A 113,767-nucleotide genomic window follows, 5' to 3' on the forward strand; every position below is an offset into this window, starting at 1 on the left:
GGGCCGCCCCCTTCGTGCTCGTCAGCCGATTCAGCGAATCGTGACGCTGGCGACGTTCGAGTAGTTGGTCAGCAGGCCGACATCGGAGTCACCGAAGATCAGGGCCTTGTAGGAGACCGAGCTACCCGACCGCAGTCCGGTGAACGTCCGGACGTACTTGCCGTTCTCGTCCAGCTTGCCGCTGCCGGCCGTGACCCAGCCGCTGCCGGTGTTGCGGAGCACCCGGACCGAGAGACCGGGGACCCGCGGGTCACCGTAGACGCTCACCGTCGCGGCGCCCTTGCTGGACGAGCGGAGGTAGAGGTCCGGGTCCTCCTTGAGGTTCACCTTGATGGCGGGCGACGCGTTCTCCCCGTCGGTCACCTTGAACCACCAGCCGGTGGTGGTGAACTCCGGCTTGAAGATGTAGCCGCCCTTGCTGTTCGCAGTAGTCGTGCCGAGCTCCTCGTACGCCTTGTCCTCGGGCGCGCCGACAGGCTTGCCCCACAGGGTGAGGTTGGCGCCAACGGCGGCCGTACCGCTCAGGGTGATCGGGCCGACACCCAGCCGGTAGCTCGCCGAGGACTTGAGCGTGACCGGGGTCGGCTTGCCACCGTCGCTCTCCGCGATGGTGATGGTGCCGCCCTTGACGGTGCCGACACCCACGCCGGTGACCTGGATCGTCTCGGCGGTCTCGGGCGTGGTGTCGTCGACCAGCTTCACACTGGCGATCTTGTAGCTCAGGCCGGATGCGGCGCCCGCGCCGACGGGGACCGATACGGCGCCCGGGCCGTCGTAGTCGGATACGGGCGTCGCCGTTCCACCGGTCAGGGTGAGGAAGAAGCTCGTCGCCGCCTGCGCCTGGCCGGTGACGACACCCATGACGTCGACGGTCTCACCCTCGTTCCCCGTGACAGGCACGACGGCCAGCTGCGGGGCGGTGTCGTCGTCCTTCAGGGTGAGCGACGCCGTGGCGGTCTTCGTCGTCAGCGCCGCGATGCTGCCGGCGTCCTTCGGCGTGATGGTGAAGGTCGCCTTCTCGGTGCTCTCGAACACGTCGTCGCCGTTGACGAGCACGAAGGCGTAGCCCTCGGTCTGTCCCGCCTCGATCGTCGCGGTGGCGACCGGAAGGGCGAAGTCGCTCGTTCCGGCCTGGCTGCCCGGCACCGCCGACTCGGCGGTGTCCTTGCCCCCGACGTTCTTCGTGATGTCGAAGGTCAGCTTCGTGTCCGTCGGGTTGGACAGCTTGATCGTGTAAAGCGCGACCGACGCCTGGTCGCCTTCCGTCATGTCGATGTCGTTGACCGTGTAGGTCGGAGCGTCGTCATCATCGGTGATGGTGACGGTGTTCTCCTTGATGTCCCCACCGGTGACCGTGCTGTCGCTACCGAGCGCCGCGGACAGCTTGATGTAGAACTTCTCGTTGGACTCGTCGATCTTGTCGCCGATGACGTCGACCGTGAAGGTCTTCTCGAGCTCACCCGGGTTGAACGTGAGGTCGCCCATGGTGGCGGTCACGTCCTGGTCGGAGGCGTCACCCGCGGCGGACTTGGTCGACACGTCATAGTGGACGACCTGCTTGATACCGGATTCCTTGCTCAGCTTGACCACGAAGGTCTTCTTGGTGGCGGCGCCGGAGCTGCCCTCCTCGACGGGGGATCCCGTCAGCGTCACGGAGGGAGGCGTGCTGCCGGTGTCGCTGATACTTCCGGTGGCGGTCTTGGCACTGCCCAGCGTCGCGCCGCTCGGGGCGGAGAGCGTGACCCGCAGGTCCTCGGTCCGCTCGTCCAGAGCGTCCGGGCTCGTCTTGACGATCGCGTTAGCGGTCGTGCCCGAGGTGATGGTCACCGTGCCGCCGGTGACCTTGGTGTAGTCCTTGTCCGCGACCGCGACGCCGTGGCCGGCCCCGACCGTGTCAGCGGTGAGGTCCGAGGTGTCGTACTTGACCGTGACGGGCGCCTCGGATTTGCCGCTCAGCTTGACCGGGAACTTGAGGTCCGCACCCTCGAGGGCGGTCGCGTCACCGTCGAGCGACACCGTGGGAACGGTCTCGTCGTCGGTGATGGTGATCGTGATCGGGGTCGCCACCCCGGTGACGGTGGGGTCCGAGGCGGCGTTGATGGTGAACGTCTGCGCGCCCTCGTACACGTCATCGTCGGTGAGAGTGACGTCGAACGACTCCTCGGTGTCGCCGGCGCTGAAGGCGACCGTCTTGGCGACCTTGGTGTAGTCCGAGCCCTGCTTCGCGGTGACGTCCGAGGTGGAGACCGGGATCTGCACGGCGTTGTCCGAGGCCGTGGTCAGCTTCAGCGTCACCTTGACGGTCGTGTCGGTCTTCTCGTTGACGTTCACCTTGTCGGCGGTCATGGTGTACGTCGGACCGGCGCTGGTGTCCTTGATCGTGACCGTGGCCTCGTCGATCGTCGTGGCCCCGTCCAGCACCCGCACCTTGAACGTCTCGTCGGCCTCGTCGAGGGCGTCCGTCTTGGTGTCGACGATGAGCTTGGCCTTCTTGGTCCCACTGTCGAAGGTGACCGTGCCGGCCGTGACGGCGGTGTAGTCGCCGCTGGCTGCCTTGGCCGAGCCGTCGACCGTGATCCAGGTGAGGTTCGAAGCAGGGGTGGCACCGGCGTTGACCGTGTCCCAGTCGAGATTGAGCGTCACCGACTCGCCCTCGTTGACCGTGTAGGTCGCAGGAGAGAAGTCGGCGTCTCCCATCGCCGCGGCGGCCTGGGCGGGCGAGGTGATGAGCACGGCCGGGGCGAAGGCGATCGCACCGGCGACGACGGTCGAGAGGACCGTCCGCACCGACTTCGGGCCACGCAGCATGAACGGAACCGAGCCGCTCTTGGCCGCATGGGCTGGTTGATAGCGCATGTGTTTCTGTCTCCTTCGGCGGCTGGGCCGCCTCCCGATCGGGAGGTCCCTGGCTTTGCGTCCCCGCCTCTCGACGGGTTTGCCTTTCTCGGTGCCGCACGCGACGGCTGGTGGAGCGCCGGCCTCGAAGCCGGTTCGGCGCGGTCGGAAGCACGCGGACAAAGCTCGCACTTGGGAACTGCGCCGGTCGTACTGTAACCAGGGATTTGGGGCGGTGTAGGGGAAATGGACTTTTAGGCCGGATCGCCCCCTCGGCGCGGTTTTGCGGCCACTCGGATCAAGTTTGATCATCTTTTCGTCCGACGTCAGTCACTTCGCCCACGGCGAATACCGACCGGTAACCTGGAGACCGAAGACCTCAACCGGCGTGCGGCGGCGCTGCTGTTGCCCTTCTGACGCCGACCCGGGCGACCGGGATCCACGCCAGCAGCACCGCGAGTGCCAGCACGGCGAGCAGCGGCGCCCGCCACCAGCGGGCGAGCTCCAGGGACGGAGGCGGCGAGGGCGGCGGTGAGACCCACGGACGAGCCGTCTTCGACCACGCCAGAAAGGCGTCGCCGATCGGCAGCAGGCCGCCGGCATAGCGCTTCGACCAGGGAGTCGACACCGGTACGCCGAGCAGCTCCCCGTAGTTCCCCAGCGCCCGCGCCAGGCCCTCGTCCCCCTGCACCCGGGCGGCCCCGAGCGTCACCGTCGTCGCCGACAGGCTGACCCCGAGCATTAGCGGCCCCGAGTCCACGTCACCGGCGCCCGCGACCCCGGGCGGATACTCGCGGACCGCGGGCCCCAGACGCAGCGGACGGGTCACGAACAACGACCGGAACCGCAGGTACTGCTCGCGGGCGAAGGCCGGGTCGATGTCGGTGAGGAAACGCTGGGTGATGCTCTGCGACGAGCCGCGGGCACCCGATCCGGGCGCCCCGGTGACGGGGTCGGCCGTGTGCGGCAACAGCCCGGTCGCCGGATCCAGCCGCGAGCGGACACCGGCCAGCCACCGTGTGACCGTGGCGCCGTACCGAGGGGGCAGCAGGCGGTCGTGCAGGCGCAGGGAGGCGACCGCGACGGTCGAGTCCACCGGCCACGCCTGGTCCGGAAAGGCGGTGAGGTACGGCGTCGGGGACGCGTCGAAGGCGGCGGCCAGGGCAGCGGACGAGGCCTCGAACCTCTCCCGCAGCTCGGGGTCCGGACGCAGCGCGAGGATGCCGCCGCGCAGCCAGTTCGTCCACCCCTGGTAGAACACCCCGTACGCCGGGGTGAGGCCAGGGCTGAACGGGGCCCGGCCCGCCGGCGCCTCCAGCCGGGCGAGCGCCCAGCGGGCCTCCTGCTCGTCCCCCAGATCCACGCTGGTGAGGCCGTAAAGGGCGTACAGGAAGAAATAGCCCTCGGGGAAGGACTTCTGCGCCTCCTCGGCCGCGCCGTCGTCGAGGGCGGAGCGCAGGAACGCGAGCTGCCGGCGTACTCCCGAATCCGGGGCGGCGACCAGCCGCACCCCCGCGACCAGGGCGATCAGGGTGACCACGACAGCGGCGATCCGGCGCAGCATGGCGCCGAGCCTAGGAACCCGCCGCCACCGGTACGGTCGGATCATGGCGTATGACGAGGCCCTGGCCGAGCGGGTGCGCGACCTGCTCGCGCCGCTGCCCGGGGTGAGCGACAAGCGGATGTTCGGCGGCCTCGCGTTCCTGACCGACGGCAACTTGACCGTCGCGCTGATGGGTGACGACCTCATGGTCCGCCTCGGGCGGGACGCCGCCGAGCAGGCGCTGACCCGCCCGGGCGCACGGCCGTGCGACATCGGTGGCCGGCTGATGCGCGGATGGGTGCTGGTCGACGGTGCCGTCCTGGACGACGACGTGCTGGCCGGGTGGGTGGACCTGGCGCGCTCGTTCGTGTCGACGCTGCCGCCGAAATAGTCAGGTTGGCATTAGCTCTGCCTTAAGCCGGCTGTGATCTTCTGTTTCCGCCTATACGCTCCGACATCGACAAACCACAAAGGAGAGTTGATGTTGCGCAGGGCGCACGCGCCGGCCCACGCACCGGCGCCGCGACGAGGAATCCGCAGCACCCGGTCGCTGTCCGTCATCGGTATGGCCGTCGTGGCCGTGACCGCGGCGACGCTCGTGCCGGTCTTCGCCGGCGACGACGACGGGCTGACGCTGCACCCGGTGGCGGACACGACGATCACCCAGGTGCCGCAGGACGGCGACAACGACGTCAAGACGACGCTGGCCAGCTGCCCGTCGCTCTGCGACAACAACCCGCGCGGCCGGCGCGACGCCACCCTCCAGTTCGCGGTGGACAAGCTGCCCGTCAACGCCACCAAGGTCAAGGCCACCCTGCGCGTGTACTCCTGGCACGACGTCGCCGCGCGCATCCTGGCCCGCACCCTCCCCGGCGACCTCAGCGCGGCCAGCACCCCGGCCCAGCTCGCCACCGCCGGCAGCGTGCAGGCGCTGGAGGCGGTCAAGAAGGGCTACAACGAGTTCGACGTCTCCGGCTCGGTGCAGCGCAACGGCACCTACACGTTCGCGCTCTCCCAGGAGACCCTCAACACCAGGGTCTACTGGGCGTCGCGGGAGAACGCCAAGGAGAACCTGCACCCTGAGCTGGTGCTGTCGTACGAGACGCAGAACAAGCCGACCGCGGCTCCCACCACCCCGGCGACCGCCCTGCCCCCGCCCACGACGGCGCCGACCACCCCTCCGACGACGACCAAGCCCGCGGAGCCGACGAAGAGCACCACGGCACCGACCAGCAAACCGCCGGCCACCACCACGGCACCGCCGCCGTCCGGCTGGAAGCTCGTCTGGAGCGACGACTTCGACGGCGGCAGCATCGACAAGGCGAAGTGGAACCTCCGCAACGGCGAGGGCCGCGACATCGACGCCGGCTGCAACGTCAGCAGCCCGAAGAACACCCTCGTCGGCGGCGGCAACCTGACCCTGCGCGCGCTCAAGGAGAGCTCGACCTGCAGCTCGCAGAACAGGCAGTACACCCAGTCGTACCTGGACACCATCGGCAAGGCGTCGTGGAAGTACGGCCGCTTCGAGATGCGCGCGAAGTCGCCCAACAAGCCGGAGTCCTCCAAGGGCCTGTGGCCGGCGTTCTGGCTGCGCCCCGACGACGGCGGCAACGGTGAGATCGACGTCACCGAGCTGCCCGGCGGCAAGGACTGGTACGACAAGTCCACCGCGGCCATCTTCTGGGACTACACCCCGGTCAAGCAGGACACCCGGATCGCCCTGCCCGGCGGCGGCTACCCGGCGGACGGCTTCCACACGTACGCCACCGAATGGGACGCCACCGCGCTCAAGTGGTACATCGACGGCAAGCTGGTCTGGACCCGGGACCGCAGCACCACCCCGTGGTACGACAAGGCCTTCAACAAGCCGTACAACATCCGGCTCAACTTCCAGGTCGGTGGCTGGCTCGGCGACCCGGACGCCACCACGCGGTTCCCGGCCGACTTCGTCGTCGACTACGTACGGGTCTATCAGCACTGAACGACGCTCACCTATGGTCTAGGGCGTGCTGAAACAGTCTCTGGTTCCCGAGGACCGCCTCGGCTGGGTCACCCGGGCCGTCTTCGGCAACCCCGGCGTGACGGTCGCGGTGGGCGACGATCCCTCCGCGACCGTCCGGTACGCCGTGATCCCGTCGCTGGACCAGGCGCGGTTCCTGCTGCCGCTGGTGTCGCGCCGGGTCACCGCGGCGTCCCTGCTGACGTACAACGCGCTCAGGCCGCCGAAGGTCCGGGCCGGCCGGGCCGCGGTCGGCCTCCTCGCCCGGCTGGGCCTGCTCGGGCTCACCAAGGCGCCGGTGCTGTCCGTGCACGCCCCTGAGCTGCTCAGCACGTTCCTGGCCGAACGGCTCGGCGTGGACCGGCTGCACGCGGCGATCGGGATCCGCCCGCCGGACCCGCATCACAAGCCGACCCTGCAACTCTTCGACGACGACGGCCGGCCACGCGGCTACGCCAAGATCGGCTGGAACGACGGCACCCGCGCGATGGTCCGGGCGGAGGCCGCCACCCTGGCCGACCTGCCCGAGGGTGGCGGCTTCCCGCCCGCGCCGCGGCTGGTCCTGCACACCCAGTGGCACGGCCGCGAGATCGCGGTGATCGAGCCGATGCCGCGTACCGTCCGGCGCATCCGCCGGCCCGACCGGCCCCGGCTCGACGCGATGCTGGCCGTCGCACGGCGCGGCGGGCCCGCCACTGCCCCGCGGCCCGTCACCGAGCTGCTGCAGACCTGGCGGCGGCGAGCGGCCGGGGCGGATCCCCGCATTTTCACCTTCATCGACGCGCTCGACACCGGTGAGCAGCTCGAGTTCGGGGACTGGCACGGCGACTGGGTGCCGTGGAACATGGCCCGTCACCGGGGACGGTTGCTCGTGTGGGACTGGGAGAACCGGTCCGCGGGCGTACCGGTCGGTTTCGACCTGGCCCACCAGGCGTTCCAGACCGCCCTGTCGACCCACGGGCGGCCGGCGGCGCAGTGCGCGGTGGCGGTCGACGAGGCGATGCGCGAGCACGGGCCGGCGCTCGGGCTCGACGCGGCGGGGCAGCGCTTCGTCGCCGATGCCTACCTGGTGGAGTTGTGGCTGCGCACGTACGAGCTGTCCGGTGGCGGCGCGGGCTGGAACCCGAAGCTGCACCCGGCGCTCTTGGACGTGCTCGCCACCCGCCTGCCGCGATGAGCACCCTCCGCGACGTCGATCGTTGGTACAGGGAGCGGATAGCCGGGTTGCTGAACGCCGGGGATCCGGTGGCTTCGCGCGTACGCGCCAGCGCGCTCGCCTTCCTGTCCTCCGGAGGCACCCTCACCTCGGTGCAACGGTGGATGCTTGCGGCCGCCATCGAGGAGATGGAGCAGCGGCCGCGGGACACCTATCCGCACAGCGCGGAGATGCTGCACCTGGCCCGGCTGGTCACGGACGCTTGTAGGCGATGAGCGACTTGGTCAGCCCGAGAACCTTCTCGGACCGCAGCACCGAGTCGGGGAAGTACGACCGCATCTGGGTCTTGTCCACCAGCTCCGTCCACAGCACCCGGGACAGGGCCTCCTCGCGGGTGCGCCCGGGGGTGTAGGCCAGCGGCCACTTGCGGGCGACCACGCTGCGCGCGGCCACGGGAAGGAACTGCATGCCCGGCGCGATCCAGTGCGGCTCGATCGGGAAATACCGGTACGGCGTCTGCACCCAGTGCGCGGGCGCCAGCGCGTGGACCGCTTCGGCGAACCGCAGCCTGCGCTCGTGGCCGCCGACGTGTTCGATCACCGAGTTGCTGAAGACCAGGTCGTAGCGGCGAGCAGCGATCTCCGCGGGGAGGGCGCACGCGTCGCCGTGGTCGACCTGCACCCACTCCGGCACGTCCGCGGGGGCCGGCTCGAGGTTGACGACGTGCACGCTCTTGGGGCGTACGGGCAGCTGCCGCCAGAAGCCGACCCGGCCGCCCAGGTCGACCACCGACATCTCGGACAACTCGGGGAACGTGTCGGCCAGCCACCGCGACCGCTCCTCGCGGCGCTTGGCGCCCCACGAGTCGGGCCGGTCCACGAGGCGCCAGCGGAGAGAGTGTAGGTCCATCGCGGCAGACTACATCGACACCGGGCACGCTCCGATGAGGACGAATCACTCCCAGCCGAACCGCCGGCCCAGTCGCTCCTCCAGGGCAGCGGTGAACGGCCGGTAGTACGCGGTCAGCTCGGCGCGCACCTGCGGATCCATGCCCTTGCTCGGCCGGTCGTTGAAGACGTCGTACGACCCCAGGTCGTGCTCGGGCAGGCCGATGAAGCGCAGGATGCGGGCGTACGTCTCGGCAGGCTCCCGGTAGAGGGTCTCGCTCGCCTCGACGAACAGCTGCTCCCGGGGGAACCGCTCCAGCCACGGCTCGAGGTGCTCGAGGTAGCGGCCCCGGGCCCGGTACGAGTACCAGTCGAACGCCTCGCTGAAGTACCCCGGTTCGGCGATCAGCCGCTCCCGCTCCCCCGCCGTGCGGCTGTCCTCGGCCGCCAGGGCCTCCGCGAAGCCGAGCGGCTCCACGCCCTCCCCACGGCGTTCCTTCCAGTGCGAGTACGCGCGTTCCACCGGGTTGCGCAGCAGCACGACGATCCTGGCCTGCGGCATCAGGTCCGCCACCCGCCCCGCCACCAGCGGGTGGAACATGTAGAGCGGCGCCGCCTCGCCGGCCTTCGACGGCCCACCGTGCCGGCGTTCGAGTGCCGCGCGCTGCCGGCGGGTCGGGAAGTGCGAGCGGTACCACGCCTCGCCGCGGGCCCAGTTCTCCTCGAAGTAGTGGGAGGTCTTGGTGTTCCACGCCGGGAAGAGCCGCGGCACCAGCGGGTGCTGGATGAGGTAGCGCCACAACGACGTGGTGCCGCCGCGCTTGGTGCCGATCACGAGGAAGTCCGGGAGCGGCCGCTGGGCCGCGGTCTTCTCCCCGTAGCGCACCAGCAGCTCCCGGACCTGGTCGCGAGCCCCCCGCGGCGCGGCGTTCTTGATCCGGTCCAACACGGTCACGACGGAACCTCCACCTTGTCCACGGGTCTGAGCTGGGACCGGACCGCACCCAGCAGCGCGCGCACCCGGCGGTCGGCGAGCAACGCGAGGCAGCCCAGAAGGATCACGCCGAGCGCGACGACCAGCCCGGCCGGGCCCCGGCCGCCGGCGCCGATCCCGATCGCGGCCGCGACCCCGGTCGCGGTGAGCGCGGCCGTCGCGGCGACGGCGAGGGTACGCCCGAACAGCGGCGACCCCAGCACACGCCGGGCCAGCACCGCCGCCAGGACGTTCTCGCACACGATGCCCAGCGACCACGCGACGGCCGCTCCCAGCGCGCCGTACGCGGGGATCAGCACCAGGCAGGCCAGCACGTTGAGAGTGAGGCCGGCCACCGTCGCGAGCAGGTGTCCCCGGCTGTTGCCGCTCATCAGCAGCACGGTCTGCACCAGGCCCACGCCCACGTTGACCAGCATCGCCGCCGCCAGGACCGCCATGGGCCCGGCGCCCGCGGCGAACTCCGGACCGAACAACGCCAGGAACGCCGGGGCGAACGCCGCCAGCAGTAGGTAGGCCGGCCAGGACAGCAGGACGATCGCCAGCGTCGTCCGGCGGTAGATCTCCGCCGCGGCCCGGGTCCGGCCCGCGCCGAGCAGACGGGAGAGCTGCGGCGCGATCGCCACCCGCAGCCCCTGCATCACCAGGAGCCCGGCCAGCGCGTAACGCCCGACCGCGCCGAAGACACCGGCGGCAGCGGGGTCCGCGAGAGCCGAGGTCAGCAGGACACCGACCCACATGCTGCTGGCGTCGATCGCCGTGGACAGGGCGCGCGGCAGGGCGAAACCCCAGAACTCGCGCCGGTCGTCCCCGGTCGGCCGCAGACGTGCACCACGGCGGAGGCCCAGAGGACCGGCGCACAGCATCGCCGCGGCCACCGCAGCCACGAAGAGCGGGAGCAGCCAGCCGCCGAAGCCGGGCACCACCGAGCCGCCGAGGGCCACCGCGCCGCCGATGAGCAGGGGCCGCGCGACCGGTACGGCGATCAGCTGCAGGCCCACGTACGCGCCGACCGGCCGGGTGGCTCGCACCGCCGCGAGCAGCACCGTGGCGACCACGAACACCGGCACCCCGACGAATGCCAGGCGGATCAGCGTGGTGTGCTGCCCGCCGGCGCCCAGGACGGCCCGTCCGAGCACCGGCGCGAGAACCCAGCCGACGCCGGCCACGACCAGCGCCAGCGACGCCGTCGGCACGAGGGCCAGTGGCAGCAGCCGGGCACCGTCGGCGGCCAGGCTCCGGCGGCGCGGCAGCGCCCACATCAGTCCCGTGTCGGCGCCGAGGCAGCAGAGCGGACCGATGATGCTGACCAGCCCGATCGCGGTGAACAGCGCGCCCGAGTCGGCGGCGCCGAACGCCCGGACCACGACCGCGGTGAGCAGGAACCCGCACGCCCCGTTGATCGCGGCGCCGAGCAGGCCGGTGGCGCCGCTGCGGGCGCTCCGGCGTACCTCGTTCCCGTCCGAGACGGCGGTCATCTGCCGGTTTCCTTCCCGTCCCGGTTGACCGGGCCGTCCACCGCCGCGAGCCCCAGGCCGACGGCGAAGCACAGCACGGACAGGTTCGGATCGATGTACGAGTAGAACGGGGTGACCACCGCGGCGATGACCGGCAGCGAGCTCAGCCACAGCCCGGACGGGGTCACGGCGGCGGCGAGCCGGCGGGCGAGGACCGCCAGGAGCAGGTAGAAGCAGATCGTCGCCGGAATGCCGTGGCTGTAGAGCAGCTGCCAGATCATGCCCTGGGTGCCCAGCGGTTCGGCGGCGTGGGTGGTGTCGACCGAGGTCGGCTGCCCGAAGCCCAGCAGCGGTGAGTGCAGCACCGCGGCCCACGTCTGGGCGTACAGGTCGAAGCGGTCCAGATTGGTGTCGGTCGTCGAGGTCCGGTGCGTGATGAGGTCGATCACCGGGATGAACAGGGTCACCACCCAGCCGGCCAGCACGATGCCGGCGATCGGCAGCAGCAGCCGCACCCGCCCCCGGGCGATCTCCCGGCCGAGCAGGTACAGCACGCCCGCGCCGAGGCCGATGAACATGCCGCGGTTGAGGGTGAGGAACGCCGGAACGATGGACACCGGCAGCGACACCAGCAGGACCATCCGCATCCTGCCCCGCCGCACCGAGGTCAGGTACGACAGCACGAACGGCACCAGGAAGCTGTACGCCGTGCCCCAGTTGTTGGTGTACGGATAGGGCGCCGCCGGCCGGTAGATCGGGTTGCGGCTCAGCGGGTTGAACTCGGTTGAGTCCAGGCGCGAGATGTCGGTGATGAAGCGCTCGCTCTGCACGCCGTGCGGAAGCACCATCTGGAACGGGCTGGGCATGCTGAACTTGGGCGCGAGCACGCCCAGCCAGCCCAGCAGCACCAGGGCCAGCCAGAACACCGCGAGCGGGTTGGCGATCCGCACCCAGGAGACCCGGTCGCGGGCCAGGTTGTAGACGTAGATGCCGACCATCAGGGCGGTGAACAGGTGCCCGAACCGCAGGCCGAAGACGATCAGCGAGGTGACGCGTTCGAGCCGGGTTGCGCTGATCGCGATGATGCCGAGCCAGATCAGCCAGATCCAGGTACCGGGCGGCAGCCGCACGTCGCCCCGGGTGGTGAGCAGGGCCAGCAGCACGACCCCGAAGAACGGCCAGACGAAGTACCAGACGCCGAGCCCCCACCAGAGCGGCATCAGCGCGAACATGACGGCCAGCGGCCACACCGGCAGCTTCGCCGTGCGGACCCGCCAGGCGCGCGGGTCGAGCACGCCCGGCTCGACGGCGGCCACCGCGCGCGCCCGGGCCGGCGCGGTCGCTCGCGCGACGCGCCGGGGACGCACGGACGTCCGGGCCAACCTCAGATCCCCTTGCCGCGCTTCTGCGCCATCCGCAGGACCCGCTCACCGGTCACCAGCCGAAGGATCACGGGTACGGTGACCAGCACCCGCTTCTCCCGCGGGCGGAGCCGGACCACCGCCGCCAGCTCCCTGATCGCCTCGGTCCGCCGGTTGCCGGAGGCGAGCGCGAACGCGATCTGACCGCGCAGGCGGGCCAGGCCGGCGCGGCTCTGCGCCAGGTCGGGGTGCTTGCGGATGAGGTAGCGCTGGGCGTCGACGATCGTCGCCCACCGGCCGAAGTAGAACGAGCCTCCGTGCCAGTCGACGATGACCAGCGCCTTGCGGACGACGGCGACGGGCGTGTGCGCCGAGACGCGCAGGAGCCACTCGTAGTCCTCGCTGTAGCCGCCGGGGATCTCCTCGTCGACCGGCCCCACCGCGTCCCAGGTCGAGCGGCGCACGAGCATGGTGCTCGAATGCACCTCCATCACGCGGTCGGCGAGGAACTGCTCGTGCGTGACGACGTCCTGGTCGAGCACGCGCTCCTTGTCGATGCCAGGGCCGCGCAGCCGCAGCCCGCAGCTGACCGCGCCCAGGCCGGGGTCGGCGAGCAGCTCGACCTGACGGCGCAGCTTGGCCGGCAGCCAGATGTCGTCGTCGTCGCAGAAGGCGAGCAGCTCGCCGGTGGCCGCGTCGGCCCCGCTGTTGCGGCCGCCGGGCAGGCCCTGCCGGTGGGTGTTGCTGATGAGCTTGAGCGAACGGCCCGGGCCCACCGTGACGGCGAGGTCGCGCACGTCCACGTGGTCGTAGACGACGATGCACTCGATCTCGCCGGGATAGTCCTGCTGCAGGATGCTGGTGACCGCCCGTTCGAGCAGGCCGGGCCGGTCCCGGGTGGCGACGATGACGCTGACGAGGGGGTGGCTGTCAGGCACCGCGGCCTCCTGTCAGGACGAAACCGACGGTCTGGGCGCCGGCGGACCGCAGCCGGTCGACCAGCCGGCTGAGCTCGTTGTTGCGGGTGCGGTCGCGCGCCACGACGAGCACGGCGACGCCGGACTGGGCGGCCCGCACTCCTCGCTCGTCGGTGTCCGAGGGCGGCGCGTCGACGACCACGACGCCGGTGTCGGGCTGGTCGCCGAGCGCGCACAGCCGTACCACGCCGCCGCCGATCAGCACGACCAGTGGCGCCCGGCCGTCGACGTCGGCCTTCGTCAGCACGGGTTGCGTGTCGACGGACGCAACGGGCCGCCCGCCGGTCGTATCCATGATCAGGGTGGCTTCCGGGTCCTGGGAGGTGGCGACCTCGGCGAGACGCAGGGGCGCTCCCTGCATGCGGGTCACGCCCGGAGCGGCCACGAGGCCCGGGCCGGCCGGGCCACGGCCGCGACCGCCGGCCGTGGCGGCACCATTGAGCCCGGAACCGGAGGGTGTGACGGTCCGCGGACGCGGTGGCGTCCGCTTCTGCGCCGCGAACAGGATGCGCTTCAGCTGCTCCTGGCTCTCCGCCCGCGCCGCCAGGGTGACGTCCTGGCCGGCCTCGGCGAGCGCGACCGCGAGGTTGCCGCTCACGGTGGTCCGGCCCTCGTCGTCCCGCACGGAGAGCACGACGAGCGAGCGGTCCGGGTGCCGGTCGATCCACTTGAGCACGGCCAGCGAGACGTACCGGGCATCGGCCGCGGCGCCCTCCTCGTGGTGGCGGCCCGCCGCCCGGACCACGCCGAGCGCCGGCACCCCGACGATGTCGGCGGCCTGGTCGATGGAGCGGATCCGGCGGTCGAGGGCCTCGCGGGCGTGCGCGAGAACCATGCCGAGGAGCAGGCCACCGAGCACGGCGGCGGCCACGTAGAGCAGGGCGGCGTCGTGGCTGGACGGCACCGGGGCCCGGGCCGCGGCGGCGACCGAGCCGGGGCTCAGGTCGGCCGAGGCGACCTTCGCGCGTGCGTTGGCGAGCTGGGCGATCTGGTCGTTCAGCGCGTTGACCTGGTCCAGCATCGCCTGCGTCCGCGGCGACACCGTGTCGGAGCTGGAGGTGCGGGACGGCAGGTCCTTCTGCGCCGCCTGCCGCTGCGCGGTCACCGACTTGATGGTGTTGTCGTACGACAGCATCAGCGCGGCCCGCTGTTGCTTGTAGATGTCCTCGCGCACCCGCAGGTACGTCTCGGCGGCCGTGTTGGCGCCGGTGATCGCGCTGTCCTCGGTGTCGTCGGCGTACTGGAAGCGCAGGACCTGGCCGCCGGTCGGCACCTCGGTGGTGAGCGCGTTGCGTACGTCCTCGGGATCGCGGTCGAGGATCCGCGCGGTCGAGTCGATGACGTCGTTGCCGAGGGCGATGCCGTTCTCGGCGGTCATGTTGATGGCCCGGTCCGCGCCGCTGGACGGCAGCGTGAACGGGTCGGTCACCACGGGGCGCAGCACGACGACCGTGGTGGCCCGGTAGGTGGCCGGGAAGAACAACAGATAGGCGAGCACGGCGACCGTGACGGCCGCGGTGGCGGCAAGCACGATGCGCCAGCGGCGCAGCGGAATCCGTACGACGTCCGCAAAGCCGACGACCCGCTGCCGGCTCGCGGCGACGGAATCAGTCACATCCATGTGTCGTCTCTCCCCGACGTCTGCAGTTGTGTTTCCGGTTCGGCGGACGTCCCCGGCCGGGCGGCACTGCCCGGCCGGGGACGTCGCGCGTCTGACGTCCTCCGCTACGAGGTGGCGAAGAACAGCGTGGGGTTGTTCCAGGTCGCCGCCGCGGTGCCGGTCGCCACCACGGTCGCGGTCGAACCGTCCACAGCGGTGGACGCCGCCGGGTCGAAGGCGACGGTCCGCAGCGATCCGTTGGTGGAACCATAGACGAGCTTCCCCGCTACCCAGGTCATACCACGGACCGTGCGCCAATCGATACCCGTCGTAGGCAGGGTGAACGGAGTGCAGCCGACCACCGAGCCGTCCGGCGTGAGGTACCGGTAGAACAGCGAGTTGCTGGACGAGGTCGTGTAGTACATCCGGCCCTGCAGGAAGAAGGCGCCGGTCATGCTCGCGGCGGTGAACCACGAGTTGTATCCGCTGCTCACCCACGGCGCACCGATCGTGCCACCGCTGAGGATCGAGACGTTCAGGACGCTGCCGCTGGGCGCCGAGGAGTCCGTCTTGGCCCAGTAGACCTTGTTGGACAGCGCGAACGCCGCCTTGGCGCTGGTGAGCTGCGGCTGGCTGACGGTCGCCGGTGTCCCCAGCCCGTCCGGGCCGTACGCGACCTTGGTGACCTGACCGTTGCCCGCCCCCAGGTAGAGGTAGCCGGAGGCGGCCTGCGGGGCGTCCTGGACCCCGATCGTGCGGCCGCCGGCCTTCGGGAAGTAGCCCAGGCGCCCGTGGTACTCGTTGCCGAGACCGTCGGAGTCCTGCCCGATGAACAGGCCGGACGGGCCCTTCCAGATCTCCCACATGATCGGGCCCCAGTTGGTCCCGTCGGCGGGCAGCTGGCTGCCGGGCGAGCGGGTCGGGTTCCAGTTCAGCGGGACGCCGTTCTGCTGGTCCAGCGCGGCGACGCCGTAGCGGCTGACGCCGCCGGCACCCTGCGAGTCGTTGCCGTTGGCGTTGTTCTGCCAGCGGAAGTGGCCGCCCACGTAGACGACGCCGTCGGCCACCTCGACCGAGGTCACCGAGTCGGTGCCGGTGAAGTCCACCCAGGTGGCCTTGACGTTGGACCCGCGGTCCTTGGTCTCCCAACGGGCGGTGGCGTCACAGTACGCGTCACCGCGGCCGCCGTCGGCGATGATGACGAAGTAGTCGCCGTCGTCGGAGAAGTCCACGTCCCGCGCGTAGAACGGGAACGTGCCGCTGTAGCAGGGGGCGACGTAGCGGTCGGTGTTCCAGTCGGCGACGGTGGGCGTACCCGAGGTGTCGATCATGACCACCTGGTTGCGCTTGGCGCCGTTCACCACGGTGAAGTTGCCGACCGCCACGACCGTGTCACCGTCCGGCGCGACCGCGAGGCCCCACACCAGCTCGGTCGAGTTGTCGAAGTCCCGGGCGCCGCTCGCGTCGACCTGGAAGCCCGCGTCGATGGCACCCGTGGTGGCGTTGAGCCGGGCCAGCAGGGAGTGCTCCGTGCCGTTGACCCAGTGGAACGCGCCGGCGATGTAGAGCTGGTTGCCGTGCACGATCGCCCGGCGGACCACGCCGCCGTCGCCCCGGCCCACCCAGCCGGCGACGGTGTCACCGGTCGCCGGGTCGAGCTCGACGAGGTTCTTGCGGGCGACACCGTTCACGGTGCCGAAGCTGCCGCCGACGATCAGCTTGCCGTCGGGGCTGACCGCCAGGGTCTGCACCGCGCCGTCGAGCTCGGGGGTGAAGCCGGTCTTGATCGCGCCCGTGCTCACGTCGTACGCGATGAGATTGCTGGCCGGCGACCACGAGGTGGCGCCGGCCGCCTTCACGCCGGTGAACGACCCGCCCGCGTAGACCGTGTTACCGATCTGCGCGAAGGCGCGCATGCTGCCGTTCTGGGCGTGCGGCGTATTGTCCGCGGGATTCGCCGTGACGATGGAGGCCGATTCGCTCGGCGGGACGTACACGGCGCTCGCCGGTATGGCGGTCAGAGCGACCGTCAGACTCGTCACCGCGGCCGGCACCAGCAGTCTGGTGAACGGCCGTGGCCGGAGTCGACGCTTCAGGGACACAAGCCCTCCTCATCGGAGTTTCAGGGGATTGACGCAGCCTGGTGCGATGCCGGGCGGTTCGCTATCGACCGTACGGACGGGAGCAGGCGCCGGTTCGACCACTCGGTGCACAGAGGACGGGCACCGTGCCCGAGCGGTTCACGAGGGCGCCAGCCGGAACGGGGGGACACCGGGGGCGGCCCGCACCGACCATGCTGCGGCGGTTTCCAGGTCCGCGAGGGTGAGCTCCTCCACCTCACGGGCCACGACGAGTTTCCTGCCTTCCAGCTCCCGAGCCATCTCGACCTGGTGGTCGTCGACGTGCTCCCGGTGGACTCGGCGCCGCGGTACGTAGACGGCGCGCTTGCCGGCCTGCATGGCCGCCAGCGCGGAGCCCACCCCGGCGTGCGAGATGACGACGTCGGCCTCCGCCAGCGCCTGCCGCATCTCGGCGGCGGGCACCTGCCGGCGGGCGCCGGCGGGCATCCTATCGATGACGGTCGACCCCACTTGCCAGAGGATGTCCCATTCCGCCGGGAGGAGCCCGACCAGACGCCGCAACAGGCGCGGGAACGTGTACCGCTGGTGCGTGCCGAGCGTCACGACGACCTTGCGGACCGGGCGCGGCTCGGCGGCGGCCTCGGCCTCGTAGGCGTCGAAGATGGAGCCGCCGTAGCGCCACGCCGCACACGCCCACGCCGGATACTGCGTGTAGAGCCGCACCCGGGGCACCCTGGCGGCGAGCCGGCCGGTCAGCGACGGCCCCTCCGTGCGGGTGGCGCTCTCGATGTAGGAGCAGCGGATCTTCGCCGCGGCCGCCGGCAGGAAGAAGGCCATGGCGACCGCGGCGCCCGTGCTGATGACGTGCTCGTAGCGCTCCGAGCGGAGCATCCGCCGCGCGATGACGAGATCACGGAGCACCCCGGCCACGTCCCTGCTGGTGGTGGGCGGGACGAACACCACGTCCTCGCCCTCCAGCAGGGACCGGCTCTGCGGGCTGTCGAAGGTCACCCAGCGGCGGGCGCCGACGCCGAGCCGCGGCGTCAGGTCGTGCAGCTCGGCGAGGTGACCGCCGGTGGAGGCGACGAGCAGGGTCGTCACGCCGCCGGCACCGCTTCGGCGCGCGGGGCCTCCACGGATGGTGCGGTTTCACGGGGGTAGCGGCCCGCGAGGATGCACACGGCGATCGCGTAGCCGAGGAACAGCGCCGGTCCGAAGACGATCCCGCTGATGACGTCGGTGATCCAGTGCTTCTGCACGTACATGCGGGAGTAGCCCTCGTAGCAGGCCATCACGAACACGACGGTGCCGAGCAGGACGTGCCATCGCCGGCTCAGCTGCCAGGTGAGGGCGATGAAGAGGGCGATCGCCCCGAACGTCATGACGATGCGCGCGATGCCACCCGACGGATACGACCCCAGGCCGGTCGGCGGGTGCCCGCGGTTCACCATGCCGGAGAGGATCGCCTGGACGTACTGCTCGAGCGGGAAGCTCAGCAGGATCGCGGTCAGCGGGATCCAGAAGCGCTTGCGCCACAGCACGGCGAACACCACCGCGGCGACCACGACGACCTTCTTCAGCGGGTCACGGTCGCCGAGGGCGGTGTAGAACCAGTTGAAGTCCTCGAAGGACGGGTTGCGGCGGTCGGTGACCCAGAGCAGGACCGGCCAGTCGACCGCGTCCTCCAGGCTGTGCGCGAGCAGGCCGACGGGCCAGAACACCGCGATCACGGCGGCCGCCCAGAACAGCACGAAGACCACCGCGGTCAGCGGCCGTCCCAGCGTCGTGACCAGGCCGGCGACGGCCTCACGCGTCTTGCCCACGAGCCGGCCGCCCGCCAGCCGGCGCCCCGGCCCGTACGCGAGCAGCGGTCCGGCCACGGCCGGCACGACGACCGACAAGGCCGCGATGACATACAGCAGTACCACCGAACTGTCCCCACATCCCGTGCAGTGTCCCGACCGCACGATTCCCTTGAACCCCCGGCGCGTCTAGTACGCGCCTGCGCCCCGCATGACGACCAGCGCGGTCCGCATGAGAATGACCAGGTCGACGGTGAGCGACCAGTTCTCCACGTACCGCAGGTCGAGCCGGATCGAGTCCTCCCACGACAGATCCGACCGACCGCTCACCTGCCACAACCCGGTCATGCCGGGCTTCACCACCAGCCGCCGGCGCATGTCCTGCGGGTACTGCTCGACCTCGCTGGGCAGCGGCGGCCGGGGACCCACCAGCGACATCTCCCCCAGCAGCACGTTGAGCAGCTGCGGCAGCTCGTCGAGCGAGTACCGGCGCAGCCAGCGGCCGGACCGGGTGACCCGCGGATCGTCGCGGATCTTGAACAGCACCGCGGAGAACTCGTTCTGCCCCCGCATCGCCGCGACGCGCGCCTCCGCGTCGGTGTGCATGGTCCGGAACTTGTACATCCGGAACACCTCTCCGCCGCGCGCCACCCGCACCTGCCGGAAGAACACCGGCCCCCCGGTGTCCAGCTTGATGACCAGCGCAATCAGCAGGAACAGCGGCGCGAGCAGGACCAGCAGCAGCGCGGCCACCGAGACGTCGAAGACCGACTTGATCAGCCGCCGGCCGCCGGACAGCCGGGGATGCTCGATGTGCATCATGGGCAGCCCGTCGACGGGGCGCACCGTGATGCGGTCGCCGGCGGTGTCCACGAGCGACGACGACACGATCAGGTCGATGTCGTCACGCTCCAGCTCCCAGGCCAGCCGGCGCAGCATCGCGCCGTCCAGCTCCGGGCAGGACAGCACCATGACCGTGTCGGCACCGGCCGCGGCTGCCGAGTTGGCGGCCGCGCCGAGCGCCCCGAACACCGGCACGTCCACCGTGCGCGCCGCGTCGGCCAGCTGGTCCGCCGGCAGACAGGCGCCGATCACCTGCAGGCCGTGGTGGCGGCGGCGGTGCAGCTGCCGGGTGAGCTGGGCGACCGCCGGCGCGTGTCCCAGCACGAGGACCCGGTGCATGCAGGCGCCGCGACGGCGGGCCCTATGCAGGATCTTGCGCAGGGTGAACCGGCCGGCCAGGGACAGCACGGTGGTCAGCACCAGGGCGATGAGCAGATAGCCACGGGCCAGGTCGGCATTGGCCACGTACGACGCCAGCGCCATGCCCACGGTCAGCCGTACGCCGGCCCGCAGCACCCGCTGGTACTCCTCGCCGCCGACGAACAGCACCCGGCGCTCGTACGCGTGCGTCAGCGCCAGCACGCCCACCCACACCGCCGGGACCAGCGCCGACAATGTCAGATACCAGTTCGCGTAGGCCGCGCCCTGGAAGCGCAGCACGAAGGCCGCCAGGGTGGCCACCAGCGTCGCTCCGAAGTCGACGACCAGGAGCAGCCTGATGTAGCGCGCCTCCCAGACCCAGCGGTCCGCATGGCCACGCCCCCAGACGTCACCGAGATCCCCATCGGCGACATCCGGATGATCTGCGATTTTAGGAATGTCCTGTGTATCGGCGTTCCCCGCCGTCCCCGTCACTGTCACGACGTCTCTGCCTCCAGTGAGACCCCACGCCCACTCGGCAATTCCGCGCACACCACTCTTTCCACGCCCCTCCACCCCTTGGCCCGCAACAACAAGCGCAAGGACGCCCAGGCGGTGAACGCTAGACGAGGATCAGGTTAATGCCGACCCCACGTGTCGCAATCTTTACTTCGGCCGGAGCCGTTTTTCGGATGCCGGTGCGGGCGGCATCCACCCGCAATCCGGTGTAACTCGGGTCCACATCGGACAAACTATCAGCCACACCCGGAGTAACGGAAGGTTCGCCGCCGCGGCAGAGGCATGTCCGAATTCCACGCATTGGCGACTATGATTCGCTCAAAGCACGCCAAGCGGCTCCGCACCATAGCACAGTGGACCGGTGATCTTCGATCGCTGAGTCGGATGATGTCCGCGTGACCGCCGCCGCACTCTCAGCAACGAGGCGCGCCTTTTGCTGAGGTGTGTGCACTCGGACGGGTCCGGCTATGTCAGAGGAAGTCGTCGGCGTCCGCGTCGGCGTCCCGACCGAGCCGGGCGAGCTCCCGGATGACTGCGCGGGCACGGGGAGTCCAGAAGAGAAGAACCTGATCGCGTTCCTCGGTCTCGAACGAGACAGCCAAGGAGGGGTGGGGATCCAGCCGAGGACGATCGGCCGGTGCGGCAACGCGGTCACCTCAGCGTGGTGCAGCTCGTCGGAGCCGGCCCGCGACGAGAAGGTCAGCGTGCGGTCTTCCACCCGGAGGCTCACCGACGGCCAGCGCATCCGCTTGACGACCGCGAGTGAGTAACCCCGGGTGAAGTCGCGGCGATCGACGTAGCTGAGTCCACCGCGTGCCAGCAAGGTCCCCTGAACCATCGCGGGATCATACGCGGCCGATCCTCACCAGCGTCCATGTGCGACCAGCGGACCGGCCCCGGGCCGGCATAAGGTCGGCTCGACGTGGCGACCATCGCCGGACCAGGACGGGACGGACATGAATCAAGGGACCCGCGACGAGGTACTGGGCCACCTCGCCGAGGCGGTCGGATCCGTCACCGCCGCACACCCGGCGCGGGTCGCCGTCGACGGGCCGCCGGCCGCAGGCAAGACCACGCTCGCCGACGAGCTGGCCACCGTCCTGCGTACCCGGGGCCGCGACGTCATCCGCGCGACGATCGACGATTTCCTCTACCCCCGGGCACAGCGCTATCCGCGGGGCGAGTACTCGGCCGAAGGCTGCTACTTCGACACCCACGACTACCACGCGTTGATCCGGGTCCTGCTCGATCCGCTCGGCCCGGGCGGAGATCGACGCTTCCAGCACGCCGTCTACGACCACACCGCGGACACCGTGCTGTCTCCGCCGGTCATGACTGCGCCCGCCGACGCCGTGCTGCTCTTCGACGGCGTCTTCCTCATGCGCCCGGAACTGATCGACCGGTGGGATCTGCGCATCTTCGTGTCGACCACCCTCGAGAAGACCGTCGACCGCGCCGTGGTCCGGGAGGGCGGGGTGTCATCTCGAGCCGACGTCGAACGGCGCTGGCGCGAGCGTTACATCCCGTCCCAACGGCTCTACTACGCGACAGCCCGCCCGGTCGATCACGCCGACATCGTCGTGCACAACGACGAACCCCAGCGGCCGGCCTGGGAGCGCCACACACACTGACCGGTAAGCACGGTCCAGGCCCCGTCTCGGCCTGAGCTCTGCGATCGAGGCATCCCACCGACCGTCGCCTTGGCCTCGTCGTGCTCACCGGACCGCCCGTGCCTTCACCGCGCGCTGTCGCGTCACTCCCAGCGAAACTTGCGGGCGGCGGCGGTGAGGGCGACCGCGGCCCAGAGGATGAGGCTCAGCCAGATCGCGCCCGGCACGGCCCTACCGTCGGTGAGCGTGTCCCGCAGCGCCTCGGCATGCGCGGCCAGGGGCAGCACGAAGTAGCCCGCCGTGCCGAGGTCCGGCGCGGCGAACATGATTCCTCCCGCGGCCATCATCAGCACGTACACCAGGGTGGCCGCGGCAGTCACCGTCTCCGGCCGCAGCAGGCTCGCGATGAGCAACGCCAGCCCGCAGTACGCGGCCGTCGCCAGAACGGTCACCCCGGCCGCCGGGAGGAGCCGGGACAGTTCCGGCCGCCAGCCGGCGGCGACGCCGACCAGGGCCAGTGCCAGCACCTGCAGGCCGACGAGGCAGAGGATCGCCACGGTCTTGGAGAACAGCAGGCCGGGCCGGGTGAGCGGTGAGGCGCCGAGCCGTTTGAGGACGCCGTAGCTGCGCTCGTACCCGGTGGTGATCGCCTGGCCGGTGAACGCGGTCGACATGACGGTCAAGGCCAGCACGCCGGGCACCACGTAACCGAGCCGGTCGCCACTGGGCACATTGGTCGCGTTCGTCAGTCCCGCGCCGAGCAGGACGAGCAACGGAACGCCCATCGCCAGCACGACGGCCTCACCGCGCCGGGCGGTGAGGATCAGCTCCATGCGGACCTGCCGGCGCAGGATGGCCCGCAGGGGAGCGCGGCCGGGGGCGGGAGAGAACGTGCCGGTGCTCATCGGGTGACTCCGAGATCAGAATTCAGCAGACGACCGCCGCGTCCGGGTCCATAGGTGGCGGACCACGGCCCAGCCCGGAGCGGCCCGACCTCGGCCTCTGCCGAGCCGACGCAGTCCCGGCTCATCGGCCGGCACCCGCGGTCAGGGCGAGGTAGACGTCCTCCAAAGTCCGGCGCCGGGTGTTGACCGCGGTGACCTGTGCGCCGGACTCGGCGAACCAGGCGAGGACCGCCGCGATCGACTCCGTGTCGAGGGCGCCGGCGACCGCGTACTCGCCCGGGGACTGCTCGGCGACCTTGGCGTCGAGGCGGGCGGCCAGGCCGGTGAGGACGAGACCGGGCTCCGCGCGTACTTGAAGGAGGTCGATGCCGGCCGCGGCCGTGAGCTCGGTCGGGGTGCCGGTGGCGGCGACCACGCCGTTGTTCATGATGACGACGTGGTCGGCCAGGCTTTCGGCCTCGTCGAGCAGGTGGGTGGTGAGCAGAACGGTGACGCCGTCGGCGCGGAGGCTCTCGACGAGCTGCCAGGTGGTCTGCCGGGCGCCGACGTCCATGCCGGCCGTGGGCTCGTCCAGGAAGACGAGTTCGGGGCGGCCAACCAGCGCCACCGCGAGCGACAGCCGCTGCTGTTCGCCGCCGGAGAGGCGACGGAACGTGGTCTTGGCGAACTTCCGCAGGCTCAGGCGGTCGAGCAACATGTCGACGTCGAGGGGATTCGCCGCGTACGACGCGAAGAGCCGCAGAATCTCCCCGGCGGTGGCCCACGGATAGACGCCACCGGACTGCAGCATGATCCCGAGCCGCGGCATGAGAGCGTCATGATCGGCGACCGGGTCGAGGCCCAGCACGCGCACGGACCCGCCGTCGGGCCCGCGGAACCCTTCACAAACCTGCAACAGGCTGGTCTTCCCCGCGCCGTTGTTGCCCAGCAGGGCCAGGATCGAGCCGCGCGGCACGGTCAGTGAGACACCGTCGACGGCGGTGACATCGCCGTACTTGACGACGAGCCCCTGCACTTCGACGGCGGCCTGAACCATGCCGAAACTGTACTGGCTGGGAGAGAGCCGGCTTTGACGCGTCCACAGGGTGTGGCCTACGTCCTCCGGCGTGACGGTGACCGGCCCGCGTTGCCTGCGCCTTCCGCCTCATCGGACTTGCGGAGCCGTCGATGTCGACGAGGCGTTTACGACTGTGCACTGTTCCGGTAGGCTTGCGCTTGGGAGCGCTCCCACAGGCTCCGGCCTCGCGGGGGCAGGCCGCCGGCTCGGACCGGTTCCCCCCGGGGCCTGCAACGTCACGCAGGCCACCGAGCCGGCGGCCCGACAGGCACGGCCACATCGCAGCGCCGAAGCGACCGGACGGCCTGGCCCTGAGTCGGAGGATCTCTGCGCTCATCTACTGTCCGCACCTTCGAGCCACCGCCGGACTACGGAGAAGTCCGTCTCCGTCAAGCCCACATGCGGGTCGACGCGGTGCACCAGGGCCCGTCCAGGATGATGCGCGAGGATCCACCTCTGGTCGGCATCGGTCACCTCGTCGTCAAGCCAGACGAACGGGCGGCCGGCGGCCCACTGCACCAGGAACGCGGTCTTCCAGTGCAGGCCGCCCACCGGCGCTTCGTCGTCGTCCGGCCACTCGACGACGGGCAGTTGCGGAAGCCCGAGCCTGGGCGAGATGACCTCGTTGGCGTCCGCCATCCAGGTCGTGGCCCAGACCAGCCGCCCTCCCAGCGCACACAGCCTTCGACCGTCCTCCGGGTCCAGCCGGTCCAGGAGAGGGTTGCCCACCTCGGCCGGCGACCCGGCGGCATCGTCACCCCGCCGACTCGTGAACGGAATCAACGGTCCGTCCACGTCGAGGAAGATCAAGGGAACGGGAGCCACGTCCGAACCGTATCGCCGGAAGTCACAATCTTCGGAGCCAGCGTCCCCATCCAGCACCGTTGCGCCGCGAGCGAGCATGGGTTCGAGGAAGCTCGGCAGCGCGCGCTCCACCCCGCAGATCTGCGTCGTCGCCCATGGCGTGCGCCGCGCGTTCGGGACGTCTCGGTAGGGTGCTGCCCATGACAGGCTCGGTCACCGCGGTGGAGATCTTCACGGATGGCGCCTGCGTGCCCAACCCCGGTCCCGGCGGCTGGGGTGCCGTTCTGCGCTGGGGCACCACCGAGAAGGACCTGTGCGGCGGCGAGGCCAACCCGACCACCAACAACCGCATGGAGCTGATGGCCCCGATCCGGGCCCTCGAGAGCCTGACCCGCGCCCCCCTTCCCGTCCTGCTCTACACCGACAGCATCTACGTGCGCGACGGCATCACGAAGTGGCTGCCCCGGTGGAAGGCCAACGGCTGGCTGACGTCGGCGAAGCAGCCGGTGAAGAACGTGGACCTGTGGCAGCGGCTCGACGCCGCGGTGCGCCGCCATGACGTGCAGTGGCACTGGGTGAAGGGCCATGCCGGCCATCCGGAGAACGAGCGCGCCGACCGGCTTGCTGCCCGGGGCCTGCAGGAGGCCTTGGCCGCTCGCTGAGCACCATGTCGCACGTCCTTTCTCTCGCGTGCGTCCGGTCTATCAGCGGGGTCCGACAACCTCAGCGCGTGCCCGGGTCCAGATCCTGGAGTATTCGCAGGAAGAGCTGCTTCTGTGCCGATGTCAGACCGGCCAGCAGGCGCTCCTCCTCGGCGCGGATCGCCGTACGGACGGCCTGGTGGAGCTTGCGCCCCGCGGCCGTGAGGCGCAGGAGCCGGACGCGCCGGTCAGCCGGGTCGGGTTCGCGCTCGATCAGGCCGCGTTCCTGCAGGTCGTCGAGGTCCGCGATGATCCGGGTCTTGTCCGCGCCGATCGCCCGGGCCAGCGCCGCCTGGGTGCGCATCGGCTCGTCCGCGAGCGCGCTCAGCACGACATAGCCCCACATCGACACGCCGTGCGACTCGAGCACCGGACGTTCCGCATTCATCAGTACGCGCGTGAGGCGCGCCATCATCGCGGCGAGATCAGGGCGGTCGGCCACGGCGGCACGATACCCCTTGACTTACCGTACGCGTGAGCAGATCGTAAGCAGATGCGTACCGTTGAACTCGACGAGCGTGCGGTGCGGGCGACCGTGACCGTCGTCGCTCAGATCTCGCCCGACGATCTTTCGTCGCCCACGCCGTGCGCGTCCTGGGACCTCGCCGCCCTCCTCGCCCACATGGTCGCCCAGCACCGAGGCTTCGCCGCTGCGGCCGAGGGCCGCGGCGCCGACCGCGAGATCTGGGTGCCGAAGCCGCTCGGCCCCGAACCCCTTTCCGAGTACGCCGAAGCCGCCGAAACCGTGATCAGCGCTTTCGCGGCGCCCGGCCGCCTCGACGCCCCGTTCCACCTGCCGGAGATCGGTGCGCGGCCGATTCCGGGACGGTTGGCGATCGCGTTCCACTTCGTCGACTACGTCGTGCACGGATGGGATGTCGCGCGGACGATCGGCGTACCGTACGAGCTGGACGACGACCTCCTGGCCGCCGCCCTGCCGATCGCGGAGGGCGTGCCCGACGACGCCGGCCGCCTCGCCCCCGGAGCCGCCTTCGCGCCGAGCGTCCCGGACCCCGGCACCGGCCCGCTCGATCGCATCCTCGCCCTGCTCGGACGGCATCCCGGCGAAAACGTCGTACCGCCCCGCTAACGTCCCCTCATGACCTCTTCGCCCATGCGGTACGGGGTGATCCTCCCCGGCGGAACGGCTCCGGAGCAGCTCGACCAGGCGGTCCTGGCCGAACGATCCGGCTGGGACGGCGTCTTCGTGTGGGAGGCCGCGTCCGGCGTGGACGCCTGGAGTCTGCTCGCCGCGATCGCCGCGGTGACGACCCGCATCCGGCTCGGCACCATGCTGACTCCGCTGCCGTGGCGACGCCCGTGGAAGGTCGCGAGCCAGGTGGCCACGGTGGACCAGCTGTCCGGCGGGCGCGCCGTCCTGGGCATAGGCGTCGGCGCGCTGACCACCGACCTGCCGGAGACCGGCGAGGTCACCGACCTGCGGCAGCGCGCCGGGATGATGGACGACGCCATCGACCTCATGCGCACGCTGTGGGCCGGCGGCACGAGCCATCACGGGCCTCATTACGACTATCACGTGGACCGCGGAGACCTGGCCGAGGCCGGCCGGCCGGTGCAGGCCCGCATACCGATCTGGGTGGTGGCGGTCTGGCCCCGGCCGAAGTCCCTGCGCCGGGTGCTGAAATGCGACGGGGTCATCCCGGGCCACGGCGGCGGTCCCGACGAGCTGCGCGCCATGCGCGCGTGGCTGACCGAGCACGGCGCGCCACCCGGCCTCGACATCCTCGCCGAGGGCGAGACGCCCGCCGACGACCCGGCGGCGGCGTGGCACCACGTCGAGCCGTGGGCGGAGGCGGGGTGCACGTGGTGGATGGAGACCCGCTGGGAGATGCCGCACCACTCGCCGGAGCGCATGCAGGAGATCCGCGAACGGATCCAGGCAGGCCCGCCACGACGGCCGGCGCCGTCGGGTGAGTGAGGCCGCGGCCCGCGGTCTCGGTGAGTTCGGCCGTGGGACACCGTGCGCAAGCCGTGGACCGCGACGACCCCGGCGGTGCATGCGTTCCTGCGCCATCTCGCGGCGAAGGGCGTGGGCCGCCTCATTCCGAGCAGCGGTCCCCCAGTAGGCCGCGCACGCCCACGATGGCTCGCCGAGAGGCCGCCCGGATCACAGCTTGGGTAGCGCTTCCAGCAGATTGGCGTCGAACGCCGCGGCAACGCGTTTCGGGACGCACATGCGCCAGGCGTCGGTGACGAGCTCCACCATCTCGTCCGGGTCCAGGGCCGCCATCCATGCCTGGACCCACTGGAACCGCATGTTCGACTCGTTCGGAAGATGGAAGACGTCCGGCCGCGCCTCGACGAGGGCTTGGCGTTCCACCTTGGGGAAGCCGAAGCCCATGACCGTCTCGTCCCGGGAGAACGCCACGTAGACGATCTTTCCGACGCGGAACTTCACCCGGTCCCGGATCAGATGCTCCGTCGTCCGCGGTAGCCGGAGCGCCACCGCCCTCACCTGCTGGACCGTCACCATGCCGGGACGCTACCGCCGGGGTACGACATCGCGTCCTCTCGGCTCAAAGCTTGACTCGGTGATCACCGCCCATGAGGCAGACCGGCGGCAGCTTCTCTGCGCAGCGTGCTGGGGGACACTCCACGGACCCGCTTGAAGGCGGCACTGAGCGCGAACGGGCTGGCGTACCCGACGCCGCGGGCGATCGCCTCCAGCGTCGCGTCACTTCGCAGGAGCATGTCGGCGGCACAGGACAGACGCCACTCGGTCAGATAGGTCATCGGCGGGACACCCACCAGGTCGGTGAATCGCCGCGCCAGCAGCGCGCGCGAGCAGCGTGCTTCAGCGGCCAGGGATGCCACCGTCCAAGCCTGGTCGGGTCGAGCGTGAATGCAGGCCAGGGCGGCACCGAGGATCGGATCGTCCTGGGCGGTGTACCAGCGTGGCGGATGCGCATCCGGCCGCGCGAGCCATGTCCGCACGGCGGTGATCAGGATCAGGTCGAGGAGCCGGTCCAGGACGACGTCCTGGCCGGGCAGGTCCCGATCGACCTCGTGAATGACATGCTCGACCAGCCCGGAGTTCCACTCACCGGGCCGCAACACCACCAGATCCGGCAACGCCGACAGCAACGACCGGCTGATCTCGGCCGGCGAATGGTACGTCCCGGTGAGCAGGATCGTGTCGCCGTCCGGATCATTTCCCCAGGATCGCAGCCCGAGCGGTCCCATCGGGCGGGCACCGACCGCGCCGGCGATCGGCCGGCAGACTTGGTCCGGCCCGATCACGACCTGCGGCGCTGTGGTGACGGAATCAGCCACTGTGTACGGAGCGGGCCCCCGCACGACTGCCACGTCCCCTGGCGCGATCTCAGTCGACGCTGCGCCCGCGCCGACGTACGCGGATCCCCGCACGACCGCCACCAAGGTCAGCGGAGCCCGGTCCTCGACCCGTATCGACCACGGCCCGGACAGCACGGAGCGCAGAATGAACGCCCCCCGTGCCCGCGGATCGAGGAGCCCGCTCACGGGGTCCATCGGCGCAGCATAGACGCTCGCGCATGCAGCCGGGCGCCTGCCGCATGGATCATCACATCAAGCTGCGATGACATTGAGTCATGACTCGTCCCTGGGAAATCATCACCGCAGCCACCACCGTCGGGAGCGGACTGCTCGCCGGCGTGTTCTTCGCATTCTCCGCATTCGTCATGAGCGGTCTGCGTCGGCTGCCGGATGCGAGCGGCGCAGCCGCCATGCGTTCGATCAACGTCACCGCGCAGCGCCCACCTCTCATGATCGCCTTGTTCGGCGCCTCAGCGCTCTGCGTGGTGATGATCGTCCGGGCGATCGTCACCTGGTCCGAGCCCGGCGCCGCCTGGTTGCTGATCGGGGCGATCCTCACCATCGCCGGAGCACTCGGCGTCACCGCAGCGATCAACGTGCCGCTGAACAACCGCTTGGACGCCGGCACGGTCACCTGGTCGCAGTTCCTGGCCGGCTGGGACCCGGCCAACCATGCCCGGACCCTTCTCTGCCTGGCCGGATGTGCCGTACTGGTGGTCGGCGCGCTCCGCCGTCACTGATCGGCCCGACCGACGTGCGCTGGTTTCAGAGCGGCCTGGTCACCTGCGTCGGAGCAATCGTGCAGCCCGGAAGGCTGCGTCAGTCCGGCAGCTCGACGCCAAGACGTCGTCCAAGTTCGCGATGCGCCTGCACAACGGCGTTGATGAATCGAGCCAGCACGCGCTCCGGCGACTCCGGGTCGGCCAAGTGCAGGAAGTACACCTCACGATCGAGGTGGGCGGTGGAGACGACGCCGGGCTGAAGGGCGAGGACCTGCTCCAGGAGGTCGTCGGTGACGTCGGTGTAGCCGCCGGTGTCGATGATGCCTTTGACCTCGTCGGCGAGGATCAGCTCCCACTTCCGCCCGTCGGTGGTCGTCACGCCGAGGTAGCCGGGCAGGTCGTCGCGGTCGATGGCCCGCTCTGCGTCGGCGGGGTCGTCCGCGAGGGCCAGGAATGTGCTCGGAGCCTCAGCGAGCGCCGCCACCACTGCCGGGACGCCGCTCAGCTCCGCGCCGTCGTGACCGACGGGCCGGTCGTCGCTTCTCGACCCGGTCCTGACCGGCGCCACCCAGCGCCGCCGCCACGCCCACATGGGCTCGTCCTCGCGAAAGATGCCGTGCGCAGGTCGAGAACGCGGCAACCCGGGCGGCGTTCAGGACGAGCGGGGCCGAGGCACCGACGGCAGTCGCGTGGTCTCCTGCTCGGCATCGTCGGGCAGCGCGCCGGGCACCTTGGCACGCGCCACACGATCGGGCGCCAGTCGGTACGTGGGCGCCTGCACCAACTCATCCGGTACGAGATGACGCCCACCACCGTTCGACACCGACACCGCGGCGACATCGCCGGCCGCGGAGGCCTGGGAAGTCGCGGAGGCCGGGGTGGCAACGGCATCCTCGCGTGCCCGCCGCCGCAACCGTGGTTCGGCAGCGGGCCCCTCGAGCAGCGCCGGCGTGGCGGTCACGCCAAGCGGCTCGGACGCGGCGTCAGCGGGAAGCACCCCACCAGCGTCGAAGAGACCGTCGGCCACGGACCCGAAGCGAGCACCGTCACCAGCCGCCACCGCACCGCCCGGTACCGGCGGCGCCGTCGTGATCACCGCAGGGGTGACGGTCGCCGTGCCGCGGATGGCTCGTTTCGGGCCGATCAGACGGGCCGCCATGCTGAAGACGCTGCGGGTGGCGGTGTCGTAACCGTCCCGATAGGCCTCGTCCCGGTCCAGACCGGTCCGGTACCACTGGTGCAGGCGGCCCGCCGCGTATCCGACACAGGCGGTGAACGCGGCGAGGAGCGTGATCAGGAGGGCGTCGTTTGCCGGGGCGGTCATGAGAACGATTCTGTCCAAGGACATCGACCAGGAGCTATAGCCCGTTTGACGTACCCTGATCGGTCGACGAATGCGGAAAGTGTGTCGCAGACCACGTCATCGGAACGAGCCTCGACGAGCCGGCGGCGCCCGGGAAGGCGGCGTGCGGCTGTCCTTGCGCACGATGCCGTCGAGGGTCCGGACGTCCGGACCGTTGGAGCCGTCAGCAGGGTACGGCCCGGCCGTCTCGGACTCGACCTCGGCAAGTGAGCCGCCGGCAGAAGCCGCAGGTGACGCGGACAAGGAACCTGTGCCGCACCCTCCGACCACCGCCAGCGCACCGGCACCACCCCACGCCGCCAGCAGCCTGCGGCGGGGCATGGTCTGCAGGTCGAACCTGCAGCCCCTTGTCGTGCACCCGGCGTACGAATGCGGCGTTGTCCGCTGGTTCCAGCACGGCGAACGTTCTCCCTCATCGTCGGCTCAAACCAGGAAACCGGCCTGTGTCTTCGTTGTCCGCGACCGACGAACATTAGTAAACAGCTCTTGCGCAACAGGTATTTACCATGGCACCGTGAGGGCATGGCTCAGATCAAGGACGCGGCCGTGCTCAAGGCGGTCGCTCATCCCGTACGCCGAAGACTGATGGACCTGCTCCGGGTCGACGGGCCTTCGATGCCGAGCGTCCTGGCCCGCGTCACCGGTCAGGCCGTCGCCAACGTGAGCCACCACCTGCGGGTGCTGGCCGAGGCCGGTCTCATCGAGGAGGCGCCGGAGCTGGCCCGCAACCGCAAAGAGCACTGGTGGCGGATGCCGGACCGGAGCATCAGCTGGGAGGTCTCCGACTTCACCGGCGACCCGGCCGACCTGGCCGCCGCCGACGCGGCCGAGGCGCTCGGCCTGCAGCGCCAGGTGGAGCTCACCACCTCCTGGCTCGGCAGCCCCGCGTCGCGCGAGGAACCGTGGATCCACAGTGCGTTCTCCACCGACGGCTTCCTGCGGCTGAGCCCCGCCGAGCTGGCCGAGCTCAGCCGGCAGATCCAGGCCGTCATCGACCGGTTCGCAGGCCGCCCCGACACTCCGGAACGGGAACCGGTCTTCGTGCTCAGTCGCGGCTTCCCGGCACGCCCATGACCGCCGTCGCCGAGAGAACGTCCGAGAAGCCGGCATCGGTCCTGCGCGACGTCGCGTTCCGCCGGCTGTGGGCCGGCATGACCGTGAGCAAGGCGGGAAGCTCGGTCGCCGCCGTGGCCACCCCGCTGCTCGCCGTGCAGGTCCTCGACGCCGGCCCGTTGCCGGTCAGCCTGCTCACCGCCGCGGCCTGGCTGCCGTGGCTGGTCGTCGGCCTGCCTGCCGGGGCCTGGATCGACCGGGTGGCCCGCCGGCCGGTCATGCTCGCCGCGGACCTCGTGGCCGCGGCGGTCGTGGCGAGCGTGCCGATCGCCGCATGGTTCGGCGTGCTCACCATGACGCACCTGCTGGTGATGGCGATGCTGCTCGGCGTCGCGACGGTCTTCTTCAACGTCGCGTGGACGGCGTACCTGCCCGCGATGTTCCGCAAGGACCAACTGGTCGGTGCCAACTCGGTGCTGCACGCGACCGACTCCGCTGCTCAGGTGGCGGGACCGGCGATGGGTGGCCTCCTGGTCGCGACCGTGAGCGCGCTCGCCGGTTTCGTCACCGACGCGCTCAGCTTCCTCGTGTCCGCGGTTCTGCTCTGGCGGATCCGCCGCCCGGAGCGGCGCCCGAGCCCGTCGCAGACCGCGCCGGGGACCCTGGTGCGAGACATCGCCGCCGGTGCCCGCTGGCTCGCCCGCGACCGCTACCTGCGCAACCTGACCCTGCACGGCGCCGCGGCCAACCTGTTCCTGACCGGAGTCAACGCGCTCCTCGTCGTCTTCCTCGTCCGCGACGTGCGGCTCGGCACGACCGGTGTCGGAATGCTGCTCGCGATGAGCAGTCTCGGCGGCGTCGGCGCGGCCAGTGTGACGCCGCTGCTCGTGCGCCGCTTCGGTGACGCCCGAGTCCTGTTCTGGTCCAAGATCTTCGCCGGTGTCGCGTCCACGCTGGTCCCGCAGACCCGCCCCGGCGCAGGTCTCGCCCTCGTCGTGGCCGGCATGGCGGGCATATCGGCCGGCGCGGTCGCCGGCAACGTCATCAACGGCAGCTTCCGGCAGGCGTACTGTCCGCCGGAACTGTTGGGCCGGATCCTCACCAGCATGCAGTTCGTCAACTTCGGCGCGATCCCCGTCGGGGCTGTGCTGGGCGGGGCGGCCGCGGCCGCGTTCGGCACCCGCCAAGCCCTGACAACCATCACGATCGGGTACGCCCTCAGCGGCGTGATCCTGCTCCTCGGCCCGTTCCGGAACCGCCGAGACCTACCCACCGGCCCCACCGGGTGATCCGGCGGCGCTCAGTCCGCCTCACGGCGCGCCCGTGCCCGGCGCTTGCCCTCGTGCATCGCCGCGACCCGGGCCACCGGGATCGTGTGCCCCTCCTCCACCAGCCCCGCGTCGAGCTTCTGCGGCGCGGGCATCGCGGACGCCCACGGGTCGCGTTCCCCCAGCAGCCGGGGCGCGGTGTGCACGGTGAAGTCGGCGGGCGTGACGTCGTCGAGGTCGTCCCACGCCACCGGGAACGAGACCGGCACGCCAGGGCGTACCCGTGGGCTGTAAGCGGCGACCACACTCGCCCCGCCGGACCGGGTGGCGTCGAGGAAGACCTTGCCATGCCGGTCCTCGCGGATGAACGCGGTCGTGGCGAGCGCCGGGTCGAGCCGTTCCGCGCGGGCCGCCACCGCGCGGGTCGCAGCGGCCACGTCCCAGGTGGCGGCGGTGCCGTCGAGCGGGACGAACACGTGCACGCCCTTGGAACCGCTGGTCTTGACCGCCCCGTCCATGCCCGCGTCGGCGAGCGCCTGCCGGACGAGCCGGGCCGCCTGCACCGCCAGCGAGAAGGCGCCGCCCTCGGGCGGGTCGAGGTCCATGATGAGGTGGGTCGGGTGGTCGTGGTCGGCGGTCGTCATGAGCGTCGGGTGATACTCGACCGCGCGCTGGTTGGCGAACCACAGCAGGGTGCGGCGGTCGTTGCAGAGGGCGTACAGGACTTCGCGATGGGACGCCTCCGCCCAGACCTTGGTCCGCGGCACCCATTCGGGGGTGTATTTCGGCAGATTCTTTTGCATGAACTTGTCCTGGCCGCGCAGCACGCGCACCACGGACAGGGGGCGGTCGCGCAGCACCGGGATGATCCGGTCGCGCACCGCGTCGAGGTAGTCGACAAGGTCACGCTTGGTAGCGCCGGCGTCGGGAAAGAGCTCCTGATCCAGGTTCGTCAGGGGTACGCCGTCGCGCTCTTCCTTCTCCGCCGCCATCGCCTCATCCTGCCCGCACCATGCTGATCGCGGGAAGCACCATCGCGAGGGTCAGCACGGCGTAGACCCCGCCGGTGAAGTACAGCGCGCTACGGGTGGCGATGACGGCACCGGCGAACGGCAGCACGACCGCCAGCAGGGCGGCGAAGAGCAGCGTGCCGGGCTCGCGTTCCGGGCCGAGCAGGCCCCAGCCGAGCAGGAACGGCACGGACACGAGCCAGAGAAGCGTGACGAGCAGGATGTGGAGCGCGGCCTCGGCACGCCGGGCCGCGGCCCGCCGGTCCTCCCGGACCTCCTGCGCGGTCCGCTGCACCAGGTTTGCGCGGGTCAGGGGCGACCGCTCGATCTCCAGCGTCACGAGAAGCACTCTAGGGGAGCCGGCGGCCCGTCGCCCGTCGAGCGCGTCACTCCTGCGGGGGCACTTCTCCGCTGCCGCGGGGAATCAGCGTGGTGCCGATCGTCACGGTCCGCGCGGGTCCGGCGAAACCGCTGATGCGCTCGTACGCCAACCGCGCCGCCTCCCGCCCCATCGCGACCGGGTCGTGCGCGACCACCGTCGTGCCGATCACATCCGCCAGGTCGAAGTCGTCGAACCCGATCAGGGCGGGTTTGCCGGGATGCCCCCGCAACGCCCGCAACGCACCGGTCGTCAGCCGGTTGTTGGTGGTGAACAGCGCGGTCGGTGCCGGGTCGAGGGCGAGCAGCTCGCGTACCGTCTCCTCGGCCCGCCGCACGTCATGCACGTCGGTGCGCAGGTACGGCCGCCACTGCTCGTTCCCACCCGCCGCCATCGCCTGCACGAACCCGTCGAGCCGGTCCCGCTGCGGCGCCATCCGGGCCAGATCGGTGATGAGGGCGATACGCCGGTGCCCGCCGGAAAGCAGATGCGCCCCCGCCGTACGCGCACCGCCGGCGTTGTCGATGAGCACCGCGTCGGCCACCGCGCCGTCGGGTGGCCGGTCCAGGAAGACGAACGGAACCCCGTGGTTGCCCTCGGCCGCCAGATTCTCGTGATGGTCGCCGCTGGGCACGACCAGCAGGGCACGGACCCGCCGTTCCAGGAACGCGTCGACGAGCGCCCGCTCCAGCTCGGCATCCTCGTCATTGTTGGCGGTCACCAACTGCAGGCCGTGCTGGCGCAGCTCCCGCTCGATGCCACTGGCCACGGCGCTGTAGAACGGGTTGGTCAGGTCGCCGCTGATCAGCCCGACGAGCGCGGAGGTCGCACCGCGGCGCAGCTCCCGCGCGATGCCGTTGAGCCGGTAGCCGAGCAGGTCCGCCGCCTCACGGACGCGCCTGCCGGTGGCCTCGGCGACATTGGGCTCGTCGTTCAGCGCCCGCGACGCGGTCTTCAGGCTCACACCCGCCATCGCGGCGACCTGGGTCAGCGTGGGACGGCGCGGGCTCGCCCCGTCGACGGCTACGTCGGCGTCGGCGGACCGGGATGCGGACATCGTGCTCCGAGTTCTGGGAACGGCGGTCGAGGACAGAAGTATGACATCGATGTCGGCCACGACTCACGCCCCGGTGCCCGAATCCCGGTTTTTGCCGGGGTTCCCGGCCGAATGACCTACACCCAGGGTGACTTCCCCCTGTCCCGAACATCCGCAACCAACGGCGCCTTCGCGCGCGCCGCCCCAACGTGACGTGCGTGGTCGCCGACGCCGTGCCGGTGTAGTTCCGGGCGCCGGTCATTGTCTTCCAGGCCGCCGCCAGGCAGCTCTGGCCGCGGTCACGGTCCTCGTGCCAGTGTCCATCGCGGCGGCCATCAGGCAGCATGGGCCGCATGGTTCCCCGGTGGAGTGTGATCGGCGCGCCGTCGAGTGCGGGCGCGCACACGCCCGGCGTGGAGCGGGCACCCGCGGCCCTGCGCGCCGCCGGCCTGTTGTCCGCACTCGACGACCGCGGTCTGCAGGTGCAGGACCTCGGCGACGTCCCGGGCTTCCGCTGGCGCCCCGACCCCGCCCGCCCCACGGCCCAGAACGCCGCCGCGGTGGCCCGTGTGGCCATCGACGTGGCCAAGGCCGTGGCGACCGCACCCGGCGTCCCGCTGATACTCGGCGGCGACTGCACCGTCACCCTGGGCCTGGTCGCGGCCACGGGCAGCCCGGCACTGGTCTACATCGACGGCGGCCCGGACCTCTACACCCCGGACACCCGCCCGCACGGCAACCTCGACGCGATGGGCCTGGCCCACCTGATCGGCCTCCCCGGCTGCGACCCGACGGTCGCGGCGGTCGCGTCACTACCACCCGAGCGCGTGGTCGCGTACGGTTTCGACCTGCCACCGGGCGACCTGGAACGACTCCTGGTGGACCGCCTGCCGATGACCTACGTGCCGGGCAACGAGGTCCGCACAGGCCCGGCGAAGGCCGCAGCCCGCGCCCGGTTCGCCGCGGAAGCCCTGGCACCGAGCTTCGTGGTGCACTTCGACGTGGACGTCCTGGCCTTCGCCCAGGCACCGTTCGCGGACGTGCCGGAGCCGGCCGGTCTGACCCTGCAGGAGCTGGTGGAGACGTTGTCGGTGCTGGTGGCCAGCCCGCAGTCCGCCGGCATGACGCTGACCGAGGTGAACCCCGACCACGTACCACCGGAGGTCGGCCTGACCCCGCTGGTGGACGCCCTGGCGACGGCCCTGAGTTAGCCCGGAAGCGACGGTGGCCTGCGCCGGCATCCACCGGACTCCCCGTCGCCCGCAGCTGCAACGTCCGTCTGCCCCTCATCGACGACGGGCGGCGGCGGAACGGCCACCGGTCACGGCATCAGCCGATGGCAGCGCAACGGCCACGGCGTCAGCCGGTGGCGGCGGAACGGTCGTCGCTCGCGGCATCAGCGGTTGCGGCCTACACCGATCGGTGTAGTCGCGTACCCGGAAAGAGCAGACCGCGGAGCCGCCTGCGGGACGACGCGCAGCGGCATCCCCCGCACCTAGCTTGCGAAGCATGAAATTCGTTGTCTTGATTCTGTGCCGGGCCGCGGCCACGGCGCTCGGTCTACTGGCCTTCGCGGCCGTGGCACGTCTCGGCGTGCTGACCGGTCCATGCCTCGGCCTCAAGCATTGTGAGACGCTCGCGTCGACGGGCGCGCGTGTGGTGTTGTGGACGGCCGCGGGGTGGCTTGCCTTCGCAGCACTGCGGCTCAGCACGGCGACGCGGGTCGCGACGGGTGGGAGGTGAGCGTCGTGCGCAGAAGCGGGCTCATCGCAAAGCGTCTGTGGAGGGCTGGACGGCTCGCGTCGGCGTCGGCGTCGGCGGCTGCGGCTTCATCGGTGACCGCGGGGCCGACGGGGTCGCTGCGGTCGGCGGCCTGGCCGGCGTCAGCGGCTTGGCTTGCGGCGGTTCTCACGCTTATCGGGGTGCCGGCCGGGCTGGCGCTCACCGGCGGCAGCATCGATACGGTCATCACCGGGACGTTGGCGTGGATCCTGGCCCTGCTGGCGTTGCTGCTGCGGCGATGGCCCGTGGCGGTGCTGATCGTCTCGGTCTGCACGGTGGCAGCTCTGCGCGGTGCGGAACTCGTCGGGGCCGGCTGGGTATGGCCGGCAACGGCTGCGTTCATCGCGGTCATGCTCGCGGGCCGGATCCGCACGGCCGTCATCACGGGCGCGGTGACTCTCGGGTACGGCTTCGTCTGGGACTACTTCGTCGAGGGGTCCACGTTCGACCATGCGGTCGGCCGGGTCGGCGGCGAGGTGTTGTGGCTGGCGGCCGCGCTGGGGCTGGCACACGCATACCGCAGCACCCGGCGCTGGCAGGACGAGGCCGCCGCCCGGCTCCGCCAGTCCCTCGAGCAGCAGGAACTGGAAGCCCGCCGGCGTCGCGCGGAGGAGCGCGTCGACATCGCCCGCGACCTGCACGACGTGGTCTCCCACACGCTCGCCGTAGTGGGCGTGCACCTCAACGTGGCCTTGGACGCCTTCGACGACGAGCCCCAGGAGGCCCGCGACGCCGTACGCCTGGCCCAGGACGTCCGAGGCCGAGCCATGAGCGACCTCCGAACGCTGGTGGACGTCCTACGGTTCGAGGGCGGCGAACCGGCACCAGGCCTGGACCGCCTCGACGACCTGGTGGAACGGGTACGGTTCGCCGGCATCGACGTCCACCTCAAGGAGCAAGGCGACCGCGCCTCCGTGCCCGCGCCGGTGGCCACGGCCGTGCACCGCGTGGTCCAGGAGGCGCTGACCAACACCGTCCGTCACTCCGGCGCCACCCACGCAACGGTGACACTGACATACGGCGCCCGGGACGTCGTGGCGGAGATCGTCGACAATGGAAACGGCGGCGGCGAAGCTCTGGAGGGGCACGGCGCGACCGGACAGCGGGATGCCAGCGAAGAAGCGACGGAGCGATACGGCATCGCGGGACAGCCGGTCGGCAGCGCGAAAGCGGGAGAACGATACGGCGCGGCGGAACCGCCGGGCGGCGGCGCGGAATCGGTGCAGGGGCAGGGCGTGGCCGGACAGCCCGGCCGCGGCGCGGAAGCGGTCGAGAGGCAGAGCATCGCCGGACAGCCCGACGGCGCGGAAGCGGTCGAGGGGCACGGCATCGTGGGCATGCGGGAGCGGGTGAGTGCGCTGGGCGGCACTCTATTGGCAGGCCCGATAGCGAGCGGGGGGTTCGCGGTGCGCGCGATGATACCGGTGGTGGCCGGGTCGTGACCGTTTCCGTTCTCCTCGCCGATGACCAGCACCTGGTCCGTGCCGGGTTCCGCAGTCTGCTGAGGCGGGACAAGGGCATCGTGGTCGCCGGCGAGGCGGCCACCGGCGATGAGGCGGTGCGTTCGGCTCGGGCTCTGCGGCCGGACGTGGTGCTGATGGACATCCGGATGCCGGGGCTGGACGGCATCGAGGCCACCCGGCGGATCGTGGCGGATCCGCAGTTGCCGGACTGCCGGGTGGTCATCCTCACCACGTTCGAGACCGACGAGTACGTGTTCGCGGCGCTCGCCGCGGGGGCGAGTGGCTTCCTCACCAAGGAGGTCGAGCCGGAGGGGCTGCGGCACGCCGTCCGGGTCGTGGCCGCCGGCGAGGCGCTGCTCTCCCCCAGCGTCACCCGCCGGGTGGTGACCCAGTTCGCGCACCGGCCGGCGCCCGCGCCTGGGAACGCCGAGCGGTTGGCTGTGCTCACCGCCCGGGAGCGGGAGATCGTGCGGCTGGTAGCCACGGGCCTGTCGAACGAGGACATCGCCCGCACGCTCGTGATCAGTCCGTTGACCGCGAAGACGCACATCACCCGGGCGATCGCGAAGCTCGGTGTCCGGGATCGGGTCCAGCTCGTGATCGTGGCGTACGAGGAAGGCCTGGTCGGCCGCTGACTCGGCTCCGGGGCGCAAGCCACGAGCAAGTCGGCCGCCGAAGCGACACACCCGGCCAGTCGCGCAGAGGAAACCGGCCTGGGTGAAGGGGAAGGACCCGGCCTGGGCCAACGGGAACGCCCCGGCCGCAGCCAACGGGAGCGCCCCGGCCGGAGCCAACGGGAAGGACACGGCCGGGCCGGCCGCGGATGAAGAGGACGTCGCAGTGCGGAAGTGGAGACCGGACCGGGCCGCGGTTCGGAACGTGCGGACCGGATGAGAGGCGGAGATCTGACCGGTCGTTCAAGCGCACACGATCGAACACACATCGAGGCATGCGAAAGCAGGCGACACCTTCGCCCCTTGGACCATAGGCCTAGGTGAAGGGCGGGGGCAAGGGCTTCGCGGCCGCAAAATGACATCGATGTCAATCGTGGGCGATCGTGTGCGGTGAAGCCTTGCGGATCGATGCACTTGCACGTGACGATGTGTCGCGGATGTTTCCGCGTCCACTTCCCCCCAGCCTGCGACAAGGAGACGGCATGCACCGGCCACGATGGGGTGTCGCCCTGATATCCGTCAGCCTCATAGCGGCGGCCACGGCTGTCGCCACCGGCGGCGCGGCCCATGCGGCGGCGGCCACCACGTTCCGGTCGTCTTTCGAGGCCGACGATCCGCAGCCGGCCTGGACCGACTCCGTGGAGGGCGATCGCAGCAGCGGCGTCGACGGCACCGTGGTGGTCGGCATGCCGGGCAGCTTGCGTGCGCATGTCACCGCGATCGCGGCGAACGCACAGCCGAACCCCAACGAGGGCGTGAACAACCTCAACGACGGCGACGCGGCGACCAAGTGGCTCGTCGACACGCCGACGAGCTGGGCCCAGTACACCCTGGACGCCCCGGCGACAGTGGTGAAGTACGCGCTCACGTCCGCCAACGATGCCCCCGAGCGTGATCCGCGGGACTGGACGCTGGAGGGTTCGGCGGACGGCACGAGCTGGACCACCGTGGACACGCGCACCGGGCAGACGTTCGACCAGCGGTTCCAGACGAAGACCTTCACGGTCGCAAACCCGGCCTCGTTCCCGATCTACCGCCTGAACATCACCGGCCACCCGTCGGGCAACCTCACCCAGCTGGCGGACCTCGAGCTCGCCGACGCCAACGTCACCACGCCGCCGGCCGGGCCGATGCAGAGCCGGGTCGGTAACGGGCCGGCCAGCTCCCCGACCGCCAAGGCCGGCGTGGGCTACACCGGGCTGAAGGCTTTCCAGATCGCCGGGCGGCACACCGCAGAGGGCCGCGGGTACTCGTACAACAAGGTCTTCGACGTCGATGTCGCCGTCACGGACGACACCGAGCTTTCGTACCTGGTGCTTCCCGAGTTCAACCGGGACGACCTGAGCAACCCGGCGACGTACACGGCGGTGGACCTCGCGTTCACCGACGGCACCTACCTGTCGGACCTGAAGGCGGTCGACCAGCACGGCGTCGTGGTCAGCCCGGCCGCGCAGGGTGCGTCGAAGACGCTCTACACCTCGCAGTGGAACAAGCGGACGAGCCGGATCGGCAAGGTCGCCGAGGGCAAGACCATCGACCGGATCCTGGTCGGCTACGACAAGCCCGGCGGCCCGACGAGCTTCCGCGCCTGGTTCGACGACATCACGATCGCAGAGGCCGCGCCCGCACGTCCCCGGGCACACCTCTCCGACTACGCCGAGACGCGGCGCGGCACGCAGTCGTCGGGTGACTTCTCCCGCGGCAACAACTTCCCGGCGACCGCGGTTCCGCACGGCTTCAACTTCTGGACCCCCGTGACCAACGCCGGCTCGACGTCGTGGCTGTACGAGTATCACCGCCAGAACAACGCCGCCAACCGGCCGACGCTGCAGGCGTTCTCGACCAGCCACGAGCCCAGCCCGTGGATGGGTGACCGGCAGACGTTCCAGGTCATGCCTTCCGCGGCCACCGGTACGCCGGACGCCAACCGCGCCAACCGGGCGCTCGCCTTCGGGCATGAGAACGAAGTCGCGAAGCCCTACTACTACGGCGTCACGTTCGACAACGGCATCAAGACGGAGATCGCACCCACCGACCACGCGGCGCTGCTCCAGTTCACGTTCACCGGCGACAGCTCGAACCTCATCTTCGACAACGTCGACAGCCGGTCGGGGCTGACCATCGACGCGGCCAACCGTACGATCACCGGCTGGTCGGACGTCAACAGCGGCGGCCTCTCCGCCGGCTGGACCCGGATGTTCCTCTACGCGACCGTGGACGCCCCGATCAGCGCGAGTGGCATGCTGCCCACCGGCAACCGTCCGTCGACCGGCTACGTGAAGGTCGACACCACGCAGGACAAGTCGGTGACCCTGCGCATGGCGACGTCTCTGATCAGCGTCGCCCAGGCGAAGCACAACCTGGACCTGGAGGTGCCTGGCGACGCGACCCTCGCCTCGGTCCGGGACAAGGCTCAGGCCGCGTGGGACGCCAAGCTGGGAACCATCGAGGTGGAGGGCGCCTCCGAGGACCAGCTCGTCACCCTCTACTCCAACCTGTACCGGCTGTTCCTCTACCCGAACTCGGGCTACGAGAACACCGGCACCGCCGAGAACCCGGCTTACAAGCACACCGTCCAGTCCGCCGTCACCAGCCCGGCCAGCTCCCCCACGGAGACCGGCGCGCCGGTCAAGGACGGCAAGGTGTACGTGAACAACGGCTTCTGGGATACCTACCGCACGACGTGGCCGGCGTACTCGCTGCTGACCCCGTCGGCCGCGGGCGAGATGGTCGACGGCTTCGTCCAGCAGTTCCGCGACGGTGGCTGGATCTCGCGGTGGTCGTCTCCGGGCTACGCCAACCTCATGGTCGGCACCAGCTCCGACGTCGCATTCGCGGACGCGTACCAGAAGGGCGTACCGGGCATCGACGCCGAAGCGGCCTACCAGGCCGCGGTGAAGAACGCGACCGTGACCCCGCCGAACCAGAATGTGGGCCGCAAGGGTCTCGCGACGTCGATCTTCAAGGGCTACACCCCGAGCGACGTCACGGGCGAGGCCATGTCCTGGGCCATGGACGGCTACATCAACGACTTCGGCATCGCGAACATGGCCGAGGCGCTGGCGAAGAAGGGCGGTCCCAAGGCCGAGGAGTACGCCGAACAGGCCGAGTACTTCCGTAACCGGGCGCTGAACTACGTGAACATGTTCGACCCGTCGGTGGACTTCTTTCAGGGCAAGGACTCCGCGGGCAACTGGCGCAACTCGCCGTCGACGTACGACCCGCGGGTCTGGGGTTACGACTACACCGAGACCGACGGCTGGAACATGGCGTTCCACGTGCCGCAGGACGGGCAGGGTCTCGCCAACCTCTACGGCGGCAAGGATGAGCTGGCGAAGAAGCTCGACACGTTCTTCGCCACTCCGGAGACGGCCGGCTTCCCCGGCTCCTACGGCGGCACGATCCACGAGATGCTCGAGGCCCGCGACGTGCGGATGGGCCAGTGGGGCTTCAGCAACCAGCCGTCGCACCACATCCCCTACATGTACGACTACGCGGGTCAGCCCGCGAAGGCGCAGAAGATCGTCCGCGAGGCGCTGTCGCGGCTCTACCTCGGCAGCGAGATCGGCCAGGGTTACCCGGGCGACGAGGACAACGGCGAGATGAGCGCCTGGTACGTGTTCAGCTCGCTCGGCTTCTACCCGTTGCAGATGGGCAGCCCGGCGTACGCGATCGGCTCCCCGCTCTTCACCAAGGCGACCATCAACCTGCCGGGTGGCAAGAAGATCGTGGTGAACGCCCCGGATAACAGCGCGAAGAACGTCTATGTGCAGTCGCTGAAGGTGAACGGAAAGGCCTACACGTCGACATCGCTGCCGCACTCGGTGCTCGCTGACGGCGCGGTGCTGGACTTCGCGATGGGTTCGGAGCCGTCCGCCTGGGGCACCGGTGCGGATGCCGCGCCGCCGTCGATCACCACCGGTGAAGCGGTGCCGAACCCGCTGCGTGACCTGACCGGTCCCGGCAAGGGCACCGCGTCCGACCCGGCGCTGGTGGACGACACCTCCGGCACCCGGGCGGTGTTCGACTCTGCGACGCCGTCCTGGCAGTACCAGTTCGCCAACGGCGGCGAGCAGGCCGACTACTACACCCTCACGTCGGGTGCGGTAGCGGGCGACCCGAAGGCGTGGAAGCTCTCCGGGTCCTACGACGGGACGACGTGGACGACGATCGACGAACGGTCGGACCAGACGTTCGAGTGGCGGCTGCAGACCAAGCCGTACAAGATCGCCAAGCCGGGCCACTACGCCTACTACAAGCTCGACGTCACGGCGAACACCGGCGAGGCGACCACCACGCTGGCCGAGGTGGAGCTGCTCGGCAAGCCGGCCCCGGCCTGCACGACCACGATCGCGGACAAGGTGGTCGGCGCGGTCTCCGTCCGCTCCGGCGTCACCTGCATCAAGCAGGGTGCGACGGTGACCGGCCTGGTGTCGGTGTCGAAGGGCGCCTCGCTCTATGTCTCCGGGGCGACCCTGCGGGCGGCGGTCACGGCGACCGGCGCGGGCACGGTCTCGCTGCTGCACACCACGGTCACCGGGCCGGTCACGGCGACCGGATCCGGCCCGGTCCTGCTCGAGCACTCGACCCTGAAGAGCCCGGTCACCTTGCTCAACAACCGCAAGAGCACCGTGGTCGCGGCGGACACCGTGACCGGGGCGCTCACCTGCGCCGGCAACCAGCCGGCTCCGGTGAACAACGGCATACCGAACACGGTGAGTGGCCCCCGTCTGGGTCAGTGCGCCCGGCTCTGATGGTTCTCTGAGCATGCTCAGGAGCCTATGAGCGGGTGGTCTGAATGATTCTTACGATTCGCTGACCGATGAGCGCCGCGGTCCCAGCCGGGACCGCGGCGTTCTAGTGTGAGAACCATGCCGGACGAAGATCTGTGGGCCGCCGTCGTTGCGGCCGACCTCTGCACCCTCGCCACGATCAAGAAGGACGGGCAGCCGCAACTGTCCGACGTCAACTACACGGCTGATCCGACGACGCGAATCCTGCGCATCTCCACCCGCGCGTCCCTGGCGAAGGTCCACAACCTGCGTCGCGATCCCCGGGCGACACTGCGCGTTGGCCCACCGGAAGGCGGCTATGTGGTGGCGGAGGCGACGGCGTCGTTCTCGCCCCCGTCGGCTGACGAGCACGACGCGACGGTCGAGGAGCTGATCGATGTCTATCGCCTCATCGCGAAGAAGGAGCACCCCGACTGGAACGACTATCGCCGCGCAATGGTGGCTGATGGCCGCCTGGTGCTGAGGCTGAAAGTGGAACGCCTCTACGGCTGGCTCATGCCCTGAGGCGATCCGGTCGAAGGGCCGAGTGGACGACGGCCCGGGCAGACGACGGCCCAAGCAGATCAACGCCCGAGCAGACCAACGCCCGAGCAGACCAACGCCCGAGCAGACCAACGCCCGAGCAGACCAACGCCCGAGCAGACCAACGCCCGAGCAAGCCAAGGCCCGGGTGGACGGAGGGCGAACTGATGCCGGCCATGGGAGGGCCCCGACGAACGGAAGAGACCTTGGCGCCGGCGAACGTGGCCCTCATCCAAAGGAAGGCGGGATGTGACGGAGGACCGGGGATACCTGCTGAGCAATCAACAGGCGGAGGCGGGCGCTCGCTTCGACGCGCTGGCGACGCTGTTCGATCCTCCCACCTTCCGGCGTTTCGAGGAGCTGGGGATCACCGGCGGCTGGCGGTGCTGGGAAGTGGGTGCGGGGGGCTCCAGCGTGCCGGCGTGGCTGGCCACGCGAGTGGGCCCGGCGGGATACGTGCTCGCTACCGACATCGACGTCTCGTGGCTGACAGCGGCGGCTGAGGCCGGCTGCGAAGTCCGTCGTCACGATGTCGGCGTCGAGCCGCCGCCGGACGGCGGGTTCGACCTGGTGCATGCGCGACTGGTGCTTGTGCATGTGCCTCAGCGTGCGGCGGCGCTGACCGCGATGATCGCGGCTCTGCGACCCGGGGGACGGCTACTCGTGGAGGAGGCGGATCCGATGATGCAGCCCCTCGTGTGCCCCGACGAGTCCGGGCGGCCACAACAGCTGGCGAACAAGCTGAAACGCGACTTCCGCACCCTGATGGCCCGGCGCGGCGTGGACCTAGCGTACGGACGGACGTTGCCTCGCATCCTGCGTGAGGCGGGGCTGACCGACGTCGGAGCCGATGCCTTCTTCCCCATGACCGGCGCTGCGTGCGATCGGCTCGAGCATGCCACCGTGACGCAGATTCGCGACAGGTTGACCAGCGCCGGCCTGGCTACGGAGGACGAGATCGAGGAGCATCTGAGCAACGTCACTGCGGGCATTCTCGACCTCGCCACCTCACCGATGATCGCGGCCTGGGGAACGAAGCCGGCGTGACTGGCCCGCATGCGACGGCCAACGGGCGGACAGGAACGCGGCACCTACAACATCGTCGCCGCTGCGCCGACGGTGGTGGCGGTCGCGGCGTCAGCGACAGAGACAGCGCAACGACGGAGGCAGCGTCAGCGACGGTGGCGGCACCCTGTCCGGGGGCTCTCACCAGGGAGGTCGGCGCGGAGATCAAGGCGGTCACCCGCAACGACCCGTGACCGTCTAGGAGCTGAGAAACCCCGCCAGCACGGCCGCGTGGTTGCGGTCGGGTTCCGCGCGGGCGGCGTACAGCAAGGTCACGACCGAATGCCGCGCACCGAGCTCCCGGAGCTCGGCCACCGCCGGGTTGTCCTCGAGCTCGCTGCGGTAACGGGCGGCGAACTCGTCGAAGCGCCCGGGCTCGGCGTGGAACCACGTGCGCAGGTCGCTGCTGGGCGCGACGTCCTTCAGCCAGAGGTCGAGCCGGGCACGCTCCTTGGAGACACCGCGCGGCCACAGCCGGTCGACCAGCACCCGGAAGCCGTCCTCGGGGGACGGTTCGTCGTGGATGCGCTTGACCTCGAAGACCACTCGCCGACCATACGCCCGAGGGGCGTGTCCTGCCGATCATGACGGCCTACGACGGGCCCAGCTTCAGCCTTGCTGCGCATGACGAAACCTGGGCTGGCGCGCGACCAACGTGGGTCTCAAGGTCGTAGCGGGCGGTCCGGATGGAAGCTGACCAGGCGCGATCCAGTCGGCGAAGCCCGCCGCCATGATGGGCAGGAGACGCCTCAGGCCAGCGTCAGGGCGTACACGTGGAATCGGGGGTCGTTCGGCAGCGTGACCGACCGGATCTGCTTGCCCGACGCGATCGGCAGTGACGCCGCGAACAGGCTCACCGGAGGGCCGTCCACTCCCTGGCCGGCCTTGATGCGGTGCGGCATGGCGAGCACCGTGGTCGTTCCCGCGGCCGGGCTGCCGCACCAGTCGGCGATCGTCAGCGTCGCCGGGGCGGACGTGCCGTCGGTGTAGCCGATGGTCAGGGCCGCCGTGACCGGGCCGTTGTGGGTTGTCGCGACCAGCTTCACCGCGCTGTGGTCGCCGGCCGGCAGCAGCAGGGACTGGCCGCGCGCCTGCACGAAGTTCTTCGCCGTGCCGCGCGGGTCGGGGGCCTCGTAGGTGACGCCGCCCCAGGTCACCGGGCCGGGCGCGGGGAGCAGGTCGGCGTCGTAGCTCCAGCCGCCGCCGTCGAAGTTGCCCTCCGCCGGGGATGCGACTGTGGCCGTACCGTCGGCGTTGCGTTCCGCCGACAGGTCGATCCGGCAGGTGTCGCCGCCGGCGACGCAGGTGGTCGGGGGCGCGACCGCGATGGTCGCGGTCCGCTTGACGGTGTTCGCTGCGGGGGCGCTGACCTGGACCTCGATCGGGTACGCCCCCACAGCCGTCCCCGCCGGCGCCTGCACGGTGACCGTGGCCGTCGTGCCGATCGGCAGGTGCCGCGTCACCAGGACCTTCGGCAGCTTCGGGGACACCGACACGGTCCAGCCCGACGGGGCGGTCGCGGTGACCCTGGGTGCGATGGCGACCGGCGCCTGTGCGACCACGTCGACCTCGAACGTCGCCTTCTGCGCGGTCGGCGCGCCCGCGGGCAGGGCCGCGCTGGCCGGGCGCACGGCCGCGTCGACGTGGGTGCGGCTGTCCGCGGGTGCCTGGTTCACTGAGGGCGGCTGGGCGGCGACCGACGTGCCCCACGCGGAGGGGGTGGTGCCGACGGTGTGGGCGAGGGTGCCGCCCCGGGCGATCTGCGACCAGTCGACCCAGCTCTTGGCCAGGTTCCTGCCGTTCAGCCGGACCCGCTGGATGTAGCGATTGCTGTCCGAGACGCCCGGGGCGGAGATGGTGAGGGTGCCGCCACCGGTCCGCACCTTGGCGGACGGGAACTGCGGGCTGGAGACGGCGAGGAAGTTCGCGCCGCTCATGGTCGGGTAGAGGCCCAGCGACGAGAACACGTACCAGGCGCTCATCGTGCCGAGGTCGTCGTTGCCGGTCATGCCGTCGGGGCCGGTGGTGAAGAGCGTCATCGCGGCCCGGACCACGGTCGCGGTCTTCGCCGGGTCGCCCGCCCAGTGATACAGGTACGGCGCCAGCAGGTCGGGCTCGTTGTTGGGGTTGTACGTGGCCTTGGCGTAGTAGTCGTACGGGCTCGCGATCCACTCGGTGCGCGCGGTGCCGGCCGGGTCGGTGAGCAGCTTGTCGTACGCGAAGAAGTCGTCGAGCCGCTTCTCCGTGGCCGCCCGGCCGCCCATCAGCTGCACGAGACCGGCCGGGTCCTGCGGCACCAGCCACTGGTACTGGTACGCCCCGCCCTCGTGGAACTGCTCGGACGCCGCCACCGGGTCGTACGGCGTCAGCCACGTCCCGTCGACCGTGCGGGGCCGGAACTGCTTGATGGAGGAGTCCCACAGGTTGCGGTACCACTGGCCCCGCCCGGCGAACAGCTTCGCGTCGTCGGTCTTGCCGAGCCCGTCGGCCATGAGGGCCAGCGCGGCGTCGGCGGCGGCGTACTCGAGCGTGGCGGAGGCGGGGTGGACGCAGTCATTGTCGCCGCCCTTGTGCACGCAGTCCTTGCCGAGCACCAGCCCGGACGGGATGTAACCGCGGTCGGCGTAGTAGTCCTGCCCGGTGCGCCCGTTGTACGGCGAGTCCGCGGGCGGCTGGGCGGTCGCGTTCTTGCGCAGCAGCGCGTACGCCTCCTCCTCATGCCCGGAGAGCAGCCCCTTCGACCAGGCCTCGACCAGGAACGGGGTGACCGGGTCACCGGTCATGATGTTGGTCTCGCTGTTCGCCAGCGCCCAGCGCGGCAGCCATCCGCCGTCCCGCCCGATGGCCACGACCGAGAGCGCGACGTTGCGGGCGACGTCCGGTGCCAGCAGCTCCAGGAGCTGGTTCTGCGGCCGGTACGTGTCCCAGAGCGAGAAGTTCTGGTACGGCGTGTAGCCCTGGGCGGTGTGCGCCTGCCGGTCGAACCCGACGTAGCGGCCGTCGACGTCGCCGGCCAGGTTGGGGTGCAGCAGCGAGTGGTAGAGCGCGGTGTAGAACGCGCTGCGCCGGTCCGCCGGGCCACCGCCGATCTCGATGCGGCCGAGCTCGTCGACCCAGGTGTCGCGCAGCTTCGCGCGGGTGGCGTCGAAGTCGTAGGAGTCGCCGGTCTCGGCGGCCAGGTTCTTGCGGGCCCCGTCCGCCCCGGTGTACGACAGCGCCACCTTCACCACCACGTCACGGTCCGCCGTCGCGTCGAAGGTGACGAAGGCGCCGTTGCCCCCGCTGCCCGACGCGTCCCGGGAGCCGTTGCTGATGGCCGAGCCGCGCCACGTGCCGAAGGCGGTGAACGGCCGGTCGAAGCTGGCGGTGAAGTACACGGTGTGGTCGTCCTTGCCGGCGCAGAAGTTGCCCGCGTGGACCCGGCCCTCGACCGTACGGTCACCGACGACGTGGATCTCGGAGTCGAAGACGGACTGGTTGGCCTTGCCGGTGTTGAACAGGACGTTCGCGGCATCCGTGGCCGGGAACGTGTAGCGCTGCCAGCCGGTGCGCGGGGTGGCGGTCAGCTCGGCCCGGGTCTGGTACTTCGCCAGGCCGACCCGGTAGTAGCCCGGCGACGCCTCCTCGTCGTCGTGCGAGTACGGCGAGCGGTACGAGTTGGGGTCGACCGTGGTGACGGCGCCGGTGGTGGGCAGCATGGGCAGCTCGCCGGCGACCCCGCAGCCGACGCCGGAGAGGTGCGTCTGGCTGAAGCCGTAGATGCTGTTCTGCTGGTAGTCGTAGCCGCCCTGCCCGCCGGTGTCCGGGCTGACCTGGACCATGCCGAACGGCGCGCTGGCACCGGGGAAGGTGTTGCCGAAGTTCTGCGTGCCGACGAAGGGGTGCACGAGGTCGATCGGGGCCGGCTCGGCGGCCGCGGCCGGGCTGGCGTGCAGCACCGCGGCGCTCAGGAGCAGGGCGGTCGAGGCCGCAAGGAACCGACGGGCCATGTAATCCTCCGGTCAACGACGTCATCGTGCCGTGACAACGTTGTCACGAGACAGAGATTCGTGTCAATGCACGCTCGGTGACTCGTCCCATCCCCCGGGCAGAAGTCCTCAAGTACCGGCACCCCCGACCCGATCACGGCGGATACAGCAGTAGATCCGGAGAGGAAGCCCATGCCCCCCACCCCGCTGGCGCCGCCGCCGTTGCAACGGTGGGCGCGCCTCTGCATTGCGGTGGCCGCGGTGGTGGCGGTGTTCGGCACAGCGCTCAGCACCGGCGGCCCGGACCTGCGCCAGGCGGTCTCGAACCTGGGCCTGTGTGCCGCGGCCATCGCCGCCGCGGCGGCCTGCCTCGTCCGTGCGGCGACCGTCCGCGGACGCAGTCGCGCCGGTTGGGCGCTGATCGGCCTCGGCGTGCTCTCCTGGGGCCTCGGCCAGGGCTACGGCATCTATCTGTACGCGTTCCTCGGCTACCAGCCCCTGCCCTCCCCTGCCGACGTCGGCTACCTCGGCATGGTGGCCCTGGCGCCGGCGGGTCTCCTCGTGCTTCCGGTCGCCAGCCAGGGCATGGCCAACCGGGCCCGTACCGTGCTCGACGGCCTCATGGTGGCCGCGTCGCTCATGCTGATCGCCTGGATCTTCGTCGTCGACCCGCTCATCGTGGCCGGCAGCGACAGTGCACTGGCCCTCGTCGTGAGCCTCGCCTACCCGCTCGGCGACGTCGTCCTGGTGACCATCGTCGTCTACATGCTCGCCCTGCAGCGCCGCCGCGGGCACGACTTCGCGCCCCTGGCGCTGGTCGGCGCCGGCAGCGTCGCCTTCGCCGTCTCCGACATCGCGTACGCGTACCTGCAGCTCATCGACGCCTACACCACCGGGGGCGCGATCGACGTCGGCTGGTTCGCGGGCTTCTGCCTCATCCTGCTGGCCGCCGGCCGGCCCGCGCCTGGGCTCGCCGGCACCGCGACGCCCCACGGGAGCGGGCAGCCCTACGGGGTCCTGCTGCCGTACGTCGCCGTGCTGGCCGCCCTTGTCACGAGCGTGTTCTGGCGCACCGGGCACAACAGCGCGTTCGTGACCTACAGCTGCTCGACGCTGATCCTGCTGATGGTCGGGCGGCAGGTCCTCACCCTGCTGGAGAACCGCGGCCTGACCCGCGGCCTCGAGGCCCGCGTCGCCGACCGCACCGCCGAGCTGTACGCCAGTGAGCAGCGCTTCCACGCGCTGGTCCAGCACAGCTCGGATGTGGTGACCGTGGTGGGCACCGACTCCGAGGTGCTGTACCAGAGCGAGTCGGTCCAGCGGGTCTTCGGCTACCCGGCGCGGGCTCTCACCGGCCGCCGCCTGACGAACGTCATCGAGGCCGAACAGGCCGCACACCTCGCCGACGCGCTGCGCTCGGTCAGCGGTACCCCGTACGCGAGCACGGTCCTCGAAGTGACGCTGCGCCACCGCGACCGCCGGGAGCGGCAGGCCGAGATCACCATCACCAACCTGCTGACCGACCCGAACGTGGGCGGCCTGGTGCTGAACACCCGGGACATCAGCGAGCGCAAGGAGCTGCAGGAGCAGCTCGTGCACGAGGCTTACCACGACGGGCTCACGCAGCTCGCCAACCGGGCGCTCTTCCGCGAGCGGGTCGCCGAGGCGCTGGAGCACCGCGGCGACGACGACGTCACCGTGCTCTTCCTGGACCTCGACGGGTTCAAGGAGGTCAACGACAGCCTCGGACACCTTGCCGGCGACAAGCTGCTGGTGCAGGTCGCCGCCCGGCTCCGCGACGCGGTCCGCGACGGCGACACCGTGGCCCGCTTCGGCGGCGACGAGTTCGCCGTCCTGATCCGCTCGGAGCAGGGCGCGGGCGACGCCGAGGGCGTGGCCCGGCGCATCGTCGACGCCCTGCACGAGCCGTTCCCCATCGACCAGCGCGAGCTGCACGTTCGCGGCAGCATCGGCCTGGCGTCCTCCGCCGACCTCGGCGCGGGCGCCGGCGACGGGCAGGCGGACGCCGCCGAGCAGCTCATGCGCAACGCCGACCTGGCCATGTACCGCGCGAAGAACACCGGCGGCAGCGGCTTCGCGGTCTACGACCCGCAGATGCTGGCCGGCCTCGTCGAGCGTCTCGAGCTCGAGGCCGACCTGCGCCTGGCGCTGACCCGCGGCGAGCTCAAGGTGCACTACCAGCCCACGATCGACATGGCCGACAGCCGGGTCGTCGGGTTCGAGGCGCTGGTGCGCTGGCAGCACCCGGTCCGCGGGATGATCTCGCCGATGGCGTTCATCCCGCTCGCCGAGGCGACCGGCCTCATCGTGCCGCTCGGCCGCTGGGTGCTCACCGAGGCGTGCCGGCAGGCCATGGAGTGGGCCCGGCAGAGCGGGCAACCGCCGGTCAAGATGGCCGTGAACGTCTCGGTCCGCCAGTTCGACCGCAGCGACCTGGCCGCGGTGGTCCGCGAGGTGCTGACCGAGACCGGCATGCCGGCCGACAAGCTGTGCCTCGAGATGACCGAGAGCGTGCTGATGACCGACACCGAGGAGAACCTCGCGCAGCTCGTCAGCCTCAAGGCGCTCGGCGTGACCCTGGCGATCGACGACTTCGGCACCGGCTACTCGTCGCTGGCGTACCTGCGCCGGTTCCCGGTCGACACCCTCAAGATCGACCGCTCGTTCGTGGAGCGGCTCGGCGAGCAGACCGACGACGCGGCCCTGGCCGGCACGATCGTCCAGCTCGGCCAGAGCCTGGGCATGTCCACGGTCGCCGAGGGCATCGAGGAGTACGGCCAGCTCGCCGCCCTGCGCGCGATGGGCTGCACGTTCGCCCAGGGCTTCTACTTCTCCCGCCCGGTGCCCGCCGGGGAGGCCGGCCGGCTGCTGCTCGAGGGCGCGGGCGTCAGCCCCGCGGCGATATCCGGTTGACCGATCTCGATGCGGAACCGCACGCTTCTGCGTCGTGACCGACGAACCCGCCCTGCGCCAGCTCACCCCTGAGGACGCGGCCGAGTACCACGCCCTGGTGCAACGCAACGCCGCCCACCTGACCCGGCACGGCGACTACCGCGAAGAGGTCGCGGCCACCCTCGACGAGGTCACCGCGCGGCTGACCGAGCCGGGACCACTGCGCTACGGCGTCGTCCTGGGAGACCGCCTGATCGGCCGGGTCGACCTCATCGCCGTCGACCCGCCCCGCTACGGGCTCGGCTACTGGCTCAGCGAGGATGCGACCGGTCACGGGTACGCGACGAAGGCGGTGGCCGCCGTGCTGAGGCACGCCCGCACCCTGGCCGCCACCGACGTCTATGCCGGGGTGACCCACGGCAACGACCGCAGCGTCGCCCTGCTGCGCCGGCTGGGCTTCACGAGGGCGGCGTCGTTCGACTCGTACGACCGCTACCACCTGGCCGTAGCCCCGGAGATCCGAGAGCTCACCGAGCCGGACGTCGCCACCATCCCCGCCGCCTTCGCCGCGCTCGGCTGGCCCGGCAAGGAGGAGTCGCAGTATCGCCGCTACCTCGATGAGCAGCGACGGGGGAAGCGCGTCGTCCTCGTCGCCGTCCTGGACGGCCGGTTCGCGGGCTACCTGACGGTGGAGTGGGACAGCGGTTACGCGCCTTTCCGCGACGCGGGGATCCCTGAGATCACCGACCTGAACGTGCTGCCGTCCGTGCGGCGCCGGGGTGTCGCATCGGCGCTGCTGGACCGTGCGGAAGGCCTGATCGCCACGCGCTCGCCCACCGCGGGGATCGGCGTCGGCCTCTACGCCGACTACGCCGCCGCCCACCTGCTGTACCTGCGCCGCGGCTACCTGCCCGACGGGCGCGGCGTCGCGTACGGCGGCAAGCCCGTCGAGCCGGAGGCTCCGGTCCGGGTCGACGACGCCCTGGCGCTGATGATGACGCGACCCCTCACCGGTACCTCAGGGGATGTTCCCAGCTCGAGCGGGTAAACAGGAGCGCGTGAACGCACCTCGTCTCGACGTCTCCGGTCCGGCCGCCCGCGCCCGGGCGGTCGTGCTGTTCCTGCACGGCGGGAGCGAGACGAGTGTCGCCCCGGCCCGGCGCGGGCCGGCGTACCTGCGGATGGTGCCGTTCGCCCTGGCCGTCTCTGCGCGGATGCGGGGGCGGGACGTCGCCGTGTGGCTGCTGCGGTATCGCCTGCGGGGCTGGAACGGCGCCGCCGAGGATCCGGTGGCGGATGCGCGGTGGGCGCTTGCCGAGGCACGTCGCCGGCATCCGGGGGCGCCGATCGTGCTGGTCGGGCATTCGATGGGCGGGCGGGTCGCGCTGCGGCTGGCCGGGGAGCCGGATGTGGTGGCCGTCTGCGGGCTGGCGCCGTGGATCGAGCCCGGGGAACCGGCGCCGCGGCCCGGGGCTCAGGTGCTGATCGCGCACGGCGCGGCCGACCGGGTGACGAGCCCGGCGGCGGCGGCTGCGTACGCGGGCCGGATCGGCGCCTCGTTCGTGCCCGTGCCGGGTGAGACCCATGCGCTGCTGCGGCGGCCGCTGTTCTGGACGCGGCTCGTCAGCGGGTTCGTGGCCGAGGCGCTGGGGACCCGGCCGGCCGTGCGCTGACCGTCGATTTTCGGCAACGGTTGTCTCCCGCGGGACAGCGCGGGGTGCAACGCGCCTACCTGCGAAGACTTCGTGTGTCGCCGGCAACGCGCGCGGAACGCGGCAAAGAAAGCGCTTCCCGAGCCTCTACCAGGCATTGACACCCGTTAAGTGGACGGTTCAGAGTGACGTACCAAAGAGCGCTTTCTCAGCTCTGTAGCCGTACGGTAACCAGCTCGTCACATCCCCAAGATCCTCATCCCCGCTCTTCTTGATTCCCCGCAAGGAGGACTTCCGCATGACTTCCGCTCACTTCCGAGGTGGTGGCGGGCGACGGCGCGGCCGGGTGCGCATGGCCGCGCTCGGCGCCTCGCTCCTCGGCCTGCTCAGCGCCTACCTGGTGGCGACCATGGGCAACGCGGCCGCGGCCGAGGTCGTGGTCTCGCAGGGCAAGCCGACCACCTCCTCGTCCGACGAGTGGGCGGGCACCCCCGCCTCCGCCGCGACGGACGGCAACACCGGCACCCGTTGGTCCAGCCAGTTCTCGGCGAGCCAGTGGATCAAGGTGGACCTGGGCGCCCCCACCGCGATCAGCCGGATCGACCTGAACTGGGAGGCGGCGTACGCCACCGCCTTCACCGTCCAGTTCTCCAACGACGGCACCACCTTCACCAACGCCACGAGCACCCTGCGGGGCAACGTCGGCCAGCAGACCATCACGGTGAGCGGCACCACGCGCTTCGTGCGGCTCAACCTCACCGAGCGGGCCCTGTCCCTCTACGGCTACTCGCTCTGGGAGTTCCAGGTGTACGCGGGCGGCACCACGGATCCGACCACGCCGCCGCCCGGCAGCGCGGTCCTGCTCTCGTACAACAAGCCCGGCGTCGCGTCGAGCGAGCAGAACGACGTCAACTGCAACCCGTGCACCGCGTCGAAGGCGTTCGACCTGGACCCGGCGACCCGCTGGGCCACCAGCTCCACGACCGGCTGGGTGGACCCGGGCTGGATCTACGTCGACCTGGGCGCCACCGCGCAGATCAGCCGGGTCGAGCTGCAGTGGGACCCCGCGTTCGCGACCGCGTACAAGATCCAGGTCTCACCGAACGCGAGCACGTGGACGGACATCTACTCCACGACCACGGGCAAGGGCTTCAAGGAGGTCCTGAACGTCTCCGGCTCCGGACGGTACGTGCGGATGTACGGCACCGCCCGCTCCGGCCCGTACGGCTACTCGCTGTACGACTTCAACGTGTACGGCACCGGCGGCGCGCCCAACACCCCGCCGGCCCAGCCCGCGGACCCGAAGTTCCCGGCGACCCGGCTCGTCTTCCAGGACGAGTTCAACGACCCCGCGGGCACGAAGCCGAGCACCGCGCGGTGGACGTACGACCCGGGCTTCCCGCAGAACGGCGAGGTCCAGTACTACACCGAGAACAGCAACAACGCACAGATGAACGGCCAGGGCCAGCTCGTGATCGAGGCGCGCAAGGAGGCCTCGAACGGCCGGGAGTACACCTCGGCCCGGATGAACACCAGCGAGGACTTCAAGTTCCAGTACGGCCGGGTCGAGGCGCGCATCAAGGTGCCGAAGGGCAACGGGCTGTGGCCGGCGTTCTGGATGATGGGTGCGGACTTCCTCACCGGGCGCCCGTGGCCGTACAACGGCGAGATCGACATCATGGAGGTCCTGGGCCGCAACACGAGTGAGGCCTACTCCACGCTGCACGCCCCGCAGTACAACGGCGCCGGCGGCTACGGCCAGAAGTACGCCACCGTGGACCTCTCGCAGGACTTCCACGTCTGGGCGGCCGAGTGGGACAGCAAGGGCATCAAGTTCCTGCTCGACGGCAACCAGGTCTTCTACGCCAGCAAGGCGACCGTCGAGGCGACCCGCGGTCCGTGGATCTTCGACCACCCGTTCTACATCATCCTCAATCTCGCGGTCGGCGGCGACTTCCCCGGCCCGATCGACGCCTCCACCCCGTTCCCCGCCCGGATGCTCGTCGACTACGTCCGCGTCTACCAGTGAGCTGACGGCGCATCCACCGTGCCGGGGCGGGGCCCCCATCCCCGCCCCGGCCTCCCCAGAAGGGTTCCCCATGCGCAGAAAGAGCGTGACCGTCGCCCTCACGGCGGCCATCGCCATGACCGCTTACCTCGCCATCACCCAGGTCGGCGCCAGCGCGGCGGACGGCCTGCTCTCCCAGGGGCGTACGGCCACCGCCTCGTCCACCGAGTCCGCCGCCTTCCCCGCCTCGAACGCCGTCGACGGCAACGCCGGCACCCGCTGGTCCAGCGAGTTCAAGGACCCGCAGTGGCTGGAGGTCGACCTCGGCGGCACCGCCACGGTCTCCTCGATCGCGATCGACTGGGAGGCCGCGTACTCGAAGACCTTCAACCTGAAGATCTCCGCCGACCGCAGCAACTGGACCACGCTCAAGGGCAACGTCGCCGGCACGGGCGGGCGGCAGACCGTCGCGGTCTCCGGATCCGGCCGATACGTACGCCTCGAGTCCCTCGCCCGGGCCACCCAGTGGGGTGTCTCCCTCACCGAGTTCCAGGTGTACGGCACCGGCGGCGGCTCGGCGCCCGCGCCCACCATCCCGCCGGGCGCCGTGCGGGTGGCGGAGTTCCTCGCCGACTGCCCGTTCAGCCACCGGCTGCCCGACGACCCGATCGTGTTCCCGAACATGCCGGGCGCCTCGCACATGCACAGCTTCTTCGGCAGCGAGGTCACCAACGGCAACACGACCGTCAACGACCTGGTCAACGCCAACAGCAACTGCAACCCGTCGATCGACAAGTCGTCGTACTGGATCCCGACCTTCTACAACAACGATGTCCCGGTCGAGCCGACCACAGGCATCTTCTACTACCTCGGCGAGGGCGTCAGCGACGATCTGATCGCCCAGACCCAGCCGCTGCCGTTCGGTCTGCGCATCGTCGCCGGCAACGCGCGGGCCACCGGCCCGGACGACAACACCATCTCCCGCTGGTCCTGCCTGCACGCCGGTGAGGTCGGGTCCTCGCACGACTTCGTGACCTGCCCGGCCGGCTCGATGCTGGAGTCGTACCTGGACTTCCCGCACTGCTGGGACGGCAAGAACCTGGACTCGCCCGACCACAAGAGCCACATGGCGTACCCGGTCAACAACGCCTGCCCGCCCACGCACCCCGTGGTGGTGCCGAAGCTGCGTCAGGTCATGCGCTACCCGGTGAACGGCAGTACGGCCGGCTTCCGGCTCGCGTCCGGTCGCGGCTTCACGATGCACGGTGACTTCTTCAACGCCTGGCCGGTGGACGAGATGGCCCGCCGCGTCAACGACTGCATCCGCATCATCGTGAAGTGCGGCACGAACGGCCGTCCCTGATGGCCGTCCCAGCCGCCGGGGCCGCAGGGGGCCCCGGCGGCTGGGGAGCGGAGAGCGCTCTCTCAAAGATCCGGGGCGGTGCTATAACAGACCCCATGAGCACCAGGGCCGGGCGCGGCGGCCAGAACCCGACGATGGACCAGGTCGCCGAGGCCGCGGGGGTGTCCCGGGCGACCGTTTCCCGGGTGATCAACGGCGCCCCGACGGTCGACGCCAGGATCCGCGAGATGGTCGAACGGGCCATCGCCGAGACCGGCTACGTGCCCAACGTCGCGGCCCGCTCGCTGGTCACCCGCAAGTCCAACTCGGTCGCCCTGGTCATCTCCGAGCCCGACCGGCCGTACGACTCCTCGTTCCTCAACCGGGTCTTCACCGATCCCTACTTCGGCCGGATCACCGCGGGAGCCACCGGCGCGCTGCGGCCGCACGACATCCACCTGGTGATCATCCCGACCGACTCGACCGACCACCACCACGTGCTGCGCTACCTGCGCCAGGGACACGTCGACGGGGTCCTGCTGATCAGCAGTCACGAGCAGGATCCGCTCCCTCGCCAGGTCCACGACCTCGGGATCCCGGCAGTGGTGTCGGCCCGGCCGGCCACCCCGCTGGCGACCAGCTTCGTCGACGTGGACCAGCGGCTCGGTGCCCGGCTGGCCGCCGAGCACCTGCTCAGCCGCGGCTGCCGGCGACTCGCCACGATCAGCGGGCCGCTGGACCTGCCGGCCGCGCTGGACCGGCTCGACGGCTTCCGGTCGTACCTGGCCAACCGCGGCTTCGCGGACGTGCCCACGGTGGAGGGTGACTTCACGCGGCACGGCGGCGAGGAGTGCGCCCGGCGTCTGCTCGCCGACCATCCCGACATCGACGGGCTGTTCGTCGCCAGCGACCTGATGGCCGAAGGCGCGCTGCGGGCCGTGCAGGACCAGGGCCGACGGGTTCCGGACGACCTGGCGGTGGTCGGCTTCGACGACAGCAGCGCCGCCCTGGACTGCCGGCCGCTGCTCACCACGATCCGCCAGCCGGTCGAGGAGATGGCGGCCGAGATGGCCGAGGTCCTGATGGCCCACATCGCCTCCCCGGGCCGGCTGCCCCGGTCGGTCATCTTCCAGCCCACCCTGGTCATCCGCGAGTCCGCCTGATCAACCCGGCTGCCGCATAGGCCACCATGACTGCGTGGGCGACCTCCTGATCAATCTCCTCGCCAGCGTCATCGCCGGCTCCGCGGTGTGGCTCGCGCAGTTCGCGGTCCGGCGCCGGCGGCTCGACCGGGAACGCGCTTTCTTCGGCCTCACCGCCGCGTCCACCTGCCTCCTGGTGACGTCGCGGCACTTCGCGTCGCCCAGCGCCGAGAGCGTGCACCGCCGGGACGTCGCCGCCCTCGTCGAGCTCACCACGCTGGCCCGCGAGTGCGGTGCCCGTGCCGACCTCATCGGCGGCGCCGACCTCCGGCACGAGCTGGGCCGGATGACGGAGTTCTGCGTGGGCGGCCCGACGGCCAATCCGCGGACGGCGGTCCATCTCCGCACAGCCCTCCCGGGCGTCGACTACGCCGGGCTCTCCTTCACAGCAGGCGGCACGCAGTACGAGAACACCGAGAAGCACCGCTATGCGGTCCTGGCGCGCTTCCGGCCGCCGTCGGGTGGCCGGCCGGTGTTCCTGCTCGGCGGGCTCAGCTCCGACGGCAACCTGGCGGCGGCTCGCCACCTGGCGAACCAGCACCGCGACCTGCAGCGGACGTACGGCGACGAGCAGCCCTTCTGCCTCGTCCTGCGGGTGCGGGAGCCGGAGGCGTACGGCACCGACTTCACCGAGGTCGCCGCCGACGTGAGCGACGTCGCTTTCACCGCGCCCGCAGCGGGAGAAGACTGAGGGCATGGACATCCTCGTCGCCGGCGGCCACGGCAAGGTCGCCCTCCGCCTCCTCAGGATCCTCGCCGCGCAGGGCCACACCGCCCACGGCCTCGTGCGGTCGCCGGAGCACGCCGCCGACCTGCGAGCCGCCGGCGCCGTCCCGGTGCTCGGCGACCTCGAGCGCGACGCGGCGCTGGACGCGTACGTGAAGGGAGCCGACGCCGTGGTGTTCGCCGCCGGCGCCGGGCCGGGCAGCGGGCCGGAGCGCAAGCGGACGGTCGACCTGGGCGGCGCGGTGAAGCTGGCGGACGCGGCGCTCGCCACCGGCGTGCGCCGCTACGTCATGGTCTCCTCCATCGGCGCCGACCGGCCGGAGTCGGCGGGCGACACGATGCGGCCGTACCTGATGGCGAAGGCGGAGGCCGACGACTATGTGCGCGGCTCCGGCCTGGACGCCACGATCGTCCGGCCGGGCTCTCTGACCGACGAGCCGGGCACCGGGCGCGTCCGGGTCACCCGGGAGCTCGGCGGCCGCGGACCCGTGCCGCGCGACGACGTGGCCGCGGTGCTGGCCCACGTGCTGACCGCTCCGGCGACGATCGGGCTCACCTTCGAGCTCTTCGGTGGCGACACGCCCATCCCCGACGCGATCGCCGGTCTGTGAGTAGCCTCCGCTTATGGGGACAACGGGGGAAACACTGACAGCGGGGAACGAAGCGCTCTACGAGGCCGCATTCCGGACCGGGAACTATGCCGAGGCGGAAGCGGCCTTCACCGGACTGCTGGAGCGGGCCCGCGAGACCGGCGACCGCTCCCTCGAGGCCGCCGCCCTGGACCGGCTGGGCATGCTGACCCACTTCCGGGCGCTGGAGGACGACCTCGCGACGGCGGACAGCGAGGCGGAGGAGCGGCTCTTCCAGGAGGCGCTGAGGATCCGCCGCGAGATCGGCGACGCGGCCGGCACGGCGGAGTCGCTGTTCGGGCTGGGCCTGGTGCACCAGGTGCTGCGCGGCGACTGGGACGCGGCGATGCCGTACTACCGCGAGGCCCTGGAGCTCGCGGAGAAGCACGGCGACCTGCTGCTGCGCTCGGAGGTGCACCGGCACATCGGCTTCTACCACACGGCGAGCGACCTCCAGTCCGACCTCGCCCTGCACCACCTGAAGATCTCCCACGACCTGCGCGCCGAGCTCGGCGACCCGCGCTGGATCCCCGGCGGAACGGTCGCGCTCGGCCTCGCGGAGCTGGCCGACGGGCTCCGCGAGCAGGGTCTGGCCCACGTTCGCCAGGCCCTGCAGCAGGCCCGGGACGCCGGGCTGAGCGCGCAGCGCATCGGCTGGATCGAGCACTTCCTGCAGGAGGCGGAGGCACAGCGGTGACGACCTTGCAAGAAGCCTGGGATCTGGTACGCGACGAGAGCGGCCTCGCCGTCGTCTCGACCCTGCGCGCCGACTCGACGATCCAGTCGTCCCTGGTCAACACGGGGGTGCTGGCCCACCCGGACACCGGGGAGGCGGTGCTGGGCTTCGTCACGTACGGAAAGGTCAAGCTGGCCCATCTGCGCGCCCGGCCGCAGGTGGCGACGGCCTTCCGCAAGGGCTGGCAGTGGGCGACGGTCGAGGGCCGCGCCGAGCTGGCCGGCCCCGACGATCCGCAACCCTGGCTCGACCCCGAGCGGCTGCGCCTCCTGCTCCGGGAGATCTTCACCGCGGCGGGCGGCACGCACGACAACTGGGACGAATACGACCGGGTCATGGCCGAGCAGCGCCGCACCGCCGTCCTGGTCACGCCGACGCGGGTCTACGGCAGTCGATGATTGAAATCAGCCACGCCGGGGAAAGCGCCGCACGTGCTCAGACGAATCTTGATCGCGTTGCTGCTGGCCGGGCTGGCCGGCTGCTCCTCGGTCGACGAGCGCGGTGACGCCGCCACCGACGTGGCGCTGCGGCTGCTGGCCGCCGTCGACAGCAAGGACGGAGCCGCCGCCTGCGCCATGCTCGCCCCGGAGACCCGGGCGGAGGTGGAGGAGTCCGCCGGCCAGCCCTGTGACCAGGCGATCCTTGATGAGGACCTCCCGGCGCTCGGCTCGGTGACCGGCGCGGACGTCTACGGTCAGTGGGCCCAGGTGCGGCTCAGCGACGACACCCTCTTCCTCGCCGTGTTCCCGGGCGGATGGCGGGTGGTCGCGGCCGGCTGCACGTCCCGGGGCGACCTGCCGTACGACTGCTCCGTGCAGGGAGGCTGACCGATGCGCGCGCTGTTCATCCTCCTGCTCGTCGTGGTGAGCGTCGGGCTCGCGTACTTCATCACCCTGGGGGTGCTGCACCGGTGAAGCGCTTCGTCAAGGAGAACGCCCTGGGGCTGACCTTCGGGCTGCTGTTCCTCATTGTGCTGGTGGGCCAGGCGTTCGCCGGCCTGGCCGACTACAACGAGCAGCAGCTCACCGAGGGGGTGCAGCAGGTTTCGTTCGGCCGTTACATCACGTCGGCGAGCTTCGCCGCGGACGTGGCCGAGAACTGGCAGTCGGAGTACCTGCAGTTCTTCCTCTTCATCTTCCTCACCGTCTGGCTGGTGCAGAAGGGCTCGCCCGAGTCGAAGAAGCTGGAGGATGTCGGCCGGGAGTCGGAGAGGGACCAGAAGATCGGCCCGTACGCCGACGAGAGCTCGCCGAAGTGGGCCCGCGCCCGCGGTTTCAAGCTCTTCCTCTTCTCCAACTCGCTGGGCTTCGTCATGGGCGCGATCTTCCTGGTCTCCTGGCTGGCCCAGTTCATCGCGGGCCGGGCCGCCTTCAACGAGGAGCAGCTGCGCAACCTCGAGGACCCGATGGGCCCGGGGCAGTACCTGATGGCACCCGACTTCTGGAACCGGACGCTGCAGAACTGGCAGTCGGAGCTGCTCGCGGTCGCCTCCATGGCGATCCTGGCGATCTACCTGCGCCAGCGCGGCTCCTCGCAGTCGAAGCCGGTCGGTGCCGCGCACACCGCGACCGGAGTGGAGAGCTGACGCTCGGCCGGGTGGCGGCCCGGCCGGAGCGCGGTGTACGGGCTCAGCCTGCCAGCAGGCGGCCGACGCTGGCGGCGCGGGCGTCGCCCAGGGCGGCCCGCAGCGCCGCGGCGGTCTGCTCGGGGGTCAACTCGCCGGAGTCGAGCGCATCGAGCGCCGACTCCGGGGTGGTCTGCTGCGCCACCGGCAGGGGCGCTCCCTTGGCGAGCGCGTCCACGCTGGCCTGCAGGTTGTCGACCCGGTCGCGGATCTGGTAGCCGAGCACCGAGGCCACGATCGCCCGGTTGAGCGCCCAGGCCGCTCCCACGGTCGGGTTGGTCGAGGAGTCGGCGCCGGGGTTCACGATGCCACCCGGGCGGGTTTTGCCGTTGGCGTCCTTGCCGGGGTCGTACGTCAGCACCGCGCGGGCCAGGGCCTCGCGGCCGGCGGTGCTGCGCGCCCACTCGGTCATCCAGGCGGTGAACTCGCTCTTGGTCACGTCGTCTGCCTCCAGCAGTCCCCAGGGGCGGGTGTCGCGCTCCTGGGCGGTCGTGTAACGCGCGGAGAAGTGCGCGTGCTCGGTGTGGGCGCTCGCGCCCGTGTACCTGCGTGCCGTCCAGCCCCAGGACCGGGACCAGATGCGGCGGTTGTAGATGACGTTCTGCAGCCGGTTGTCGTGGCCCTCGCGGTGCCGGGTGACGATGATCTCCACGCACTTGGTCATCGTCCAGCCGGGCTTGCGCAGATCGTCGTCCACGTCGATGGCGTGGACCTCGTTGACGTGGTCGCTGTCCTCGGACGGCGTGTTGCCGGTCTCGTCGGGATTGTGGTCCGACGAGCTCGCCGCGTGCGACGTGTCGCCGATGGAACCGTCCGAGGCCTTGTCGCGGTTCGGGGCGAGCCGGTTGAACTCGTTACGCAGAGATACCAGGCTCGGCACCAGAATCCAGCTGGCCATCCGGTTCCTCCTCTTCCCAGGGGTCGGGGACGGGTTCTCCCGCGTACTGCTCGGCGGGTCCCGGATCGTGGTCCGAGGCGTACTGTTCGCCCTCGGCGACGTCCTGCTCACTGAGCGGAATGTTCCGCCGTGGGCCGGGCGGGTCGGTCATGCGGTCGTACTCCTCCGATCGGATCGGACCAGTTGGTCCGATGATGGCGCGATTTCGGGGCGCTTTTGTACCCCGGCGGAGGGACCGCGACGCCGGTTCACCCGGAATTCGCCGTCTTCTGAATAATCCCGGACGAATGTCCCGGACCGTCACGACCGCATAACCGCATGACGCGGGAACGGCAGTACGGTGGCTCCATGTTGATCAGTTGCGGGTGCCCGGTGTCCGGGGTGTGGGCCGATCCACTGTCGGTGACCGGCTTCGCGATGCGGGCCGAGGAGCTGGGCTACCACGGACTCTGGACGTTCCAGCGGCTGCTCGCCGGCCAGGGTCAGGACCTGGCACCGGTCTATCGCAGCGTGCTCGACCCGCTGCTGACGCTCACGTACGCAGCCGCCCGCACCACCGACATCCGGCTCGGCGTAGCCGTGATCAACCTCCCGTACGTGTCGCCGGCGTACCTGGCCAAGCAGGCGACCACCCTGGACGTACTCTCCGGCGGCCGGTTCGATCTCGGCCTCGGCACGGGGTGGTCCGACGTGGAGTTCGCCGCGACCAACTCCGACCCTCGTCCGCGCGGCCGCCGCACCGAGGAATACCTCCAGGTGCTGCGCACGCTGTTCACCGGCCGGGTGGCCGCCTTCGACGGCGAGTTCTACCGGGTGCCGCCGAGCACGATGGCCCCGCCTCCGGTGCAGTCCGGCGGTCCGCCGATCCTGCTGGGCGGCACCGCCGACGCCGCGCTGCGCCGGGCCGGCCGGATCGCCGCCGGCTGGGTGACCAGCAGCCGGGCGAGCCTGCAGGAGATCGCCCACGGCGCCCAGGTCGTGCGGCGCGCCGCCGAGGAGGCGGGCCGCGACCCGGACTCCCTGCGCATCGTCGTCCGCGGTGTGGTGCGCGCCGGGCTGCGCGACGACGCCGTGCCGCTGTCCGGGACGTGGGACCAGATCCGCGCCGGCGCCCAGCTGTACGCGCAGGCCGGCGTCACCGAGCTGTCGTACGACCTGAACTGGGACCCCTTCATCGGCTCCCCGGACGCGGACCCACGGGCTGCGGGCGAGCGCGCCGAGCAGATCCTCACCGCGCTGGCCCCGAACGGCTGACGTTTCTCCCGCATACGTGTCAGCCCGGGTCACCGGCCCTTCCGCCGGGTCCCGGCGCCCCGCACCCTCGGGTCCATGAACCGCCACTTCGCCGTCATCGCCGCCACCGCCGCCGTCGCCGTCCTCACCGGCTGTGGAGTCGTCACGGACTCCGCCGCCGCCGGCGGCCCGTCGCCCACCCCGTCGTCCACTGCCACCGGTGGCCCGGCACCCACGCCGTCGTCGGCCGCCGGGCTCGGCGACTCCGTCAAGGACTCCGGCGACATCCCCGACCCCTGCACGCTGCTCAGCAAGGCCGAGGTCAAGAACCTCACCGGCCGGGGCATCACCCAGATGGACGAGGACGGGGCGACGGCCGGGGACGTCTCCCGCTTCTGCCAGTGGCAGCAGCCGGACGGTCAGCTCGCCGTCTTCCTGGCCCGGACCACCGAGTCCGACTTCCAGGTGAAGATCGCCGAGGCGGAGCCGGTGGACGGTGTCGGCGAGGACGCCTTTTCGCTCGCCGGGCACCTCTACGTCCTCTACGGCACGGTCTCCATCGACGTCTACTCGCGCGGCGACAGCGACGAGGAGAACCTCGGCAAGGCCAAGAAGATCGCCAAGGTCCTCATGACCAGGATCTGACGACGGTACGCGGAAAGGGGCGGCCACCCGGCCGCCCCTTGCTGTGCGCGTACCGCCTACTCGAACGGGGTGAGGGTGACGCCGATGGAGGTCGGGTTGCCGTCGTGCACCAGCGACTCCTGGTTGGCGACGTCGTCGAAGGCGAACGCGTACGCCTTGCCGTCGACCATCTGCTCGTGGATCACCTTCGCGTACTCGTTGGTCGGGTCGTTGGTGTAGAACGTCGACGGGTCGGTGCTCGGCTCCACCGGCTGGTCCCCCAGCGTCCCGCGCTGCAGGGCGGCGCAGAGGCTACGGGCGATCGGGCCGACGACGAGGTCGTTCGGGGCGCCCAGATTGCCGTCGCAGCCCCAGACGTTCGCGGTGGTCGGCTTGGTGAACGTGGCGACCTGCGCGCCGGTGGTGTCGGTGAACGTCATGACGTCCCCGGCGGTCCGGCCCTTGAAGATCTTGTCCGGCTGCTCCGCGAACGGCTTGACGACCAGGTCGGTCGTCGCGTAGGTGGCCCACGCCTCGTCGATGTACGACGCCAGGTACTGCGGGTCGAAGGAGCCGCCGTCGGCACCCTTGCCGGGCGAGAGCACGCGCAGCACCGTACCGTCGTCGCGGGTCTGGACGAGCTTGCTGAACTCCTCGTCGCCGCGCATGGCGTCGACCACGGCGTCGCGGCCGCCGGCCTTGAGCTCACCGGTAGCCTGGGTCCGCCCGTCGGAGCCGGTCACGCTGACCGCGTGCGGCACCGCGAACATGTCCACCTGGGAGCTGTTGAGGAAGACCCCGGAGTCGTTGAAGGTGAACTCGCTCCAGTCGAACAGGATGTCGCTGTTGGCGTCGCCGGGTGCCCACGGCGCCGGCTGCACGAGGCCGCCGGTCTCGGTGAGCTTGAAGTCGAGCTTGTCGCCGAACGCCATGTACATGCGGCCGGAGAGCCCTCGCGGCACCCCGATGGTCTTGCTCGCCCCGTTCGCCGGGCCGTCGATCGACACGTCCGGAGCCGGTACGGGCGGGTTGGCGCCCCCGGTCCACGGGGTGAAGGTGCCCGCCTCGGTGACGTAGCCGAGCTTGCCTGCGATCTCGCCGAGCACGTACAGGTGCACGGCTTCACCGCGGCCGGAGTTGTTGGTGACCTTCAGCGGGAGGACGTCCGGCCCGGTCGCCGCCTGAGCGGCGGGAACGACCGCGATGGCGGCGGGGACGGCCACGGCCGCCACTGCCAGTCCGAGGAGGGTTTTCCGGTTGAGTCGCATAGGCACCTCGCGCTCCGGGCCTCCGGTTCGGCGCGGGCCCGGCCGCAGCCGGAGGGGATCCCGAGCCGGCCAGGAACGCTTCGGAGGCGGACACGGGGGGTGCGTCCTGGCCGTCACGCTCCGCATCGCCCGTCGGCGGTGAGAGCGCTCTCACTCACTCTGAAGCGGCTTCACAAAGATGTCAACCGATGGAAATCTCCCCGTAGCATAGAAAGAAATGTTTCGCACTCTCAGCGTTTCCGCAGGTCAGAGGCCTGGTATGAGCATTTCCCCGATCATGTGACTGTCTGCTACTTCGTTGGCCGTCACCGTGCTGGGCTATTCTCATGATCCGATGACTACGCCCGCCTCCCCGTCACCGGGGGTCTACCACTCCCGCTCGAGGGTCACCAGGAACCGCGTCGCGCTCACCGCGGCGGGGCTGGCGCTCCTGCTGCTCGGCTATCTGATCGGCCGCCTGCAGGGAGGATCCGGTGAGCCCACCCCGGCCGCGGCCGCCACGCCACCGGCGGCGGGCGCCTCCGCGACACCCTCCGCGGAGCCGTCGTCCGAGGCCCCGCCGGCGCCGGTGGGCGGCACGGACGCGTACACCACCATCCAGGCGGAGAGCGCCACCAACCAGCAGGGCATCGAGTACGAGGACACGCAGGACGAGGGCGGCGGCAAGAACGCGGGCTGGGTGAACAACGGCGACTGGCTGCGCTACGACGAGATCGACTTCGGCACTACCCCGGCGACCCGGTTCGCGGCCCGAGTGGCCTCCGACGTGCCCGACGGCGCCACGGGCCAGCTCGACATCCGCCTCGACAGCCCGTCGGCGCCCCCGGTGGGCGGCCTGACGGTCGGAAACATGGGTGGCTGGCAGAACTGGCAGACCCAGTCCACCGTGATCACGCCGGTGACCGGCATGCACACCGTGTTCCTGACGTTCACCACCCAGAGCGGCGCCGAGTTCCTCAACCTGAACTACTTCGCCTTCAGCCACTGACAACGCAAAGGACCGCGCACCCCGTGGGGTACGCGGCCCTGCACTGCGGTCAGGCGGCGACGATCTCGACCTTGCGAGGCTTGGCGCGCTCGGTCACCGGGATGCTGAGGCTCAGCACGCCGTTGTCGTAGCGGGCCTCGAGACGGTCGGTGTCGAGCGTCTCGGAGAGGAACACCTGGCGGGTGACCGTACCCATCGAGCGCTCGGTGACGACGTAGCGCACACCCTCACGCTCGGCACGCCGGCGCTCCGCCCGGACGGTGAGAACCCGCCGGTCGACGGTGACGTCGATGGTCGCCGGGTCGACACCCGGCAGGTCCATGTCGATGAAGAACGTGTCGCCGTCCCGGTACGCGTCCAGCCGCGCGCCCGACGTACGGGTGGCGGCGTCGAAGACGCGAGCGGTGAGACGGTCGAAGTCGCGGTAGGCGTCGGTACGCAGCAACATGGCGAGCTCCTTGAAGCAGACTTGAGCGTGTTGGACTCAAGTCTCATAACCATGGCGTCCGCCCAGCCCTTCCACCGCACCAGGTGAGCCCGCTCACTCAGCGGCCGCTAGCGCCGTCGATGAGCTCCCGCACGATGTCGGCGTGCCCGGCATGCCGCGCCGTTTCGCTGGCCATCTGGGCGATCACCCAGCGAAGCGTGCGAGGCTCGTCGCGCCCTTGAAGACGTGCCGGAACCTGGTCCCAACCGCCACGACCCAGGGGGTCGGAGTTGGCGTCTCCGCATGTCGAACGCGATGTACGACGGTCACGGAGTTCCTGAGCCGAGCGTCACGGGACGGCCCGCATTCCACATATTTTCCATCTCCAGCCTGAAATGCTCGAACCAATGCAGGTCAGAAGGAGTCAGCATGAAGTGAGGTTGCGTTTCAGGGGTCTTGAAGGGATAGGTCTCGATATACATCCGGGCTTCGGGACGTCCAGGCGAGAAGAAGTAACCTCCGAGGCCTATCGGGAACGCGATTGTTCGCACCTCGAGCTTTCCCGTCGGAACTTCCGCAGCAATCCTCGCGAGGCCACTGAGAGTCAGCCGAACCTCAGCCGCATTACCCGTGGCATCTTCGGCACCGTAATGCCGTCGGCGATCGGTGAGAGTCATGGCGGTGACGTCATCCGGGTCGACCACAAGAACGCGGACATGCTTGTTGGAGTGCAGTCGGCTGGCCAATTCGGAATCATGGCTCCGGACGGTCCTGATCAGCGTCACACCGACTATCAACAAGTCGGTATCCCGTGCCCAGTCACGCCGCAGCGGGTCGGCCGGGAACTCCACGACGGGTACCGGGCCGCGTGCGGAGCCTTCGTTCACCCGATCGAGGGTGGCCAGAGCCAGGTTCAGCAGCGGCACGATGCAGAGAAGCAGCACTGGCGCCGTCCAACGCAGGCTCAGAACGCCGGCCAGGCCAAGAGTGCCCACTACGAGTGCGGCGCCGGCTGCGAGATAGGCGTCCGCGTTCCGGCCTCGCCGCAAGTCGGCAGCGACGGTCCTGATTCGAGCTCTCATGGACGAGACCCTGCCAGATGAGATCGTCCGCGAGACGTCGCCTCGCGAGGGACTGGAGAGCATCCAGGAAGTTATTCGCCCCGGAAGCCTTTGGAGACCTGCGCTACCCACACGATGCCGGCGGGGTGCTGGGTACTGCCGGATACTTCACCGCCGGGAGGGTTCGTCCCAGCCGACCGAGCGGCGACAAGACCATCGACACGGGGGACGCCATCATGCCGGCGGCCGCGACGAGCAGGGCGGTGCGTATCGGCAGGTGCCCGGCGAGGAGGCCACCGGCCAGCGCCCCGAGTGGAGTGAGCCCCATGCCGGCGAAGGTGATCGTGGCGGCGACGCGGCCCTGCAGGAAGTCCGGGGTGACGGCCTGGCGTACGGCCATGATGGTGACGTTGACCAGCTGGCCGCACGCTCCGAACACGAGGTTGGCCGCGATGAGCGTGCAGACGGTGGAAACAGAGTTGCCGTGCAGCGCCGGCAGGCAGAGCAGCACGCCGTTGCCGATCGTCGCCGCCGCGACGAGCACGGAACCGTAGCCGAAGCGGCGCGGCAGGTTCCTGGCGAGCAACGCACCCACGAGCGCGCCCGGCCCCGTCGCGGCGAGCGCCAGTCCGATGACCGCGCCGGACAGGTGCAGGTCCCGTGGCAGGAAGAGCAGATAGGCGGTCATCAGGGCCGCGAAGGAGAACTGGAACGCCGCCGAGGCGAGGCACACCGTACGCAGCACGGAGTTACCCGCGACGAACCGCAACCCCTGGTAGATCCGTCGAGGACCGTCGGGCTGCCGAGGAACCGGCTCGTGGCGGCGGATGCGGGCGATGGCCAGGAACGACGCCACGAACACCAGGGCGCTGGACGCGACGGCGAGCGGCGCGGCCACCAGGGAGCTCATCATCCCGGCAAGGGCGGGCCCGCCCAGCTGAGCCGCGGACCGGCTCGCCTCGACCGCGCTGTTGCCCTGCAGCAGGTGGTCGCGCTCTACCAGGCGTACCAGCGACGCCTGGTAGGCCACGTCGAAGAACACCGACAGGGCCCCGACCGCGAACACGACCACGAGCAGCGTCCACAGCCCGAGACCGCCCAGGAGGGCGACCACCGCCACGGCACCGAGGGCCAGCGCGCGGCCGACGTCGGACCAGACCATGACGGTACGGGTACGCCACCTGTCCACCCCCACACCGACCAGCAGCGCGAGCAACAGTTGCGGCGCCTGCCCCACCGCGCGCAGAACACCCAGCTGCGCGGCGTCGACGTGCAATGTCAGTACGGCGATCAGCGGCAGGAGCACCAGGCTCGTCTGCTCACCCAGCTGGGAGACGGTCTGGCCCACCCAGAGGCTGCGGAAGTCGGAGTTGCGCCAGACGCCGGGCGCGACGGAGCGAGAAGACACAGAGATCCCCTGGATCGGTGCGGACGAGGGTGGAACAACTCGCTGTGCCGCGCGATTCAGGGGCAGCACGCGATGACAGGCCGATCACGGCCGCAGACGTCAACGCGCGCTCGAACTACCGGGCATCTCTCCACTCCTGGTGGGTCACTGGTCCTGCAGACGATAGTCGGCGAGGCGGAAGTCGGCGAAGTCGAAGCCGGGCGACACCACGCAGCTGACGAGCACCGGTTGCGGTCCGGCCGGGGCCGCGCTCTGCCACACTCCGGCCGGCACCAGCGCCTGCGGGTTACCGGCGTCGAGCCGGACCAGCTCACCCGGCTCCTCCGGCTCCGCGCCGGAACCACCCAGGCGCAGGTCGAGCTCGCCGGAGTGCAGGAACCAGAGCTCGTCCGACGTGACCACGTGCCAGGCCGACGACTCCCCCGGGTTCAGCAGGAAGTAGATGGCGGTGGCGGCGGCGCGCGGGCTCGCGTACCCGGGGGGTTGAAAAACGACCGCGGACCGGAAGGTCTCGCGGAACCAGCCACCCTCGGGGTGGGGTTGCAGATCCAGGGACTCGGCGAGGGGCGGTCGGGTCGTCATGATCCCTGTCTATCCCATCCGCCGATCGTCCGGCAGGTCTGGATAACCGCCGATGGACGCCTCGGCGGACGCATGCTCAGATCGGCGCATGCGCTTCGACATCGACACCGAGGCCACTCCCGAGCAGGTGCGCCAGGCCTTCACGGACTTCACCGACCGCAGGCTGCGGACCTGGAAGCGCACTCTCGATCCCCGGAAGTACGAGCTCCGCGAGTCGGGCGACACCTGGGCAGTGGCCCGGGAGAGCTCGCCCGGATCCCCGTTCTGGGTCGTCGCCCGCTACGACTGGTCCGAGGCCGGCGTGATCCGCTGGACGGTCCTGGAGAGCAGCTACGGCGGGGGTGGCGACGGATCGGTGACGATCGCGCCGGGAGCCGACGGTGGCAGCCGGCTGCACGCCGAGTGGACCAGCACCGGCGCGCGGACCTCCCAGAAGCCGTTGCTGTTCCTGCTGCATCACACCCCGATGAGACGGCTGGTCGCCCGGATGTGGGCCTCGGCGCTGAACCAGTACGCCCGCGAGGCGCGTTGAGCCCGCCAGCCTGCCCATTGGCGGTACGGACGTAGCGTTCGACGAGCCGGTCAGCTGTTCGAGTCACCCGGGTCGCCGGCCTCAGCGAGGCCAGGTGGTCTCGATGTGGTGCAGGGTCTTGCCGGTGTCGGCGCCCTTGACCCAGTCGGTCATGCCGGTCCAGAACGTCCCGGCGCCCACCGCCGCCGGCATCAGGTCCGAGCCGTCGAAGCGGACCGTCACCGTGGCGTCGGTGAGCAGCTCGGCGGAGAGCTTCTCCACGGAGGTCTGGGCGTTCGCCGGGTCGAAGCCCTTGTTGGCGCTGACGGCGCCGCCGATGCGGACTCGCTTGTTCGCCCACTCCGGGGTGGTCAGGTACGTCGTCACCGCCTGCACCTCGGGTCGCTCGGTGAACGCGCCCACGAACTCGCCGGCCACCAGGATCTGCCGGCCCTTGGCGGGGTCGATCGGCGGAAGGGCGAAGGCGAAGATGTCACCGTCCGGGGCGATGGTGGCACTCTTGGGCCACGTCTCGGCGTAGAACGAGGCCTGCCGGTACAAGGCGCACTTGCCTTCCAGGACCGGCAGGCCCGCATCCTGGAACGACGTGCTGACGACGCTTTTCACACTGCCGTGGACGTACTTCGGGTTGCGCAGGATCGCGCCGACGCGGTCCAGCGCCCGAACGACCCGTGGGTCGTCGAACGGGATCTTGTGCTCGACCCACTGGTCGTACACGTCGGCACCGGCCTCGCGCAGCATCACGTCCTCCAGCCAGTCGGTGACCGGCCAGCCGGTCGCCGTCCCGGACTCGATCCCCAGGCACCAGGGCTTGACCCCGTCGGCGGCGATCCGGTCGCTGAGGGCGACCATGTCGGCCCAGGTCGCCGGTACGCTGTAACCGCGCTCGGCGAACATCTTGGGTGAGTACCAGACGAAGGACTTCACGTTGGCGGTGTACGGCGCGCCGTAGAGAACATTGTCGACGGTGCCGTAACGGCTCCAGTCGGCCGAGAACCACTTGGCAACGTTCGCCCGTACCTTGTCAGGAGCCGGCTTCACCGCACCGGCGCGCGCCAGATCGGCGAGCAGGCCGGGCTGAGGGATGAGCGCCACGTCCGGAGCGCCGCCCTGCTTGACCCGCTTCCTGAGCTCGCGCTCGAAGTCGTCGGAGCCTTCGAAGGTGATTTTGATGCCGGTGCAGTCCTCGAACTCCGCCCACGACTGCTCGTGCTGCTGAATGCCGATGCCCCGGATCGACGAGAACATCGACACGGAGGTGCCGGGGTGGCCCATATAAGCGGAGTACTCCCCGCAGCCGGAGTCCACGGGCGCTAAGCCACCGGAGCAGCCCGCAGTGACGGCAACAACTGCCAGACCGGTCGCAACCGCTGCGCGTAGCGTCATGTCATCGCCTTCTGCTGGTCGAATCGAACGACGTTGTGCTTGCCGTGGGCCTTTGCGGCGTACATCGCCACGTCGGCGTCGTGGATCAGGGCGTCGATCTCGGCGTGGCCGTTCCACAGCGCCACGCCGACGCTGGCCCGCGGCCGCACCGTCACCTCGGGCAGCTCGAGCGGCCGCGCGATGATGGCGAGCAGCCGTTCGGCCACCTCGTAGGCGTCACTGGGCTCGTCGAACCCGTCGAGCAGCACCGCGAACTCGTCGCCGCCGAGACGGGCGGCCGTGTCGTCGGGACGCTGCAGGACGGCCTCGAGCTGGGTGCCGACGGCCGACCGGGCGTCGGTCACGTGCGACAACGCCCACACGTTGGTCCGGTACTGGTAGCCCTGTTGCGCGGCGAGGTCTCTGATACGCAGCGGACCGGTAAACCCGACGGCAGCGAAGACCGACGCGACGACGAGTGCGACGCTGACAATCTTGGTGCTGATCCGCAGGTCGGCGTAGAAGCGCCTGGGGTGCGTGAGGGAGGTGAACAGGGAGCGGCGTGGTGTGACAGGGCGCGTCGATGTGCTCGTCATCAGCAGCCTCCCTCCAAATACACCGACTCCAGACTCTTCTCTCATCGGTCACGGGCGCCGCCGATCAAGCAAATGAACGATCAACGAGAGCGCCGACTAACACGCGGAAAAACGCCAAGGGTGTGGAAAGCTGGCTTTGTTCCGGCTTGTGCGAGCGGGTGCGACGACGGCGGGGCGGCCGCAACCTATGACATCTGCACGTCGCCCGGTACGTCTAGGCAGCCGTCGTTGGCGCGCGATGTCGACGACCGAACAGGCGAGGGCGGCTTTCTGGGTGCTGGCCGTGGGCAATGCGCTCGGCGCGGTACCGCGCGTGCTGAACCATGAGCGCGCTAGCTGGGTGCCGGTCTGGGCTTCGCTGGCGGCCGTGGTGGTTTTGGTCGTTCTGGCCACCTAGGGATGGCGTCGTCGCGGTTTCCCCGTCTGGACAGTCGGTATCGATGCTGCAGCGATCTTCCTGCTGGGCGCCGGGATGACGGCACCCATGCAAATCATGGGGCCGCTGTACACGACGCTGCACCAGCGCAACCTTTACGGCCGTCATCTGCCCGCGGCCCTGCGCACGACGTTGTTGGCGGGCGTGTTCGCCAGCATGGCTGTGGTCCTGGCCGCCCCCGGCGGTTCGGGGCTGCTGGAACAGCTGCCCAGCATCTTCATGATGACGATCATCCTCCGGGTGCTGGCAGGCTGCCTGCACCGCCTGGAAAGCACCCGGATGCAACTGCATCACCGCGCTAACCACGACTCGCTCACCGAACTCGCGAACCGGGACATGTTCACCGAGGCGATGTTCGGCGCCCTCACCGAACCGCCGCGGTCGATCGCTGCGATTTTCATCGACCTTGACGACTTCAAGGGAGTCAACGACACCCTCGGCCACGCCGCCGGAGACAAACTGCTCAAGGAGGTCGCTGACCGGCTGCGTAGCTCGGTACGCGCTACCGACGTACCGGCTCGTATCGGTGGAGACGAATTCGCCGTCCTGCTGCGCGACGTCGCTGACCCGAGCGACGCCATAGCGGTCGCCGAACGGTTCCTGCACTCTTTGCAAGGACCCATGGATCTTGACGGCCCATACCGCGTTACGTGCAGCATAGGCATCGCCGTCACCACCGAAACCACCCAGCTTCTTACCCCCGGTGAACGCGCTGAACGGCTGCTCCAGCACGCCGACGCCGCGATGTACCAGGCCAAGACTGCCGGCAAAAACCAGTACCGAATGTTCGATCCCCGTCCTGCATCGGGCCCGATGCCCACAACAGCCACCGGCGATGTGACATTCGCTGAAGCATCACGGTGACGACTCGCCCGACCAACTGCACGGGTGGCGAGAAGACGGCGGTCATCTCGGACGACCGCTGCCCGCGCCAATTGATCTTGCAGGCGCCCACCCGCTCAGTCCCCTAGAACCTTGGACAGCCGCAGCGTCCGTGACCCCAAGTTGGCCGACTTACCCTTGCAAAGCTGGCCAACTCACGCTTGCAATCCGCAGCCATACACGGGCTCCCGTCAGCTGCTCAACCACTCACACAAACCTGAGTAGTCGCACATGTGTTCTAATGGCGCGGTGGGTGACCGAGCGACCATCCTGCACGCCGATCTCGACTCGTTCTACGCGTCGGTCGAGCAGCGTGACGATCCCGGCCTGCGCGGGCGGCCCGTGCTGGTCGGGGGTGGTGTCGTGCTGGCGGCCAGCTACGAGGCCAAGGCGTTCGGCGTGCGGACGCCCATGGGAATCGCCCAGGCTCGGGCGCTCTGCCCGCAGGCGATCGTCGTGCCGCCGCGCATGAAGGCGTACTCGGCGGCCAGCAAGGCGGTGTTCGAGGTGTTCCGCGACACCACGCCGGTCGTCGAGGGCATCTCGATCGATGAGGCGTTCCTGGAGGTGGGCGGCCTGCAGCGGATTCGCGGTGAGCCGGCGGCCATCGCCGCGAACCTGCGGGCCCAGGTTCGGGAGCGGGTGGGGCTTCCCATCACCGTCGGGGTGGCTCGGACGAAGTTCCTGGCCAAGGTGGCCAGCGGGGTCGGCAAGCCCGACGGCCTGCTCGTGGTGCCGCCCGGCGAGGAGCTGGCGTTCCTGCATCCGCTGCCCGTCGAGCGGCTCTGGGGCGTCGGGCCGGTCACCGCCGGCAAGCTGCGGGAGCGGCAGATCCGCACGGTCGGGCATGTGGCCCGGATCGGCGAGGCGGCGCTGGTGGCGATCCTGGGCGCGCACGCCGGCCGGCACCTGCACGCCCTCGCGCACAACCGGGACCCGCGGCGGGTGCGGGTGGGGCACCGCCGCGGGTCGATCGGATCGCAGTGTGCGCTCGGGCGGCGGGCTCGGCCGTTCGAGGAGATCGACGCGACGCTCGCGGCGCTGGTCGACCGGGTCACGCGGCGGATGCGGGCGGCGGAGCGGGCCGGCCGGACCGTCACGTTGCGGCTGCGCTTCGGTGACTTCAGCCGGGCCACCCGCTCGCGCAGCCTGCTCAAGGCGACGATGCAGACGCGGGCGATCCTGGAGACCGCCCGGGCCCTGCTGGCGGCGGCCCGGCCGATGATCGAGGAGCGGGGCATCACGCTGGTCGGGGTGGCGGTGGGCAACCTGGACAGCGACGGTGCCGTGCAGCTCGAGCTGCCGTTCGAGGATCCGCACGACGACAGCCTGGACACCGCGCTCGACCGGGTCCGGGACCGGTTCGGGTCCGCCTCGGTCACCCGGGCGGCTTCGCTGGGCCGCGAGCTGAACCCGTCGGTGCCGATCCTGCCCGACTGATCCGCCGCCCTCAGAGACCGAGCTGGGCGCGGCCCACGTCGCTGAGCTCGTCGGCGGTCGGGCGGCCCGCCCAGTTCACCTCGTAGTCCTCGGCGGCGAAGTCGCTCGGGCTGACTCCCTTGAGGAACGCCTGGCCGCACCGGGCGGCGTACGCGGCGTTCTTCTCGCACCACGGGCTGGCCGGGATGTACATAACGTTGCCCCAGCCCTGCTGGTCCTGGACCGCGCCCACCGAGTGGATCATGTCGCCGTGCCACCAGACGGTGTCCCCCGGCTCCACCGCGGGGATCGGGGTCAGGGCCGGCGTCAGCACCGGGTGCCAGCGTTCGCTGATCGGCAGGGCCTGTCCGTTGGCCGCGCCGCAGAGGTCGTCGTCGGCGACGTCGTCCTGCAGCGCCCGCAGGAGCAGGTACGCCATCGCGCCCGGGATCGGGACGACGTGCAGGACGCCCTCGGTCGGGGCCATGTCGGACAGCGCGGTCCAGCCCTGGAAGGTGCGGAAGGCCGAGCACATCACCGTCGACTCGTACTCGTCGACCTCGGTGCGGTAGGCGCCGTCCCACGGGTCGTACGCGTCGACGTCGCCGCTGAAGACGTGCCGGAACACGTTCTGGTAGGCCGGGAGCAGCCAGCGCTCGATGGAACCGGAGTCGGTGTGCGCCGAGAGGCCGGCCGAGGAGCTGCCGGGCTCACGCCGGCGGACGCGGTCCGGGTAAGCGGTGTCACGGGTCGGGTCGAACCACACCCGGCCCTCGGACTCGTGCTTCCAGAAGGAGTTGAGGAAGCTGCGGACCGCCACCATGGCGCCGTCCTCGCGCGCCTCCATCTGCGGCCGCGACCAGTAGATCGGGAAGATCGACGGCTTGCCCGCCGCGAGCCCGCCGAAGATGCCGTCGTCGACGTAGCGGTAGGTGCCGGCGAAGTCGTTGCGGTCCAGGTACGAGACGAGCTCGGCGTCCCACGCCTCGGCCCGGTCACGCGGGAACGTGCCCTTGACGACGGCGCAGCCACGGCGGCGGACGGCCTCGACCAGCTCGGCCGGGACGGTGCCGGCGGCGATGTCGGCGGCCTGCACGACCGGCCAGATCTCCGTGCCGGCTTCGCGCCGGGCGACGAGGTCGGCGACCTCCGCGCGCATCAGCTCCTCGGCGCGGGCGAAGGCACCGGCGTAGTCGCCGATCCGGGCCCGCAGGGTCGTCTTGGTGGCGCGGATCGCGGCGCGGATGTCGGCCGGTGCGGTGGTCATCGCCTGCCTCCTGCAGATTTGATTAGGTGACCTAACTAGAACCTTGTCCTAATGTAAGAGGCGACGGCCGAAGATCACAAGGGGTGGGTACGCGTGACTGTCCGGGCCCTGCCGCAGACCGTGCTGCGCGAGGCCACCGACCGCCGGCTCCTCGACGAGACCATCCGGCAGGGGCGGACCACCCGCGCCGAGCTGGCCGACGTCACCGGGTACTCGCGGCCCACCGTCTCCGAAGCGGTCCGCCGGCTGGTCGAGGGTGGCCTGCTCGACGCCACCGGCCTCAAGGAGACCGGGCGCCGCGGGCGGGTGGGCACGTTCTACTCGCTGGGCGCGCGGGCCGGGTGGGTGCTCGCGCTCGAGCTCGACCAGTCCGGCGTCCACGCCCGCTCCGCCGACCTGGCCGGGCGTACCCTCGACGAGCTGCGGCGGCCGCCGACCGCGCCCGGGGACGTGGATGCGCTGGTCGCGAGCGTACGGGCGGTGGTGGCCGACGTGACCGGCGCCGAGGGTCCCCTGCGCGCGGTCGGCGTCTCGATCGCGAACCCGGTCGACCCGGCCACCCACCAGACGGTGCCGCTGGCGGGTACGCCCTTCCCCGAAGGCCTGCTGAGCCCCACCGAGATGATCGGCGACCTGGTCTCCGCGCCGATCCTCGTGGACAACGACGTCAACCTCGCCGCCCTCGCCGAGCACCGCACCGGGCAGGCCGCCGGCGCCGCCAGCTTCGCGTACGTCTACGTCGGCGCCGGACTCGGCGTCGGCCTCTACATCGGCGACCAGCTGATCAGGGGCGCGCACGGGCTCGCCGGCGAGATCGGCTACCTGCCGGGCACCTCGGCGGAAACGCTCGCCGGCGACCTGGCAGCGGGCGGCCTGGCCCGCTCGGATGCGCCCTCCAACGACGTGGCCGCGGTGGTGCAGGCGCTGGACCGCGGCGACGAGCGCATCCTGGACGTGCTCGCCGAATCGGTCGGGCGGGCGATCATCTCGGTCGCGGCGGTGGTCGATCCCGCGCTCGTCCTGCTCGGCGGCCCGGTCGGCACCCATCCGGCGTTGCTGCCCCGGGTCCGCGACAGCCTGACGTTCCCCGGCCCGCTGCGGGTGGAACACGGCTCCCTGGGCACCGAAGCGGCCCTCACCGGAGCCCTCCAGCTCGCCGTCGAACACGCCCGGGCGGCAGCCGTCGCCGGGTGATGGGGCAGACTGCACGGCGTGCGGAAGATCTACGTCATCGGAATCGGGGCCGGCGACCCCGACCACCTCACCCTGCAGGCGGCCAAGGCGATCGGCCGGACCGACGTGTTCTTCCTGCTCGACAAGGGCGAGGCCAAGGAGAGCATGATCGAGCTGCGGCGCCGGGTGCTCAAGGCGTACGGGAAACCCAGCCGCCGCATCGCCGAGGGCCGCGACCCGGACCGGGACCGCACCCCCGCCGACTACGAGGGGACGATCGCCGACTGGCGCAGCCGCCGCTCCGAGATCACCGAGGCGCTCATCCGGGAGCACCTCCTCGACGACGAGACCGGCGCCTTCCTCGTGTGGGGCGACCCCTCCCTCTACGACTCGACGATCGCGATCCTCGAGGAGATCCTGGCCCGCGGCGACACCCGCTTCGAGTACGAGGTGATCCCGGGCATCAGCAGCGTCTCCGCCCTCGCCGCCAAGCACCGGATCGGCGTGAACCGCGTCGGGCAGCCGTTCCAGGTGACCACCGGCCGCCGCCTGGCCGAGCAGTGGCCGCCCGGCGTCGACGACGTGATCGTGATGCTCGACGCCCACCAGACCTTCGGCGCCGTGGACGCGGAGAACGTCGACATCTACTGGGGCGCGTACATCGGCACGCCGGACGAGCTGCTGATCTCCGGGCCGCTGGCGGAGGTCGCGGACGAGATCCGACGGGTCCGCGCCCAGGCCCGCGAGCGGCACGGCTGGATCATGGACACCTACCTGCTGCGCCGCCGCCGGTGACCGGCTAGTCGCCGCCCTCGAGGTCTCCCTCGGTCTCCAGGTAGACCTGCTGCAGTGCGGCGAGCATGTCCGGGTCCGGCGTCTCCCACAGCTTGCGGTCCGCCGCCTCCAGCAGGCGTTCCGTGATGCCGTGCAGCGCCCAAGGGTTCGACTGGGTCATGAACTTCTGGTTCTCCGGGTCCAGCACGTAGGTCGCGGCGAGCTGCTCGTACATCCAGTCCGCGACCACGCCCGCGGTGGCGTCGTACCCGAAGAGGTAGTCGACGGTCGCGGCCAGCTCGAACGCGCCCTTGTAGCCGTGCCGGCGCATGGCGGCGACCCAGCGGGGGTTCACCACCCGGGCCCGGAAGATCCGGGCGGTCTCCTCGGTCAGGCTGCGGGTCCGTGCCGCGTCCGGGTTGGTGGAATCCCCGATGTACGCGGCCGGCGCGCGCCCGGTCAGCGCCCGTACGGTCGCGATCATGCCGCCGTGGTACTGGAAGTAGTCGTCGGAGTCGGCGATGTCGTGCTCGCGGGTGTCGATGTTCTTCGCCGCCACCTCGATGCGCTTGTACGCGGTCTCCATGTCCGCGCGCGCCTCCACACCGTCGAGGTCACGGCCGTAGGCGAAGCCGCCCCAGACCGCGTACACCTCGGCGAGGTCGGCGTCGCCGCGCCAGTTGCGGCTGTCGATCAGTGGGAGGATGCCCGCGCCGTACGCGCCCGGCCGCGAGCCGAAGATCCGCGTGGTGGCCTGCCGCCAGGTCTTGCCGGTGTCGGCGTCGGCGAGCGCGTGCGCGCGGACGAAATTCTGCTCGGGCGTCTCGTCGAGGCCGGCGACCAGCCCGAACGCGTCGTCGAGCAGCGCCACCACGTGCGGGAACGCGTCACGGAAGAACCCCGAGATGCGCACGGTGACATCGATGCGCGGCCGGCCCAGCTCGGCCAGGCCGATCGGCTCGATGCCGGTGACCCGCCGCGAGGCCGCGTCCCAGACCGGGCGTACGCCGAGCAGCGCCAGGATCTCGGCGATGTCGTCCCCGGCGGTCCGCATGGCGCTCGTGCCCCACGCGGAGAGCCCGACCGACTTCGGCCAGTCGCCGTAGTCGTCGCGGTAGCGCTTGAGCAGCGACTCGGCCATGGCCTGACCGGTCTCCCACGCGAGCGCGCTGGGGATGGCCTTCGGGTCGACGGAGTAGAAGTTGCGGCCCGTCGGCAGCACGTTGATCAGCCCGCGCAGCGGCGAACCGCTCGGCCCGGCCGGCACATACCCGCCGTCGAGGGCGTGCAGCACATTGGTCAGCTCGTCGGTGGTGCGCGCGAGCCGGGGCACGACCTCCCGGGCGGCGAAGGCCAGGATCTCGCGCACCTGCGGATCGTCCGAGATGGCCGGCACGTCCGCGGGCCACCCGGCCTCCTCCATCGCGGTGACCAGCTCCCGCGCCCGAGCCTCGACCGCGTCCGTCTCGGCGGTGGAGGCGTCCTCGCGCAGGCCGAGCGCCTCCCGCAGACCGGGCAGCGCGGCGACCTGACCGGCCCACATCTGTTTGGCGCGCAGCATGGCCAGCACCAGGTTGATCCGGGCCTCGCCGGCCGGCGCCTCGCCGAGCACGTGCAGGCCGTCACGGATCTGGACGTCCTTGACCTCGCACAGCCAACCGTCGACGTGCAACAGGAAGTCGTCGAACTCCTCGTCGCCGGGCCGGTTCTCCAGGCCCAGGTCGTGGTCCATCTTCGCGGCCTGGATCAGGGTCCAGATCTGGGCGCGGATCGCCGGCAGCTTCGCCGGGTCGAGCGCGGCGATGTTCGCGTGCTCGTCGAGGAGCTGCTCGAGGCGGGCGATGTCACCGTACGACTCCGCGCGGGCCATCGGCGGGATCAGGTGGTCGACAAGGGTGGCGTGCGCCCGGCGCTTCGCCTGGGTGCCCTCCCCCGGGTCGTTCACCAGGAACGGGTAGATCAGCGGCAGGTCACCCAGCGCCGCATCCGTGCCGTCCGCGGCGGACATGCCGACGTTCTTGCCCGGCAGCCACTCCAGGTTGCCGTGCTTGCCGACGTGCACGACCGCGTGCGCACCGAACTCGGCCGCCAGCCACCGGTACGCCGCCAGATAGTGGTGGCTCGGCGGCAGGTCCGGGTCGTGGTAGATCGCCACCGGGTTCGCGCCGAAGCCCCGCGGCGGCTGCACCATGACCACGGTGTTCTCGTCCCGCAGCGCGGCGAGCACGATGTCGCCACCGTCCACGTACAGCTCACCGGGCGGCGGACCCCAGTGCCGCTCCATGGACTCGCGCAGGTCGGCGTCGAGCGTCGCGAACCACGCCGCGTACGCCTCCCCACTGATCCGGACGGTGTTGCTCTCCAGCTGCTCCTCGGTCAGCCAGTCCGGGTCCTGCCCGCCGGCCGCGATCAGCGCGTGGATGAGGGCGTCACCGTCCTGCTCGGCGACGCCCGGGAAGCTGCCGATGCGGTAGCCGCGCTCCCCCAGCGCGGCGAGCAGCCGTACCGTCGAAGCCGGAGTGTCCAGACCGACCGCGTTGCCGATCCGGGAATGCTTGGTCGGGTACGCCGACAGCATGACCACGATCCGGCGCTCGTCCGGCGGCACGTGCCGCAACCGCGCGTGGGCGACGGCGATCCCGGCCACCCTGGCGGCCCGCTCGGCGTCGGGCACGTACACGGAGAGCCCGTCCGGGTCGATCTCCTTGAAGCTGAACGGCACGGTGATGATCCGGCCGTCGAACTCCGGGATCGCGACCTGGGTGGCGGCGTCGAGCGGCGACAGCCCGTCGTCGCTGGCCTCCCACGCCTCCCGGCTGCTGGTCAGGCACAGCCCCTGCAGGATCGGCACGTCCAGGTCGGCGAGCACCCCGACGTCCCACGCCTCGTCGTCACCGCCGGCGCCGACCGTGGCGGGCTTCGTGCCGCCTGCGGCGAGCACGGTCACGACCAGCGCGTCCGCCTTGCGCAACTCGGCCAGGAGCTCTGCTGAGGCCGTACGCAAAGAGGCGGTGAAAATCGGCAGCGGCCGCGCCCCCTTCGCCTCGATGGCCTGACACAGGGCCTCGACGAACGCCGTGTTACCGGCCATGTGGTGAGCGCGGTAGTAGAGGACCGCCACGGTGGGACCGTCGTTCGCGGCGGCGGCGCGCTCGAGCACACCCCAGTCAGGCGCGGGCACCGGCGGCGCGAAACCGTTACCGGTCAGCAGGATGGTGTCCGACAGGAAGTCATGCAGCGCGGCCAGGTTCTCCGGCCCCCCGTACGCGAGGTAGCCGTGAGCCTCGGCCGCCACACCGGCGGGCACGGTCGAGAGCTTCATGAGGTCCGCGTCGGGAGCCTGCTCGCCGCCGAGCACGACGACCGGGACGGGCCCGGCGAGCAGCGCGTCGAGCCCCTCCTCCCAGGCCCGGCGCCCGCCGAGGATCCGCACGACGATCAGGTCGACGCCGTCCGTGAGAGCCGGCAGGTCGGTGACAGCGGTCCGGGCGGGGTTGCCCAGCCGCCAGTCGTGGCCACTGGCCCGGGCGCTGAGCAGGTCGGTGTCGGACGTCGACAGCAGCAGAAACACGGCTCTCCCCTCGGGGTCCGCGCCCCGGGTCGAAGGAATCACGGCGACCGGAGTTCCTGGCTCCCGGGTCCGAACCCCGGTGACAGTGGCGGGACCGCGCCGGACTCGCACCGGCTTCCTCCGCGGCGTCGCCGCACGTGGCCTCCCACTCTGCCGACCGCCGCACGCGGAGTCAACGTGGGGGGCGAGGTGTGACGATCCCGACCGGCCGGAGGAAAGTGTCGGAGCCGATCCGTAGTATCCGGGCCGTGTCCTCCCCCCTCGCCCGTCCCGCCGCCGTAGCCGGGGCGCCCGGCTCGCCGTCGGCCGCGCCCGGCGGCCCCGGCGCCTCCGCCGCCGGGCCGCCGCAGGCCGGTGCGTCCTGCCGGGCCGACGCCGATGCCTGCCCCGGGGCGCTGCGGTTGCACGACGCCGCCGACGGGCCGCTGGCCCGGGTCCGCATCCCCGGCGGCCGGATCACCGGCGGCCAGCTCACCGCGCTGCGCGAGCTGGCCGTGGAGTGGGGCGACGGGCACCTCGAGCTGACCAGCCGGGCCAACCTCCAGCTCCGGGCCTTGCGGGCGGCACCGCCGGCCCACCTCGCCGAGCGGCTGGCCGAGGCCGGTCTGCTGCCCTCGCCGACCCACGAGCTGGTCCGCAACATCGCCGCGTCACCGCTGCTCATCGACCCCGAGCCGGTCACCACGCTGGACCGCGAGCTGTGCGCCGACCCCGTCCTGGCGGCCCTGCCCGGCCGTTTCCTCTTCGCGATCGACGACGGCAGTGGCGACGTGGCGTTCTCCGCCGATGTGGCGGTGCTGCCGTCCGGCGCGGTCCTCTTCGCCGGACGCGACCTCGGCCTCCGGGTGCCGGTCGCCCACACGGTCCCCGTTCTGCTGGCGGCCGCCCACGCTTTCCTCGTTCTCGCGGCGCAGGACGCATCGTCCGGCCGCCCCCGGCCGTGGCGGGTGCGGGAGCTGGCCGACGGCCCCGCCCGCATGGCGGCAAGCACAGCTGCGGCGTTGGACGTCACGCTGATCGCGCCCGATCCGTCCCTGCGCCGGCCGGCCCTGCGCGAGCCGGTCGGAATGATCCCGCGGTCCGGCGGGCGGACGGCCGTGGGAGCCCTCGTCCCGCTCGGACGGCTCGGCGGAGCCGCGCTCCGGGCCCTGGAGCGGGCCCGCGAGCTGGTCGTCACGCCCTGGCGCGGGGTGATCGTGCCGGACCTGTCCCCGGCGGAGGCCGCAGCCTGGATGCGTAAGCTCGCCGGGGCCGGGCTCGAGACCGGCGCGGACTCCCGGTGGGCGGGCGTCACCGCCTGCGCCGGGCGCCCCGGCTGCGCGAAGGCTCTGGCGGACGTGCGATCCGATGCCGATGCGGCGACCCGGGCCGGTTCCGGCCTGCCCGTGCACTGGGTGGGATGCGCCCGGGGCTGCGGCAGCCCGGCGGCTCCGCACGTCCGGGTCGAGGCCACCGCCACCGGTTACACCGTGGCGGCGATGCCCGGTGGCGACGACAAGGCGGCCGGTTCCGTACCGGTCACCGAGGTGGCGGCGGCGATCGCCGCCCTGAGGAAGGGCTGACATGGAGTACGTGCGCGACGGCGCGGAGATCTATCGGCGGTCGTTCGCGACCATCCGGGCCGAGGCCGACCTGTCGCGGCTGCCGGCGGACGTGGCGCGCGTCGCCGTCCGCATGATCCACGCGTGCGGGATGGTGGACCTGGTCGACGACATCGGGTACAGCCCGGGCGTCGTGACGGCCGCCCGCAAGGCACTGCTCGGCGGCGCGCCCATCCTCTGCGACGCCGAGATGGTGGCCTCCGGGGTGACCCGCAAGCGCCTGCCCGCGGACAACGACGTCGTCTGCACGCTGCGGGACCCGGCCGTGCCGGAGCTGGCGGCCAGGATCGGCAACACGCGCAGCGCCGCCGCGCTCGATCTGTGGGGTGACCGCCTCGACGGCGCCGTCGTCGCGATCGGCAACGCGCCCACCGCGCTGTTCCGCCTGCTGGAGCTCGTCGCCGCGGGTGCGCCCCGGCCGGCCGCGGTGCTGGGCATCCCGGTCGGGTTCATCGGTGCGGCCGAGTCGAAGGACGCGCTGGCCGCGTCCGACCTCGAATACCTGGTCGTCCGCGGGCGACGGGGTGGCAGTGCGATCACGGCGGCGGCGGTCAACGCGCTCGCCTCGGAGGAGGAGTGACAGTGGCGGGTCGGTTGTACGGCGTCGGACTCGGCCCGGGCGATCCGGAGCTGGTCACCGTCAAGGCCGCCCGGCTGATCGCCGCGGCCGACGTGGTGGCGTACCACGCGGCCCGGCACGGGCGTTCCAACGCGCGGGCGATCGCGGCGGCGTACCTGCGGGAGGGGCAGATCGAGGAGCCGCTCATCTATCCGGTGACCACCGAGACCACCGACCATCCGGGCGGCTACCAGGGGGCGATCGACGAGTTCTACGCCGCCGCCGCCGAACGGCTCGCCGCGCACCTCGACGCGGGTCGCGACGTCGTCGTCCTGGCCGAGGGCGACCCGTTCTTCTACGGGTCCTACATGCACATGCACAAGCGGCTGGCGCACCGCTACGAGGCCGAGGTCGTGCCCGGCGTCACCTCGGTCAGCGCCGCGTCGGCGGTGCTCGGGCGTCCCCTTATGGAGCGCGACGAGACCCTGACCGTCCTGCCCGGCACGCTGCCGCCGGACGAGCTGGCGGCGCGGCTCGGCGGCACGGACTCCGCCGCCATCATGAAGCTCGGCCGCACCTTCGAGGGCGTCCGCGAGGCCCTGGACCGGGCCGGCCGCCTCGACGACGCCTGGTACGTGGAGCGCGCCACCACCGACAGGGAACGCCACGGCCGGGTCGCGGACATCGACCCGGCGACGGTGCCGTACTTCTCGCTGGCCCTGCTTCCGAGCCCGGCCGCCGCGACCTTCGTCGCCCCGGCGGAACCGGCCGAAGCGCATCCCGGGCAGGTCACGGTGGTCGGGCTGGGACCGGGCGCCCGGGAGTGGCTCACTCCGGAGGCGCAGGCCGCGCTCGCCGAGGCGGACGACGTGGTCGGCTACGGCCCGTACGTCGACCGGGTGCCGGCGAACCCGAGGCAGCGCCGGCACGCGTCGGACAACCGGGTCGAGGCCGAGCGGGCGGCGTTCGCCCTGGACCTGGCCAAGCACGGGCGCCGGGTGGCGGTCGTGTCCTCCGGCGACCCGGGCGTGTTCGCCATGGCCGCGGCGGTGCTGGAGGTCAGCGAGGACCCGCAGTGGAAGGAGGTACCGGTCCGGGTCGTGCCGGGACTCACCGCGGCGCAGGCGGTGGCGAGCCGCGTGGGAGCGCCACTGGGCCACGACTTCTGCATCATGTCGCTCTCCGACCGGCTGAAGCCGTGGGACGTGATCGCGTCCCGGCTGACCGCGGCGGCCGGCGCCGACCTGGTCATCGCCCTCTACAACCCGGCGTCGCAGAGCCGCAAGGAGCAACTGGTCCGCGCCCGGGAGCTGCTGTTGCAGCACCGCGATCCCCAGACCCCGGTGGTGGTCGGCCGAGACGTCGGCGGCCCGCACGAGACGGTACGGGTGACCACCCTCGGCGACCTGGACCCGGCCACGATCGACATGCGCTGCCTGTTGATCATCGGCTCCAGCCGGACCCGGGTGCTGACCCGCGGCGACGGCTCGACGCAGGTGTTCACCCCGCGCAGCTACCCGAGCTGAGCGATCCACTCCACGGCCGCGTCGACGGTCCCCGCCGTGGGCACCCCGGCGGGCAGGGGCGGCCGGTCCACCATGACGACCGGGATCCCCAGCGCCCGGGCGGCGTCCAGCTTGGCCGCCGCCCCACCGCTGTCCTTGGTGACGAGCACGTCGATCCGGTGCCGGAGCAGCAGCTCCCGCTCCGCACCGAGGCTGAACGGCCCCCGGCCGAGCACCACCTCGAGCTGCCGGGGCACCGGCGGCACCGGCGGCTCGACGGACCGCGACAGGAACCAGCAACCGTCCAGACCGGCGAACGCGGCGATGCTCTGCCGGCCGGTCGTCAGAAAGACACGCCGCCCCACCCCCGGCACGACGTCCGCGGCCGCGGCCAGACCGGGCACCCGGTGCCACACGTCTCCGGGTTGCGCCGTCCACCCCGGGCGGCGCAACACGAGCAGCGGCACCCCGGCGACCGGGCACGCGAGCGCCGCATGGCCGGTCATCGTGGCCGCGAACGGATGAGTCGCGTCGACGACCGCCCGGATCCGCTCCTCCCGCAGATAGCGGACCAGCCCCTCGACCCCGCCGAACCCGCCGATCCGCACCTCTCCCGGCGGCAGCAGCGGGGCGGAGGTCCGCCCGGCCAGCGAGCTGATCACCGGCACCCGCCCGGCGAGCGCCCGGCCCTCGGTGGTGCCACCGAGAACCAGGACCCTCAGGTGCGGCATCGCCCGGTCGAGTACAGGTGACTGTCGGGAAACTGCGAAGCGCTGAGCGCGGCACCGACCACGATCACCGCCGTACGCCGCACACCAGCCTCTACGACCTGCGCAGCAATGTCCGCCAGCGTCCCCCGCAGAATGAGCTCGTCCTCGCGACTCGCCCGCGCCACGACGGCCACCGGGCACTGCGGGCCGTAGTTCGGCAGCAGCTCGGCGACCACCGCCTCGATCCGCTGCACGGCCAGGTGCAGCACCATCGTGGCCCGGCTGGCACCGAGCGTGGCAAGGTCCTCCCCGGCCGGCATCGCCGTCGCACGCTCGGCCGTACGGGTAAGAATGACGGTCTGCGCCACCTCGGGCACGGTCAGCTCCCGCCCCAGCGAGGCCGCAGCGGCGGCGAAGGCGGGCACTCCGGGAACAACGTCATAGGCAACACCGGCCGCGTCGAGCCGGCGCATCTGCTCGGCCACCGCACTGAACACGGACGGGTCCCCGGAATGCAGCCGAGCCACGTCCAGCCCGGCCTTCGTGGCGTCGACCATCTCGCCGACGATCTGATCCAGGTCGAGGTTCGCAGTGTCCACGAGGCGAGCATCCGGCGGACACGACTCGAGCAGCTCCCGAGGCACAAGACTCCCCGCGAACAGGCAGACAGGCGCGGCCGCAAGCAGACGCTGTCCCCGTACCGTGATCAGATCGGCCGCCCCGGGCCCCGCGCCGATGAAGTGCACCGTCACGGCCCGACCACCAACCTTCCGCCCGGGACCCTCACGCCCTGCCCGCTGACTTTCTGAGACGGACCGGTCACGGCTTGACCACCGACCAGATCGTCACCGGCATCATCGCTCTCCATCCCGTGAACCCACCGACCGGGGCGGCGCGGTTGACCGCGACCCGGGTCAGTTCCCCGCCGAGCTTGGCGTACCAGGCGGCCAGCACCGCCTCCGACTCCAGCGTGACCGCGTTCGCCACCAGCCTGCCGCCCGCCGGCAGCGCCTCCCACGCGGCCTCGACGACTCCGTCGCGCGTCACACCACCGCCGATGAAGACCACGTCGGGCGCCGGCAGCCCGGCAAGTGCGCCGGGTGCCCGTCCCACCACAACCTCGAGCTTCGGTACGCCCAGAGCAGCCGCGTTCGCCGCCACCCGCGCGGCCCGCTCGGCCGACGACTCGACCGCCACCGCCCGGCAGGCCCGATGGGTGCGCATCCACTCGATCGCGATGCTGCCCGACCCGGCGCCGACGTCCCAGAGCAGCTCCCCTGGCTGCGGCCCCAGCAACGCAAGGGTCACCGCCCGCACCTCACGCTTGGTGAGCTGACCATCGCTGTCGTAGGCATCGTCGGGCAGTCCGGGAGTACGCGGCCGCGCCGGCCCACCGCGCCCGCACTCGATCGCGACGACGTTCAGCGGGTCGACGCCGGTCAGATCCAGCGAGGCGGCCGGCCCGGTCCGGGTCGTCTCTCCCGCACCGCCCAGCTGCGCGAGGACGGTCAGGGTGCTGTCGCCGTATCCCCGGCTGGTGAGCAGGTGCGCGATCCGGCCAGGCGTTTCCGCGTCCCGGCTCAGCACCAGGACCCGGCGGCCCGGATGGACCAGCGGATGCAGCTCCTCGACCGGCGCGGTCACCAGGCTGAGCACGTCGACGTCCGCGAGCGGCCAGCCGAGCCGAGCTGCCGCGAGGGAGACCGACGACGGGTGCGGGATGACCCGCACCGGCCCCGCGAGCCGGCACAGGGTGGCGCCGATGCCGTGGAACATCGGGTCGCCGCTGGCCAGCACCGCGATGCGGCGGTCACGGTGGGCGTCGAGCAGGCCGGGAAGGGCGGGGAGCAGCGGCGAAGGCCACGGGACGCGCTCGCCGGCCACCTCGGGCGGAAGCAGGTCGAGCTGCCGGTCACTGCCGAACACGACGTCAGCTGCGGTCAGCGCCGCGGTGGCCGTACCCGGCAAACCGGACCAGCCGTCGGCGCCGATGCCGACCACGGTGACCCCGGCGGGGTTCTCAGTCACGCCGGTGACGTTAGCTCCCGGACGGCTCACGTTCTTCCACCGCTCCCTATGGATCGATATCTTTCACTGCATGAAGCGCGCACTCGCTGCCGCCGCGCTGACCGCCACCCTGGTCACGGCCTCCGGCGCCGCCCTAGCCGCCTCCCCCGCCGCCGCAGTTGCCTTCGCCGGCGCGTCCCGCGCCGCCTCCTCAGGCTCCGCCGCCACCCTGCCCCTGGTCTCTCTCCAGCGCGCCTCCCTTGACCGCGGCACCCTTTCCCTCGCCTCCCTCGACCACGCCTCTCTCGACCGCGGCGCCCCTTCCTTCGCCTCCCTCGACCGCGCCGCCCATTCCCTCGCCTCCCTCGAGCGCGCCTACTTTTCAGATCGCCCAACTCGTTTAGGCCAGGCTGTAGCTGACGACCGGGCCACCCGGGCGCGGGTCGGCGCATTCCGTGCGGATGCGTCCTACCGGACACTGGGGGCGGCGAACCAGCCCGACTGGATGCGGTCGGTGGCGGACGGCGCGAGCCTGGCAGCCCTGTCGATCCCCGGCACCCACGACACGCTGGCGATCCACGGCGGCGGCCTCACCCAGACGCAGGAGGACTTCGGCGACGGTGGCGGCACCCTCGCTCGGCAGCTCAGCGCCGGCATTCGGATGATCGACATCCGTGCCCGGGTGAACGGCGGCAACACCTTGACCATCCACCACGGTGCCGTCTACCAGAATGCGGACTTCTCCGACGTCGTCCGGGTGCTGTCGGACTTCCTGGCGGCACATCCCGCGGAGACCGTGATCGTGCGCCTCAAGCAGGAGTGCACCGGCGAGCTCGGGTCCTGCACGGACGCGCCCGGGCAGAAGAGCTTCCAGGACATCTTCGACTCCTACGTGACGCCGGTGTGGTGGCGGCCGTCGGTGACGCGGTCTTCCGCCGCGGCCACACCGACGCTCGGGCAGGTGCGCGGCAAGGTGGTGCTGGCTGTCCTGCAAAGCGCCCACGGAAGCCCGATCGAGCACTACGGACTGGCGCAGTTCGCGAGCTGGACGGACGGGTCGTCGACGTACATCCAGGACGACTACAACGTTCCGAACATCGGGGCCATCGCCACCAAACGGGACCGGGTCCGGCGCTTCCTGGACGCCACGAACGCGGGCGACCCGTCGAAGATCTACGTGAACTTCGGTTCCGGGGCCAGCCTGTTCGCCCAGCCGCAGCAGGTGGCGGGCGGAGCGTTCGGAGTGCAGGGCGTCGACCCGTTCCTGCTCACTTACCTGAACGAGGGCCATGGCCTGACCCGCACCGGCGTGCTCATGCTGGACTTTCCGGGCAGCGGCCTGATCGAGAAGGTGCTCTCCTACGACGAGGTTTTTCGTCTCTCCGTTGAGCCATAGCCCGCTGAACCGCGTAGTACCGGGCGACGGCCTCCCGAGACGGGTCGTCACGTCCGCTGCCGGGGGGGGGTGGCGGCCGACGACGGACGAACGACTGCCGGGCGGGTGAGACCGATGGCGCGACCAGGGCCGACGATGTACGAGACCTTCGAGGACCAGCGGCCGGTCCGTGACTTCTGGGAGCAGCCCGACCTCAACGAGGGTGTGCCGCGCGGCGACATCCTCACCGAGGCGCCCGGCGACCCCTCCGGCTGGCAGGGCTCCGGCCCCGCGATCACCACCGACGACCGGCCGCCGGCCGAAGCCACCTCCGGCAACCGGCTGCTCACCGTGCTGCTGTTCTTCGCGGGGCTGGCGACCAGCCTGGCGTTGTGGCTCTTCGAGACCGAGGCCGGCACGGTCAACGACACGGCCACCCTGATGATGGCGGTCGGCCGGCTGACCGGGCTGGCCGGTGGCTACGTCCTGTTCATCCAGCTGCTGATGATGAGCCGGGTCTCGTTCCTCGAGGAGTGGGTCGGCGCCCGCGACCTGCTGCGCTGGCACCGCTGGCTGGGCACGTCGCTGGTCGTGCTGGTCGCCGCCCACGTCGTCTTCATCGTGTACGGCTATGCGCTGACCGCCGACACCGGCGTGGTCGACCAGGGCTGGACGATGATCACCACGTTCCCCGACATGATCAGCGCCACGGTGGCCACGGGTCTGCTCGTGTTCATCAGCCTCATCTCGATCCGGGCCGCCCGCACGAAGCTGCCGTACGAGCTGTGGCACCTGATCCACCTCACCGCGTACCTGGTGTTGCTGCTCGGCTACGGCCACCAGGTGGCGATGGGCGCCAACCTCTCCGGCGACTTCGCCGACATCTTCTGGCCGGCGTTGGGCGCCCTGGTCATCGCGGCGCTGGTCTGGGGCCGCCTGATCGAGCCGGTCTGGCTGAACGTCCGGCACCGCTTCGAGGTGGCCGAGGTCGTCGCCGAGGGCACCAACACGTTCTCGATCTACATCGACGGCAAGAACCTCGACAAGCTGCCCGCCCAGGCCGGCCAGTTCATGCGCTGGCGGTTCTTCACCCGCAACGGCTGGTGGCAGTCCCACCCGTTCTCGCTCTCCGCGGCCCCCAACTCGCAGTGGCTGCGCCTCACCGTCACCGCGGTCGGCGGCCACACGGCCAAACTCGCGGAGATGGAACCCGGCACCCCGGTGTGGGCGGAGGGACCGTTCGGCACGTTCACGGCCCAGCGCCGCACCCGCCGCCGCGCCCTGCTCATCGCCGGCGGCAGCGGAATCGCCCCGATCCGCGCCCTGCTGGAGGACATGCCGCCGGACACGATCGTGATCTACCGGGCGAGCCGGCCGGACGAGCTGGTGTTCCGGGAGGAGCTCGAGGACCTGGCGGAACGGCGCGACGCCTGGGTCCGCTACATCGTGGGCTCCCGCACCGACCCGGGCCCCCGCCGGCTGTTCACCGCGAACGGGCTGCTGGGCCTCGTGCCCGACGTGAACCGCCGGGACGTGTACCTGTGCGGACCGCCGGGACTGGTGGGTGCGGCGGTCCAGACGTTGCGGGAGCTCGAGGTGCCCGACAGCCAGATGCACCTCGACCCGTTCGAGTTCTGATCGTTTTCCCCTGCTCACCGACCCCTTCGATCTGTCAGCCCGGGAGTTTTGATGCGACGCAGCACCGCAGCAGCCGTAGGAACGTTGACCGGCGCCGCCCTCATCGTGGGCGTCCGGCTGAGCGTCTCCGCACCGGCCGTGCCGGCGGCCGCGCCACCCGCCGTCGACCTGGCCGGCTCGGGGCAGGACGTCGCCCCCGCGCCGACCAAGAAGAAGCCCGCCGACGCGGACAAGGACGATGACTCGGACAAGGGCGCGGACGGCGGCTCGGACGGCGGCTCCTCGGAGGGCGAGGCGGGGGGCAGCGGCCTGAAGGACGGCGTCTACAAGGGCGCGGCGGTCAAGAACCCCTACGGCACCATCCAGGTCTCGATCAAGGTCGAGGGCGGCAAGATCACCGCGGCGGACGCCACCTACCCGACGACGGCCGACAGCGCCACCATCAACCCGCCGGCCATCGCCGCACTGAAGCAGTCGACCGTCAAGGCCCAGAGCGCGGATGTGGATGCGGTCTCCGGCGCCACGTTCACCAGCGAGTCGTACGTGAAGTCGCTCCAGGCAGCGATCGACGAGGCGAACGCGTAGGTTCGGTTCATGCACCATGCCGAGCACGTGATGGGCACGGTCGTCAGCATCGATCTCGCCGACAACCTGCCCGCACCGGCCCTCCAGGCGATGATCGGCGACGTCTGCGACTGGCTGCACGACGTGGACCGGCGCTTCAGCACGTACCGCGACGACAGCGAGGTGGGCCGCCTCCGCCGCCGCGAGATCGACCTCCCCGACTGCTCGGCCGACATGCGCCACGTCCTGGAGGCCTGCGCGGACCTGTGGCGGTCGACGGACGGCTACTTCGACGCGTACGCCGCCGGCCCTCTCGACCCGTCCGGCTACGTGAAGGGCTGGTCGGTGGAGGTCGCCTCGGCCCGGCTCGCGGAAGCCGGCTCCGCCCGCCACTGCATCAACGCGGGCGGCGACATCCGCGCCCGGGGCCTGTCCGGGAAGGGCGAACCCTGGCGCATCGGCATCCGCCACCCGTGGGAAGCCGACAAGCTGAGCTGGGTCCTCAGCATCACCGACTGCGCGGTGGCAACGTCGGGCAACTACGAGCGCGGCGATCACGTCTTCAACCCCCGGACAGGCTCCCCGGCGCGAGGCCTGCGCTCGGTGACGGTGGTGGGCCCGGACCTGGCGCTGGCCGACGCGTACGCGACAGCTGCGCTGGCGATGGGCGATGCGGGACTCAGCTGGCTGGCGAAGCGGGTGGCGGACGGATACGAGTCCGCGGCGGTCACCGACGACGGCCGTGCGTTCACCACGGCCGGGCTGCCGGCTGCCGTCTGAGCCGTTCCTCCTCAGAAGTCGGCGAACAGATAAGGCATGTCCCTGGGGAAGAGGGCGGCCAGCCGCTCCACCGCTGGACCTTCCATGCGGCCGAAGCCACGCGTCATCACCTCGATCGGGTCGAGCACGCCGTAGGCCAACGCCGAGATGCCCGCACAGGTCAGCGTCGCCTGCGGTTCCTCCCGGGTCTCCTCCACCGCGAGCCTCCCCGCGGCACCGGTGATCCGATAGCGGCCGCCGATCAGCTCGTCGTCCACCACCTCGACGGTGACGTCCTGCTCCGCGCCGGCCCGCAGCCCGTTGAGGGCCTCGATGGCCAGCAGGCGCACCATCGGGCCACCCCGGCGCGGAAGGTCCACCCGGCCCTCGGTGAGCACGGCGAAGTCCGTACCCCACAGCTCCGGCACCTCATTCGTGTCGATCTTCAGCACGATGCGCGCAACCTGGTCCACATGCCGCGCGAAGAACTGCAACAGCAGGGCGCGCCCCATCGGCCCCGTGGTCAGCAGGTCACCCGCTACCAGATCCCCGCCGTACTGGTCGATCCAATACGTCACGGCGCCAACCACCTCGCCGTCCACGCGCGCGATCGCCACCCACAACGACGGGCTCTCGCGGAATTCAGAGGTGCGCGTCTCGTCGTACACGGAGAAGCCGTGCCGATCCTCGAGCAGCCGCAGCGTGAGCGCGTTGTAGTCGTCGAACCCCTCGGAGAGGTGAAGACGCTCGACCTCACCCGGCAGCTCGGCCCTGAGCAGATGAGACAGCCCTTCGGGCGCGAAGGTGGCGGTGCGCACACGCGGCACACCCACGTAGCCCAGCTTGCCGTAGAACGACGGCCGGAACGGATAGAGCGCGCTGACGGCGCACCCCTGCTCCCGCATCTGCTGCATGAGCCGGGTCATGAGCTGCCGGACCAGCCCCCGCCGCCGCGCAGACGGGTGGGTGGAGACGGACGCGACGCCGGCCATGTCATGCACGACCCCACGCACGTTCTGCCGCATCGGGAACGCGGCCACCCCGGCGAGAGTCTGCCCGCCCTCCTCGGCGATGAGGCTGGTGACCGTCCGGTAGAAGACCATCCGCTTGGCATAGGTCTCCCGGTCGGCCTCGGTCCAGGGCGAAGGCATGAAGGCGTACGTCTGCAGGGGGAACATCGTGTCGGTGCGCTCGTCGGCGGCGATCTGTCGGATCTCCATGCCCCCATCCAACCCGGGCGGCCCGGTCGGCGCTCGCTTGTTCTGCGGCCTGTGGATAACCAGGCCGCCCGGTCCCCCTCGTGCGCGCTGACCTGCGAATCTGCCTGAATGCGACGCGCCGGGGGACCCCGGTTTGGCAAGGCGTGGGGCGACCGGCTAATGTTTCTTCCGTCGCCGGGGGAACCCGGAAGGACAAGCGGACGTAGCGCAGCTGGTAGCGCATCACCTTGCCAAGGTGAGGGTCGCGGGTTCGAATCCCGTCGTCCGCTCGGAGAGGCCGCCACAGGTAACGTGCGGGGCCGGCTCGGTGGAGTGGCCGAGAGGCGAGGCAACGGCCTGCAAAGCCGTGTACACGGGTTCAAATCCCGTCTCCACCTCGGCAATAGATCGAGGGCGATTGGCGCAGCGGGAGCGCGCTTCCTTGACACGGAAGAGGTCACTGGTTCGATCCCAGTATCGCCCACCAGCTCAGAGGCCATGACCTATCGAAGGTCATGGCCTTTCTGCTGTCTGTACAGCAGCGAAGTACAGCAGCGCTCAGCCATCGAGCCTCTCCCCAGCCGCCTGAGCGCTTCGCGCGTCGCCTTCGATGACACCTGGGTGCAGATCTCCATCGTGATCGAAAGCCGGGCGTGCCGGAGGATCCTCATCGCCACCCGGGCGGCCCTTCCTCTGTTTCAGCGGTGGGCCGGCTCTTGCCGGCAGTTCCGGCCAACCCTCAGCGACGGCAGTACCCACGTGGCACTGTTTGACTTCCGCTGACACCTACGCAAACCGACAGACGACGGACGGATGGGGGCACCCGGTGACCCGATCACGCATAGCCGATCTGGGTCATCGCGTGCTGCCCGCCGTACTCGCGCTGACCGGCCTGGCCGTCATGGCCACGGCGATCGTCGAGACGGTGATCTACGGCATCGGCAGTTTCGGGCGCAGCCCCCAGGAGATGGTCGATGAGTGGGGAATGAACGCCCGGATCCAATGGAGTTGCCTACCGGTCCTCGCCGCTGTCGTCTGGACCTTGCTGATCCGCCGGCCCTGGTGGATCCCCGTAACGCTCGGGGCCCCCGTGATCCTGGTAGCACTGCCGACTCTAGCCCAGGAGGTGCCCCGCAACGGCGTGCCGGTTTTCGGCTTCCTGCCCGCAGCGCTGCTCGTGATCGCGGGTGTCGTCGGCAACGCCATGGGGCTTCGATCGCCTCGCTAGTCCCCGAATCGGCGAACCGCTGACCGTCAAATCGGACACCCTGACTTGCAGTTCGACACCGCCATGCTGGAGACCGTCCTTCAAGACCGAGCCGGCTCAGTAGACGGACCCGAGCCGCATGAACTCGATGGCGCGGTGGGTGGAGGTTCATCGGTTGTCGGTCGCCGGCCGGGAAGTCTGGATCGCCCGGCGTGTGGGTGCCCGGCTCGGTCGTGTATGGCTGGCGCGGTCGCGGTTCGCCGACGTGGCTCGGCTCGCCGAGCAGACCCCTGACCTTGGGTGAGGATGCCGACGCCCTCTATGAACTCGGGTGGGCGAAACGTATCACCGGTTTCGCTGTGGAGACGCTGGCCAGTTACAACCGTGCGCTGGAGCTTTATCGGGCCGCCGGCGATCGCGGGAACGAAGCCGCCACATTGAGCAACATCGGCCTTGTGCATGACCGGCTGGGCGACCGGCAGCGGGCCCTGGACTACTGCCACCGGGCCCTGCCCATCCGTCGCGAGGTCGGGTGACCGGGCCGGCGAAGCTGTCACGCGATACAACCGCCATGATCCACCGCCTGCGGGGTGAGTTCGACTTGGCCGTCGGTGAGCTGGAACAAGTCGTAGAGCTGGACCGTCAGCCCGGACACCCCGGTCTGGAGTCCGACACCGCCATGCTGGAACGCGTACGCCGAGAAGGAACGTTTTCCGCTCCAGGCGTCGACGACGACCGGGGCGGGCAGCCCTAAGAGAAGCACCACCGAGTGACCATTCGGCCAGGACGCCCGGCGGTAAGCCGACCCCCTCATGCGGGCCCTCTGCTACCTCACGAGACGAACGTCTGAAGTCGACACGTGACCCACGCCGTGCTAGGTTTCCGAACATGTTCCATAACTCGAAGATCTCGCTGATCGCATCGGCGAGCATCGCCTTGCTGAGCGTCATCCCCGGGTTCACGATTCCCGCCTCCGCGGCGAAGGGCGCGTCCGTCGACGGCGCAGATGCGTCGACGGACCTCGACCGCAAGGCGTTGAAGAGCGCCATGGACCGCGTCCACAGTGTGGGGATGCCTGGTGTCTACGCCGAGGTGCGCGACGGCGATCGAGTCTGGCGCGGTGCCGCCGGCGTCGCTGACGTCAGTACGGGCCGTCGAGTCAGACCCGACATGCTGCACCGCGTCGGCAGCATCACCAAGAGCTTCACCGCTGCGGCGGTGCTGCAGGAGGTCGAGAAGGGACGGGTCGACCTCGACGCGCCGATCGGCCGGTACCTGCCCGAGCTGGTTCCCGGCGCGCGCGGGGAGGCGATCACGGTGCGGATGCTCCTCAACCACACCAGCGGCCTGCCGGACTACCTTCCGTACGCGTTCCCGTCACTGCAGATCTTTCCTGCCGAAGGCTCGACCCAGAGCCTGGACGACAACCGATTCCGGCAGTGGGACCCGGTCGAGCTGATCGAGATGGGCGTGAAGGCGCCTCCCGCCGGCGAGCCCGGCGTCGCGCCCGGGACCTACTCGAACACGAACTACCTGCTTCTGGGTCAGCTGCTCGAGAAGGTGAGCGGTGTCGGGGCCGAGCAGTACATCACCCGGAACGTCATCGCTCGCGCCGGTCTGCGGCACACCGGGTTCCCTACCGGGACGCAGATCAAGGGGCCGCATTCGCGGATCTACGAGTCGTTCTTCGGTCTCATCGATCCGCCGCGTGACTACAGCGTCTACAACATGTCCTGGGTATCGACCGGGGCCGGCCTGGTGTCGACCGTCGGTGACATGAACCGCTTCTACGGGATGCTGCTCGGTGGCAGGATCGTCAGCCGGTCGTCGCTGGAGCAGATGCAGCGCACGGTTCCGGTCATCAGCCAGACGGGCGAGGTCGTCGAGTACGGCCTCGGTTTACACAGGTTCACAGTCGCGGACTGCGGCACGTTCTGGGGCCATGACGGCACTGTCTGGGGCGCTCAGACGCTGTCCATGACCAGCGAGGACGGCAAGCGGCAGATGTCGATCGCGATGAACCTGGTGCGGTGGAACGAACTGGACGCCTCGGGGCGGCCGCAGCCCCACCCCATCGATGACGCGCTGCTGGCCTTTCAGAGGGAGGCGGTGTGCGACTGACCGGCTACGTGGACTGCGCGAGCAGGCCATCGACGAACGCGCGGAGTCCCTGCGGGTAGGTGTCCTGCGCAGCGAGTGCCGGCCACTGGTCGCCGACACTCGCCAGGCGCGGCAGTCGTGACGTGTCGATCGAGGTGAAGAAGGTGTCGTGAGGACCAGCCGGGCCTTCGCCGTGCCGTCGGCTTTCGGTGTGGGCGCGAACGAGGATCTCGCCGACCGTGTAGTACCAGAGGCTGCGGAAGATGTGGACCGCCCGCTCGGAGGTGCATCCGTGGTCGATGGCTCCGCTCACGACGGCTTCCACCATCTCCAGGGCCGGTTGGCCGAGGCGGCGCAGGAAACCGTCGGTCGTGAGGACCTCCGCCGCCCAAGGCCATGCGGCGAGGGAGTCGTGCATCGCGGTGGCCGCCGCGATGATGCGCTCGCGGGGCGGATCGGGCAGGTCACCGCTGAAGGTCTGCGAGGCGTGCTCGTTGAGCAGCTGGACGAGCAGGTCCTCTCTGTCGCGCACGTGGTGGTACAGGGTCGCCGGCCCGACGCCCAGCTCGCTCGCCAGCCGGCGGATGGTCAGCTTCTCCCAGCCGTCCCGATCGATGATCCTCCGGGCGGCACCCAAAATCTCCGTACGGGAGGTCCGCGGCGGCCGGCCGGTGCGGCCTGGCGACGAAGTGGATCGGGTCACGGGGCCTATCATGCTGCACCGCCGACGACCTCCGGTATGTCGGTACGCCTCCTGGCCGACTATCCTGCGCCGATGATCAAAGCGTTCGTCTATGCGGTGGGGCTCACCGCCGCCCTCGCGGCCGGCGGCTGCACCGCCGACAAGTCCCAGCCGTCGAGCGGCAGCGCGAACGCCGCGGCCGGCGCCCCCGCGGCCGGTGCCGGCGCCTTCTGCGCGCGGTGGATGAAGGCTCAGGAGCCGTTCCTCCTGAACACGGCGCCCGAGGCGAAGGCGTACGGCAAGATGGTCGCCGACTCGTATCAGGGGAAGCCGACGCCCGACGCGCTGCAGGTTCAGCGGGCGTTCTGGAAGGGGTGGGCGGATACGATCCGGCCGCTGGTGGGCCAGGGCGGGACGCCGGAGCTCGAGGCGGCGCTCGCCGCCCAGCTCAAGGAGCTGGATCGCCGGGCGGCGGCGCAAAAGCCCGACCTCAATCAGCGGCCGTTGGCATCGATCGGGCGGCTGTGCCTCGATGCGAGCGGTCCGGCGGCCAACTGACGCACGGCCGTCACCGCCCCGTCGAGGCGGGCCGGGACGTGAGGGCCGGGTTCAGACCCGGAGTACGAGCTTGCCCCTGGTGCGGCCCTGCTCACCGCGCCGGTGGGCTTCCGGGGCGTCGGCGAGGGGGAAGACCTGCTCGATCTCGCTGACCACGGCGCCGGCGTCGATCAGAGTGGCGATCGTGGTGAGGGCCGCGCCGTCCGGCTCGACCAGGATGCCGGTGGTGCGGATGTCGCGCTTCTGCGCGGCGGCTGCCAGGTCGGCCGAGACTCCTCCGGGTACGGCGATCAGGAGGCCGCCGGGGCGCAGGACCGGCACCGACCGTACGCCTGTCTCGCCGCCGACCAGGTCGAGGACGACGTCGACGTCGCGGGCCGCTTCCTCGAACGGCGTCGTGTGGTAGTCGATCAGTTCGTCCGCGCCGATCTCGGACAGCCAGGCGTGCCGGCCGGCGCTGGCGGTGCCGATCACGTGGGCGCCGAGGTGCTTGGCGAACTGGACGGCGAAGTGGCCGACCCCACCGGCCGCGGCGTGGATCAGTACGCGTTGGCCCGGTTCGATGGCGGCGGTGTCGGCCAGCGCCTGCCATGCGGTGAGGGCCGCCAGCGGTACGCCCGCAGCTTGCTCATGCGACGCCTTCACCGGCTTCTTCGCGAACTGCCTCGCCGGGGCGGTCACGTACTCCGCGTACGCCCCGGCCTGGCGCGGGAACCACGGCATGCCGTAGACCTCGTCGCCGGGGGCGAAGCGGGTGACGCCGAAGCCGACCTGCTCGACGACGCCCGAGACGTCCCAGCCCAGCACGATCGGGGGTGCGCCGAGGACGCCCGCCATGCCGGAGCCGGCGCGGGTCTTCCAGTCGACCGGGTTGATGCCCGCGGCCGTCACCCGCACCAGGACTTCGGTGGGCAGCGGTTGCGGGCGGGGCACCTGCTCCACGTGGAGCACTTCCGGGCCGCCGTACTGGTGCTGGACCACTGCCCGCATCGTGCTGTCAGTCATGCTTCCTCCTCGCTCGGTGGGTAGAAGCTAGCGGCGGGGGCGCGGTTACCCGCAAGGTGGCCGAGTTTCGTCGAGGTAACCACTGGTGGGGCCGAAACTGCAGGTCAGGGCCGGTTCGCCGGCTCCGGCGAGTGATCGGCGCCACGGAGCCGGCCGAGTGCAGCCGGCGAGGACGAGGGACAGCGTCAGCCCCATGCCGGCCAGGCGCGCGGCGGTCCCGCCGTTGCGGGTCAAGGACGGGTGGTTCGCCGTTGCCCTGGTCTCACGACCGGAGGACGCCGGCCGTGAAGGCGTCCAGGACGCGCCCGATCTCGTCGCCGAGGGCCCGGAGGTCCTGCAGATCCTGGCGGGCGCCGGTCATGCGGGCCGCCGCGTTGCCGGCGATGGCCGAGCGGCCCTGGATGGTGCCGGCGATGTCCGCCGAGCCGTCCGCCGCCCTGGTGATGCCGACCGCCATGGACCGGGTGGTGGCCTCCTGCTCGCGCATCGCGTCGGCGATGGCGCCCTGGAAGCTGGTCATCTGATGGATCATCCCGGCGACCTCGGCGATCGCCCGGCCCGCGTGGTGCGCGTCCTGCTGGATGGTCTGGACGCGACGCGAGACGTCCTCGGCGGCCCGGGCGGCCTCCTGGGCCAGTTGTTTCACCTCGCCGGCCACCACGGAGAAGCCTTTGCCCGCCTCACCGGCGCGGGCGGATTCGATGGTGGCGTTGAGCGCCAGCAGGTTGGTCTGTTCGGCGATCGAGGTGATCGACTTGATGACCTCGTTGATCTGCCGGCTGGACTCCCCCAGCTGGTCCATGGTGGTGGTGCCGGAGCTCATGGCTCCGGTGGCCTGTTCCGCCACCGCGGCGGCCTGCTGGGCGTTGCGGGAGATCTCCGCGATGACCGCCTGCATCTCCTCCGTGCCGGCCGCGATGACCTGGACGTTGGCGGCGACGTCCGTGGCGGTGCCTTCGACGACCGCGAACATGTCGCGGGTGCCCTTGGCGGCCGTACTGACGTTGACCAGCAGCTGGTCCAGGTCGGCGGCGGCGGGCGTCAGCCGGTCCCGTACCCGGGTCGCCGCGGACAGCAGGGGGGTGAGCTGGTCACGGAGATCGGCGAGCTCGGCCTCGACGGCCGAGATCTCCTCCCACCGCCCGGCCGGGCCGGGCGCGCGCAGCACACCGCACAGTCCGCGCATCGCCCGGCTCACGGCCGTCCCGGTGAGCGCGACCGCGGCTGCCAGCCCCAGGCCGCCGAGCACGGCCACTCCTTGCGCGATGCGCGCCGGAGTGTGGGGAAGGACAGCCGCGAGCCCCGCCAGCGCAGCGACCACCACGACTCCGGCGGCCAGGCCGCAGAAGGTCACCCGAACCGACCACCGCATGGGCAGAAGGTACATCTCGGGCGGGTGAGCCGGGCTCCGAACGCATCGATGCATCGAACCGGAGCGCCCCGGGCGGGATTTGATCAGTACGGGCGCAGCGGTCCGCAGGCCGCCGGAGCGGTGGCCTCCATCGGCAGGTTCGGATCGAGATCGCTCTTGACCGAGCCGTCGTACGCGCCGCTGCCGTTGCGGTCCACACCGTGCACCACCAGTACGGCGTTGTGGTGGGCGATCGCCGCCGCGGTGTGCGCGCTGACCGTGACCGTACGCCGGTAGACCACCGACCCGTGCGGCGCCGTGGAGAAGCGGTCGATCGCCAGTCCGCTGGCCGGGCTGGTGTCGCCGCGGGTGGTCAGCGAGGTCACGATGTGTCCGTAGAACGGGTGGCCCTCGGTGACGCTGACGAAGCCGTCGTGGTCGGTGTCGGCTCGGCCGGCCGGGCAGCTGCCCTGTGCTCCGGCGTGGAAGTGCATCGCGTGCGGGGCGTTGCGGAGCAGGCCGGACACCACCACGGTCACCTCCGCCTTGGTGCCGTGGACGCGTACCGTTGCCACGCCGTGGGCGCCGGATCGGTTGAGTTGCCCGAGGTGAGCGGTGGCGACGACGTCGTGACGGGTCGTGTCGCCATGGGCCGTGGCCGGGGTCGAGGCGGCCGATGTCAGCAGTGCGGTGGTGGTCAAGGTGGCGAGCGCGAGAGCTGGTGTTCGCACGACTTCCCCCGATGTTCGTGATGGACGACTGTCTTGGGGCATTCGGGGCGGCTAACTGCAGCGGATGGGCGGCGTCACCCGATCGGTGGAAAAATGGGTACTGATGCAGCGATGAGACGGATCGTACGAGCAGCGGTGGCAGGCGGCCTGGCATGCGCTCTGGCCTCGTGCTCGGCGTGGGGCTCCGACGAGCAGCCGGCCCCGGCGAAAGCGGTACCGGGACTGACGTCAACCACGCTACGGACGCTCGCCGGCACGGACGCGGCACCGTTCGACCAGGCCCGGCAGCTGCAAGTGCCGTCCGGCTGGAGGGTGAGCGTCTGGGCTCGGGTGCCGGGCGCCCGGCTGCTGGCCTGGACGCCGGACGGGCGCCTGCTCGTGTCGCGCCCCAAGTCGGGCGACGTCGTCGCGCTGACCCCCGCCGGCGCTGACGCCGTTCCCGTTCAGCGGACGCTGGTCAGCGGCTTGAACCAGCCGCACGGGCTCGCTTTCTCCGGCACCACGCTCTACGTGGCCGAGAGCGATCGGGTGGATGGCTTCGCCTACCGGGACGGGGCCGTGTCGAGCCGGCGCGTCCTGGTCGACGGGCTGCCCGACGCGAAGAGTCCCGAGCTGCGCGGCGCCTATGCGCACGCGCTGAAGAGCGTGACGGTCGGCAAGGACGGTGCGCTCTATGTCTCGGTCGGCTCGACCGGCAACATCTCGGCGGAGGACCGGGAGTCGAAACCCGAGCGAGCCTCGATCCTTCGGGTGCCGGCGGGCGGCGGTGAGCCCACCGTCTTCGCGCGCGGCGTGCGCAACGGGACCGGGCTGGCCGTCGACCCCGACGGCGCCGTGTGGACGGCGGTCAACAACCGGGACAACGTCGGCTATCCGTACGACGGGTCTGATCGCGGCAGGGTGCTGCAGGGCTACGTCAACGACCACCCGCTCGAGCCGCTGGCCCGGCTGGAGCAGGGACGTGACCTCGGCTGGCCGTACTGTAATCCGGACCCCGACCTGAAGCCGGGCGAGCCGGACTCGCCGCTGGGCTACACCCGGCGGCCCTTCGTGCGCGACATTCAGACCAATCCGGACGGTACGCGGCTCGACTGCGCGTCGCTGCCCCCGGTCGAACAGGGCATGGGCGCGCACTCGGCCCCGCTGGGGCTGGCCTTCGTCGCGGCGCCCGGCCTGCCCGGCGGGTACGGGCCGGGCGCCCTGGTCGGCGTGCACGGCTCGTGGAACCGCAAGCCTCCGCGGGCGCCGGAGGTCTCCTTCTTCGCTTGGCGCGACGGCACCCTCGGGCCGCAGCAGACGCTGGTGACCGGCTTCCAGCTGGACGACGGCTCGCGGTGGGGCCGGCCGGTCATGGCGGTGCAGGGCCCCGACCAGGCCCTGTACATCAGTGACGATCTCGCGGGAGCCGTGTACCGCCTGTCCGGCCCGTCCTGACATTTACAAACCGTACGTCCGTACTGTTTGATGGACGGCATGCCGCTCCTGCCGGAACCGGGTCCGGTCCGGACCCTCGCCGTCTCGACGCTCGTCAACACCCTCGGCGGCGGACTGTGGATGGCGTCGAGCGCCCTGTTCCTCACCCGCTGCGTCGGGCTGTCGGCCGGGCAGACCGGCCTGGCGCTGACCCTCGCCGGCCTGGTCAGCCTGGTGGCCAGCAGCCCGGCGGGCTATCTCGCCGACCGGCTCGGGCCGCGCGGCGTGGCGATCGGCGGGCTCGTCGCCCTCGGCCTGCTCGAGGTGGCGATGGTCGAGGTGCGGTCCATGGGCACGTTCCTGCTGGTGGCCGCGCCGATGGCGGTCTTCGAGGCGGCGCAGCGGGCGGCCCGGGGCGCGATCATCGGTGGTGGCGTGCCGCAGGAACGGCGCGTCCACACCCGCGCCTACCTGCGCGCGGTCACGAACGTCGGCATCACCGTGGGTGCGGGCCTCGCCGGCATCGGGCTCACTGTGGACACGCGTACGGCGTACGTGTGCCTGATCCTCGCCGACGCGGCCACCTTCCTCGTCGCCGCGGCCGTGCTCACCAGGCTGGCACCGATCCCGCCCGCGCCCCGGCCGGGCTCCGGGCCCCGGCTGGTCGCGCTGCGCGACCGGCCGTTCCTCGCGTTCGTGGTGCTGGACGGCCTGCTCGCCACCAACTTCGGGGTGCTCGAGGTCGCGCTGCCGCTCTGGATCGCGGAACGCACCGACGCGCCCCGCTGGATGATCTCCGTGGTGTTCGCGGTGAACACCGTCTCCGTCGTGCTGCTCCAGGTGCGCGCCGCCCGCGGCACGGAGACGCTCGCCGGCGCCGCGCGGGCCTCGCGGCGGGCCGGGTTCACGCTGCTCGTGTCGTGCCTGATCTTCTCGTTGACGGCCGGCTCGCGGCACGGGCTGACGATCGCCCTGCTGGTCGTGGCCGCGCTGGTGCACGTCGCCGCGGAGCTGTGGTTCTCGGCGGGCGGCTGGGGCATCTCCTTCGGCCTCGCGCCGGACCACGCGCACGGGCAGTATCAGGGCACCTTCGCGATGGGCCACCAGTTCGGCCAGATGATCGCGCCGGCCGCGGTCACCACCCTCACGCTGGGCTGGGGTACGCCGGGCTGGGCGTTCCTCGGCGTCGCCTTCGCGGTGACGGGCTGCCTCATCCCGCCGGTGGTCCGCCGAGCCGCCGCCCGGCGCATCCCGGCGGGTGACGCGGTCGCCGCGAGCCGGTAGAGCGTTCGAGCAAGCTTATGCGCGCCTTACGGACGAGCTGGCATGATCGCCGTCGTGCTGCGTCTCAGGCTGGCGATCGGTGTCTTCGCCCTGGTCACCCTCCTGTACGTGGTCGAGTTCTACCGGGGGCGGCTGCCGTGGTACATGCCGAGCTACTACCCCTGTGACGACGACATCAACGGGATGGCTTGCCGGATCTCCCGCAAGCTTCCGATCACCGACCTCCCGCAGTACGGCATCATGCTGGCGGTCGCAGCGCTGGTCTTCCCGCTGCTCGCGTACTGGGTGCTGGCGCCGGTGCGCCACCTCGTGCCGATCGTCGCGCAGCTGGGGCCGCAGAACCTCGGTTACCGGGTGCGACCCGGCCGCCGCGGCCGCGACGAGATGAAGCGGCTCGGCCGGGCCCTCGACGACATGATGGACCGCATCGCCGCCGGCTACGAGGGTCAGCGCCGGTTCGCGGCGAACGCCTCTCACGAGCTGCGTACCCCGCTGGCGCTGCAGCGCACCCTGATCGAGGTCGGCATGGCCGAGCCGCTGACGCCCGAGCAGTCGGCGCTGCTCGCCGGGCAGCTGCTGGCCGCCAACGCTCGCAACGAGCGGCTGATCGAGGGGCTGCTCGTGCTCAGCCAGGCCGATCAGGGACTGGCCGCGCGTACCCCGCAGCCGCTCGACCGGATCGCCGCGGAGGCGGTCGAGGCGCACGCGGGCACGGCCGCGGACGCGGACATCAAGCTCACCGCGAACCTCAGCCCCCGCACGGTGACCGGCGAGCGGGTCCTGCTGGAACGGCTCGTGCGCAACCTCGTCCACAACGCGCTGAAGTACAACCATCCCGGCGGCTCGGTACGCGTCGCCGTGAGCTCGTCCACGCCCGCCGCCCTGGTGGTGGAGAACACCGGGCCGGTCGTCGCGGCCGAGGACGTGGGGCGGTTGTTCGAACCGTTCACCCGGCTCGCTTCCGACCGCATCGACCACAGCGGCGGCAGTGGCCTGGGACTCGCCATCGCGCGTTCCATCGTGCGGGCCCACGACGGCACCATCACCGCCACGCCGATCGAGGGCGGTGGGCTTCGCGTCTCCGTCATGCTGCCGCTGCCGCGCGGGTGACCGGTCGCTAGCATGGCGGCGTCCCGACAGCTGCGGAGGCGAGGCGACATGCGGTGGTTCCGGTCCGGACCGGCCAGGCGGCAGGTCCAGCACGACCCCGGCCGCCGGCAGGAGCTGTTGCTCGACGTCCGGCAGCGCTTCGGCGCGCACGCCCAGGGCCGCTTCGCCGAGCAGGCCGACGCCATCATCGCGCTGTTGCAGGACGATGACGGCCTGGCCGTGGCCGCCGCCGTCCTGCGCGAGTTCGCCGACTCGGCCCACGCGGAGGTCGCCGCCGAGGTGGCCGACCTGCACCGGCGGTCCTGGCGCGGACCGGCGGCCGACCGCCGGAACTACCGGCCACTGTGGCAGGCCGCCGGGGCGCACCTGCGGTGGCCGCTGTTCGGACTGCCGGGCGGTCTACATCCGTACGTGCAGGTCACCGCGGCCGCCGCGGCAATCGGAATGCGGGCCGGCCGGGCGGTACGGGTGACCGCCCCGGAGCCGGTGCTCGTCCACCTCTTCGAGATCCTGGACCTCACGCTCACCGGGTGGGAGTTCGCCCGCGTCCACGTGGACACCGACGCGGCAGCCCTCGCCGAGCGCCTCATCGCGGCCGCGCGCGACCTGCGCGCCGCCATGGGTGATCCGCCGCCGCTGCCGCCGCCCGTCCGGGAGTGGATGCGACGCAACGTCACCATCGACGTCCACGACTCGGTCGCCCAGCGGATCGTCGGCGCGTTCAACCCGGGCAAGACGATGCGCGAGTCCCTTCTGGCCTGATCGGCCGCCTCTTCCTCAGCTCCGGTGCCGGCGGCACGCGGAGACGATGGTCGATGCCCGCGAACCGTTGACGAATCCGTCACATGTCTGAAACCTTGTAGGCCCGGGATTGCAAGAAGTTTACAGACTCGCGAAATTCTCGAACAGAGGCAGCCATGAATCGATGGTTCCGCGCCCTCCTCGCCACCGCCGTCACCGTCGCCGGTCTCACCGCCCCCACCGCCGCCCACGCCGCCGGAGGTCCGAACCTTGCCCTCGGCAAGACCGCCACGGCCAGCGGCGCGCACGGTGAGTACCCGGCACGCAACGTCAACGACGGCAACGCCCAGTCGTACTGGGAGAGCCCGTCGAACGCCTTCCCCCAGTGGATCCAGATCGACCTCGGCGGCAGCGTCGCCGTCGACCAGGTCGTCCTCAAGCTGCCGCCCGCCACGGCCTGGGCCACCCGTACGCAGACCCTCAGCGTGCAGGGCAGCACGGACGGCACCGGCTTCAGCACGCTGTCCGCGTCCGCCGGTCGGGTGTTCGACCCGGCCTCGGCCAACACGGTGACGATCGGCTTCACCGCGGCGACCACCCGCTACGTCCGCATCGCCATCACCGGCAACACCGGCTGGCCCGCCGGCCAGCTGGCCGAGCTCGAGATCTACGGCGTCGCCGGTGGGCCGGAGGATCCGGGCGACCCGCCGGCCGGCACCGACCTGGCGGCCGGCAAGCCGGTCGAGGCCTCGTCGTCCACATTCACGTTCGTCGCGGCCAACGCCAACGACGGCAACACCGGTACGTACTGGGAGTCCGCGGGCTTCCCGGCGACGCTGACCATACGGCTGGGCGGCGACGCCGATGTCACCGGCGTGGTGCTCAAGCTCAACCCGGACCCGATCTGGGGCCCGCGTACGCAAAGCCTGCAGGTCCTCGGCCGAGGACAGACCGCAACCGGATTCACGTCGCTCAAGCCCCGGGCCGACTACGCCTTCAACCCGGCCACCAACCAGAACACGGTCACCATCCCGGTGAGCGGGCGTGCCGCCGACGTCCAGATCCAGGCCTTCGGCAACACCGGCGCACCCGGCGGCCAGGTGGCCGAGCTGCAGGTGATCGGCCGGTTCGCGCCCAACCCCGACCTGGTGGTCAGCGCCCTGGCCTGGGCGCCGGCCGCCCCCGACGAGTCGACGCCGGTCACCGTCACCGCGACCGTGCAGAACCGCGGCACGGCCGCGGCACCCGCCACCTCCCTGAACGTCAGCATCGCGGGTACGGTGGCCGGCTCCGCACCGGTCCCCGCCCTGGCCGCCGGGGCCTCGACCACGGTTGCCGTCGACGTGGGACGGCGTGGGCAGGGCAGCTACGCCGTCTCGGCGGTGGTCGATCCGTCCAACAGCGTCCCCGAGCTGAACAACGACAACAACAGCTTCACCGCGCCCACCCAGCTGGTCGTCGCCCAGGCGCCCGGACCGGACCTGCAGGTCCTCGGCGTCACGACGAACCCCGCCAACCCGGCCGTCGGCGCCACCGTCACCTTCTCCGTGGCGGTCACCAACCGGGGCACCAGCACGGCGGCCGCCTCCGTCACCCGGGTCACCGTCGGCTCGACCACGCTCACCACGAACACGCCGCAGCTGGCGGCGGGCGCAACCGCCACCGTCGCCATGAGCGGCAGCTGGACCGCCACCAGCGGCGGCGCGATGGTCACCGCCACCGCCGACGCGACCGGCCTGGTGGCCGAGACCAACGAGACCAACAACAGCCTGACCCGGTCCATCGTGGTCGGCCGCGGCGCCGCGTTGCCGTACGTCGAGTACGAGGCCGAAGCCGGCCGCTACCAGGGCACCCTGCTGACCGCCGACGCCAAGCGGACGTTCGGGCACACCAACTTCGGCACCGAGTCCTCCGGCCGCCAGTCCGTACGGCTCACCGCCACCGGCCAGTTCGTCGAGGTCACCTCGACGAACGCGGCGAACTCCATCGTCGTGCGCAACTCCGTGCCGGACGCGCCGGGCGGCGGCGGGCAGGACGCCACCATCAGCCTCTACATCAACGACACGTTCGCCCGGAAGCTGACACTGTCGTCACGCAACAGCTGGGTCTACGGCACCACCGACGACACCGAGGGGCTGTCCAACACGCCGTCGCCCGACGCCCGCCGGCTGTTCGACGAGTCCCACGCGCTCCTCAGCCAGTCGTATCCGGCGGGCACCCGCTTCCGCCTGCAGCGCGACGCGAGCGACACCGCCGCGTTCCAGATCATCGACCTCATCGACCTCGAGCAGGTGGCGGAGCCGGCGCGGCAGCCCGCGGGCTGCACTTCGATCACGGCGTACGGCGCGGTGCCCGACGACGGCAACGACGACACTGCCGCCATCCAGCGCGCGGTGACCGACGACGAGAACGGCGTCATCGGGTGCGTCTGGATCCCGGCCGGCCAGTGGCGGCAGGAGCAGAAGATCCTCTCCCCCGACCCCACCCGCGGCCAGTACAACCAGAAGGGCATCCGCAACGTCACCATCCGCGGCGCCGGGATGTGGCACACCCAGCTCTACACCAACACCCAGCCGCAGAACGTCGTCGGCAACATCAACCATCCGCACGAGGGCAACGTCGGGTTCGACATCGACGACAACACCCAGATCTCCGACCTCGCCATCTTCGGCAACACCCAGAACCGCGCCAACCGGGGCCAAGGCCTCAACGGACGGTTCGGGAAGAACACGAAGATCAGCAACGTGTGGATCGAGCACGTCAACGTCGGCGCCTGGGTGGGCCGCGACTACTCGGACACGCCCGCGTACTGGAACCCCGCCGACGGACTCGAGTTCTCCGGCATGCGCATCCGTGACACGTACGCGGACGGGATCAACTTCAGCAACGGTACGCGCAACTCGCGGGTGTTCGACTCGTCGTTCCGCACCACCGGCGACGACTCCCTGGCGGTCTGGGCCAACCCCCGCGTCAAGGACCCGGCCACCGACATCGCCTCCCAGAACCACTTCGTCAACAACACGATCCAGCTGCCCTGGCGAGCCAACGGCGCCGCGATCTACGGCGGCTCGGGCAACTCCATCGAGAACAACCTCATCTCCGACACGATGAACTACCCCGGCATCATGCTGGCGACCGACCACGACCCGCTGCCGTTCGGCGGCACGACCCTGATCGCCAACAACGGCCTCTACCGCGCCGGCGGCGTCTTCTGGGGCGAGGCCCAGGAGTTCGGCGCGATCACCCTCTTCCCCGCGTCCAAGGACATCGTCGGCGTCACCATCCGCGACACCGACGTCATCGACTCCACGTACGACGGCATCCAGTTCAAGAACGGCGGCGGCGCCATGCCGAACGTGGCGATCACCGGCGTCCGCATCGACAGGTCCACCAACGGCGCGGGCATCCTGGCGATGGCCGGCGCCCGCGGCAACGCCACCCTCAACGGCGTCACCATCACCAACTCGGCCGACGGCGACATCGTGGTCCAACCGGGTTCCCAGTTCACCATCACGGGTCACTGACCGCGACCCACCCCGGGCCCCGGCCGCCACGCGCGGCCGGGGCTCAGCGGCGCCCCCCACCGGCCCACACCCGCACGATCCACCCGGCGCCCGAGATGATGTCGATCTCCTCCACGTCGTGCCAGGAGAACCGGAAGCGGCGCAGCGGGTTGACCAGCTCCACGTGATCGTCGTGCACGACCACCTTCACCATGGCGAGCCGCAGCAGGAAGGCACCGATCAGCACCATCGCGGCGAACCCGACGACCAGTCCCACCGGCGTCGTTCCCGCAGCGAGCACGGCCAGGACCGGCGAGCAGATCAGGATGCCACCGAAGACGGAGTAGAACGCCCGGCTGATCGACGAGCGCAGCACGCGAGAACGGCTCACGCGCTGCATCATGCGGGGTCAGCGGCGGATCTGGGCGACCATGATCCTCGTCGGCAGGGCGGGCGGGCCGTCGACCGGCGCCGGGTCCTCCGGGGTCGGGGTCACTCCCCCGGCGGCGGCGCGGTCGAGCGTCTCGAGGCCCGTCCGGGTCGTCGTGCCGAAGATGGTGTAGTTCGGCCGCAGCGCCGAGTCGCCGTAGACCAGGAAGAACTGGCTGCCGTTGGTGTCCGGGCCGGCGTTGGCCATGGCGAGCACGCCGCGGGCGTAGACCCGGCGGGCGCCCGTCGGGTCGGTCGGTGCCGGCGGGAGGTCGGTCGGCAGCTCGTCCTTGTAGCGGTAGCCCGGGCCGCCTTCGCCCGTACCGGTAGGGTCGCCGCACTGCAGCACCTTGAGCGTCGGGTACGCGGTGAGCCGGTGGCACGACGTGTGGTTGTAGAACCGGTGACGCACGAGGTGCAGGAAGCTCTGCACCGTGCACGGCGCCTCGGCGCGGTCGAGCTCGAGCGGGATCTGGCCCAGGTTGGTGCGCAGCAGGACGTCCACGGTGCCGCGGCTGGGGGTGCGTCGCGGGTCGGGCGGCAGCGGGACCGGGCGGGCGGCGGGCTCGTCCGGGGTCGGGGTGTAGGCGCAGGGACCGTCGGTCGGCTGTGTGGGGTCGTCGCCGGCCGCCGCGGCCGGAGTTGCCGCGGCGAGCCCCGATCCGATCAGGGCCATGGTGACCACCACCCGGCCGAGGGACGGTAGGAAGCGCGGGCGGGTCCGGACCACTGTGTCCTCCAAGGAGCTCGACGGATCGTCACCCCCGGGTCTAATCGACCTTCATGGATTGGTCAAGCCACACCCGATCGGGTACGCCTTGCGCCGACGCACCGTTCACCTTTGCCCGCGACCCGCGCCGTCGGCTGGACTCGTCGCCATGACGTTTCTGCGTTCCGCGTTGAGTGGTGCCCTGTGTGCCGCCGCCGTCCTCGCCGTCACCGCTCCCGCCGTGGCCGCGCCGCCACCGGGTGATCTCGAGCTGCGCTACACGGGCGAGCTGCTGAGCGAGACCCTGGTGGCCGACAGCAGCGGGAAGGGGCTGCACGGCTCGATCCGTACCGGCGGGGGTGGCGTGCTGACCTCCGTGACCGAGGACGGCGACCCGTTCCTGCGGTTCCCCGGCGGCAGCTGCGCGAGCGTTCCGTGTCCCCAGGCGATCATCCAGCCGGCGAGCACCGTCACGCTGGTCCCCGGCGACGGCGGGGAGGGGCGGTTCGTCTTCGGCGCCGACGTCCGGCTCACCGAGCCGCCTTCGCCGGACGCCGGCATGAACGTGTTCCAGTTCGGCGCCGCGGGTGCCGGGGTCAGCCAGTGGAAGCTGCAGGTCGACTACGGGCGGCCCTCCTGCCGCTGGTCGGACGGCACCCGGGCGGTCCTGCTACCCGCCGGGGCGGACGACTTCCGGTTCACGGTGGGCCGGTGGTACCGGGTGACCTGCATCCGCCTGTCGCCGGTGCTGTTCCAGATCCGGGTCGACGATCGCGCCACCGGGCGACAGGTGGTGCCGCCCGCGCAGCAGAGGGGGCGGCTGGAGGACATCCTGCCGCGGGGTGTCGTGGTGATCGGCGGGAAGCGCGTCAACGCCGCCCAGGCCGACGTCGACACCGACCAGTTCCACGGCGACCTGGACACCATCGAGTTCGGCCGCCGGGAGCTGCCGTCCGACACGTGAGGCGTGCGGGCCGCCGGAGATGAGATGACCATCGGGCGGCCCGCCACCCATACTGGGAGCATGACCGTCGGTCCCCCGCCTCCGGCGATGCGGAGGTGTCCCCGGTGCGGGCATCTCACCCGCGCCGATCGCATGGTCAAGGGCTACGGGCGGGACTGTGCGGCACAGCTCGGGCTGATCGGCCGGACCGTGGACACCGGGCACGTCGGGCCGGACCTGCTCGACCTGCTGGAGGAGGAGCCCGAGGACGCCTGCGACGGCGGCGACCGGCCCGCCGACCGGCCGTAGTCCTCCGACGCCCGCGCAATTGCCGGCGCCATTGCGGAATACCTCGGCCGCCGACCGTCACAATGCCGACAGAAACCGATTCCGCACGTACGTCCATAACGATACTGACCGCGGCAGAGTCGGTTTGGGCGGAAACCGGGGCGGGCGCATGATCGTGCAAGGGGAAACGGAGACGTCGTTCGGCGAGGAACTGCGCCGGTTACGGGATGCCCGCGGAATGTCGCTGGCTGATCTCGCCCGCGAGGTGCACTTCGACCGTGGGCATCTCAGCAAAGTCGAGCGGAGCCTGCGGGGACCGTCCGTGGCGCTGGCCCGCGCCTGCGACTCGGCGCTCGGCGCGGAGGGCCGGCTCGTCGAACTGGCCGGCAGCGTGCAGCCCTCGCCGGCGCAGGCCGACGATCTGCCGCCCGCGTGGGCCCTCGAGGACTCGCCCTGTGCCGTGCAGTTTCACCGGATCGCCGCATCGGCAACGCCGTTCACCAACCACCACGAGCAGACCGCGGCCGAGGCGCGGGATCTCTACGACAAGCTGCGAGGC

Annotated in this window: 106 protein-coding genes, 3 tRNA genes and 2 riboswitches (1 of these 111 only partly in view); of the genes, 61 read left to right on the plus strand and 48 right to left on the minus strand. The window is 71.0% G+C overall.

What is annotated here, in order from left to right; all coding sequences use genetic code 11:
* Positions 1-30: 30 nt before the first annotated feature.
* Together AB0J80_RS05680 and AB0J80_RS05685 are read right to left on the minus strand one after the other, a co-directional pair.
* Positions 31-2,856 (minus strand): Calx-beta domain-containing protein, encoded by a 2,826-nt coding sequence (locus AB0J80_RS05680; protein ID WP_364700764.1) that lies wholly within the window; start codon positions 2,854-2,856, stop codon positions 31-33.
* Positions 2,857-2,870: 14 nt separating this feature from the next.
* Positions 2,871-2,950: riboswitch (cyclic di-GMP riboswitch) on the minus strand.
* A gap of 264 nt (positions 2,951-3,214) precedes the next feature.
* Positions 3,215-4,399 (minus strand): hypothetical protein, encoded by a 1,185-nt coding sequence (locus tag AB0J80_RS05685; RefSeq protein ID WP_364700766.1) that lies wholly within the window; start codon positions 4,397-4,399, stop codon positions 3,215-3,217.
* A 43-nt stretch (positions 4,400-4,442) separates the two neighbouring features.
* Between AB0J80_RS05685 and AB0J80_RS05690 the strand changes: the two genes are divergently transcribed.
* The 4 genes from AB0J80_RS05690 to AB0J80_RS05705 all read left to right on the plus strand — a co-directional run bounded on the left by AB0J80_RS05690 (position 4,443) and on the right by AB0J80_RS05705 (position 7,808).
* Positions 4,443-4,769: a TfoX/Sxy family protein gene (locus tag AB0J80_RS05690; protein ID WP_364700768.1), complete on the plus strand. Its 327-nt coding sequence runs from the start codon at positions 4,443-4,445 to the stop codon at positions 4,767-4,769.
* Between the two features lie 90 nt (positions 4,770-4,859).
* On the plus strand, positions 4,860-6,359 hold the full coding sequence (locus AB0J80_RS05695; protein WP_364700770.1) for a family 16 glycosylhydrolase: 1,500 nt from the start codon (positions 4,860-4,862) through the stop codon (positions 6,357-6,359).
* 25 nt (positions 6,360-6,384) lie between these two features.
* Positions 6,385-7,554: a hypothetical protein gene (locus AB0J80_RS05700; RefSeq protein WP_364700772.1), complete on the plus strand. Its 1,170-nt coding sequence runs from the start codon at positions 6,385-6,387 to the stop codon at positions 7,552-7,554.
* Positions 7,551-7,808 (plus strand): hypothetical protein, encoded by a 258-nt coding sequence (locus AB0J80_RS05705; protein ID WP_364700774.1) that lies wholly within the window; start codon positions 7,551-7,553, stop codon positions 7,806-7,808. Before AB0J80_RS05700 ends, AB0J80_RS05705 begins: the two co-directional genes overlap by 4 nt.
* Here the strand turns inward: AB0J80_RS05705 and AB0J80_RS05710 are convergent.
* The 11 genes from AB0J80_RS05710 to AB0J80_RS05760 form a co-directional block, all read right to left on the minus strand.
* Positions 7,786-8,442 (minus strand): methyltransferase domain-containing protein, encoded by a 657-nt coding sequence (locus tag AB0J80_RS05710; protein ID WP_364700776.1) that lies wholly within the window; start codon positions 8,440-8,442, stop codon positions 7,786-7,788. The genes AB0J80_RS05705 and AB0J80_RS05710 overlap by 23 nt on opposite strands.
* A gap of 45 nt (positions 8,443-8,487) precedes the next feature.
* Positions 8,488-9,375 carry a sulfotransferase domain-containing protein gene (locus AB0J80_RS05715; RefSeq protein ID WP_364700778.1) on the minus strand — a complete coding sequence of 296 codons (888 nt, stop codon included), beginning with the start codon at positions 9,373-9,375 and terminating at the stop codon, positions 8,488-8,490.
* Complete coding sequence (locus AB0J80_RS05720; RefSeq protein ID WP_364700780.1) at positions 9,372-10,889, minus strand: polysaccharide biosynthesis C-terminal domain-containing protein; 1,518 nt, start codon at positions 10,887-10,889, stop codon at positions 9,372-9,374. The genes AB0J80_RS05715 and AB0J80_RS05720 overlap by 4 nt, the downstream gene beginning before the upstream one ends.
* On the minus strand, positions 10,886-12,250 hold the full coding sequence (locus AB0J80_RS05725; protein ID WP_364700782.1) for an O-antigen ligase family protein: 1,365 nt from the start codon (positions 12,248-12,250) through the stop codon (positions 10,886-10,888). Before AB0J80_RS05725 ends, AB0J80_RS05720 begins: the two co-directional genes overlap by 4 nt.
* 2 nt (positions 12,251-12,252) lie before the next feature.
* On the minus strand, positions 12,253-13,167 hold the full coding sequence (locus AB0J80_RS05730; protein WP_364700784.1) for a glycosyltransferase family A protein: 915 nt from the start codon (positions 13,165-13,167) through the stop codon (positions 12,253-12,255).
* On the minus strand, positions 13,160-14,827 hold the full coding sequence (locus tag AB0J80_RS05735; RefSeq protein ID WP_364700786.1) for a hypothetical protein: 1,668 nt from the start codon (positions 14,825-14,827) through the stop codon (positions 13,160-13,162). Before AB0J80_RS05735 ends, AB0J80_RS05730 begins: the two co-directional genes overlap by 8 nt.
* 104 nt (positions 14,828-14,931) lie before the next feature.
* Positions 14,932-16,848: a delta-60 repeat domain-containing protein gene (locus AB0J80_RS05740; RefSeq protein ID WP_364700788.1), complete on the minus strand. Its 1,917-nt coding sequence runs from the start codon at positions 16,846-16,848 to the stop codon at positions 14,932-14,934.
* Between the two features lie 198 nt (positions 16,849-17,046).
* Positions 17,047-17,988, minus strand: a complete 942-nt coding sequence (locus AB0J80_RS05745) for a glycosyltransferase (protein WP_364700790.1) — start codon at positions 17,986-17,988, stop codon at positions 17,047-17,049.
* Positions 17,985-18,815 (minus strand): phosphatase PAP2 family protein, encoded by an 831-nt coding sequence (locus AB0J80_RS05750; RefSeq protein ID WP_364700792.1) that lies wholly within the window; start codon positions 18,813-18,815, stop codon positions 17,985-17,987. Before AB0J80_RS05750 ends, AB0J80_RS05745 begins: the two co-directional genes overlap by 4 nt.
* 63 nt (positions 18,816-18,878) lie before the next feature.
* Positions 18,879-20,393 carry a sugar transferase gene (locus AB0J80_RS05755; RefSeq protein WP_364700794.1) on the minus strand — a complete coding sequence of 505 codons (1,515 nt, stop codon included), beginning with the start codon at positions 20,391-20,393 and terminating at the stop codon, positions 18,879-18,881.
* 488 nt (positions 20,394-20,881) lie between these two features.
* Entirely contained in the window at positions 20,882-21,013 is a 132-nt protein-coding gene (locus AB0J80_RS05760) for a hypothetical protein (protein WP_364700796.1), read from the minus strand.
* 354 nt (positions 21,014-21,367) lie between these two features.
* Here AB0J80_RS05760 and AB0J80_RS05765 point away from each other — a divergent pair, with 354 nt between their 5' ends.
* A complete protein-coding gene (locus AB0J80_RS05765; protein ID WP_364700798.1) occupies positions 21,368-22,042 on the plus strand; it encodes a cytidylate kinase family protein in 675 nt (224 codons plus the stop codon).
* A 122-nt stretch (positions 22,043-22,164) separates the two neighbouring features.
* Here AB0J80_RS05765 and AB0J80_RS05770 read toward each other — a convergent pair whose 3' ends face one another.
* The 3 genes from AB0J80_RS05770 to AB0J80_RS05780 all read right to left on the minus strand — a co-directional run bounded on the left by AB0J80_RS05770 (position 22,165) and on the right by AB0J80_RS05780 (position 24,808).
* Positions 22,165-22,926, minus strand: a complete 762-nt coding sequence (locus AB0J80_RS05770; protein ID WP_364700800.1) for an ABC transporter permease — start codon at positions 22,924-22,926, stop codon at positions 22,165-22,167.
* A gap of 121 nt (positions 22,927-23,047) precedes the next feature.
* The gene (locus AB0J80_RS05775; RefSeq protein WP_364700802.1) at positions 23,048-23,962 is read right to left on the minus strand and encodes an ABC transporter ATP-binding protein; all 915 of its coding nucleotides are present in this window, start codon (positions 23,960-23,962) and stop codon (positions 23,048-23,050) included.
* Positions 23,963-24,316: 354 nt separating this feature from the next.
* Positions 24,317-24,808, minus strand: coding sequence for an HAD domain-containing protein (locus AB0J80_RS05780; protein ID WP_364701312.1), 492 nt, complete (start codon positions 24,806-24,808; stop codon positions 24,317-24,319).
* Positions 24,809-24,987: 179 nt separating this feature from the next.
* Here AB0J80_RS05780 and rnhA point away from each other — a divergent pair, with 179 nt between their 5' ends.
* Positions 24,988-25,449, plus strand: coding sequence for a ribonuclease HI (gene rnhA, locus AB0J80_RS05785; RefSeq protein WP_364700804.1), 462 nt, complete (start codon positions 24,988-24,990; stop codon positions 25,447-25,449).
* 61 nt (positions 25,450-25,510) lie between these two features.
* Here the strand turns inward: rnhA and AB0J80_RS05790 are convergent, their stop codons facing one another.
* On the minus strand, positions 25,511-25,930 hold the full coding sequence (locus AB0J80_RS05790; RefSeq protein ID WP_364700806.1) for a MarR family transcriptional regulator: 420 nt from the start codon (positions 25,928-25,930) through the stop codon (positions 25,511-25,513).
* A gap of 51 nt (positions 25,931-25,981) precedes the next feature.
* Between AB0J80_RS05790 and AB0J80_RS05795 the strand changes: the two genes are divergently transcribed.
* Positions 25,982-26,578 (plus strand): TIGR03086 family metal-binding protein, encoded by a 597-nt coding sequence (locus tag AB0J80_RS05795; RefSeq protein WP_364700808.1) that lies wholly within the window; start codon positions 25,982-25,984, stop codon positions 26,576-26,578.
* A gap of 9 nt (positions 26,579-26,587) precedes the next feature.
* Entirely contained in the window at positions 26,588-27,427 is an 840-nt protein-coding gene (locus AB0J80_RS05800) for an LLM class flavin-dependent oxidoreductase (RefSeq protein WP_364700810.1), read from the plus strand.
* Positions 27,428-27,616: 189 nt separating this feature from the next.
* Here AB0J80_RS05800 and AB0J80_RS05805 read toward each other — a convergent pair whose 3' ends face one another.
* The gene (locus AB0J80_RS05805; protein ID WP_364700812.1) at positions 27,617-27,982 is read right to left on the minus strand and encodes an MmcQ/YjbR family DNA-binding protein; all 366 of its coding nucleotides are present in this window, start codon (positions 27,980-27,982) and stop codon (positions 27,617-27,619) included.
* Between the two features lie 62 nt (positions 27,983-28,044).
* Positions 28,045-28,998: an AraC family transcriptional regulator gene (locus tag AB0J80_RS05810; protein ID WP_364700814.1), complete on the minus strand. Its 954-nt coding sequence runs from the start codon at positions 28,996-28,998 to the stop codon at positions 28,045-28,047.
* A gap of 80 nt (positions 28,999-29,078) precedes the next feature.
* On the opposite strand from AB0J80_RS05810, the gene AB0J80_RS05815 reads away from it, so the two are divergent.
* A complete protein-coding gene (locus tag AB0J80_RS05815; protein ID WP_364700816.1) occupies positions 29,079-29,543 on the plus strand; it encodes an anthrone oxygenase family protein in 465 nt (154 codons plus the stop codon).
* A 79-nt stretch (positions 29,544-29,622) separates the two neighbouring features.
* Here the strand turns inward: AB0J80_RS05815 and AB0J80_RS05820 are convergent, their stop codons facing one another.
* Both AB0J80_RS05820 and AB0J80_RS05825 read right to left on the minus strand, forming a co-directional pair.
* Entirely contained in the window at positions 29,623-30,117 is a 495-nt protein-coding gene (locus tag AB0J80_RS05820; RefSeq protein ID WP_364700818.1) for a hypothetical protein, read from the minus strand.
* Between the two features lie 60 nt (positions 30,118-30,177).
* Complete coding sequence (locus AB0J80_RS05825; RefSeq protein ID WP_364700819.1) at positions 30,178-30,849, minus strand: hypothetical protein; 672 nt, start codon at positions 30,847-30,849, stop codon at positions 30,178-30,180.
* A gap of 561 nt (positions 30,850-31,410) precedes the next feature.
* Between AB0J80_RS05825 and AB0J80_RS05830 the strand changes: the two genes are divergently transcribed.
* The gene (locus AB0J80_RS05830; protein WP_364700821.1) at positions 31,411-31,962 is read left to right on the plus strand and encodes a helix-turn-helix domain-containing protein; all 552 of its coding nucleotides are present in this window, start codon (positions 31,411-31,413) and stop codon (positions 31,960-31,962) included.
* Positions 31,959-33,230: an MFS transporter gene (locus AB0J80_RS05835; RefSeq protein WP_364700823.1), complete on the plus strand. Its 1,272-nt coding sequence runs from the start codon at positions 31,959-31,961 to the stop codon at positions 33,228-33,230. The genes AB0J80_RS05830 and AB0J80_RS05835 overlap by 4 nt, the downstream gene beginning before the upstream one ends.
* 11 nt (positions 33,231-33,241) lie before the next feature.
* On the opposite strand, the gene ligD is transcribed toward AB0J80_RS05835, so the two are convergent.
* From ligD to AB0J80_RS05850, 3 genes are read right to left on the minus strand one after another with little or no spacing between them, the layout of a single operon-like run.
* Complete coding sequence (gene ligD, locus AB0J80_RS05840; RefSeq protein WP_364700825.1) at positions 33,242-34,201, minus strand: non-homologous end-joining DNA ligase; 960 nt, start codon at positions 34,199-34,201, stop codon at positions 33,242-33,244.
* Positions 34,202-34,205: 4 nt separating this feature from the next.
* The gene (locus AB0J80_RS05845; protein WP_364700827.1) at positions 34,206-34,559 is read right to left on the minus strand and encodes a hypothetical protein; all 354 of its coding nucleotides are present in this window, start codon (positions 34,557-34,559) and stop codon (positions 34,206-34,208) included.
* A gap of 46 nt (positions 34,560-34,605) precedes the next feature.
* The gene (locus AB0J80_RS05850; RefSeq protein WP_364700829.1) at positions 34,606-35,655 is read right to left on the minus strand and encodes a LacI family DNA-binding transcriptional regulator; all 1,050 of its coding nucleotides are present in this window, start codon (positions 35,653-35,655) and stop codon (positions 34,606-34,608) included.
* A gap of 332 nt (positions 35,656-35,987) precedes the next feature.
* Here AB0J80_RS05850 and AB0J80_RS05855 point away from each other — a divergent pair, with 332 nt between their 5' ends.
* The 7 genes from AB0J80_RS05855 to AB0J80_RS05885 all read left to right on the plus strand — a co-directional run bounded on the left by AB0J80_RS05855 (position 35,988) and on the right by AB0J80_RS05885 (position 45,915).
* Positions 35,988-36,845, plus strand: a complete 858-nt coding sequence (locus AB0J80_RS05855) for an arginase family protein (protein WP_364700831.1) — start codon at positions 35,988-35,990, stop codon at positions 36,843-36,845.
* Between the two features lie 298 nt (positions 36,846-37,143).
* Positions 37,144-37,377: a hypothetical protein gene (locus tag AB0J80_RS05860; RefSeq protein WP_364700833.1), complete on the plus strand. Its 234-nt coding sequence runs from the start codon at positions 37,144-37,146 to the stop codon at positions 37,375-37,377.
* A 179-nt stretch (positions 37,378-37,556) separates the two neighbouring features.
* Entirely contained in the window at positions 37,557-38,858 is a 1,302-nt protein-coding gene (locus AB0J80_RS05865) for a histidine kinase (protein WP_364700835.1), read from the plus strand.
* Positions 38,855-39,514 carry a response regulator transcription factor gene (locus AB0J80_RS05870; protein ID WP_364700837.1) on the plus strand — a complete coding sequence of 220 codons (660 nt, stop codon included), beginning with the start codon at positions 38,855-38,857 and terminating at the stop codon, positions 39,512-39,514. The genes AB0J80_RS05865 and AB0J80_RS05870 overlap by 4 nt, the downstream gene beginning before the upstream one ends.
* 521 nt (positions 39,515-40,035) lie before the next feature.
* Positions 40,036-44,307, plus strand: coding sequence for a GH92 family glycosyl hydrolase (locus tag AB0J80_RS05875; protein WP_364700839.1), 4,272 nt, complete (start codon positions 40,036-40,038; stop codon positions 44,305-44,307).
* 117 nt (positions 44,308-44,424) lie between these two features.
* Positions 44,425-44,850, plus strand: a complete 426-nt coding sequence (locus tag AB0J80_RS05880) for a PPOX class F420-dependent oxidoreductase (protein ID WP_364700841.1) — start codon at positions 44,425-44,427, stop codon at positions 44,848-44,850.
* Between the two features lie 267 nt (positions 44,851-45,117).
* Positions 45,118-45,915, plus strand: coding sequence for a methyltransferase domain-containing protein (locus tag AB0J80_RS05885; protein WP_364700843.1), 798 nt, complete (start codon positions 45,118-45,120; stop codon positions 45,913-45,915).
* 216 nt (positions 45,916-46,131) lie between these two features.
* Here AB0J80_RS05885 and AB0J80_RS05890 read toward each other — a convergent pair whose 3' ends face one another.
* Positions 46,132-46,479, minus strand: a complete 348-nt coding sequence (locus AB0J80_RS05890) for a DUF488 family protein (RefSeq protein ID WP_364700845.1) — start codon at positions 46,477-46,479, stop codon at positions 46,132-46,134.
* A 203-nt stretch (positions 46,480-46,682) separates the two neighbouring features.
* A complete protein-coding gene (locus AB0J80_RS05895) occupies positions 46,683-49,922 on the minus strand; it encodes a GH92 family glycosyl hydrolase (RefSeq protein WP_364700847.1) in 3,240 nt (1,079 codons plus the stop codon).
* A gap of 171 nt (positions 49,923-50,093) precedes the next feature.
* Between AB0J80_RS05895 and AB0J80_RS05900 the strand changes: the two genes are divergently transcribed.
* From AB0J80_RS05900 to AB0J80_RS05955, 12 genes are all read left to right on the plus strand, one after another.
* Positions 50,094-52,835, plus strand: a complete 2,742-nt coding sequence (locus AB0J80_RS05900) for an EAL domain-containing protein (RefSeq protein ID WP_364700849.1) — start codon at positions 50,094-50,096, stop codon at positions 52,833-52,835.
* A 34-nt stretch (positions 52,836-52,869) separates the two neighbouring features.
* Positions 52,870-53,862: a GNAT family N-acetyltransferase gene (locus tag AB0J80_RS05905; protein ID WP_364700851.1), complete on the plus strand. Its 993-nt coding sequence runs from the start codon at positions 52,870-52,872 to the stop codon at positions 53,860-53,862.
* Positions 53,863-53,872: 10 nt separating this feature from the next.
* On the plus strand, positions 53,873-54,487 hold the full coding sequence (locus AB0J80_RS05910) for an alpha/beta fold hydrolase (protein ID WP_364700853.1): 615 nt from the start codon (positions 53,873-53,875) through the stop codon (positions 54,485-54,487).
* Positions 54,488-54,764: 277 nt separating this feature from the next.
* The gene (locus AB0J80_RS05915) at positions 54,765-56,495 is read left to right on the plus strand and encodes a discoidin domain-containing protein (protein WP_364700855.1); all 1,731 of its coding nucleotides are present in this window, start codon (positions 54,765-54,767) and stop codon (positions 56,493-56,495) included.
* A 70-nt stretch (positions 56,496-56,565) separates the two neighbouring features.
* Positions 56,566-57,837, plus strand: coding sequence for a DUF1996 domain-containing protein (locus AB0J80_RS05920; RefSeq protein WP_364700857.1), 1,272 nt, complete (start codon positions 56,566-56,568; stop codon positions 57,835-57,837).
* 95 nt (positions 57,838-57,932) lie between these two features.
* Positions 57,933-58,979 (plus strand): LacI family DNA-binding transcriptional regulator, encoded by a 1,047-nt coding sequence (locus AB0J80_RS05925; protein ID WP_364700859.1) that lies wholly within the window; start codon positions 57,933-57,935, stop codon positions 58,977-58,979.
* Between the two features lie 34 nt (positions 58,980-59,013).
* Positions 59,014-59,709, plus strand: coding sequence for a hypothetical protein (locus tag AB0J80_RS05930; RefSeq protein ID WP_364700861.1), 696 nt, complete (start codon positions 59,014-59,016; stop codon positions 59,707-59,709).
* Between the two features lie 4 nt (positions 59,710-59,713).
* The gene (locus AB0J80_RS05935; protein ID WP_364700863.1) at positions 59,714-60,355 is read left to right on the plus strand and encodes an SDR family oxidoreductase; all 642 of its coding nucleotides are present in this window, start codon (positions 59,714-59,716) and stop codon (positions 60,353-60,355) included.
* Positions 60,356-60,368: 13 nt separating this feature from the next.
* Positions 60,369-61,070 carry a tetratricopeptide repeat protein gene (locus AB0J80_RS05940; RefSeq protein WP_364700865.1) on the plus strand — a complete coding sequence of 234 codons (702 nt, stop codon included), beginning with the start codon at positions 60,369-60,371 and terminating at the stop codon, positions 61,068-61,070.
* A complete protein-coding gene (locus AB0J80_RS05945; RefSeq protein WP_364700867.1) occupies positions 61,067-61,507 on the plus strand; it encodes a TIGR03618 family F420-dependent PPOX class oxidoreductase in 441 nt (146 codons plus the stop codon). The genes AB0J80_RS05940 and AB0J80_RS05945 overlap by 4 nt, the downstream gene beginning before the upstream one ends.
* A 33-nt stretch (positions 61,508-61,540) precedes the next feature.
* A complete protein-coding gene (locus AB0J80_RS05950) occupies positions 61,541-61,936 on the plus strand; it encodes a hypothetical protein (protein WP_364700869.1) in 396 nt (131 codons plus the stop codon).
* An 83-nt stretch (positions 61,937-62,019) separates the two neighbouring features.
* On the plus strand, positions 62,020-62,694 hold the full coding sequence (locus tag AB0J80_RS05955) for a DUF6766 family protein (protein ID WP_364700870.1): 675 nt from the start codon (positions 62,020-62,022) through the stop codon (positions 62,692-62,694).
* Between the two features lie 43 nt (positions 62,695-62,737).
* Here the strand turns inward: AB0J80_RS05955 and AB0J80_RS05960 are convergent, their stop codons facing one another.
* Positions 62,738-63,631 carry a hypothetical protein gene (locus AB0J80_RS05960; protein WP_364700872.1) on the minus strand — a complete coding sequence of 298 codons (894 nt, stop codon included), beginning with the start codon at positions 63,629-63,631 and terminating at the stop codon, positions 62,738-62,740.
* Positions 63,632-63,979: 348 nt separating this feature from the next.
* Here AB0J80_RS05960 and AB0J80_RS05965 point away from each other — a divergent pair, with 348 nt between their 5' ends.
* Positions 63,980-64,885, plus strand: a complete 906-nt coding sequence (locus AB0J80_RS05965; protein WP_364700874.1) for a TIGR03619 family F420-dependent LLM class oxidoreductase — start codon at positions 63,980-63,982, stop codon at positions 64,883-64,885.
* 75 nt (positions 64,886-64,960) lie between these two features.
* On the plus strand, positions 64,961-65,509 hold the full coding sequence (locus AB0J80_RS05970; RefSeq protein ID WP_364700876.1) for a DUF3558 family protein: 549 nt from the start codon (positions 64,961-64,963) through the stop codon (positions 65,507-65,509).
* Between the two features lie 56 nt (positions 65,510-65,565).
* Here the strand turns inward: AB0J80_RS05970 and AB0J80_RS05975 are convergent, their stop codons facing one another.
* Positions 65,566-66,756, minus strand: a complete 1,191-nt coding sequence (locus AB0J80_RS05975; protein WP_364701314.1) for a beta-1,3-glucanase family protein — start codon at positions 66,754-66,756, stop codon at positions 65,566-65,568.
* Between the two features lie 334 nt (positions 66,757-67,090).
* Here AB0J80_RS05975 and AB0J80_RS05980 point away from each other — a divergent pair, with 334 nt between their 5' ends.
* Positions 67,091-67,744, plus strand: a complete 654-nt coding sequence (locus tag AB0J80_RS05980; RefSeq protein ID WP_364700878.1) for a carbohydrate-binding protein — start codon at positions 67,091-67,093, stop codon at positions 67,742-67,744.
* A gap of 49 nt (positions 67,745-67,793) precedes the next feature.
* Here AB0J80_RS05980 and AB0J80_RS05985 read toward each other — a convergent pair whose 3' ends face one another.
* From AB0J80_RS05985 to AB0J80_RS06005, 5 genes are all read right to left on the minus strand, one after another.
* The gene (locus AB0J80_RS05985) at positions 67,794-68,192 is read right to left on the minus strand and encodes an Hsp20/alpha crystallin family protein (RefSeq protein ID WP_364700880.1); all 399 of its coding nucleotides are present in this window, start codon (positions 68,190-68,192) and stop codon (positions 67,794-67,796) included.
* 97 nt (positions 68,193-68,289) lie between these two features.
* The gene (locus tag AB0J80_RS05990; protein ID WP_364701316.1) at positions 68,290-68,451 is read right to left on the minus strand and encodes a DUF664 domain-containing protein; all 162 of its coding nucleotides are present in this window, start codon (positions 68,449-68,451) and stop codon (positions 68,290-68,292) included.
* Positions 68,452-68,497: 46 nt separating this feature from the next.
* Positions 68,498-69,253 carry a hypothetical protein gene (locus AB0J80_RS05995; protein ID WP_364700882.1) on the minus strand — a complete coding sequence of 252 codons (756 nt, stop codon included), beginning with the start codon at positions 69,251-69,253 and terminating at the stop codon, positions 68,498-68,500.
* 103 nt (positions 69,254-69,356) lie between these two features.
* Positions 69,357-70,640 carry an MFS transporter gene (locus AB0J80_RS06000; RefSeq protein WP_364700884.1) on the minus strand — a complete coding sequence of 428 codons (1,284 nt, stop codon included), beginning with the start codon at positions 70,638-70,640 and terminating at the stop codon, positions 69,357-69,359.
* A 144-nt stretch (positions 70,641-70,784) separates the two neighbouring features.
* Positions 70,785-71,222 (minus strand): cupin domain-containing protein, encoded by a 438-nt coding sequence (locus AB0J80_RS06005; RefSeq protein ID WP_364700885.1) that lies wholly within the window; start codon positions 71,220-71,222, stop codon positions 70,785-70,787.
* An 88-nt stretch (positions 71,223-71,310) separates the two neighbouring features.
* Here AB0J80_RS06005 and AB0J80_RS06010 point away from each other — a divergent pair, with 88 nt between their 5' ends.
* Positions 71,311-71,754, plus strand: coding sequence for an SRPBCC family protein (locus AB0J80_RS06010; RefSeq protein ID WP_364700887.1), 444 nt, complete (start codon positions 71,311-71,313; stop codon positions 71,752-71,754).
* 81 nt (positions 71,755-71,835) lie between these two features.
* On the opposite strand, the gene AB0J80_RS06015 is transcribed toward AB0J80_RS06010, so the two are convergent.
* Together AB0J80_RS06015 and AB0J80_RS06020 are read right to left on the minus strand one after the other, a co-directional pair.
* Positions 71,836-73,062: an ABC transporter substrate-binding protein gene (locus AB0J80_RS06015; protein WP_364700889.1), complete on the minus strand. Its 1,227-nt coding sequence runs from the start codon at positions 73,060-73,062 to the stop codon at positions 71,836-71,838.
* A 74-nt stretch (positions 73,063-73,136) separates the two neighbouring features.
* A complete protein-coding gene (locus AB0J80_RS06020; RefSeq protein ID WP_364700891.1) occupies positions 73,137-73,715 on the minus strand; it encodes a GGDEF domain-containing protein in 579 nt (192 codons plus the stop codon).
* A gap of 238 nt (positions 73,716-73,953) precedes the next feature.
* On the opposite strand from AB0J80_RS06020, the gene AB0J80_RS06025 reads away from it, so the two are divergent.
* The 3 genes from AB0J80_RS06025 to dinB all read left to right on the plus strand — a co-directional run bounded on the left by AB0J80_RS06025 (position 73,954) and on the right by dinB (position 76,473).
* On the plus strand, positions 73,954-74,112 hold the full coding sequence (locus AB0J80_RS06025) for a hypothetical protein (protein WP_364700893.1): 159 nt from the start codon (positions 73,954-73,956) through the stop codon (positions 74,110-74,112).
* A 75-nt stretch (positions 74,113-74,187) separates the two neighbouring features.
* Positions 74,188-75,015, plus strand: coding sequence for a GGDEF domain-containing protein (locus tag AB0J80_RS06030; RefSeq protein WP_364700895.1), 828 nt, complete (start codon positions 74,188-74,190; stop codon positions 75,013-75,015).
* A gap of 267 nt (positions 75,016-75,282) precedes the next feature.
* A complete protein-coding gene (gene dinB, locus AB0J80_RS06035; RefSeq protein ID WP_364700897.1) occupies positions 75,283-76,473 on the plus strand; it encodes a DNA polymerase IV in 1,191 nt (396 codons plus the stop codon).
* A 10-nt stretch (positions 76,474-76,483) separates the two neighbouring features.
* Here the strand turns inward: dinB and AB0J80_RS06040 are convergent, their stop codons facing one another.
* Positions 76,484-77,719 carry a DUF1479 domain-containing protein gene (locus tag AB0J80_RS06040; protein WP_364700899.1) on the minus strand — a complete coding sequence of 412 codons (1,236 nt, stop codon included), beginning with the start codon at positions 77,717-77,719 and terminating at the stop codon, positions 76,484-76,486.
* A 93-nt stretch (positions 77,720-77,812) separates the two neighbouring features.
* Between AB0J80_RS06040 and AB0J80_RS06045 the strand changes: the two genes are divergently transcribed.
* Entirely contained in the window at positions 77,813-78,913 is a 1,101-nt protein-coding gene (locus AB0J80_RS06045) for an ROK family transcriptional regulator (protein WP_364700901.1), read from the plus strand.
* Positions 78,914-78,931: 18 nt separating this feature from the next.
* A complete protein-coding gene (cobF, locus tag AB0J80_RS06050; RefSeq protein WP_364700903.1) occupies positions 78,932-79,687 on the plus strand; it encodes a precorrin-6A synthase (deacetylating) in 756 nt (251 codons plus the stop codon).
* 4 nt (positions 79,688-79,691) lie between these two features.
* On the opposite strand, the gene cobN is transcribed toward cobF, so the two are convergent.
* On the minus strand, positions 79,692-83,237 hold the full coding sequence (cobN, locus tag AB0J80_RS06055) for a cobaltochelatase subunit CobN (RefSeq protein WP_364700904.1): 3,546 nt from the start codon (positions 83,235-83,237) through the stop codon (positions 79,692-79,694).
* A gap of 50 nt (positions 83,238-83,287) precedes the next feature.
* Positions 83,288-83,358: riboswitch (cobalamin riboswitch) on the minus strand.
* A 127-nt stretch (positions 83,359-83,485) separates the two neighbouring features.
* Here cobN and AB0J80_RS06060 point away from each other — a divergent pair.
* The 3 genes from AB0J80_RS06060 to AB0J80_RS06070 are packed head-to-tail and all read left to right on the plus strand — an operon-like array spanning position 83,486 to position 86,923.
* Positions 83,486-84,799 carry a precorrin-3B synthase gene (locus AB0J80_RS06060; RefSeq protein WP_364700906.1) on the plus strand — a complete coding sequence of 438 codons (1,314 nt, stop codon included), beginning with the start codon at positions 83,486-83,488 and terminating at the stop codon, positions 84,797-84,799.
* Position 84,800: 1 nt separating this feature from the next.
* Positions 84,801-85,418, plus strand: coding sequence for a precorrin-8X methylmutase (locus AB0J80_RS06065; protein WP_364700908.1), 618 nt, complete (start codon positions 84,801-84,803; stop codon positions 85,416-85,418).
* A 2-nt stretch (positions 85,419-85,420) separates the two neighbouring features.
* The gene (locus tag AB0J80_RS06070; RefSeq protein WP_364700910.1) at positions 85,421-86,923 is read left to right on the plus strand and encodes a precorrin-2 C(20)-methyltransferase; all 1,503 of its coding nucleotides are present in this window, start codon (positions 85,421-85,423) and stop codon (positions 86,921-86,923) included.
* On the opposite strand, the gene AB0J80_RS06075 is transcribed toward AB0J80_RS06070, so the two are convergent.
* From AB0J80_RS06075 to cbiE, 3 genes are all read right to left on the minus strand, one after another.
* Complete coding sequence (locus tag AB0J80_RS06075; protein WP_364700912.1) at positions 86,911-87,633, minus strand: cobalt-precorrin-6A reductase; 723 nt, start codon at positions 87,631-87,633, stop codon at positions 86,911-86,913. The genes AB0J80_RS06070 and AB0J80_RS06075 overlap by 13 nt on opposite strands.
* A complete protein-coding gene (cobM, locus tag AB0J80_RS06080) occupies positions 87,621-88,364 on the minus strand; it encodes a precorrin-4 C(11)-methyltransferase (protein WP_364700914.1) in 744 nt (247 codons plus the stop codon). The genes AB0J80_RS06075 and cobM overlap by 13 nt, the downstream gene beginning before the upstream one ends.
* Before the next feature lie 67 nt (positions 88,365-88,431).
* Complete coding sequence (cbiE, locus tag AB0J80_RS06085) at positions 88,432-89,640, minus strand: precorrin-6y C5,15-methyltransferase (decarboxylating) subunit CbiE (protein WP_364700916.1); 1,209 nt, start codon at positions 89,638-89,640, stop codon at positions 88,432-88,434.
* Positions 89,641-89,710: 70 nt separating this feature from the next.
* On the opposite strand from cbiE, the gene AB0J80_RS06090 reads away from it, so the two are divergent.
* The 4 genes from AB0J80_RS06090 to AB0J80_RS06105 all read left to right on the plus strand — a co-directional run bounded on the left by AB0J80_RS06090 (position 89,711) and on the right by AB0J80_RS06105 (position 93,976).
* Positions 89,711-91,015, plus strand: a complete 1,305-nt coding sequence (locus AB0J80_RS06090) for a phosphatidylinositol-specific phospholipase C (RefSeq protein WP_364700918.1) — start codon at positions 89,711-89,713, stop codon at positions 91,013-91,015.
* A 114-nt stretch (positions 91,016-91,129) separates the two neighbouring features.
* Positions 91,130-92,632: a ferredoxin reductase family protein gene (locus AB0J80_RS06095; protein ID WP_364700920.1), complete on the plus strand. Its 1,503-nt coding sequence runs from the start codon at positions 91,130-91,132 to the stop codon at positions 92,630-92,632.
* A 51-nt stretch (positions 92,633-92,683) separates the two neighbouring features.
* Complete coding sequence (locus AB0J80_RS06100; RefSeq protein WP_364700922.1) at positions 92,684-93,217, plus strand: FMN-binding protein; 534 nt, start codon at positions 92,684-92,686, stop codon at positions 93,215-93,217.
* 9 nt (positions 93,218-93,226) lie between these two features.
* Complete coding sequence (locus AB0J80_RS06105; protein WP_364700924.1) at positions 93,227-93,976, plus strand: FAD:protein FMN transferase; 750 nt, start codon at positions 93,227-93,229, stop codon at positions 93,974-93,976.
* An 11-nt stretch (positions 93,977-93,987) separates the two neighbouring features.
* On the opposite strand, the gene AB0J80_RS06110 is transcribed toward AB0J80_RS06105, so the two are convergent.
* Positions 93,988-95,175 carry a GNAT family N-acetyltransferase gene (locus AB0J80_RS06110; protein ID WP_364700925.1) on the minus strand — a complete coding sequence of 396 codons (1,188 nt, stop codon included), beginning with the start codon at positions 95,173-95,175 and terminating at the stop codon, positions 93,988-93,990.
* Between the two features lie 196 nt (positions 95,176-95,371).
* Between AB0J80_RS06110 and AB0J80_RS06115 the strand changes: the two genes are divergently transcribed.
* The 5 genes from AB0J80_RS06115 to AB0J80_RS06135 all read left to right on the plus strand — a co-directional run bounded on the left by AB0J80_RS06115 (position 95,372) and on the right by AB0J80_RS06135 (position 96,897).
* Positions 95,372-95,444 (plus strand) — tRNA-Gly (locus tag AB0J80_RS06115).
* 37 nt (positions 95,445-95,481) lie between these two features.
* Positions 95,482-95,552 (plus strand) — tRNA-Cys (locus AB0J80_RS06120).
* 14 nt (positions 95,553-95,566) lie between these two features.
* Positions 95,567-95,641: transfer RNA gene (locus tag AB0J80_RS06125), tRNA-Val, on the plus strand.
* Between the two features lie 375 nt (positions 95,642-96,016).
* A complete protein-coding gene (locus AB0J80_RS06130; RefSeq protein WP_364700926.1) occupies positions 96,017-96,382 on the plus strand; it encodes a hypothetical protein in 366 nt (121 codons plus the stop codon).
* Positions 96,383-96,657: 275 nt separating this feature from the next.
* Complete coding sequence (locus tag AB0J80_RS06135) at positions 96,658-96,897, plus strand: tetratricopeptide repeat protein (RefSeq protein ID WP_364700927.1); 240 nt, start codon at positions 96,658-96,660, stop codon at positions 96,895-96,897.
* Between the two features lie 17 nt (positions 96,898-96,914).
* On the opposite strand, the gene AB0J80_RS06140 is transcribed toward AB0J80_RS06135, so the two are convergent.
* On the minus strand, positions 96,915-97,127 hold the full coding sequence (locus AB0J80_RS06140; RefSeq protein WP_364700928.1) for a hypothetical protein: 213 nt from the start codon (positions 97,125-97,127) through the stop codon (positions 96,915-96,917).
* 122 nt (positions 97,128-97,249) lie between these two features.
* Between AB0J80_RS06140 and AB0J80_RS06145 the strand changes: the two genes are divergently transcribed.
* On the plus strand, positions 97,250-98,482 hold the full coding sequence (locus tag AB0J80_RS06145; protein ID WP_364700929.1) for a serine hydrolase domain-containing protein: 1,233 nt from the start codon (positions 97,250-97,252) through the stop codon (positions 98,480-98,482).
* Positions 98,483-98,486: 4 nt separating this feature from the next.
* Here AB0J80_RS06145 and AB0J80_RS06150 read toward each other — a convergent pair whose 3' ends face one another.
* Positions 98,487-99,164 carry a TetR/AcrR family transcriptional regulator gene (locus AB0J80_RS06150; protein ID WP_364700930.1) on the minus strand — a complete coding sequence of 226 codons (678 nt, stop codon included), beginning with the start codon at positions 99,162-99,164 and terminating at the stop codon, positions 98,487-98,489.
* Positions 99,165-99,200: 36 nt separating this feature from the next.
* On the opposite strand from AB0J80_RS06150, the gene AB0J80_RS06155 reads away from it, so the two are divergent.
* Complete coding sequence (locus AB0J80_RS06155; protein ID WP_364700931.1) at positions 99,201-99,701, plus strand: hypothetical protein; 501 nt, start codon at positions 99,201-99,203, stop codon at positions 99,699-99,701.
* Positions 99,702-99,752: 51 nt separating this feature from the next.
* On the opposite strand, the gene AB0J80_RS06160 is transcribed toward AB0J80_RS06155, so the two are convergent.
* The 3 genes from AB0J80_RS06160 to AB0J80_RS06170 all read right to left on the minus strand — a co-directional run bounded on the left by AB0J80_RS06160 (position 99,753) and on the right by AB0J80_RS06170 (position 102,788).
* Positions 99,753-100,706, minus strand: coding sequence for an NADP-dependent oxidoreductase (locus AB0J80_RS06160; RefSeq protein WP_364700932.1), 954 nt, complete (start codon positions 100,704-100,706; stop codon positions 99,753-99,755).
* A 262-nt stretch (positions 100,707-100,968) separates the two neighbouring features.
* Positions 100,969-102,078, minus strand: a complete 1,110-nt coding sequence (locus tag AB0J80_RS06165; RefSeq protein WP_364700933.1) for a methyl-accepting chemotaxis protein — start codon at positions 102,076-102,078, stop codon at positions 100,969-100,971.
* 83 nt (positions 102,079-102,161) lie between these two features.
* On the minus strand, positions 102,162-102,788 hold the full coding sequence (locus AB0J80_RS06170) for a hypothetical protein (protein WP_364700934.1): 627 nt from the start codon (positions 102,786-102,788) through the stop codon (positions 102,162-102,164).
* 111 nt (positions 102,789-102,899) lie between these two features.
* Between AB0J80_RS06170 and AB0J80_RS06175 the strand changes: the two genes are divergently transcribed.
* From AB0J80_RS06175 to AB0J80_RS06195, 5 genes are all read left to right on the plus strand, one after another.
* Positions 102,900-104,222, plus strand: coding sequence for a gluconolaconase (locus tag AB0J80_RS06175; RefSeq protein ID WP_364700935.1), 1,323 nt, complete (start codon positions 102,900-102,902; stop codon positions 104,220-104,222).
* 39 nt (positions 104,223-104,261) lie between these two features.
* Positions 104,262-105,485, plus strand: a complete 1,224-nt coding sequence (locus tag AB0J80_RS06180; protein ID WP_364700936.1) for an MFS transporter — start codon at positions 104,262-104,264, stop codon at positions 105,483-105,485.
* Positions 105,486-105,527: 42 nt separating this feature from the next.
* Entirely contained in the window at positions 105,528-106,595 is a 1,068-nt protein-coding gene (locus tag AB0J80_RS06185; protein ID WP_364700938.1) for a HAMP domain-containing sensor histidine kinase, read from the plus strand.
* A gap of 48 nt (positions 106,596-106,643) precedes the next feature.
* Positions 106,644-107,357, plus strand: coding sequence for a hypothetical protein (locus AB0J80_RS06190; RefSeq protein ID WP_364700940.1), 714 nt, complete (start codon positions 106,644-106,646; stop codon positions 107,355-107,357).
* Positions 107,358-107,512: 155 nt separating this feature from the next.
* The gene (locus AB0J80_RS06195; protein WP_364700942.1) at positions 107,513-110,860 is read left to right on the plus strand and encodes a CARDB domain-containing protein; all 3,348 of its coding nucleotides are present in this window, start codon (positions 107,513-107,515) and stop codon (positions 110,858-110,860) included.
* Between the two features lie 43 nt (positions 110,861-110,903).
* Here AB0J80_RS06195 and AB0J80_RS06200 read toward each other — a convergent pair whose 3' ends face one another.
* Both AB0J80_RS06200 and AB0J80_RS06205 read right to left on the minus strand, forming a co-directional pair.
* Entirely contained in the window at positions 110,904-111,230 is a 327-nt protein-coding gene (locus tag AB0J80_RS06200; protein ID WP_364700944.1) for a PH domain-containing protein, read from the minus strand.
* Positions 111,231-111,248: 18 nt separating this feature from the next.
* Positions 111,249-111,944, minus strand: a complete 696-nt coding sequence (locus AB0J80_RS06205; protein WP_364701318.1) for a peptidylprolyl isomerase — start codon at positions 111,942-111,944, stop codon at positions 111,249-111,251.
* A gap of 202 nt (positions 111,945-112,146) precedes the next feature.
* Between AB0J80_RS06205 and AB0J80_RS06210 the strand changes: the two genes are divergently transcribed.
* The 3 genes from AB0J80_RS06210 to AB0J80_RS06220 form a co-directional block, all read left to right on the plus strand.
* Positions 112,147-112,941 carry a hypothetical protein gene (locus AB0J80_RS06210; protein WP_364700946.1) on the plus strand — a complete coding sequence of 265 codons (795 nt, stop codon included), beginning with the start codon at positions 112,147-112,149 and terminating at the stop codon, positions 112,939-112,941.
* A 60-nt stretch (positions 112,942-113,001) separates the two neighbouring features.
* Positions 113,002-113,229: a hypothetical protein gene (locus AB0J80_RS06215; protein ID WP_364700948.1), complete on the plus strand. Its 228-nt coding sequence runs from the start codon at positions 113,002-113,004 to the stop codon at positions 113,227-113,229.
* A 148-nt stretch (positions 113,230-113,377) separates the two neighbouring features.
* Positions 113,378-113,767: the beginning of a helix-turn-helix transcriptional regulator gene (locus tag AB0J80_RS06220; protein WP_364700950.1), read on the plus strand. 882 nt of this gene lie beyond the right edge of the window; only the first 390 of its 1,272 coding nucleotides appear in the window; its start codon is at positions 113,378-113,380; its stop codon lies off the right edge, out of view.

Origin of the sequence: Actinoplanes sp. NPDC049548, assembly GCF_040676695.1 — a bacterium.
Classification (GTDB): Bacteria; Actinomycetota; Actinomycetes; order Mycobacteriales; family Micromonosporaceae; genus Actinoplanes.

Excerpts from the sequence above, each read along its gene's own strand:
- AB0J80_RS05680 (WP_364700764.1), bottom strand. The coding sequence starts at position 2,856 with ATGCGCTATCAACCAGCCCATGCGGCCAAGAGCGGCTCGGTTCCGTTC.
- AB0J80_RS05685 (WP_364700766.1), bottom strand. The coding sequence starts at position 4,399 with ATGCTGCGCCGGATCGCCGCTGTCGTGGTCACCCTGATCGCCCTGGTC.
- AB0J80_RS05690 (WP_364700768.1), top strand. The coding sequence starts at position 4,443 with ATGGCGTATGACGAGGCCCTGGCCGAGCGGGTGCGCGACCTGCTCGCG.
- AB0J80_RS05695 (WP_364700770.1), top strand. The coding sequence starts at position 4,860 with ATGTTGCGCAGGGCGCACGCGCCGGCCCACGCACCGGCGCCGCGACGA.
- AB0J80_RS05705 (WP_364700774.1), top strand. The coding sequence starts at position 7,551 with ATGAGCACCCTCCGCGACGTCGATCGTTGGTACAGGGAGCGGATAGCC.
- AB0J80_RS05710 (WP_364700776.1), bottom strand. The coding sequence starts at position 8,442 with ATGGACCTACACTCTCTCCGCTGGCGCCTCGTGGACCGGCCCGACTCG.
- AB0J80_RS05720 (WP_364700780.1), bottom strand. The coding sequence starts at position 10,889 with ATGACCGCCGTCTCGGACGGGAACGAGGTACGCCGGAGCGCCCGCAGC.
- AB0J80_RS05735 (WP_364700786.1), bottom strand. The coding sequence starts at position 14,827 with ATGGATGTGACTGATTCCGTCGCCGCGAGCCGGCAGCGGGTCGTCGGC.
- AB0J80_RS05765 (WP_364700798.1), top strand. The coding sequence starts at position 21,368 with ATGAATCAAGGGACCCGCGACGAGGTACTGGGCCACCTCGCCGAGGCG.
- AB0J80_RS05770 (WP_364700800.1), bottom strand. The coding sequence starts at position 22,926 with ATGAGCACCGGCACGTTCTCTCCCGCCCCCGGCCGCGCTCCCCTGCGG.
- AB0J80_RS05775 (WP_364700802.1), bottom strand. The coding sequence starts at position 23,962 with ATGGTTCAGGCCGCCGTCGAAGTGCAGGGGCTCGTCGTCAAGTACGGC.
- rnhA (WP_364700804.1), top strand. The coding sequence starts at position 24,988 with ATGACAGGCTCGGTCACCGCGGTGGAGATCTTCACGGATGGCGCCTGC.
- AB0J80_RS05795 (WP_364700808.1), top strand. The coding sequence starts at position 25,982 with ATGCGTACCGTTGAACTCGACGAGCGTGCGGTGCGGGCGACCGTGACC.
- AB0J80_RS05800 (WP_364700810.1), top strand. The coding sequence starts at position 26,588 with ATGACCTCTTCGCCCATGCGGTACGGGGTGATCCTCCCCGGCGGAACG.
- AB0J80_RS05805 (WP_364700812.1), bottom strand. The coding sequence starts at position 27,982 with ATGGTGACGGTCCAGCAGGTGAGGGCGGTGGCGCTCCGGCTACCGCGG.
- AB0J80_RS05810 (WP_364700814.1), bottom strand. The coding sequence starts at position 28,998 with ATGGACCCCGTGAGCGGGCTCCTCGATCCGCGGGCACGGGGGGCGTTC.
- AB0J80_RS05815 (WP_364700816.1), top strand. The coding sequence starts at position 29,079 with ATGACTCGTCCCTGGGAAATCATCACCGCAGCCACCACCGTCGGGAGC.
- AB0J80_RS05820 (WP_364700818.1), bottom strand. The coding sequence starts at position 30,117 with ATGTGGGCGTGGCGGCGGCGCTGGGTGGCGCCGGTCAGGACCGGGTCG.
- AB0J80_RS05825 (WP_364700819.1), bottom strand. The coding sequence starts at position 30,849 with ATGACCGCCCCGGCAAACGACGCCCTCCTGATCACGCTCCTCGCCGCG.
- AB0J80_RS05830 (WP_364700821.1), top strand. The coding sequence starts at position 31,411 with ATGGCTCAGATCAAGGACGCGGCCGTGCTCAAGGCGGTCGCTCATCCC.
- AB0J80_RS05835 (WP_364700823.1), top strand. The coding sequence starts at position 31,959 with ATGACCGCCGTCGCCGAGAGAACGTCCGAGAAGCCGGCATCGGTCCTG.
- ligD (WP_364700825.1), bottom strand. The coding sequence starts at position 34,201 with ATGGCGGCGGAGAAGGAAGAGCGCGACGGCGTACCCCTGACGAACCTG.
- AB0J80_RS05850 (WP_364700829.1), bottom strand. The coding sequence starts at position 35,655 with ATGTCCGCATCCCGGTCCGCCGACGCCGACGTAGCCGTCGACGGGGCG.
- AB0J80_RS05855 (WP_364700831.1), top strand. The coding sequence starts at position 35,988 with ATGGTTCCCCGGTGGAGTGTGATCGGCGCGCCGTCGAGTGCGGGCGCG.
- AB0J80_RS05860 (WP_364700833.1), top strand. The coding sequence starts at position 37,144 with ATGAAATTCGTTGTCTTGATTCTGTGCCGGGCCGCGGCCACGGCGCTC.
- AB0J80_RS05875 (WP_364700839.1), top strand. The coding sequence starts at position 40,036 with ATGCACCGGCCACGATGGGGTGTCGCCCTGATATCCGTCAGCCTCATA.
- AB0J80_RS05880 (WP_364700841.1), top strand. The coding sequence starts at position 44,425 with ATGCCGGACGAAGATCTGTGGGCCGCCGTCGTTGCGGCCGACCTCTGC.
- AB0J80_RS05895 (WP_364700847.1), bottom strand. The coding sequence starts at position 49,922 with ATGGCCCGTCGGTTCCTTGCGGCCTCGACCGCCCTGCTCCTGAGCGCC.
- AB0J80_RS05900 (WP_364700849.1), top strand. The coding sequence starts at position 50,094 with ATGCCCCCCACCCCGCTGGCGCCGCCGCCGTTGCAACGGTGGGCGCGC.
- AB0J80_RS05915 (WP_364700855.1), top strand. The coding sequence starts at position 54,765 with ATGACTTCCGCTCACTTCCGAGGTGGTGGCGGGCGACGGCGCGGCCGG.
- AB0J80_RS05920 (WP_364700857.1), top strand. The coding sequence starts at position 56,566 with ATGCGCAGAAAGAGCGTGACCGTCGCCCTCACGGCGGCCATCGCCATG.
- AB0J80_RS05925 (WP_364700859.1), top strand. The coding sequence starts at position 57,933 with ATGAGCACCAGGGCCGGGCGCGGCGGCCAGAACCCGACGATGGACCAG.
- AB0J80_RS05935 (WP_364700863.1), top strand. The coding sequence starts at position 59,714 with ATGGACATCCTCGTCGCCGGCGGCCACGGCAAGGTCGCCCTCCGCCTC.
- AB0J80_RS05940 (WP_364700865.1), top strand. The coding sequence starts at position 60,369 with ATGGGGACAACGGGGGAAACACTGACAGCGGGGAACGAAGCGCTCTAC.
- AB0J80_RS05960 (WP_364700872.1), bottom strand. The coding sequence starts at position 63,631 with ATGGCCAGCTGGATTCTGGTGCCGAGCCTGGTATCTCTGCGTAACGAG.
- AB0J80_RS05965 (WP_364700874.1), top strand. The coding sequence starts at position 63,980 with ATGTTGATCAGTTGCGGGTGCCCGGTGTCCGGGGTGTGGGCCGATCCA.
- AB0J80_RS05970 (WP_364700876.1), top strand. The coding sequence starts at position 64,961 with ATGAACCGCCACTTCGCCGTCATCGCCGCCACCGCCGCCGTCGCCGTC.
- AB0J80_RS05975 (WP_364701314.1), bottom strand. The coding sequence starts at position 66,756 with ATGCGACTCAACCGGAAAACCCTCCTCGGACTGGCAGTGGCGGCCGTG.
- AB0J80_RS05980 (WP_364700878.1), top strand. The coding sequence starts at position 67,091 with ATGACTACGCCCGCCTCCCCGTCACCGGGGGTCTACCACTCCCGCTCG.
- AB0J80_RS05985 (WP_364700880.1), bottom strand. The coding sequence starts at position 68,192 with ATGTTGCTGCGTACCGACGCCTACCGCGACTTCGACCGTCTCACCGCT.
- AB0J80_RS05995 (WP_364700882.1), bottom strand. The coding sequence starts at position 69,253 with ATGAGAGCTCGAATCAGGACCGTCGCTGCCGACTTGCGGCGAGGCCGG.
- AB0J80_RS06005 (WP_364700885.1), bottom strand. The coding sequence starts at position 71,222 with ATGACGACCCGACCGCCCCTCGCCGAGTCCCTGGATCTGCAACCCCAC.
- AB0J80_RS06010 (WP_364700887.1), top strand. The coding sequence starts at position 71,311 with ATGCGCTTCGACATCGACACCGAGGCCACTCCCGAGCAGGTGCGCCAG.
- AB0J80_RS06020 (WP_364700891.1), bottom strand. The coding sequence starts at position 73,715 with ATGACGAGCACATCGACGCGCCCTGTCACACCACGCCGCTCCCTGTTC.
- AB0J80_RS06025 (WP_364700893.1), top strand. The coding sequence starts at position 73,954 with ATGTCGACGACCGAACAGGCGAGGGCGGCTTTCTGGGTGCTGGCCGTG.
- AB0J80_RS06030 (WP_364700895.1), top strand. The coding sequence starts at position 74,188 with ATGACGGCACCCATGCAAATCATGGGGCCGCTGTACACGACGCTGCAC.
- AB0J80_RS06040 (WP_364700899.1), bottom strand. The coding sequence starts at position 77,719 with ATGACCACCGCACCGGCCGACATCCGCGCCGCGATCCGCGCCACCAAG.
- AB0J80_RS06065 (WP_364700908.1), top strand. The coding sequence starts at position 84,801 with ATGGAGTACGTGCGCGACGGCGCGGAGATCTATCGGCGGTCGTTCGCG.
- AB0J80_RS06075 (WP_364700912.1), bottom strand. The coding sequence starts at position 87,633 with ATGCCGCACCTGAGGGTCCTGGTTCTCGGTGGCACCACCGAGGGCCGG.
- AB0J80_RS06090 (WP_364700918.1), top strand. The coding sequence starts at position 89,711 with ATGAAGCGCGCACTCGCTGCCGCCGCGCTGACCGCCACCCTGGTCACG.
- AB0J80_RS06095 (WP_364700920.1), top strand. The coding sequence starts at position 91,130 with ATGGCGCGACCAGGGCCGACGATGTACGAGACCTTCGAGGACCAGCGG.
- AB0J80_RS06100 (WP_364700922.1), top strand. The coding sequence starts at position 92,684 with ATGCGACGCAGCACCGCAGCAGCCGTAGGAACGTTGACCGGCGCCGCC.
- AB0J80_RS06105 (WP_364700924.1), top strand. The coding sequence starts at position 93,227 with ATGCACCATGCCGAGCACGTGATGGGCACGGTCGTCAGCATCGATCTC.
- AB0J80_RS06110 (WP_364700925.1), bottom strand. The coding sequence starts at position 95,175 with ATGGAGATCCGACAGATCGCCGCCGACGAGCGCACCGACACGATGTTC.
- AB0J80_RS06145 (WP_364700929.1), top strand. The coding sequence starts at position 97,250 with ATGTTCCATAACTCGAAGATCTCGCTGATCGCATCGGCGAGCATCGCC.
- AB0J80_RS06155 (WP_364700931.1), top strand. The coding sequence starts at position 99,201 with ATGTCGGTACGCCTCCTGGCCGACTATCCTGCGCCGATGATCAAAGCG.
- AB0J80_RS06160 (WP_364700932.1), bottom strand. The coding sequence starts at position 100,706 with ATGACTGACAGCACGATGCGGGCAGTGGTCCAGCACCAGTACGGCGGC.
- AB0J80_RS06165 (WP_364700933.1), bottom strand. The coding sequence starts at position 102,078 with ATGCGGTGGTCGGTTCGGGTGACCTTCTGCGGCCTGGCCGCCGGAGTC.
- AB0J80_RS06175 (WP_364700935.1), top strand. The coding sequence starts at position 102,900 with ATGAGACGGATCGTACGAGCAGCGGTGGCAGGCGGCCTGGCATGCGCT.
- AB0J80_RS06180 (WP_364700936.1), top strand. The coding sequence starts at position 104,262 with ATGCCGCTCCTGCCGGAACCGGGTCCGGTCCGGACCCTCGCCGTCTCG.
- AB0J80_RS06185 (WP_364700938.1), top strand. The coding sequence starts at position 105,528 with ATGATCGCCGTCGTGCTGCGTCTCAGGCTGGCGATCGGTGTCTTCGCC.
- AB0J80_RS06190 (WP_364700940.1), top strand. The coding sequence starts at position 106,644 with ATGCGGTGGTTCCGGTCCGGACCGGCCAGGCGGCAGGTCCAGCACGAC.
- AB0J80_RS06195 (WP_364700942.1), top strand. The coding sequence starts at position 107,513 with ATGAATCGATGGTTCCGCGCCCTCCTCGCCACCGCCGTCACCGTCGCC.
- AB0J80_RS06205 (WP_364701318.1), bottom strand. The coding sequence starts at position 111,944 with ATGGCCCTGATCGGATCGGGGCTCGCCGCGGCAACTCCGGCCGCGGCG.
- AB0J80_RS06210 (WP_364700946.1), top strand. The coding sequence starts at position 112,147 with ATGACGTTTCTGCGTTCCGCGTTGAGTGGTGCCCTGTGTGCCGCCGCC.
- AB0J80_RS06215 (WP_364700948.1), top strand. The coding sequence starts at position 113,002 with ATGACCGTCGGTCCCCCGCCTCCGGCGATGCGGAGGTGTCCCCGGTGC.